The sequence below is a fragment of the Kiloniella laminariae genome (assembly GCF_027214005.1).
GTDB classification, from domain to species: Bacteria; Pseudomonadota; Alphaproteobacteria; order Kiloniellales; family Kiloniellaceae; genus Kiloniella; species Kiloniella laminariae_A.
This window is the reverse complement of record NZ_JAPWGY010000005.1, coordinates 115,344-230,686: the sequence shown is the minus strand read 5'-3', so window position 1 is coordinate 230,686 and position 115,343 is coordinate 115,344. Positions and strand designations below refer to the sequence as shown.

Here is a 115,343-nt window from a genome sequence, read left to right as displayed (position 1 = left end):
CTTAAGGATTCCCAGACACTTGCATCCCAGCGCTTTGCTCTGGCTGAAAATGCCCTGGATCTGGTTTTCCATGGCGGCTCTGGTTCTTCTGCAGAAGAAATTCGCGAAGCTGTCTCCTATGGCGTTTTCAAAATGAACGTGGATACCGATCTCCAGTACGCCTATTCAGAACCGGTGGGTGCCTATGTTAACGCCAACCAGAACGCTTTTAAGGCCCAGATTGATCCTGAAACCGGCAAGCCACTGAAAAGTGCCTATGATCCGCGCAAGTGGATGCGACAGGCAGAAAAGGGCCTCGGAGAAAAACTGGATGAAATCTTTGCTGTGCTCGGTTCTAACGGCAAAACCCTGGCCAGTTAATCTGACGCGTTAATCTGACGCGTTAAACTGGCCAGTTAGTCTGGCTGGTTAATCGGGCTGGTTAATCTGGCCAGACGACGGGTAAGCAGGATAGGGACCAGACCGGGTTCGGGTACAATTATTTAGGGCGGGGTAAAAAAATGAAGGCACTGGCACTGGGAGGGGCAACGGTAGATATCATCGCCTCTGTTTCAGACGATGAAATCGAACGTATGACGATGCACAATGCCATTACCAACTTTCTCTTGCTGGAAGAAGGCAAGAAGGTTGAGGCGGAAACCATCGAAACCCATACCGGTGGTGGTGCCATCAATGCCTCTGTCTCCATGGCCAAACTCGGTCTGGATATCTCCTGCGTCGTCAAACTTGGCGATGATATCGAAGGCCAGATGGTCCTGAAGCGTCTGGAACAAACAGGTGTTGGCAGCAAGTGGGTGATAAAGGGGTCTGATCTGCCTACGGGGTGCGCCGTGATGGTTTCCTCCCACGTTCGGAATCCGACAATCTTTGTCGCCCGTGGTGCCAATACCCTGCTTACACCAGATGAGATCAGGCCCGAGATGTTTACCGACGTGGGTCTGACTTACGTTACGGGGCTCAGTGGGGCATCTGCAGATTGTTTTCCAAAAATTGTCCGCCTGGCAAAGGAAGCGGGCAGTCTGGTCGTGGCCAACCCGGGAATACGTCAGCTAACCTCGCGAACCCAATCCTTCTGGGATTCTCTGGCCAACATAGATGTCCTGGTTCTCAACGAGGTTGAGGCAGCGCGTCTTTTGCCTTTCGTATCAGCAAAATCGGAAAAGGACTTTACCGGTTGCTGTGCCTATTCCAGTGAAAAAAGCCTGCCTGAGCTCCTCAAGAAAGGAGTTGGCGTAACCGGTGCCCGCTTGTCTCTGGAAGGTTTTGTCTCAACCATTACCCAGTTTGGCCCCAAACAGGTGCTGGTCACCAATGGAAAAGAAGGCGCCTATCTCGGAACCGATCAGGAAATCGTGTTCTGTCCGGCACAAAAGGCCAAGGTAATGGGGACGGCAGGTGCCGGAGATTCCTTTGCATCAACCTTTTCCGCCTTTATTGCCTTGGGGCAGGGGGACGAAACAGCCCTAAAAGCCGCTGCCATCAACGCAGCTTCTGTTGTTTCAGTTATGGATACCCAATCCGGCCTACTTGGCAAAGATGAGATCCTGCACCAGATCACAAAGGCTGACTGGGGAAAACTCAAGCGTTATCCGACAGGTAATCGCGTCTCTAAAGGCTGAACTCATCCGCAGGCTGTTATATTTTTACAGCAGGTGCTTGTGACTGCCATCGCAGAAGGGTTTCTTTGCACTGTGTTTACATTGGCAGAGAAAATACTTTTTGCTTTTATCGGCAATAAAGGACAAGGGCTCAAAAGGAGTCCCCTTGTGGCTGCCGTCGCAAAAGGGCTGTTTCCCGGAGCGTCCGCAAGCACACCAGAAATAGGTTTTTCCTTCAGTCAACTCGACAATGGCTGGTGCCGCCTCAGCAACAACAGGATTTTCCATGATTTTCTCCCATTCCGTGTATTTATTTTTTACAAACAGTTGAGTTCCTTGAGCATTTTATCATTAAAGCCTCAAAAAGAAGAACACTTACAATTTTCTCTTTAAAATATATATTATCACTATAATTCAAATAGATATCTCGTATTTTTGACAGTTTATCCCAGGAAAAATCTTGCCGATACTTTTATGAAAGCTGTGACTTTTTTGCGCAGGAGATTGAAAAGAGATTCGATCTCCAGTAAGGTACCTTCTTCAGCTACAGAGAAAGGTGGTTGTATCATGAGTAAGAAAACCTCGTATTTACCAGTGATACTCAAGTCTTCCGGCTGGGTTTTAAGCCGAATTGGAACTCTGTTGGCAACAATTTTTGCAGCCAGCGCATTTGCCAGTCTTGTGCCGAGTCTGGGAAATAATACTCAACTCCTGTTGGAGCCTCTCCTCACATCAGCTGTCATTGCTGCTGTTGTGGCTATAGGGGGGATCGTTTTGGCCAAATGGGCCGACCGCAAGTATGGTGATCAATTTCAAGATCACACAGTTTCTCCCTAAAGAAACATAAACTTCATTTATTTTGGGCGTTTTTCAAGTCAGAGGATGACACTGTTATCCTCTGACTTGAATTTTCTCTGTCGCATTCGAGGGATTATTTATCAAGTTAATTAAAGCTAATGCTGATTTAAATGAAGGTGAAATGGAAACATATTTTAAATTGGGTCAGGACCTCGGACTGAATGAAGATAGTGTATTTGATTGTGATTTCTGGGAAAAATTTAGGATTATTGTAGGTCACAACTAAGAAAAAACTGGTTTGCGATGAAATGTTACAAAGAGTGTAGACCAATATGTCACCGCTTAAGGTATTGATAAATTTTAATCTACTCTGTTGGTCTACGATTCTTATTGGTTTGAGAAGAGGTTTGATCAGTCAGAAGGATGTTATTGATTGTGCTGTCGACCTTATCGTTAATGGCAATGACGATGTGGAAGTGGCGATAATCGCTGGCGGAGAGTCTTTGGGAGATGAAGAGCTGTTTAACCTGATTTCGAATCTAGTTAAACAGCCGGATAAATCTGTTGATCTTGATAAATGGAGATTAGCTCATCTCCTCTATATTGCAGAGTCAGATGATGACGAACAAACCAAGCTTAATAGGCTACAAGAGGTCTATGCGAATTTTGATTATCCCGAAGATATGGCTTCGTGCAGTATTTATTCACAGAGTGAAATTGCTCCGTTGGTAGCTATGATTCAAGTTATAGAAAAATTGAGGATTAGGCTTACGCAACAATAATCAAATGTTCCAAAGGCCAGTTTAAATATTTATTTTCAAGAGCAGCTTCGGCAGCTCTTTTGATTTTTTGAGTTCTATCTTTTGGTTTCAATTTCCTACACTTAATTTTCCATAATATAAATTATGCGAACAAAATAACATCCCCTGGCTGGACAAACAATAGGAAACCGAGTACCAAAATCGCTGATTATCCTCAAACACCGTACCGTTTGTAATTCATCCTTCCACACGCAAAATCAGCTGATCACCCTGAAACTCAAAGCTGTGCAGGCGTTTGAGGAAAGACATACCCAACAGAGACGTTGACATGGATGCTTCATTGATCGATGCGGGGATATTGTCAAAGGTTACAGATCCGATTGTCATACTGTCCAGCCGGGTTCTGGCGCCCCTGCCCGTTCCGTTTGCTGTCTCGAAGGTCTGGTTGAACAGCAACTGGTTAAAATCAAATCCCAATCTTGCCGCGTCCGCCGGGCTCAAAACCAGGCTGCTTGCCCCGGTATCGACCAGAAAACGGACCTTTATGCCTTCGACAGACGCATCAATATAGAAATGCCCGTCCCGGGACCGGGTAAAAACCAGATCGCCCTGTTCAGTCACCACGGCCTCGCCGGGCAAGAGCACACTGGACAGGCGTTGCCCGGTATCGCTGAACAGATCCCTGTAACTATAACCCAACAGCAGAACAGCAAAGATACAGACCCAGATCGCGATATCGCGCAGATACCTTGGCAGGGTCGAAGCACTGATACGACGCAAACCAACCGCTGACGACATGACAAGCAGCAGAATGGCCAGTAACCTGACCAGATCAATCTGGTTATCCTCGTCCATCAAGGTCGAAGGGAATTTATCCATCAGAAAAAAGATTCCACCCGCGGTCAATCCAAGAAGAACAAGAAAAAGAACAAAAGGAGATAGTCCTTTTTTATCAGATTCTTGCTGGTCATCTTTATTGTTGTTTCCAAAGGGATCATCAGGGCGTTCTGACATGTTTTATATGGTCCTGGGGTAACAATGGTGCTGGTGGAAAAAGAACAGAATCAGCTTGTCATCAACTTTATGCCAAGCAGTCCCATCAGGCTCCCGGCAATGCGATCAATCGAGCATTTTGCCCGCAGGTAGATATTGCGGGAAACCGGTGCGGATAAGGCACAGGCGACGAGAAGATACCAGCCCGTTTCAAGCAACAGGATTGCCGGTAAAAGCACCATGGGAAACCAGAAAGATATCTCGGCCGGAAGAAAAACGGCAAAAACACCGCTATAGATAATCGCTGCCTTGGGATTGCTGATCTGGGTCATAAAAGCATAGAAAAAAGCGCGCAGACAAGTGGCTTTATGTGTCAGACCCGCTGCAGCAAATGCCGGATCGTCTGCGGAAGGCATCAGAGTGTTTTTTGCTCCGCGCCATATCCGGATCCCGAGATAAAGCAGATAGAGGCCGCCAAAAACTTTGAAAGCGGCATAAAGCCAGTCAATTTCGATAAAGATCAGCTGCAACCCCAGAAGAGCAAGGATCGCAAAAAAGATTGCCCCTGCCCCCATTCCTGCCGCTGCGGCAATTCCATGGGAACGAGAACGCGACAGAGAAATCTGGGCGACAAGAATAAAACTCGGCCCAGGTGTAATTGCACCAATGGCAAGAACACCCAAGATACTGATTATTGCAATTGCTTCTGCCATCCGTTTTCTCTCCTGTTCTGCATAAATCATGGCAGACTGGACGTGAAACTGGCAAGACAGAACATCACGGCTTGTGTTCAAAACAGATCAACAAACAGATCCGGGTAAAGTCTGAACGCGATCACAAAACAAAAAAAGGGAGCACCTAGCTCCCTTTTCGAGTTCTGGTCGCGAGCGCGCTGGGATTATATGGCCAGATATTCCTGGCGCAATCCGGCATCGTCCAGTACCTCCTGGGCAGTACCGTCAAACACCACCTGCCCCATATCAAGAATAATGGCACGGTCAGCAAGGTTAAGGGCCGCGATGGCATTCTGTTCCACGATAATTGTGGTCAGGCCATGTGATTTGATCTCACGAAGGATGCTTTCAATTTCGTGTACAATCACTGGCGCGAGGCCTTCATAAGGCTCATCCAGCAACAGCAGTTTAACATCCCTCGCCAATGCCCGGGCAACAGCCAACATCTGTTGCTCCCCCCCGGACATGGTTATTCCCTCCTGGTTACGTCGCTCTGCCAAACGGGGGAAATGGTCATAAATTCTTTCAATCGTCCAGCCTACAGGCGCTGAAATCTGGGCAAGTTGCAGGTTTTCCTCGACCGTCAGGCCAGGGATAATTCTGCGATCTTCCGGTACAAGTCCGACACCATTCCTCGCAGCCTCGAATGATTTCATTGAATGCAACGGCTTGTGATCCAGCCAGATTTCCCCATGGGTCAACACGGGATCTGCTGTGCGGGCAATTGCCCGAAGGGTTGAGGTTTTGCCAGCACCGTTACGGCCCAGAAGTGCCATAATCTCGCCTTCGCGAATATCGAAGCTAACACCCTGAACAATATAACTTTCACCGTAATAGGCATGAAGATCCCAGGCCGAGAAAAAAGCCGGTGCTCCCCCCTTGTTGGTAACGGGTTCTACGCGGGTCATACTCATAGGTGGGCTCCCCCCAGATAAGCTTCCTGCACACGGGGATCACCCTTGATGTCTTCCGGCAATCCTTCGGCAATCACCGTTCCCTGCGCCATAACACTGACCTTGTTGGCCAGCGAAAAGACCACATGCATATCATGTTCAATAATGATCTTGGTAATCCCGCGCTTGCCGATACGCTTCAGCAGGTCAATTGTATTGTTGGTATCCGCGCGGGACATGCCGGCAGTTGGTTCGTCAAGCAGCAGCAGTTTCGGGTTCTGCACCAGGCACATGGCCAGTTCCAGACGCCGCTTGTCCCCACGTGACAGACTGCCCGCGATAAAATCCTTTTTCTCGATCAGCCCCACATCTTCAAGCATGTGTTCGGCTTTTTCCCGAACTTCCTTGTCCTGATCCGCCCGCTTCCAGGCATTCAGGGTAAAGGCGCCGTCTCTGGTGGCAAAGGTTGGTATTATGACATTATCCAACAGGCTCAGATCTCCGAATATTTCCGGGGTCTGGAACACCCTCGCCACTCCGGCCTGGTTGATTTCATGCGGCGTGATTCCCAACAGCGATCCTCCATTGAAGGTAACGCTCCCCGTATCGGGGGTAAGTCTCCCGACCAGACAGTTCAGGAAGGTAGATTTCCCGGCCCCGTTAGGGCCGATTATGGCGTGAACAGAACCTTCTTCAACATTCAGCTGAACATTATTCAGGGCCTGCAGACCACCAAAGCTCTTGTTAACATCGCGAACTTCAAGAATACCCATGACATTCTCTCTTTATTTAAATTTTCTCTTTTGGCTATTCACCTGGTTGTGTCCGGGTTTTCACGGTGGGTTCTTCTGCTTTCTTCTGGGAAAAGATACGGGACAGGCGACTGATACCTTCCATGATCCCCCCCGGCAGGAAAACAACGACGATAACGAACAAGGCTCCAAGCGTCAGATGCCACCCCTCACCGACAAAGAGTCCGACAACGGCAACAACACCGTCCTGGAGCACATCCGGAAGGAAGGAGAAGATCTCGTGCAGCGCATCATCGTTAAAGGCCGAGAAAATATTTTCAAAGTACTTGATTACCCCTGCCCCGATGACAGGTCCCATCAAGGTTCCGACACCACCAAGAATGGTCATCAGCACCACTTCACCTGAAGCAGTCCACTGCATTCTCTCGGCCCCTGCCAGAGGATCTGTGACAGCCAGAAGCGAGCCTGCAAGCCCGGCATACATTCCGGAAATGACAAATGCAGCCAGTGTATAAGGGCGTGTATTGAGGCCTGTATAGCTCATACGGTTCTGGTTGGACTTCACCGCCTTGAGCATCATGCCAAAAGGTGAGCGGGTAATCCGCATCGAGATATAGAAACCGATAATCATCAGGACTGCACAGAAATAGAAACCGGGATAGCCGCTCATTTCCATGCCAAAGAGATTGGTCGGGGGAATACCCGTGCCGCTTTCCATTGCCCCGCCGAACAGGTTATCAAAAACCCGGGGGTCCTCCTGAGCCAGCTGCAACCCGGTTTCACCGTTGGTAATCGGTGTCAGAACCGAATAGGCGAGGTTATAGGACATCTGGGCAAAGGCCAGTGTGAGGATGGAAAAATAGATACCGGAACGTCTGAGGCTGATATAGCCGATGACAATTGCAAACAGTCCAGAGGTAATCACCCCAAACAGAACGGCGGGAATGACACTCATGCTGAGCAGTTTGAATGACCAGACGGCTGTATAGGAACCAACGCCGAGAAAGGCCGCATGCCCAAAAGAAAGATATCCGGTCAGACCGAACAGAAGATTAAAGCCAATGGCAAAGATCCCGTAAATAGCAAAGCGCTGCAGGAGATCGGGATAGGCTGCGCCTATCGGAGACAACCAGATTGGCATAGTGAGAATGGCAATGGCAAAAAATACCATTAACAACAAGTCATTACGTGGCGTAGCTGTAATCATGATTTAGGACTCCATTACGCCTTTTCGGCCCATCAGACCACGGGGACGAACCAGCAGAATGACAACCGCAACAAGGAAAATAATGATCTGGTCAATACCAGGGAGAATTGAAGTGATTTCGTTCATTGACGCAAAAGATTGCAGAATTCCGAGCAGGAAACCGGCTGCGACAGCGCCCGTCAGAGACCCCATGCCACCAACGACAACCACGACAAACGAAAGAACCAGAAAGTCCATTCCCATATGATAGTCCGGCGGAACGATCGGGGTATACATCACACCAGCCAGTCCCGAAACCACAGCAGCCAGACCAAAGACGATCGTAAAGCGACGCTCGATATCAATCCCGAGCAGCCCGACAGTTTCCCTGTCCTGCATCCCGGCCCGAACCACCATTCCAAAGGTCGTGAACTGCAGGAAAGAAAACACACCAGCAATTACAATTCCGGCAAACCCGAGATAGACAAGACGCCACCAGGGATACACAACAGAATTCCCGAGCCCCAGGAAAGATCCGATATCGGCTGAGCCTGCAAAAATTTCAGGTGGCGGCATCGGTACAGGGTTCGCGCCGAACATTGCCTTGACGATTTCCTGCAGGACAATCGCCATACCAAAGGTAACAAGGATCTGTTCCGCATGTGTCCGTTTGTAAAAGAACCTGATCAGACCGCGTTCAAGCGCCAGCCCAATCAACAACATGATCGGAATGGCGAGCAGGATCGAAATTGGTACAGCATAGTCGATAATCACGGCCCCGGTATCGCCAAACCATATCTTGAGATAGGGTTCTTCCTTGAAAGCGTCAAAAAAGGTGATGCTTTCATCTTTGACCAGTTTGGAAAGTGTCAGAAGCTGCTTCATTGCCACGGCACAAAAAGCGCCAAGCATAAAAAGCGCCCCATGAGCAAAATTCACGACCCCCAAAGTTCCGAAGATCAGTGTTAGTCCCAGGGCAATCAGGGCATAGGCGCCCCCTTTGTCGAGCCCGTTCAGGAGTTGCAGTACAAGTGCATCCATATTTTTAATTTCGCTGCTGGTTTTGATGTTGCCAGTAGATATTGCCAGTACAGGAGACGGCTCACTGACTACCGGGCACATCGTCTTGTTTCTAAAATCATCAACAAGGGTGGACCGGATTCTTATTGTAACCCGGTCCATACCTGTGGATCAGACCTCGTAAGGGCCGAGTTCACCGCCAAAAATGGCAGGGTCGTATTCAACCTGGGCCCGTGGAACCTGCTGGACAACATTCAGCAAATCAAACTGGGTAGTCGGATTTTCGTTACCACGCACAACCAGAACATCCTTGAAACACTGGTGATCAGCGGCACGGTATTCAGTCGGACCATTGCCCATACCATCGAACTTGAAGCCTTCCAGAGCCTTGATCACTTCTGGAGGATAGAAAGTTCCGGCCATTTCACAGGCATTTGCATAAAGCAGTGTCTGGACATAGCAGGTATGAGCAGCCTGTGATGGCGGGAAGCCATATTCCTGACCAAAGGACTTCACAAAAGCCTGCGATCCGGCATCCTGCAAGGACCAGTTCCAGTTGGTGGTTCCCAGAATTCCTTTGATGTTTTCGCCAGCACCCTGCGCCATCAGACGGGAGAACAGCGGCACGACAATTTCAAAGTTCTTGCCATTGACCTGCTTGTCTTTCAGGCCGAACTGGATCGCCTGGGTCAGAGAGTTGATCATATCCTTGCCATAGTGGTTCAGGATCAACACATCAGCGCCAGAATTCAAAACCGGTGTGATATACTGAGAGAAATCACCCGCACCAACAGGGGTACGAACGGCATTCACCGTTTCCCAACCAAGGGCTTCAGTCGTGTTCTTGATCGACTCTTCCTGGGTCCAGCCCCAGGTATAATCCGCTGTCAGGTGATAGGCACGACGGTCCGTGCCCATTTCGTCTTTCAGAACCGGGCCAAGGGCCGCACCGGACATATAAGCGTTGAAGAAGTGGCGGAAGCCGTAACGACGCTTGTCCTTACCTGTTGTGTCATTCGAGTGTGTCAGTCCACACATAAAGATCACACCCATTTCCTGGGCCAGGGACTGGGTTGCCACAGCAACACCGGAGGAAGACCCGCCGGAGAACATGGTCACGCCCTCTTTTTCAATCATCCGCTTGGCCGAAGCGCGCGCGGCATCAGATTTGGTCTGTGTATCACCCGTGACATACTCGACCTTCTTGCCAAGAACACCATTACCCTTCAAAGAACTAGGTTGCATGGTTGTCAGCATACCGCCATCACCTTCGCCATTCAGGTGTTTTACGGCAAGATAATAAGCCCGGAGTTCATCGGCCCCTTCATCGGCATAAGCACCGGTTTGCGGAACGTTGAAGCCGAATTTGACAAAAGAATTGTTGCCAGGATCATTCCTGAAATTTTTTGCCCAAGCCCCTTTGACAAACCCCATCGGGGATCCACCAAACATTGCAGCCCCGGCACTTACCGCAGCCGCACCAGTAAGAAGCCGGCGACGGGATAGATGAAATTTTTTATTTGAATTATCGGTCATGTTTGTGTGTCTCCCAAGAATTCGCTCATTCTGTTCAATATAAAATGCCCCTGGGCATCCTGTTGTTTTCTATGTTCGGTTTCGTTGCTATCAATGCACCAGGATCAAGAGCAATCCTTATGACATTCATTTAGCGGGAGACAGCGGATGACCTGTTTCTCTTTCAGTCCCCCTGCCCTGTCTGCATCCCTGATTTTTTAACAATGATTTTGTCAGGATTTGAATTTGGCAGACAAGTTCCCATTACTTGTATTAACGAACCCGATATCACAGACGGCATTCTTGTTTTTGTTCTTGCCGTTGTGCTGGAAATATCTGCCCCTTTGAAAATTCAGGCAACAGAGCTTTGCCCTCAAAGATCGCTTGAGTTAATAATTTTACATTAATATTTGAGGCAAAGATAATTTGTAAATAAAACACGAAAAACCCCGAAGCAGTCTACCGCTTCGGGGTTTCAATAATTGCTTGTTCAGAAAAAAATTTATGACTGAGCGGTTCTCAGTCGTCGCAGGAACTCATGAACCTGTTCTTCCAGTTGTAAGGCTTCCTGGGCCAGATTTGCTGCAGAATTTTGCACCTCCTCCGCTGCTGTTCCTGTCGTATTTGCGGCTTCGCGAACCTGTACAATATTTGACGTCACCTGATCAGTTCCGTTTGCAGCTTGCTGTACTGATTTGGTGATTTCAGCCGTCGCAGCCCCCTGTTCTTCTACGGCCGAGGCAATGGCTGTAGCAACCTCATGAATAGAATCAATGGTTGTGGAGATACTGTGAATTGCATCAACGGTTTCGCGCGTTTCATTCTGGATAGAGGTAATCTGTCCTGAAATTTCCTCTGTTGCTTTTGCTGTCTGGTTTGCCAGCGACTTCACTTCTGAAGCTACCACAGCAAAGCCTTTTCCGGCTTCTCCTGCACGTGCTGCTTCAATCGTTGCGTTCAGTGCCAGAAGATTGGTTTGTTCGGCAATATCGTTAATCAACTTGACGACCTCACCAATTCGATCAGCCGCAGCAGCCAGGCCTTCAACCTTTTGATTGGTCCGGGAAGTTTCCTCCACAGCATTGCTTGCAATATCCGCAGATCTCTGGACCTGGGAGCTGATCTCGTTAATCGATGCGGAAAGCTCTTCGGTTGCAGCCGCTACCGACTGTACGTTTACCGAGGCCGCTTCAGCTGCTTCGGTAACGACAGACGCCTGGTTTGACGACTGGTTAGCTGCGCCAGCCATATTCTGGGCCGTTGTTCGCATACCATTGGCAGAGTTGGAGACAGAAGAGATAATCTTTCCGACCGAGGTTTCAAAATCGTTGGCCATGCTCATACGGGCTGTATGCCGATCCTCGGAAGCTTTCTGTTCCGCAAGAAGTTTTTCCTCTTCCATGCGATGAACCTGTTCAGCATTTCCTTTGAACTGTTCCAGTGCCCGGTTGATGTCACCGATTTCATCCCCTCGATCCTGACCACTCACTTCCACTTTGTAATTTCCGGCCATCAAGGCCTCAATCACAAGCATGCTGTTCTGAAGAGGGTTACGGATCATAATGCGAACGATAATAAGCAAGGCCACATTCAGGATAATCAGCAAGATCACACCACCAATTACAGTAAACTGCTGCATAACGATGGCTTTTTCAGTCAGTTTGCTGACTGGAACATTCACCAGAACAGACCAGGGAGCGTGGGTGTCCCGCACATTTACGGGAATGAAGAGGCGATACAGATCCTCGTCTTCTCCTTCGAGAGATTTACCATCCTTGATCAAAGGAATAGCCTTGTTGAACAGACTTTTCTCGGTGTTCAGCGGGGTACCCAGCAAGTCTGGATCGCTATGCGCGACCCACTTCCCATTGTTGGAGACAAGATTGACCGTACCGGATTCAAAAGGTGCCAATTTGTTAAAGGAACTCGCCATATCGTTAAGGTTCATGTCAACGCCGACAACACCCAGGACCTTGTCATTCTCATCTAGAATGGGGTAAACAAACGATGTCAGCGTGACAATATTTCCTTCAATATCATACCCGATAGGGTCCACAACTGCTGGTTTTTTTGTCCGCACGGGCAAATAATACCAGTCTGTCTCAGGCGTGTTTGGATCTTCCTCATAGGCTCCGATTGTAGAAGGAAGAACCCCTTTTCCAAAGTTGTAGTAATAGGTCAGATAACGACCGCTCTGATTTTTCTCTGTAACATATTCGCTATCTTGGCCATCCAGTGCATTGGGTTCATACCCTGCCCAGGCTCCGGCCAGAACCGGGTTTTCGATCAGTGTCTGCTTCAGGACTTCATCATAAGCCGCCCTGTCAGTGACACCTTTTGCCCGCATTCCCACAAAGGTCTGGGTCAGAGAGTGGGCAACCGTCATACCTATATCAAGCTGACGCTGAACTTCTGTTGCCTCGGCCTTTCCGATGGCACGCGCCTGATCAAGTGTCAGATCCCGCACGGTATTTTCTGTTGTTCGGGCCATCAGAACAATGCTTATTGTCAAGCATATGACAACGATAACAGCACTTGTAAGGGTAAGTTTGGCACTAAGGGAAAGCTTATTTAACATTGTCTGTTCCATTTTCCTGCAAAGAAGCCTGCACTGGATTGATTACTCATCTCTTTAAACCTGAGTTTTCACGTTTCAGGCCTGCTATGGAATTTAAAGGACCGATATTAAAAAGATGTAAACTTCTGCTTGTCCCAAGGATATACAAGCAAAGATAACTCCGCTGAATTCCTGCCAAATGAATTCCAACCGGAATAAAACAGGAGATTCTTTAAATTACCTGAAGGCTCTGCTAGAGCTAACATCACAGAAACAGCCCCGTAACAGCCCCGTAACCGACAGGATTTCCTGATGAGCAAAGTAATTCCGGACCCGACCCAAAGGGGTATAGATCGCCTCATTCAATTAATGCAGGATCTCAGATCTCCGGATGGTGGTTGCCCCTGGGATATTGAACAAACGTTCGAAACGATCGCGCCCTATACGATAGAAGAAGCCTATGAAGTCGCGGATGCGATCGAAAGAGGGGATCACGCCAATTTGCAAGATGAACTCGGGGATCTCCTGCTTCAGGTTGTCTATCACTCTCAGATTGCCGGGGAACAGGAACTGTTTGATTTTGATGCCGTGGCCCAGGCCATCACGGAAAAAATGATTGGGCGTCACCCACATGTTTATGGCTCTGCCGATCACAGAACAGCAGAAGAACAGGTCATAGCCTGGGAAGAAATCAAGGCCAGAGAACGCGAAGCAAAAAAAGGAAATCCTGAAGAATCTGTCCTTGATGGCATCACTGTTGGACTTCCTGCAGCAACCCGGGCGATCAAACTGCAAAGAAGAGCCGCCAAAGTCGGATTTGACTGGCCGGATCTCGCGCCGGTAATTGCCAAAATCCATGAAGAAATTGAAGAACTCAAATACGAACTGGAAAACAAGGGCTCCATCGACCGGGCCGAAGACGAGCTTGGGGATGTTCTTTTCTCTGTGGTCAACCTGGCCCGGCATCTGGACCTTGACCCTGAAAAGGCTTTACGACGCACCAATGCCAAGTTTGAAAAACGTTTTCGGGCAGTAGAGCAGACCCTGAAAAACCGAGGTGAAAAAATTGAACAGACATCGCTCGATGAAATGGAGAAAATCTGGTCCGACCAAAAACAGCTCTAACCTGGGACCAGCACCATGTTCCGGCCAGTGTCTTTAACTGTCGACAATGAACCGGGCCTGCTTTTTACCAACCTTCGCCGTATCAAAGGTTTTATCCGGTGCATCTAGCTGTTCAGGAGAGACTGTCTTATTTCGTCGGTTATATAGGTATATTTATAGCTTCTGCTGACATCGTCATTATGAAAGTAATCTACATCATACCGGTACACAGATATGCTCATGACCAGTTCGTCACTCTCATCCTCTTTCAAAGGCAAAATGACGTGTAAAGAAGGAATAATCTTGACGGAATGATGTAATTCGCAAGATACAACAAGGGCTTCTTTCCTTGAGCGCACAGAATTCCAGTGCATTCTGATTGTCTTGAATTGTTCATCAGGATAAAGGACAGAAAGATTTTTCCCCTTCATTCGTATGCTATGCGCATTTGACACATCTTCGCCAGCAAGCCGGCAGTAATAATCGTCGTCTTCCGGATTGTATTTAAAAAGAGATATATGGGGAAGTGCTTTGGGAAAGTGGACAGGATCCATGTCGCTCAAACTGGGCACCACACCTGTTTGGGTCAAATACAGCCAGTGACGGGTAACATCCCCGGTTTCAGAACAGTCCAGAATATCTTTAACGTTATACATTATAACGATAATCCCTACACTCATATCAAAAGCGGGAGACTATTCATAAATCTCCTGTTGTTATCAACCTTTTATTCTTCTCCCTAGGCCTGCAGGACATACCACATCAGAACTGGCAACGTTGCGATAGATAAAGTCGTTGATATAACCACGAGGCTGGCAACTTCTTCGGGTTGCCGGTTATAAAGTTGGGCAAAAAGATAACAGAATACTGCCACGGGCAAAGCACACTGCAAAATAACCACGCCTCTTGCAACCCCCTCAAGATCCAATCCCCAGGAGACCATAAGGCCAACGGTAAAACCAATCCCCAACCTGAAAAGAGCTAACCAGATACTGCGTGTAATATTGACAACCTTGAGACTGGCCAGAGAAACCCCCAGGGTAATCAGCATCAGGGGAATGGTCAGATCTCCGATAAGTCTGGTTGTACTTAAAATCCATTGCGGGACTGATACACCCCAGACAAGTATCACCATTGCAATGACTGTTGCCGGAATAATAGGCATTGATATCAAAGATTTTGCCGTGAACTGCCCAGAAACAAAAGCAACACCAACCGTCAGCTGGATCACAACATAAACGGCAAAGAAACCGATCGCCAGAGCCAGGCCTTCCTCTCCAAAAGCCAGCAGGCAAAGGGGAAGACCAATATTACCAACATTGGGCCAGGTGAGAGACTGGAGAAATGTTCTTTGTGATAGCCCCGCTAGCCATAAACAGACTGCACCAATGACGGCGAAGAGAATATTGGCCGCAACGGCAGCGCCTCCCATAGCGAAGAGAGCCTCAAGTGAGAGATCTACAGTAGAAAGTGTATAAAAAACAAGGGCCGGAGTGCTAAAATACGTCACCAGAAAAGTAACCATCGGCGTATCGAATTTCCGGCCGGCTTTTGCCCAGACAAAACCGATACCGATACAGATAAGAACCGGAGCAATAATTCCAAGAATTTCAGCGATCATGATATCCACAAGTCTGTTTGAAATGGCAAAAAAACAAGATAATGCGCTGACAACAATTCCAGTAATCCTTTGACCTGTCAAAGAAAAGCCGGAAAAGAAAAATCCATTCCGGCTTTTGAGCTCTTTTAGATGAGTGAAATAATCAACAACACCTGCTTTATCGACTTAAGGAAACACCTTCCGTGAATCTTCTGGGGTTTCCTCTCTCTCGTACATCCCGTAATCCCGTTTGACCTCGGCAACCCGTAACCGATAATCAGAAAAAACCCCTGCACGACCTTTTGCCTGGGTACAGCGATGTTTTTCATGATTACGCCAGTTACTTACAGCCAGTTCATCACGCCAGAATGACAGGGAGAGAATCTTTCCTTCTGCCGCCAGACTCTGAAAGCGTTCGATAGAGATAAAGCCATCCATTTCTTCAAGATCTGATTTCAATGCTACCGCCAGACCAAGATAGTCTTCCTGCTGCCCTGCTGCAGGCCAGACTTCAAATATAACCGCAATCATCTTGTCCTCAACGGGGCATGGGGTGCTGAAGCCAGGCTTAAAAACAGTCGATCTTCTTTACGAATGAACTGTTCCTGTTTGGCAAATTCATAATTCTCCTTGCCAAGGGGATGCTCTCTTAAGCGCGCTCGATAGGCTTCATATTCAGAGAGATCCTTTATGCTATACACCCCATAAGCCGTGGTAGCAGATCCTTCGTGCGGGGAATAATAACCAATAAGATCAGCACCGCACTGTGGAATAGCCTGACCCCAGTTCCTGGCATATTGATCAAAATGGTCTTTTTTATAAGGGTCGATTTCGTAACGAATAAAACATGTAATCATAGGATTGCCTCATAGATTGTAGAGACATTTTTATAGCAGACCCTTTCTGCAATATGCTTCGTCACAGAACGAAGTATCTATGATTAATTATCTTTGTCAGCTTTCTTTTGATCAGAAAGTGCCTGCTCTCACTTCCCAGGGATTGCAGGCAATAAAACATCCCGGATCTCGTTCCAGATCTGCTTGTTTGGTGCCAGTAGCAAACCTTCCTTGGCATAGGAATGTGACCGGTACTCTTCGCCATCAAGACAGGCGCTATACCCTCCTGCTTCCTGATGAATCAAAATTCCCGGCAGGTGGTCCCAGGGCATCAGGCGGGTAAAAAGGGCAAAGTGGGTCTCGCTACGGGATAAACGCTCATAATCAGCCCCTGCACAGCGCAATGTTTTGACCACATTCAGCTGATCGCGATTTCTCTGCACTGTTTTGGCCAGAAGAGGATCACTGTTTTCGGACCCATGTAATGTGCCGATACAGTCAGATGAACTCAGGGGGAAAGGTTTACTCAAGACCAGAGGCCGTCCATCAAGTCGAGCCCCCTCTCCTTTTTGCGCCTCCAGCAGAATTTGCCTTACCGGATCGTAAATCCAGGCGCCAATGGTTTCTCCTTGGTATAGCAAGGCCAGCATGGTTCGAAAAGTTTCGCTGCCTCTGGCAAAATTATTGGTTCCATCGATCGGGTCAATGACCCACACCAGTTTTTCATCAGGCAAGCCGTTTAGAAGATCTGGTCGCTCTGCAACCTTTTCTTCGCCAATTACATAGCTGCCGGGAAAGAGATCCAGCAACAGGCGAGACAGATGCTTTTCCGTTTCCAGATCCGCAATGGTCACTGTTTCGCCACCTTTTTTCTGTAATACTTCCCCCTGCGCCAAATTGCGAAAGCGGGGCATGATTTCAGTTTCGGCGACACTTCTTAGAAAAGACGGGATCTGATCAAGTTTTATGGACATCTGCCTCTTCTATGGAAAATGTAATGCCATGTCAAAGGATGGCGATATCCTTTTGATATAAGGTAATTTTCCTGATTTTTTATTAACCCGCAACCCTCCTAACAATTCCAGGGGTGAAGCAGAACCTGGTCAATTGCGGCTATATGCACAGATTTTTCCTCCTCGGTCAGGAAAGAGCCTGCAATTGAATTGCGACACAGTTGTGCGATATCTTCCTTTGAAAGATCCAGTGGCTGAGCCACAGATAAAAAATTAGCCGTCATATAACCTCCAAAATAAGCAGGATCATCAGAATTAACTGTGACTTTCAAACCCGCATCCATCATCCTGCGCAAGGGGTGTTCTTTCATATCCGGGACCCCGCAGAGCTTCAGGTTGGAAAGCGGACAAACGGTAAAGGTCATTCCTGACTGGGCCAACGTTTCTGTTAGCGCCGTATCCTCGAGCGTTCTGTTTCCATGATCAAGCCGGTCAACTTTCAACAGTTCGACAGCCTCGCGGACATAAGCCGCCGGGCCTTCTTCACCAGCATGCGCAACCAGTAAAAGATCCATTTCCCGCGCCGCAGCAAAAACGCGCTGAAATTTTGAAGGCGGATGCCCAAGTTCGCTGGAATCCAACCCTACACCGATAATACGTCCATCAAACCAGGGCTCTGCTTCGCGCAGGGTCGCGAAAGCTTCCTCTTCGCTTAGGTGGCGCAGGAAAGACATGATCAGCTCTGAACTGACTCCATATTTTTCACGACCATCATCAAGGGCACGCAGAATACCGTTTGTTACCTCGGCAAAGGGAACGCCCCGGCTTGTATGGCCTTGCGGATCGTAGAATACCTCAGCATGAACCACTCCCTCACCGGATACTTTTTCCAGATATGCCATGGTGAGGGCATAGAAGTCCTCCTCCCCTTGCAAGACGTTCATGCCTTGATAATAAATATCAAGGAAATCCTGAAGGTTCGAAAAATCATAGGCTTTACGAATTTCATCAATGGTTTGATAAGGCAGCTCGATATTATTTTTTGTCGCCAATTCCATCATCAACTCAGGCTCAAGCGAGCCTTCAAGATGTAAATGGAGTTCCGCTTTTGGCAAGGCAGTAATAAATTTCTCGAGGTCGCTCATGCATCTTGTCCAATAATTCAGTTGTAATTCCTGACTAATTCTATCTTCTTACCACAAGAAAGAAAATAGAACGGGGATTGATATACCTGTTAGTGTCCACCCAAATTCACATAACACCAAGTTCACATAACAACGGTACGATCTATTCGAAAGCAACAGAATGGAAACACAAGACACAATATGCCTGTGGGCAGAAGATACCTTTGGCCCTGTAACAAATCCACAGAGCCTGGTGGCCAGAGCTTTGCAAGAAATGAAGGAATTGGCTGAGGCTATTGACAAAGAGGACCTGGAAGAAATTGGTAAGGAAACAGCTGATGTTGTGATTTTATTACATCGCCTGCTGGACCAATACCAACTTGATCTCAACCAGGAGATCGAGAAAAAGATGAAAATCAACCGTTCCCGTCAATGGATATCCAGCGGTGACGGCACAGGTAAACACATACCCAAAATCCCCAAGTGATCATTGGGTCGGTTGTAATCAATAAACTGGCGACAGAAGCTGTGTCCTGATGAAACTGCACGAACAATGTCCCCCTTCACGATAAGAAAAGTATATTAGGAAAATATACAGTTTGAACAGATCCAGAACATCCAATATGTTCACTGTATGTTCTCATTCATTTCAGACCCAAAAAAAACACGTCCACTCTTTGCATCTGTTTCGGCGGGGTTCCCCTCGCCGGCGGCAGATCATATGGAATGTGCACTGGATTTAAATGACTATCTGATTGAACGTCCAGCAGCCAGTTTCTTTGTCCGGGTAAGCGGGCATTCCATGACAGACGCCGGCATTTATGACGGGGATATTCTGGTCGTGGACCGCAGTATCAAGCCTGCACATAAACAGATTGTTCTTGCCGTGATCGAAGGGGATTTTACCGTCAAATACCTGATGGAAGAAAACAACTGCTGGGCACTTGTCCCTGCCCATAAAGACTATGAACCGATCAAGCTCACTCATCGCACGGATTGTCAGATCTGGGGGACAGCTGTGGGTGTAATCCGGCGCCTGCTTCCATGAGCAGGTCGATTTTTGCTCTGGTTGACTGCAATAATTTTTACGCCTCCTGCGAGCGACTCTTCAAACCCTGGCTCATAGGTAAACCGCTTGTTGTCCTCAGCAACAATGACGGTTGCCTTATCTCCCGCTCTGATGAAGCCAAAGCCTTGGGAATTCCCATGGGCGCACCCTATTTCAAGATCAAGCCGCTGATAGAGGCATCCGGGGTCCGGGTTTTTTCATCAAATTATCCTCTTTATGGAAATATATCCGAGCGCGTACAGGATCTGCTCGAAGAAATCTGTCCGCGGGTAGAAGCCTACTCAATTGATGAATGGTTCCTCTCCTTACCTGATTTTCCGGAAACCGCCCTGGAAACCTTTGCCAGAGACCTCCGGGTCAAAATTCTGACCTCAACAGGCATGCCTGTCTCCATTGGCATTGGAGAGAGTAAAACCCTTGCGAAACTGGCCAATTATCTGGCAAAGAAAACCTCCGAGACCGACGGTACCCTGTGTCTGACAACCTGCAACAAGAAACAGTCTGCTCTGGAGAAAACCGACCTAAAATATCTGTGGGGAATTGGCTCTGGTTCTGTTCAGAAGCTGGAAAAGCTTGAGGTACGAACCGCTCAGAATTTTTATAATCTCCCCCCGGCTTTGGTGCGAAAAGTCCTTGGAGTAACCGGCTTACGTACACATCAGGAGTTACATGGTCTTCCCTGCCTGCAACTGGAGGACTACCCAGAGGATCGAAAAAGTGTTCTAGTTTCCCGGTCTTTTGGTTCTGTCGTCACAAAACGTGAAGAGCTTGACGAGGCAGTAAGCGTTTTTTCCAAACTCGCCGCTCAAAAACTTCATCGGGGAAAAATGGTTTGCAGTACCGTCTCCGTTTTTCTACGCACCAACCGACATAAGCCGGGTGATCAACAATATCGTCCAAATATCGTCATAAGCTTGCCAACGGCCAATAGAAGCACCGGCGAGATTACCAAAGCAGCGCTCGCGGGTATCAAAGAGATATTCAAGGAAGGCTATCACTATAAAAAAGCAGGGCTTTTTCTCCTCGATCTTCAAAATGAAAAATTAGTACAGAACAGCCTCTTCTCTCCCCGGGATACAAAATCGGAAAACCTGTCTTGTGCGCTCGACCTTATCGACAGGGATTTCGGGAATGCCGCCATACACTATGGTACCCGGGACCATTACGCCTGCTGGAAGATGAATCAAAATCTACGGTCGCAGAGCTATACAACACAATGGTCAGATCTGTTACAGGTTAAGGGCTAGATATAAATGACATTGGCAGGTCTCAATTGAATTTGTCTTGAAAGCTGGCCTCCGTGCGTGCCCCGGTCAAACCTGTCGCCAAAGCTCTGCAGAAGCATGAGGAAAACATATCCCGGAAAAACATATCCCAGATACTGGAGATGCAGGTCAGGTCAATAACAGAGACCGAAATAAAGAAAGGGAAGCCAAAGCCTCCCTTTCCAATAACAAGAACGTCTGGTGTGGTTGGCTTAGAAGCCCATACCACCCATGCCGCCCATACCACCCATGCCGCCCATATCAGGCATTGCAGGAGCGCCTTTGTCTTCTGGCTTGTCAGCAACCATTGCTTCGGTTGTGATCATCAGGCCGGAAACAGAACCAGCGTCCTGAAGAGCTGTACGAACAACTTTAACCGGATCAATGATACCAGCTTTGAAGAGGTTCAGGTATTCACCAGTCTGGGCATCGAAACCGAAACCGGCTTCTGTGCTTTCAGATACTTTACCAACAACGATGGAACCTTCGTATCCAGCGTTTTCAGCGATCTGACGAATTGGAGCTTCAAGCGCACGACGAACAACGTTGATACCAACGTTCTGATCGTTGTTAGCACCTTTAAGTTCGGCAAGAGCTTTGACTGCGTTGAGCAGAGCAACACCACCACCAGCAACGATACCTTCTTCAACAGCAGCACGTGTTGCGTTCATGGCATCTTCAACGCGATCTTTGCGTTCTTTAACTTCCATTTCGGTCGCACCGCCAACGCGCAGGATTGCAACACCGCCAGCCAGTTTAGCCAGACGCTCCTGCAGTTTCTCACGGTCGTAATCAGAAGAAGTTTCTTCAGCCTGAGCACGGATCTGGTTGCAACGGCCTTCGATCTGGTCACGATCACCAGCACCATCAACAATGATGGTATCTTCTTTGGTGATGTTCACACGCTTGGCAGTACCGAGCATGTCGAGGGTAACGTTTTCCAGTTTGATGCCGAGGTCTTCAGAAACCACAGTACCACCAGTCAGGATCGCGATGTCTTCAAGCATAGCTTTACGACGATCGCCAAAACCAGGAGCCTTGACAGCAGCAATTTTCAGGCCGCCACGCAGTTTGTTAACAACCAGAGTCGCAAGAGCTTCGCCTTCAACGTCTTCTGAGATGATCAGCAGCGGACGGCTGGACTGAACAGCAGCTTCAAGAAGCGGCAGCATTGACTGAAGGTTGGAAAGTTTTTTCTCGTGCAGCAGAATGTAAGGGTTTTCCAGTTCGGCAACCATTTTCTCTGCATTGGTCACGAAGTATGGAGACAGGTAACCACGGTCAAACTGCATACCTTCAACAACGTCAAGTTCAGTTGCCAGAGATTTTGCTTCTTCAACAGTGATAACGCCTTCTTTACCAACGCGCTCCATAGCTTCAGCGATCATATCGCCGATTTCTTTTTCGCCGTTAGCAGAAATGGTACCAACCTGCGCAACTTCAGCAGTTGTAGAAATCTGCTTGGCGTTGCTTTTCAGGTGGCCAACAGCTGTTTCAACAGCCAGATCCATACCACGTTTAACGTCCATTGGGTTCATGCCAGCAGCAACAGCTTTAGCACCTTCACGAACCAGGCTCTGTGTCAGAACAGTCGCCGTTGTTGTACCGTCACCAGCAACATCGTTGGTTTTGGAAGCAACTTCGCGGACCATCTGTGCGCCCATGTTCTCGAACTTGTCAGAAAGTTCGATCTCTTTGGCAACAGAAACACCATCTTTGGTGATACGTGGTGCACCAAAAGACTTGTCGAGAACAACGTTACGGCCTTTGGGGCCGAGGGTAACTTTTACAGCGTTTGCAAGGATGTCAACGCCGCGCAGCATCTTGTCGCGTGCGTCAGTACCAAATTTTACTTCTTTAGCAGCCATAATATTCTATTCCTTAAACTCGGATCCAGATTTACTGAAGGATGCCCATAATGTCGGACTCACGCATGATCAGCAGAGTTTTGCCGCCAAGCTTGACTTCGGTGCCGGACCATTTTCCATAAAGGACGGTGTCGCCCTCTTTAACGTCGAGTGGAACAACTTTACCATCTTCGCCACGAGAGCCAGTACCAACGGCAGTTACTTTACCCTGCATTGGTTTTTCTTTTGCAGTGTCAGGAATGATGATGCCGCCGGAAGTTTTTTCTTCCTGGTCCAGTGGCTCAACTACGACACGATCGTGAAGAGGCTTAAAGTTCATGGATTAGCTCCATCCAGAGTGGGATTAAAATTGAATTTCGGACACACAGCAGCGAGAGTTTTTTTGATTGTTAGCACTCTCGCTTGATGAGTGCTAACAGCGATATAAGATGGGGGGTGACCGATGTCAACTCGGGACGTAAAAAAAATATCTCAAAAAATGGAAAACCCGGTTTATTCCTTGCCAAGATGCGGGATACGGAACTTACTTTCAAACTTGTCCATCTCGGCCTGGGAAATAGAAAGAGATATTCTCACCCCTTCTTCGTGGTGTTCCTGCTCCAGAACCTCACCATGTTCGTGAAGCCAGGATAGAGCCGCACCATTCTGATAAGAGATATCAAATTCGACAACCTGATCCTGCGTCTGCAAAATTTCGTCAATTTTGAGTAAAAGCTCTGAACAGCCCTGCCCGGTTACTGCGGAACAGAGCATCGTCAGCTCGTTGTGCTCTGCCTGAATTTCGAGAGCGATCCTGGCTTCTTCCGAAAGAAGGTCAGATTTGTTCCAGATTTCAAGCATGGAATCCTGGATTTCGGAATCCAGATCCAGTCCGGTCAGAACAGCTTTGACATCATCTTTTTGCGCCTCGGTGTCCTCATGCGACATATCCCTGACGTGAATAAGGATGTTCGCTTCACGCACCTCTTCAAGTGTTGCTCTGAAAGAAGCAATAAGTGTCGTCGGAAGTTCAGAAATAAACCCGACCGTATCCGAGAGAATAATCTCCTTGCCTGAAGGCAAAGTTACCCGTCGCATGGTCGGGTCCAGAGTGGCAAAAAGCAAATCCTGCGCAAAAACATCCGAGTTCGTCAAACGGTTAAACAGCGTGGATTTCCCTGCGTTGGTATAGCCAACAAGAGAGACCACAGGACAGGAAACCTTTTTTCGGGCCGAACGATGCAGCTCTCGGGTTTTTTTGACAAGTTCAAGATCCGCCTTCAGGCGAATGATCTTCTCGTCAATCAAACGGCGATCAATCTCGATCTGTCGCTCACCAGGCCCCCCCATGAACCCGGCACCACCACGCTGTCTTTCAAGGTGGGTCCAGGAACGAACAAGCCTTGAACGCTGATAGCTCAATTGGGCAAGGTCAACCTGCAACTTGCCCTCTTTGGTTCTGGCTCTTTCGCCAAAAATTTCCAGAATAAGACCGGTTCTGTCTATGACCTTGGCATGCCAGGCACGCTCCAGGTTTCTTTGCTGTGCAGGTGTGAGGGAGGTATCAACGATAACAACCTCGATTTCCTCTATCTTGATAAAGTCGTGAAACTTTTCAATGACACCAGAGCCCAAGAGCGTTGCAGGCTTGGGACGGGCGACAGGTACGACTTCCTGTAACCGGATATCAAGGTCAATTGCCAAGGCAAGGCCATAGGCCTCTTCAAGACGCGCCTCCGCAGATCGTGAGGATTTACGCCCCTTTTTTAGCTCGGGGTGAAGCACAATGGCGCGGACCCTTGTATCACGGTCCACGCCATCATCATTTTGCTGAGAAGCCATCTATATTTCAACCAACCCCTGATGGGTCAAGATGCGGCTCCAGCTTCTTCTTCCTTAACAGGGTCAAAGAGCTGAACTGGTGTCGCAGGCATGATTGTGGAAATTGCGTGTTTGTATACGAGTTGCGCATGCGCATCACGTCGTAGCAAAACCGAGAAGTTGTCAAACCAGGATATGATACCTTGTAATTTGACACCATTGACCAAAAAGACCGTTACCGGGACTTTGTTTTTGCGAATCGTATTCAGGAAAACATCCTGTACGTTCTGTGATTTTTCCGCGGCCATCGCGTGTAATCCCCTTTTGTTTTTTATTGGGTGTTTTTATTGGTTTGTCTTGTTAGCTTTTGGGGTCATGTCCATCAGTTAAGACAGGCATGTGAGATTCTTTAGCATTCTAGCAGGGAATTACAACCCCTCATCGTCGATCACTGAAGAAAAGGCGCCAAACCAATTCACAGGAGCAACTCTTTGAGCTCATGACAAGAAGAAACATGTTGTGATGGAGCATGCCCCAGGAACTCTCCTGCTGCCGGGGGGTGAGGCCGCAGCAGTACCGGATAACACAGGGCATTATGGGCACAGATCAGATCAATATCTGTATCCCCAACAAACCACACATCCTTGCCTGCAGAGAGACCGCTTTCTTTCAGGGCAAGTTCAACAACGTAGGGGTCAGGTTTGTCTTTTGGAGCATCTGTAGCACCAATCAACTGGCTAAAAAGACTGTCCCAGCCAAGATGTTTGACCTCTTTTCTTAAAATACGTCCCTGTTTGTTACTGACTACAGCAAGATATATTCCACGTGAGCGCGCCAGATCCAGCAACTCCTTAGCCCCGTTTAGGGGCGTCAGAACGTCCAGATGGCTTGCCTCATAGGTATGATAGAAAATTCTGGTCGCAGCTTCTGTATTTTTGCCAAAGATAGCAGGAAAACTGTCTCTTGCCGACGCCCGGACCCGGTCTTTTGCCTCATCAAGGCTCCAGGGAACCATGCCCATTTCCTGAAAAGTCACAGACAGTGCGTGATGAATAGTAACCCAGCTGTCAATCAGGGTGTTATCCCAATCAAAAATCATGGCCTTTGGTAAAATATCAGGCATCGTAACAATATATCTTTCAAATATTTTTCTGATCTGCGGTAGTGAATGTCTCTTAGATCAGAACAATCAGGCAAAAATCAGACCGGGGACGGTCAAGAACAGGAATTTCACCTAAATGACCTAGAAAAACTCCAGCTTAACAGCAAAGAGTTTTTCGATTTTCTTCACATCCTCAGCCGAAGAGAAGATCACCACCAGGTCCTGGGATCGAACAACCGTCTCTCCGCGTGGGATAATGACTTCACCATCCCGGACGATCGCACCCACAATCACGCCTGAGGGTAATTTGGCATCCCGTAGAGGCACCCCGACCAGACTTGAGGTCTCAAGTGCTTCCGCTTCAATCACCTCGCCAAAACCATCCGCGATAGTATGAACAGAGCGAATACGTCCCCGACGAACATGTTGAAGAATATTTGAGACGGTAATGCTGCGGGGATTGACAACCGTATCAATTCCCAGAGTGCTGATTAACGGTGCATAGGACGTTGTATTGATCAGTGTAACCGCTCGACGACACCCGTGTCTTTTTGCCAGCAGAGAGGTCAGGATATTGACTTCATCATCGTTGGTTACAGCAACAATGGTTTCCGTGGTCGATATATTTACTTCGTTAAGTATTTCCGCATCCAAAGAATCCCCATGTATGACTACGGTTTTCTTCAGGGAACGCGCAACAAATTCGGCACGTTTCTTATCAAGTTCAATAAGCTTTAGTTTAACCTGCGGGTGCTTTTCTTCCATGGTCTTGGCAAGATAAAGCCCGATATTCCCCCCGCCAATGATAACCACGCGCCGGGCTTCTATTTCCGAGTGCCCGAAAGCATCCATCGTCCGGTTCAGGTGTTCGTGATCCAGCACAAGATAAATATCATCTCCAGGACGCAATTCATCATCAGGCGTCGGCACAAAGCCCCGGCCCTGCCGGGATATCCCAACCACAACCACGTTGAGCGTCGGGAACAGTTCGGTCAGCTGCCGTAGCGGCGTGTGGATAATCGGCGTCTCTTCCGTACAGTGAACTCCGATCAGACTCACCTTGCCATCAGCAAGCGGATAAACATCAAAAGCCCCCGGAATTTGCAGACGGCGCTCAATCGCTTCAGCAACTTCGATCTCGGGTGAAATGATCACATCTATCGGCATATGATCCCGGGTAAAGAGATCAGACCACATCGGATCAAGATAATTCTGTTCACGAATACGGGCAATCTTGGTTGGGACATCAAAAAGCGAATGGCATATCTGACAGGCAACCATATTTACCTCGTCAGCATGGGTGACAGCGATGATCATATCAGCATCAGAGGCACCGGCTTTTTCAAGGATATTGGGATGTGAGGCAAAACCAATAACTCCCTTAACATCAAGAGAGTCCGTGATCTTGTCGATCAGGGCCGGATCACGATCAATAACAGTGATGTCGGCGTTCTCACTGGCCAGATAGCGGGCAATGTTAAACCCGACCTGGCCAGCGCCACAAATCACAACTTTCATAACGGGTTCCTAACTTCCTAGACCAGATCAGCCGCGGTCTGTCGAAATACCGAGAGTCCGGAGTTTACGATGGAGTGCGGATCGTTCCATACCAATAAAGCTGGATGTTTTCGAGATATTTCCACCAAACCTGAGTATCTGGGCTTCAAGATAACGCTTTTCAAATAGCTCACGTGCATCTCTCAAAGACAGAGACATCAGGTCTTCCTGACCTGCTTCACCCGAGCGCACAGAAGGAGAGATTGATCCGATATCAGGTGGCATCATATCAGCAGATATTGTACTGCCGCCTTCCCCTGGTGCCATGATCAGCAACCAGTCAATGACATTGCGCAGTTGACGCACGTTCCCCGGCCAGTCATAGGCCTGCAGCGACGTCATTGCATCCTGGGCCAAGGGGCGTGATGCCATACCGTTGGTCTGGGCAGCAAGATCCATAAAATATTCCACGAGCAAGGGGATATCCTCACGCCGCTCCTTTAGGGCCGGAATATTCAAAGGAACAACGTTCAGCCGGTAAAAAAGGTCTTCCCTGAATTGGCCCGCGGCAATCATGGCCTGAAGATCCTTGTTCGTCGCAGCAATGACCCTGACATCAACTTCGACCAGAACATCTCCTCCTACCCTGGAAAAAGCCTGTTCCTGCAGAACCCGAACAATCTTTCCTTGGGTTTCAAGTGGCATATCTGCCACCTCATCCAGCAAAAGCGTCCCCCCATGGGCCTGTTCAAAGGTCCCAATGTGTATAGACACTTCACCATTCTCCCCCTTGATCTCGGTACCAAAGAGTTCGCTTTCCAGCCTATCAGGGTGCATGGTGGCGCAGTTCAGGGCAACGAAGGGGCCACTTCCCCGCTTCGACTGCTGATGCAACTGGCGGGCAACAACTTCTTTTCCTGCCCCCGCAGGACCTGTGATCAGAACGCGGCTCCCTGTCGGGGCGACCTTGTCCAGAGCCTGCTGCAGGTGTTGGACCGGAACCGAGGTACCAATAAGAGACGACTGGACTGCAGCCCGCACCTTCAGCCGTTCATTCTCTCGGCGAAGGTCTGAAATTTCGAGAGCCCGATTGATGATCAAAAGCAAACGATCAGACTTGAAGGGTTTTTCAACAAAATCATACGCCCCGATTTTGATCGCACTCACCGCAGTCTCGATTGTCCCATGACCGGACATCATGATTACAGGTAAATCTCGATAGTCATGCTTGATCGCCTCAAGAATGCCGATACCATCAAGCTCAGAGTTGTTAAGCCAGATATCAAGAACAACAAGGCTGGGCTTGCGAGAATGAATTGCCTCAAGTGCGGTCTGGCTGTTGGCTGCCTCACGAACCGAATAGCCCTCGTCCTCCAGGATGCCTCTAAGGGCCATCCTGATATCTGCTTCATCATCGACGATCAGAATGTCACGTGCCATGAATTGTCTACTGCTCAGAAGTTAAAACAAGAGTGAACGAGCATTACGCTTTATCAGGGAAAATCAGTTGTACCCGGGCACCAATCACCTTGCCATTTTGATCGAAATTATCATCAAGAACAAGGTAGCCACCGTGGTCCTCCATAATTTTCTTTACAATTGCCAGCCCCAACCCTGTTCCCTTCAATCTGTTGGTAACATAAGGCTCGGTCAATTGCTCCCTGTTGCCTGCTGGAAGCCCTTTTCCGGTATCGGCGATGGTGATCGTGGTTCGGTTTTCGCTTTGGTGCAAGGTCAAAGAAATCACCGCCGAGTCATCTGCAGGATTCTCCTCTATTTTTCCTTCGATAGATTCTGCTGCATTTAACAACAGGTTCGTCAGCGCCCGATTGACCTGCTCTGGATCACACGAGTGGATAATCTCCTGATCCGGAAGATTTGTTTCATAACGAATAGAACTCTGAGAGGTATCATGGAGGAACACCGCTTCTTTCATGATCTTCGTCAGGTTGGTATCTGTCATAACCGGTACAGGCATTCTCGCAAAAGAAGAGAACTCGCTGACCATTCTGCCAATATCCGTAACATGACGTACGATCGTATCCGTGCAAAGAATGAAGGTCTCCTTGTCACTTTCAATTTCTTTCAGATACTTGCGCTTTAAACGTTCAGCCGAAAGCTGTATCGGGGTCAGCGGATTTTTGATTTCGTGCGCAATGCGCCGTGCGACATCGGACCAGGCTGCTTTTCTTTGGGCTGAAACAAGTTCGGTAATATCGTCAAAAGTAATCACAAACCCTATGATTTCAAAGTCATCCCCCAATTCGGCGACGGTCCTGACAAGAAGTGTGCGCTGATTGCCATTTTCCTGGGTATAAGGAAGATGTTTTTCCACAGGGCGCAAAGGACGATCCCGGGCTTCATTCACAAGCTCGGATACTTCAGGCATGACAGCAGAGATCGGCTTCCCGCGTAATTCCTCGATATGTTCCGCGAAAAAAGCCGAGGCAGAGCGGTTTGGCAGCGTAATAATTCCCTCTACATTCAACCCGATAACTCCTGCAGTTACCCCGCCCAAAACCGCCTCAATAAAGCGTGTTCGTTCATCAAGCTGGTTATTCGCTCTTAAAAGTTCCTGCTGTTGTCGCTGCAATTCCCCGGTCATGAGATTAAAGGTGCGGGAAAGCTTCCCGATTTCATCATCCGTTTGGCTGGATGTCACACGGGTTTCCAGATCCCCTTCTCTGACCTTTTCGGCTGCAGCGATAAGATTGCCAATTGGAACAGACAAATTATTGGAAAAAGCCAGACCAACCCAGACGGATGCCAAAAGGATCATCAGAGCCACAATCGCGAAAATCAGCGCAAAAGTCAGAACAAAGCCAGAGCGTTGTCCCTCAAGATCTGTATAGAGTGAAACCGCTCTTTTTGCTCTTTCAATATGTTTCAGGATATTGGGGTCGATCAAGCGTCCGACCAAAAGAAATGACCCATCAAACCCGCCCAGATAAACCAGGGCACGAACGCGATCATCATTGTCAGCCGAAAGAATAACCACCTCGCCATTAATGGCATTTTTTATTGCAAACTCAGGTATTTCCGGAGAAAAATTCAACATAAAACTAAAAGCAGCCTTACCTTGGACCTGGCCTGATTGGTCAAAAACAACCAGCTCTGTCAAATTAAGCTGGTTCGCCCGGTCGGTAAGAAATTCGTCAAATAACTCTTCATTCTGGGTCAGGGAGTTCAGCGATTGGCTGATATCAATAGAAACGGAAAGAGCATCTGCGGTTATTCCTTGTCGATGTTCCTGTAAATAGGCTTCAGCGACGGCATAGGACTCTTTGACGGCTGTACTTACCCTATCACTGAACCAGCCTTGCAAGCCATATTCAAAAAAGCCCACGGATACCACAGCAACAATGATCGTCGGCGTGACGGCAACAATACTGAAAAGGCCAACAAGGCGGGAATGAAGCTTTGATCCAGCAAGCCCTCTCTTGCGTTCAATCCATAAAAGAACCAGACGGCGCACAACAATCGCTATCAGTCCCATCAGGAGAATGAAATCCATTGTCAAAAGAAACAGCAGGGATTTCGGATCAATGGCTTGCGATAAATCACCTGTAAGAGCAGAAAAGGTGGTTATCCCGCTGATACTTGCACTGATCAGCAGTACAACAGCAAGTTTACGTTCCAGCCCGACACGTTTGGCCCAGACAAGCAAACGTGCCCAGAAACCAGATCGGACGACCTGAACAGTCCCAGATTCTTGTTCTGGCTTGAGTGCATGGTCCAGAGGGTTATCAGCAACCATTATCGCCCTCCTTTTATCAAGGGAACATCAAGCTCCTTGATCTTTTTACGAAGGGTATTCCTGTTCAGGCCCAACAGTTTTGATGCCTGGATCTGATTGCTGTTTGTTGCAGACAATGACAATGATATCAATGGCTTTTCGATCTCTTTTAATATTCTTTCGTAAAGTCCGCTTGAGGGGAGATCAGGATAATGGGCCGCAAAATACTCACTGAGATGCCGCTCAACAGCCTCGCCCAGAGACTCATTGAAAGCAGGTGCCATTCTCTCCGTAGTCCCTTCCCTGTTTTCAGTTTTTGAAATCAGGTTCAGTTCTGTTTCCACCACTTCTCGGGTAATGGTATCCTGGCTATAGAGTACCGTCAGTCGACGAACGATATTTTCCAGCTCCCGAACATTTCCTGTCCAGTAGTGGCTTCTTAGGGCAGCCATTCCACTTTGATCAATCACCTTGTTTGGAAGCCCTTCTTTCTCACAGAGCCGGAGAAAGTGCGACACCAGCTCAGGTACATCTTCTGATCGTTCCCGCAAGGGAGGTAATCGCAAAGGCACAACACTCAAGCGATAATAAAGGTCTTCACGGAACAGTCCCTGCTTGACCATCTGGATCAGATCCCGGTGGGTTGCGGTGATAATTCTGACATCGGCCTTTATTGCCGTCCGTCCCCCGACTGTCGTGAACTCATTTTCCTGCAACACCCGCAGGAGTCTGGTTTGGGCCTCAAGCGGCATATCCCCGATCTCATCCAGAAACAATGTGCCACCAGCAGCCTGTTCAAATTTTCCAGAGTAGCGGGATGTCGCCCCTGTGAAAGCTCCTTTTTCATGGCCAAACAGCTCACTCTCAATCAGCTCTTTGGGGATGGCTGCCATATTGATTGCAACAAACGGCCCGGATTTTCTTTTGCCATAATCATGTAATGCACGAGAGATCAGTTCCTTACCCGTACCGGATTCACCCGTGACCATCACAGTAAGATCAGTTGCCATCAGCCGGGCCATTACACGATAGATTTCCTGCATTGCGACCGATCTGCCAATCAGTGGCAAGCGTTCTTCCGGCTCCGGCGCAGGAGCTTCCGCGGGAATACTTTCCTGTGGCTCGGAAAGAGCCCGGCGAACGGTCTGGGAAAGCTCTCTCAAGTCAAATGGCTTGGGCAGATACTCAAAAGCCCCGCGTTCGGTCGCCTTGACCGCAGTGAGCAAAGTGTTTTGCGCGGACATAACAATGATGCGCAGCTCGGGTCTGATCTTTTTTATTCTGGGAATGAGATCCAGCCCGTTCTCGTCAGGCATCACCACATCGGTGATCACAAGATCCCCCTCACCCCGGGCAACCCACTGCCACAAAGAAGCTGCACTGCTTGCGGCCTGAACCCGATAGCCTTCCCGGCCAAGGGCATGGGTCAGAACCGTGCGGATTGCTTGATCATCATCAGCGATGAGAATTGTCGCCTGCTTCATAATCAATTCACATCCTTGCTCTGATTACCAGAAACCGGGACGCTATTTCCTGCCACAGCACTCTTCTTTTGCGGAATGAAGTCTTCTCTCATTTCTTTTGGTGCCAAAGGAAGATTTATGGAGAAACGCGTAAGACCCGAATTGCTTTCAAGTTCAATTACCCCGCCATGGTCCTCTATCACCTTGGACACCAATGCCAGACCGAGCCCCTTCCCCCCCGCTTTGGTTGAAACAAAAGGATCAAAAAGGTGACGATGTAGATCTTCAGGAATTCCCGGGCCGTTATCTTCGACCGTGACGAGCAGAGGTAATTCCATACGCTCTCCCCCACCCGGCAAACGCATACGTACCCCTTGTTGGTAACTAGTCGTGATAATGATTTCACCACTGTTTTTACCAATGGCCTCAGCCGAATTCTTCACCAAATTGAGCAAGGCCTGTATCAAAAGGTCTCGATTGCCATAAACCTCAGGCAAAGAAGGGTCATAGCGCTCGGTAAACTGAATGCCCTGGCCAAATCCAGACTCAGCCAGAAGCCTGACATGAGACAGGATCTCGTGAATATTGACCGCTGTTTTCTCAAGCGGACGCGTATCTGAAAACATTTCCATTCGATCAACCAGCTTGACAATTCGATCCGCTTCATCACAGATCAGGCGTGTCAATTGGCGGTCATCATCATCGGCATTCAGTTCCAGAAGCTGGGCTGCGCCACGAATACCGGACAAAGGGTTTTTCACTTCATGTGCCAGCATGGCCCCCATGGCTGTAATGGAACGGGCTGCATTGCGGTGAACCAACTGGTGGTCAATCTTACGGGCAATACTCTGCTGCTGCACAGTAACCACACAGTGATCAGTCTGATCCTGAACCGGCGAAATCACCAAGGCAACCAGGTGATTTCCAATACGCGGGGTATCCAGGCGCACACCATATTCAGCGACCGAGCTCTGCTCTCTACGGGTCTGTTCGACCAGCTGAACCAAAGGGGAATCCCCAACAAAATGGCTGCTCAGATTACTGCCTATCAAAACAACAGCACTGCTGTGTAAAAACTGTTCTGCCGCCTGATTGGCAAAGGTAATCCTGTTATCACCATCAATTACAAAAACAGGGTCTGTCAAAGAATTCAGGATTGCAAAGGCCTGATCATTGGGCTGGCTTACAGACGGCCTATCCAGCTGGGAGCCTTGCAAGGAAGAAACATTTACGACAGCCGACTTGTTCATTTCAGGCAACTTTATCCAGATGGGGAGCAAAATAGGCCTCAAGCATTTCCTTGACTTGGGCAGGCTCAGATACCTTGTTTATTTCAGCACGGAAAAGAGCTGAATCCGGCAATCCCTTGCAATACCAGGCAAGGTGTTTACGAGCAATCGCAACCCCTTTACCCACACCGTAATAGTGGAGCATCTCGTCGTAATGCTCTCTGATAAGGTCAAGAGTTTCCTGTAAAGAAGGCGGCGGTGGAATTGTTCCATCGCGAAGATATGACATCACTTCGCGCAGCAGCCAGGGCTTGCCATAACAGCCGCGACCGATCATCACGCCATCAGCACCTGATTTCTCGAGCGCATTCGCCGCATCGGCGGGTGTCAGGATATCACCATTTACGATGACAGGAATCTTAACGGCTTCTTTTACGGCCCGAACGGCTTCCCAATCTGCTTCTCCCTTGTACATCTGGTTCCGGGTACGGCCATGCACTGTAATCAGCTGGATACCGACATTTTCTGCCCGCTTCGCCAGCTCAGGAGCATTTTTATGATCATCATCCCAGCCCAGCCGCATCTTGACCGTAACAGGCACATCGACGGCGCGAACGGTCTGAGCCATAATTTTTTCGGCGAGCAGCTCATCCTTCATCAAAGCAGAACCGGCGAATTTGGTGACAATTTTTTTAACAGGACAGCCAAAGTTGATATCAATGATTGCTGCGCCTCTATCGACGTTCATTTTAGCCGCTTCCCCCATGATTTCGGGATCACAGCCGGCCAGCTGAACTGCCATGGGGAATTCTTCGGCACAATTTGTACTTAACTTGAGAGATTCCCGGCTCTCCTGCAGCATCGCACGGCTGGCAATCATTTCCGAAATCACCAGACCTGCCCCGTATCTTTTGACCAGACGGCGATAGGGCATGTCGGTTACACCAGACATCGGGGCAAGGAAGACAGGGTCATCAATCTTGAGAGGACCAATAGAAATGCTCATTTCTTGGGCACCAGCAGTTGTCGCCTAACAATTAGGCAAGGGCAAAGTTCTTATACAGCTTTTGATCGGAATTGCGAAGGTTTTATAACTCGATCTGGTATGTGTCCATGCATTTCCCCTCCACTATCCCCAACTGATTTCAGGATGTTTCCGTCAGTATAAAATCAGTGACAAATTTCACCCCGGGATAGGCAAGCGTCAGCAGCAGGTATACAGCAAGGACAAAACGAACCGCATTTTGCCCTCTGATACCGATATATCTGTGCAAGGCAAGAAGGACTGCAATCACCACAAAAGCGATAAAAGCCAATAACGTTTTGTGATCAATCTGCAGGAAAACAGATGTTTCGCTATATTGCCGCGCCATGCCTGTCAGAATGCCCAAACCAAGAATAACTTCCGCCATCGTCAGAAGACTGACCTGAAAACGGTCTGAATCATATATTGAAGGCAACAGCTCGAGAAATCGGCTTTCCATTTTCTTGGCTTTTAACGCCCGCTCTTTCAGCAGGACACTAAAAGCAGCAATTGCTGCCAGGGTACAAAGAGCATAGGTCACAATCGAAGCAATGATATGAACGATGAGCCAGAAATCCGCTGCCGACTTGATATTCTGATGAGTTATATGCCCTTGCCAGATAACAGCAAAGATCGCGAGCACAAAAAGATATGGCAGCAACAGGGGAGCAAGCCTGCTGAACTGTTTCTCTATCAGTGACAGGCAAAAGAACATCAGAAGACTGAAGGAAACCGTAAGCCATAAAGAAATACTGATGCCACTGTCCCAATGTCCGCCAAGATGAATAATACTGACAAAACTGGGACCAGCCAGAGCCAGAAACAGTGCGCCTCGGAAGAATAACGAATGTTCATCAGCTTTCTGTGTCCAGGATAACCAGACAGCTGGCAGCATCAGAGCCAGAGCAAAAATACTCCAGAACATGGTCATCTTGTCACCTTTTCTTCAGATATCACTGTTGGCCTTTGCCTCAAATCTCTCTACTAACTACTGTAACTGGGCCTGTGATGGCAAGAATCGAGATGAGCAGGAGAATAGATATATGCCAGGAATCTGGGCTGTAATTGTTGCGGCAGGAAGAGGTCGTCGTTTTGGCAGCCCCTTCCCCAAACAGTATACCCTCCTTGGGCAAGAAAGCATTCTTTCTCTGACTCTGAACAAATTTTCCCGACACCGCCTGATCGATGGGATTTTGGTTGTCGTTCACCCGGAAGATATAGAACTGTTTCATCAAAGCTGTCCTGATTTCAGCGCAAGTGTAAGACTTGCAACCGGTGGGGACACCAGGCAGGAATCAGTTTTCAATGGTCTGAAAGCTCTGGAACAAGATCCCCCTTCATCGGTTCTTATCCATGATGCAGCACGCCCCTTCATCAAAGCGGATGTCATTACCAGACTCATTGAGAAAGCAGCGTCGGGTGAAGCCTCAATTGCCGCAACCCCCGTTGTCGATAGTCTGAAATTTTCTACCGGTATGATAATAGAAAAAAATGTTAACAGGGATGGCCTCTGGCAAGCCCAGACTCCCCAGGCATTTCCATACGAGATGATACTTTCCGCGCACAGGCAAGCCTCGGACAGAAATGATTTTACCGATGATGCTGCGGTCGCAGAATATGCTGGTCACCCGATCTCACTGGTCGAATCAGGCCGGGAAAACATAAAAATCACCACCCCTGATGATCTGATTTTGGCAAAAAACATGATAAAACAAACTGACACTAACGGATACCTTATGGAAAGCAGAACCGGGCTGGGCTACGACGTACATAGCTTTGAAGAAGGAGATCACGTCACGCTCTGCGGCGTTGATGTGCCTCACAGTCGTAAACTAAAAGGCCATTCAGATGCTGATGTCGGCTTACACGCCCTCACTGATGCCCTGCTCGGTGCCCTCTGCGAAGGAGACATCGGCAGTCACTTCCCGCCAAGTGACCAGCAGTGGAAAGGCGCAAGGTCTGACCAGTTTCTGATTTTTGCCCGCGACCGGGTCAAAGCTCGCGGTGGAAAAATCATTCATGTCGATGTCACGCTCGTCTGCGAGCGCCCTAAAATCGGGCCGCATAGAGAGGCAATGACCGAGAAAATGGCTGAAATTCTATCTATTCCCCCCAGTAGAGTGAGCATCAAAGCCACGACATCCGAACGACTTGGCTTTACCGGGCGCGAAGAGGGAATTGCAGCCCAAGCCGTTGCGACAATTCAACTGCCCGCTAACGAAGAGTAGGGAAAGCACAGTCTATGCAAACACGTTCCATCCCTTTTCTACATCCGGCCAGTTTACTTTCCACTTGGTTTGGGGCCGGACTTGTCAAGATTGCTCCAGGCACCTGGGGCTCCCTTGCTGCCCTCCCCTTTGCCTGGGTTATTTCCTACTATACCGGGTATCTTGGGCTGATCATCGGGTCGTTGCTTGCCTATCTTGTCGGAATTTGGGCCAGCGGAGCTTATTCCAAAGCCATTGGACGTGAAGATCCTGGCCAGGTTGTAATTGATGAGGTAGCAGGTCAATGGCTGGCACTCGCTTTTGTCCCGCTTGATCCTGTTTTCTACCTGATCAGCTTCGCACTTTTCAGATTTTTCGACATTGTAAAGGTCTTCCCGGCAAACTGGATTGACCGGAATGTTGAAGGCGGGCTGGGCATCATGTCTGATGATATGATTGCAGGAGCTTATGCCTTGATTGTTTTTTACCTGCTTGATCTGTTTCTCATCTGACCGCCAGGCTGAACGATAGGCTTTTCAAGGAATTACCATGTATTCAACCGAACTTGTACAGGCATCAGAAGAGCTGTTAAGGCTATGCCGGACAAAAGGCATCATGCTTGCCACAGCTGAATCCTGTACAGGCGGCCTTATTGCCGGAGTTTTGACAGAAATCGCCGGTTCATCTGATGTCGTTGATCGGGGTTTTGTCACTTATTCAAATGAGGCAAAACACGAAGCCCTGGGTGTTGGGACAGATCTGCTGGACCAACATGGCGCCGTCAGCGAAGCTGTTGCCAAAGCAATGGCGGAAGGCGCAATGACACACTCCAGGGCAGGCATGACGGTTGCTGTTACAGGCATTGCCGGGCCGGGCGGAGGCAGCAAAACAAAACCTGTTGGACTGGTCTATATTGCAACAGCTTTTGAAAATCAGGAAACCCAATGCCGGAAAATGCTTTTTGAAGGCGATCGGGCCGCCATACGGTACCAGACCGTGGCAACCGCCCTGGTATTTATGAAAGACAGAATTACGTGATCCCGCCAGAGTACGAAACCGGATCAACCAAACCTGTAAACCTCCTTCCGGAAAACAAACTGGGAAAAGTTCCCTTTTGGGACTTGTTGTTGACACTGGTGGCTCTGTTAATCGTGATGTTTTTTGTCTGGCCAATCGTCTTTGACTATCTGAAGGATGGCCTCCACCTTGAATCCGTATGGGTTGTCGCCCTGACCGTTATCTTTCAAAATGTGCTTCTTCTGTGTGCTATCCGCTTTTTTATTCTAGCGAAAAACAAGCTGGAATGGCGCGATATTGGCTTTGTAGCCATTCCATTAAGCAAATGTCTGCAAACGCTTTATCTGGTTCTTCCACTTGTCGTCGTGGTTGGGGCTGTGAATGCGGCTATGATCTATCTCGTGGATAGTGACTTCACCAATCCACAGCTGTCCCTGCTGGCTCCGGATGGTTTTAGTTTCCAGGCATTTTTAATAATGCTTCTGGTAACGGGAACCATCGCTCCTTTTGTCGAGGAAATAACCTTTCGGGGGTTGATATTGCTGTGGCTTGAGCCCCGCTTCGGAACTGTTATTGCCATAACAGGAAGTTCCCTGCTCTTTGCCACAGTCCACACAGTACCTATGCTGATCCCGGCTTTAACGGTTGCCGGGATCGCCTTTGCCCTGATCTCTCGGAAAAGCGGCTCCCTCTGGCCAGCGATAATTCTGCATGGTGCCTTCAATATGACCATGACTTCCTTGCTGTTCTTTGCACTCGCTCAAGAAGGCGCCCAGGCTGGCAATCCGCCAGGTTTTTGAGAACGATATCCTAGATTTTCAGCGTTGCCGTTTTATCACAGGGCGTAAACAACACCGCTGCTCGCGTCTCAAAGGCATGGACCATCCGACGCACAGCCTCATGAAACAACGGTTCCATCAAGATCTGCAGCATCTTTGACTTGAATTCGAAATCTACGTGAAAATCAACCAGACACCCTTCCGGGTGAGTCTCGAATATCCAGGTGTTGGTCAGATACTTAAAGGGGCCATCCAGATAGGTGACTTCAATCCTGAGTTCCTCCCGATTGAGATCTACCTGACTGGTAAACTTTTCCCGGATCATCTTGAAGCCGATGACCAGGTCGGCGATTATTCTTTTTTCCTGACGTCGCTTGATCCGCGAAGCCACACACCAGGGCAGAAAATCGGGATAGCGCTCGACATCGGCAACCATCTCGAAAATCTGTTCCGGTAAAAAGGTCAGGACCTTTTTTTCTTCATGTACAGGCATAAGGTCTTTCCGGCTTCAGGAAACAGAAAGTTTCTGTTCTCTTGCTTCTCTCAGTTTCTGGAAATCCTCATCTGCATGATAGGAAGACCGGGTTAGAGGAGAAGACGCAACGTGCAGGAAGCCTTTGTTGTATGCCATCTTTTCGTAAAACTTGAATTCTTCTGGATCAACGAACCGATCAACAGGGTGATGTTTCGGGGTTGGTTGCAGATACTGACCTATTGTCAGAAAATCGATATCCGCGGCCCGCATATCATCCATTACCTGAAGCACCTCTTCTTTGGTTTCCCCCAAACCGACCATAAGCCCGGATTTGGTGAAGAGTGAGGGATCGAGTTGCTTTGCCCGATCAAGCAGTTTCAGGCTGTGATAATAACGCGCGCCCGGGCGAACTCCGATATAGAGACGCGGCACAGTTTCCAGGTTGTGGTTGAACACATCCGGTTTGGCCTTGACCACAACTTCCAATGCGCCTTCCTTGTGCCTGAAGTCAGGTGTCAGGATTTCAATGGTCGTTTCCGGTGCTTCTTTGCGCGTTGCAGCAATAACCTTGGAAAAATGATCAGCACCACCATCATCAAGATCATCCCGGTCGACAGAAGTGATCACCACATGGCGAAGCTTCAGTTTAGCCACAGCTGTCGCGACACTGTAGGGTTCAAAAGGGCTAAGCGCTTGGGGCTTACCCGTGGCAATGTTGCAAAAGGAACAGGCACGGGTGCAAATTCCGCCCATAATCATCATGGTCGCATGCTTCTTTGACCAGCACTCCCCAATGTTCGGGCAGGCAGCCTCTTCGCAAACCGTATGAAGGTTATTGTCCCGCATCAGTTTGCGGGTTTCCTGATATCCTTGTGAAACCGGCGCCTTGACCCTTATCCATGAAGGTTTTCTCAGAACAGGGGTATCGGGACGTTTGGCTTTTTCTGGATGCCGCATCTTTGCACGGTCATCTTTAGCGGAAATAATGCGCTCTGCGCGCTCTTTTCCTTCGAGCTGGGATGGCGTCTGGTTCGAAACTGTCGTTTCTGTCATCAACTCACTCCGACCTGTCAGGGATATTCACTCTATCCGCTTCAGGTTTACATTCGGTTATTAACGGGAAGGTAAAACCTGACCTTCCCGTAATCTATGCCATCTTGGCCAGTACTCTAGAAATGAATTGCCCGGCCATAAGCGTCAAGAACGGACTCATGCATCATTTCAGATAATGTCGGATGCGGGAAGACCGTATGCATCAGATCTTCTTCAGTCGTTTCCAGCCCCATGGCAACAACAAACCCCTGAATAAGTTCTGTCACTTCGGCTCCAACCATATGAGCACCCAAAAGTTCCCCGGTTTTCGCATCAAAGATCGTTTTAATCAAGCCCTCAGCTTCACCAAGCGCAATAGCCTTGCCATTCCCCATAAAGGGGAAGCGGCCGATTTTTACGGCGCGGCCAGCTTTTTTGGCCGCCTGCTCGGTCAAACCAACCGAAGCAATCTGGGGGTGACAATAGGTACAGCCCGGTATTTTCGACTTGTCGAGGGGATGCGCTGACAGACCCGCGATTTTTTCAATGCAGATCACCCCTTCATGTTCGGCTTTGTGCGCCAGCATAGGCGGTCCGGCAACATCACCAATTGCATAAATTCCGGGAACAGACGTGCGCGAGAATTCATCGGTGACAATACAGCCACGATCGGTTTTAACGCCGACGGCTTCAAGGCCGATGTTTTCAATGTTGCCCACCACACCAACAGCGGAGATAACACGATCAACAGTGATCTGTTCGCTCTTGCCATTTTTCTCCAGTGTCGCGGTAACCTGATTGCCCTTTTTGTCGAGCTTGGTCACCATTGTCCCGGTGCGGAACTTCAAACCGTGTTTCCCCAGAAGTTTCTGGGCCATCTTCGAGATCTCGTCATCTTCAACCGGCAAGATCTTGTCGACAACCTCAACCACCGTTACATCAGCCCCAAGTGTGCCGTAAAAATCGGCAAACTCGATACCGATTGCACCGGAACCAACCACCAGAAGAGATTTTGGCATGCTGTCTGGATTCAAGGCTTCCCGATAGGTCCAGACCAGTTTCCTGTCCGGCTCCAGTCCGGGCAGGGTTCTTGCTCTGGCACCCGTAGCAACGATGATATTCTTTGCCGTCAGGTCGGTTTTCTTACCGTCTTTTCCAGCAACTGAAAGTTTCCCCGGAGCGGTGATCTGCCCGGTACCATCAATAACAGTTACCTTGTTTTTCTTGAGCAGATGGCCAACACCACCGTTGAGCTGCTTTGATACGCCACGGGAACGTTCAACAATCTTTTTCAGATCGAAGTTTACACCCTGGGCCGACAAGCCGTAATCAGCCGCATTTTTCATATTGCGATAGATTTCGGCAGACCGAAGTAACGCCTTGGTTGGAATACAGCCCCAATTCAGGCAAATCCCGCCAAGATGTTCTTTTTCAATAATGGCAGTCTTCAGACCAAGCTGGGCCGAACGGATAGCCGTTACATAACCACCAGGGCCGGCACCGAGGATGATCACATCAAAGTTTGTGTCACTCATACTCTTTGCCTCCTAAAGCAGCATTGACAGGGGATCTTCGACCAAAGCTTTGAACGCAGCCATGAATTCTGCCCCAACAGCACCATCGACCACGCGGTGATCCACAGAAAGTGTACAGGTCATCACCGTCGCAATGGCCAGGGCACCATCCTTGACAACCGGACGCTGTTCTCCTGCGCCGACAGCCAGGATACAGCCTTGCGGCGGATTGATGATTGCAGAGAAATCCTTGATCCCGAACATACCGAGGTTGGAGACAGAGAAAGTTCCACCTTGATATTCTTCAGGTTTCAGCTTTCCATCCCGGGCCCGAACAGCCAGATCCTTCATCTCGCCAGAAATTGTGGCAAGTCCCTTGCCTTCTGCAGCTTTGATAATCGGGGTAATCAGGCCACTTGGCGTAGCGACCGCAACAGAGATATCCGCATGCTTATAGGTGAGAATACCTTCTGAACTGAAAGAGGCATTCGCCGCCGGAACTTTCTTCAGTGCCAAAGCAACAGCCCGGATAACAAAATCATTAACCGAGATTTTCACGCCGTCTTTGGCGTTAAGTTCCTTGCGGAAGGACAGAAGTTTGTCGAGTTCACAATCAACAGAAAGATAGAAATGCGGAACAGTCTGTTTGGACTCGCTCAAGCGGCTGGCAATAACCTTCCGCATGGAACTCAGCGGTTCAAGCTTGTATTCCATCCCCAGCATATCAGCCAGTTCACGAGCATTCGGCCCTGATGAGGCTGCTGCAGGAGCTTTGGCAACTGGTGCTGCTTCAGGTTTAGCTGCAGCAGTTACTTTTCCAGCACCTTTGGCCTGTGCATTCTCAATGTCGGCTTTGACGATACGACCATGCGGGCCTGAACCCTGCACGCCGGCCAGATCGATATTTTCCTGTGCAGCCATCCGCCTTGCCAGAGGACTTGCAAACACACGATTTCCCTTTTCAGCAGCTGATGCAGGGGCTGCTGCCGCTGGGGCAGAAATCGGCTCAGTTACTGCAGCTGTTGCTTCAGGAGCTGCAGTAACTGCAGGAGCAGGAGCCTTGTCCAGAGCAGAAGCGTCTTCGCCTTCTTCCAGAAGAATTGCAATGACGGCGTTTACGGCTACGCCTTCTGTTCCGTCAGAAATCAGAATTTTGGCGATTGTGCCTTCATCCACGGCTTCAACTTCCATTGTCGCCTTGTCGGTTTCGATCTCCGCCATAACATCACCGGAGTTGACGGTATCGCCTTCTTTAACCAGCCAGCGGGCCAGTGTACCTTCTGTCATGGTTGGTGACAGGGCGGGCATAAGAATATTGATTGGCATCGTATATCTCCCCTGCCCCGCTTAAACGCGGTAGCAGACCTCTTTGGCTGCAGAAACAATGTGTGAGCTCTGTGGCAAGGCAAGCTGTTCCAGATTGGCCGCATAAGGAAGCGGCACATCTACACCGGCCACACGTTTGACAGGTGCATCCAGGTAATCAAAAGCCTGCTCCATCACCATCGCGGAAATCTCAGACCCGACACCAGAGAAAGCCCAACCCTCTTCAACAGTTACAAGACGATTGGTCTTGCGAACCGAAGCGAGAATGGTTTCTGTATCCAGAGGACGAATTGTCCGAAGATCAATCACCTCGGCAGAAATACCTTCTTTTGCCAGTTCCTCAGCCGCAGCCAGTGCTTTACCAACCATCAGAGAGAAGGTCACGATCGTGACATCTGTCCCCGGGCGAACAACCTTTGCCTTGCCGATGGGAACAATCCAGTCATCCGTATCCGGCACATCGAAACTCTGACCATACATCAGTTCGTTTTCGAGGAAGATAACCGGGTTCGGATCACGAATGGCTGATTTCAACAGGCCTTTTGCATCGGCAGCAGAATAAGGCGAAACAACTTTCAGACCCGGACAGTGAGCATACCAGCTTGCATAACACTGGGAATGCTGTGCCCCGACGCGCGACGCAACACCGTTAGGTCCACGGAACACAATCGGGCTGCTGACCTGGCCACCAGACATATAGCGCGTCTTGGCAGCCGAGTTGATGATGTGGTCAATCGCCTGCATGGCAAAGTTGAAGGTCATGAACTCGACAATCGGGTTCAGGCCATAAAAAGCCGCTCCCACACCCAGACCGGCAAAACCATGCTCAGTAATCGGGGTATCAATAACACGTTTGGCACCGAACTCGTCCAGAAGTCCCTGACTGATCTTGTACGCCCCTTGATACTGGGCCACTTCTTCACCCATCAGGAAAACTTTTTTATTGCGGCGCATTTCTTCAGCCATTGCATCACGCAAAGCATCACGAACCGTGGTTTTGATGACTGGACCGTCCCAATCACTTTCAGCCGCAACTTCGACGGCAACAGGTGCCGCAACACTCGCAGGCGCAGAACTGGTTTGTGGCGCGGGCGCAGGTTCAACAGCAGGTGCCGTTGAAGTCGCCTTGCCAATATCAGCCTCGGTTTCACCTTCTTCAAGCAAGACAGCAATCGGCGTATTGACCGCCACGTTATCAGTATCACCGGCAATCAGGATCTTCCCGAGAACGCCTTCATCAACGGCCTCGACTTCCATGGTCGCCTTGTCAGTTTCGATTTCGGCCAAAATATCACCCGATGATACCTTGTCGCCTTCATTTTTCATCCAGCGCGCCAGTTTTCCCTCGGTCATGGTCGGGGACAGCGCAGGCATAAGAATTTCTATTGGCATAGTGTTTGGTCTCCGGAATTCTCGGACAGCTTACGCGTCAGCGTACACATCGGTGTAAAGTTCAGAGGGATCTGGCTCAGGGCTTGTCTGGGCAAACTCCGCGGATTTTGAAACGATCGCCTTCACTTCCTTGTCGATCTCTTTCATTCCAGCTTCGTCTATGGCCTTCTGCTTGAGCATTACCGCACGAAGGCGTTCAATCGGGTCCCGTTCTTCACGAACCTTCTGGACTTCTTCTTTGGAACGGTACTTGGCGGGATCAGACATGGAATGACCACGGTATCTGTAGGTCATCATTTCCATGATGTAGGGCCCTTTGCCACTGCGGGCGTGTTCAACGGCAATCTTGGCTGCTTCACGAACCGCAACCACATCCATGCCATCAACCTGCATGCCGGGAATACCGTACGCATGACCTCGATGATACAGTTCGGTGGAATTGGCCGAAGAACGCTCTGTCGAGGTCCCCATCCCATAACGGTTGTTTTCGATCACATAAACAACAGGCAGTGCCCAGAGCGAAGCCATGTTAAAGGATTCATAGACCTGTCCCTGGTTCAGGGCACCATCACCAAGATAGGCAACGTTAACCGCATTTTCTTCCAGGTATTTATGGGCAAAGGCAATGCCTGTTCCGATTGGAACCTGGGCGCCAACAATTCCATGGCCGCCATAGAAACCTTTTTCTTCGCTGAACATATGCATGGACCCGCCCTTACCCTTGGAGTAGCCACCGCTACGTCCGGTAAGTTCAGCCATGACACCATCCGGATCCATACCGCAAACCAGCATATGGCCGTGATCACGATAAGAGGTAATAATTGTATCCCGATCTTCCAATGCGGACTGGATACCAACCACAACAGCTTCCTGGCCGATGTAGAGGTGACAGAAACCACCGATCAATCCCATACCATACATCTGCCCGGCTTTTTCTTCGAAGCGTCGGATCAGGAGCATTTCGCGGTAGAATTCGAGAAGGAGTTCGTTGGTTACATCAGTAGGAAGTGCAGAAGAATCACTGCGTTTTCTGGGTGCCCGTTTTGCGGACGCTTTTTGAATCGCCATGCGTGGTATCCCGTTAGATCAAGTGTGAATCACTTAGGATGAAGAATTTCCACAGCAAGGATAGGCGAATTGAAAGAATATTACAACAAGATATATCGCATTGAAAAATAACAGCAAATTCAATGTTAACCTGAAATAGGTAAACTTAGCGAAAAAATGCTGCGTTGCACAATAGTCAGTTAATTACCGAGAACCTGGATTTTGTAAAATAACATAATCATTCTCACGCCCAAAATTGAGTACTTCCCTGGCACGTTCCTCCAAAAGGTCCGGGTCAAGGTTATCCGGACGCAATAAAGCGACACGCGATTCGAGTCTGCTCAGGTCCTCAGATACTTTTTGCATCTCGACCGTTTTCACGGCCAGATTTTGCTTGAGATGCATCCATGACCAGAACCCCCTCTCCCCCTCAATTGTATGATAGGCAAAGTAGGCAACCAGAGACGCGCCCAGAACTTGGGGGATAACCAGACGGGACCGCTTATGAATTTCTCGAAACAAGGACATTCTGGAATCGAATCACATTTAAATTAAAGATGCAACTAACAAGTTAACAGACAAGTTATCCTTAGGAAACAAACAAACTGTTAACCCCTCAAGGTGCCACCTCCTCTCCAAATTGCTTCTGGAATGATCAAACAAGAAACATTTGACATTCTTTATATATTGATATGTTATAACATAACATTATGCATTTAGTCACATTAAACGAGAGCAAGATGCGAAAACTCCCCGTTATGGTTTTATCTGGTTTCCTTGGAGCCGGGAAAACGACTCTTTTGAAAGACATACTTGCCAGAAGAAACCAGAAAAAATTCGCTTTAATCGTTAACGATATGGGTGAGATCAATGTTGATGCCCAGTTCATAAGAAATCACGATAGCCAAATTACCCAAACCAGCGAAACTCTTGTAGAAATGACCAATGGCTGCATCTGCTGCACCTTACGCGATGACCTGCTAAAGGAAGTCTCCAGAATCGCCTCCCAGGACAACTGTGATTATCTGATCATTGAATCCTCAGGAATTTCCGAACCCCTGCCCGTCGCAGCAACATTCGAATTCAGGGATGAAAATGGATTTAGCCTGTCTGATCTTGCCCAGCTGGATAACATGGTAACCGTCATTGATGCTTCAAGCTTCCTGGATCACTACGATTCCAGCAAGACTGTAAATGATACTTTCTCAGAAGCAGAACAAAACAGCGAACGGAACATTGTTGATCTTCTTGTTGACCAGATAGAGTTCTCCAACACTCTCATTCTGAATAAAACCGACCTCGTTTCCAGTGACGACCTCATCCGGATTATCGCAACACTTAAAGCTCTCAATCCTGATGCAGAGTTGTGCCTGACCAACTATTCCAAAGTCCCGGCAGAAACGCTTCTCTGGACCAGACGTTTTGACTATGACAAGGCACAGGAACATCCGCTCTGGGCAAAAGAACTCTACGGTTATGCCGATCACATTCCTGAAACAGATGAATATGGCATTTCCAGTTTTGTCTATCGGGCACGACGCCCGATGGTTCCTGAGAAATTTCAACAGTTCCTGACCGCAAAGCAATCCGGGGTATTGAGGTCGAAGGGACATTTCTGGCTGGCTACGCGGCCTGATTGGGTTGGGGAGTTGTCGCAAGCGGGACGACAAACCAGTACAACTGTTATTGGCAAATGGTGGAGCTCCATCCCAAAACAACGTTGGCCAAACGATCAGACTTTCACAGAACAACTCGGTAAGAACTGGAACCAGACATTTGGCGACCGTCGGAATGAAATTGTTTTCATCGGCACAGCCATGGATCAAGACCGGATAGTCGCTTCCCTCGACGATTGTCTGGTACCTGATGAAGAGTTCTCCCCACATAGCTGGCAGAATTATCCGGACCCATTTCCAATCTGGGATAACTGACAGGAGAACCAAACTCCCCACTTTCTGGCACAAATACTTTCTATTTCCACATTATATCTGTTCCACAGTTTTCGACAAAGGACGTCTCTCGAATGAGAAAAATATTCTTCACCTGCCTTACTTTACTCATCTTACCGGCAAGCTCTTATGCACACGGGATATGGATAACTGAACGCTTTGGCAACCATGCAATCGTCTATGGGCATGGCGCATCTGATGATCCCTATGATTTTAAAAAGATCATAAGTATCGACGCTCTCGATCAGACAGGTAATAAATCCCCCCTAAAAATCACGGAAACCAAAGCACACGCGATCCTCAAAACACCCAGAGATACCTCTGTTATCTTTGCAACTTTTGATAATGGCTTTTGGTCCCAAACCGATGACGGGAAATGGCACAACAAGACCAAACAGGAAACAGAAGGTGCAACCTTTACCGGACGGTATCAAAAATTTACGACAGCAATTATTGACAAGACCCTGCCATTATTCAGCCCATCAGGAATGAAACTCGAGATTGTCCCCCTGTCCAATCCCCTAAAACTGCACCAGGGTGATGAATTATCAATTCAGGTTTTTTATGACGGCATCCCGGCAGAAGGATTGAAAGTTATTGGTGAATACACAACCGACGGCGAATCCCCTCCCCTTGTCACCGACGCAACAGGAAAAGTTACCCTCAAGGTCCGAAACCAGGGCCTGAATGTCATTGCTGTCAGCAAGACTGTCGCAGTTAATGATAATCCGGAAATCGAAGAAGAAGGGTACTTCAGCACCCTGTCTTTTTCTCTTGATCACAGTCACGACTAAAAAATAAATATCTCAAAAGCAAAAGGGTGCAGCTGGTGCTGCACCCTTTTTCATCGACCTCAGGCATGCCTGAAATTATTTCCGCAGAACACTCCGGCCAGCATAGTGAGCCATGGAGCCGAGTTCTTCCTCGATCCGGATCAACTGGTTGTATTTGGCAATCCGGTCTGAACGGGATAGAGAGCCTGTTTTGATCTGGCCACAGTTGGTCGCCACAGCAAGATCAGCAATCGTGCTGTCTTCGGTTTCCCCGGAACGATGCGACATGACCGAGGTGTATCCTGCCTTGTGGGCCATATCGACGGCTTCGAGTGTCTCTGACAAAGTACCGATCTGATTGACCTTGATCAGGATAGAATTGGCTGTTCCTGTATCAATTCCACGGATCAGACGCTTCGGGTTGGTCACGAAAAGATCATCCCCAACCAACTGAACCTTGTTGCCAATTGCCTGGGTCAAAGATTTCCAGCCATCCCAGTCATCTTCGGCCATGCCATCCTCGATCGAGAGGATCGGATAGCGATTGCTCAGGTCTTCAAGATAGCGGACCATCTCGTCAGCCCCAAGAGACTTGCCTTCGCCCGTCATCTCATACTTGCCATTTTTGAAGTATTCGGAAGAAGCACAATCCAGAGCAAGCATGATATCATCGCCGAGCTTGTAACCTGCTTTTTCAACAGATTTGGCAATAAAGCTCAAAGCCTCATCCGTCGACGCCAGGCTAGGGGCAAAACCGCCTTCGTCACCGACGTTGGTGTTGTGTCCGGCATCGCTGAGGGATTTCTTGAGGGAATGGAAAATTTCCGCACCCATACGGATCGCGTCGGAACCAGAAGCCGCACCAACGGGCATAACCATGAATTCCTGGATGTCGATCGGATTGTCAGCATGCGCTCCACCGTTGATGATATTCATCATTGGTACCGGAAGCGTGCGGGCAAAAGTACCACCGACATAACGATAAAGCGGCAGACCGGCATCTTCAGCAGAAGCCTTGGCAACAGCCAGGCTGACACCCAGGATAGCGTTCGCGCCAAGACGAGATTTGTTTTCCGTGCCGTCGAGATCAATCATTACCTGATCAATCAGCAACTGGTCTTCTGCATCCAGACCGATCAGGGCTTCAAGGATCTCCTCATTGACGGCTTCCACAGCCTTGAGAACCCCCTTGCCAAGATAACGGCCTTTATCTGCATCCCGCAGCTCAACGGCTTCGTACATGCCTGTCGAAGCACCAGAGGGCACAGCTGCCCGTCCGAATGCGCCACTCTCAAGTAAAACGTCAACTTCTACGGTGGGATTCCCACGTGAGTCGAGGATTTCACGACCTTTGATATCAATGATCGCCGTCATGTTAGTCAATCTCCGTCAAGAAAGTTGAGGCGCTGAGAGGGGGCGGGCCTCTGAAGTAAAAATTAAGCGATAGAAACAGGATGTTCTTTCGCCAGTTTATCAAAAGCCATCAGAACTGGAAGCAGTTCCGGCAGCTGCTGAAGAGGAACCATATTCGGACCATCAGACGGTGCATTGTCCGGGTCCTCATGGGTTTCCATAAAGATACCAGCTACGCCGACAGAAAGGGCTGCTCGTGACAGGACAGGCACAAACTCGCGCTGACCACCCGTTGTACCACCCTGCCCGCCTGGCTGCTGAACCGAATGTGTCGCATCAAAGATAACCGGACACCCCGTTTGCAAGCCCATGATTGGCAAGCCGCGCATGTCAGATACAAGGGTATTATATCCGAAAGAGGTACCGCGCTCACAAACCAGGACCTGGTCATTACCTGAATCAATGATCTTCTGGGAGACGTTACGCATGTCCCAAGGCGCCAGAAACTGCCCTTTTTTAACATTGATTGCCCGACCGGTTTTTGCCGCTGCAATCAATAGATCAGTCTGCCGGCAAAGGAACGCCGGGATTTGCAGCACATCAACAACTTCGGCCACCGCAGTACACTGCTCGGGCGAATGCACGTCGGTAATCACCGGGCAGCCAAATTTGTTTTTGATTTCGTCAAAGATCGGCAAGGCATTTTCAAGGCCGATACCCCGCTGGCTCCCGAGACTGGTCCGGTTTGCCTTGTCAAACGAGCTTTTATAAATCAGGGGAAGAGAAAGTTTTTTACAGACATCATGCAGGGCCTCCGCCGTTTCCAGCGCATGTTCCCGACTTTCCATCTGGCAAGGGCCAGCAATCAGTACAAACGGAAGGTCGTTCCCAAAGGTAACATTCCCGACCTTCACATGGCGAGACTGGAGACCTGCATGTACTGTCATATATCTTACTTTCTCTTCTATCCTGTTAACTTATACCAATCGGGACTGTTCAATTGCCGCTTTTACAAAAGAAGTGAACAGCGGGTGGGGATCAAATGGTCTGGATTTCAGTTCAGGATGGAACTGAACACCGATAAACCAGGGATGATCCTCAAGCTCAACAATTTCCGGCAATTTGCCATCAGGCGAAAGACCAGAGAACTTCATACCAGCTGCTTCGAGCTTTTCACGATAATTTATGTTTACTTCATAACGATGGCGATGGCGTTCCTGAATGGTTTCAGTACCGTAAGCTTCACGAACCCTGGACCCTTCACTCAAAGTGCAAGGATAAGCTCCAAGGCGCATTGTTCCGCCAAGATCACTTCCATCACTGCGCTGCTCAAGTTCGTTACCACGGGCCCATTCTGTCATGATACCAACCAATGGCTGCTCACAGGGACCGAACTCAGATGAGCTTGCGTCCTTAATGCCTGCCAGGTTTCTGGCTGCATCAATAACCGCCATCTGCATACCGAAACAGATCCCGAAATAGGGAACATTGCTTTTGCGGGCAAACCCCGCAGCGGCGATTTTCCCTTCGGAACCACGCTCTCCAAAACCGCCAGGCACAAGAATGCCGTGGACATTCTCCAGCGCTTCAACAGCACCTTCACCTTCAAAAATCTCGGAATCAAGCCAGTTGATATTGACCTTGACGTTATTGGCAATACCGCCATGAACCAGCGCTTCGGCCAGTGACTTATAGGCATCAAGTAAAGATGTGTATTTGCCAACCACACCGATTGTGACTTCGCCGTCTGGTTCCCGAATGGTTTGTGTCACCTTGTCCCAACGATCGAGATCAAGCTTTCCATCCATCTCCAGACCGAAGTGACGACAGACTTCCTCATCAAGACCGCGCTCATGATAGGCCCGAGGAACTGCATAAATCGTATCGACATCCAGCGCCGGGATCACGGCTGTCTCACGCACATTACAGAACTGGGCAATCTTGCGTAATGCGCCTTCGGGAATTTCCTGTTCACAGCGACAAAGAAGCATATCCGGCTGGATACCCAGCGACTGAAGCTCTTTGACCGAGTGTTGTGTCGGTTTGGTTTTCAACTCACCGGCAGCACGCAGATAAGGCACCAGCGTCAGGTGAATGAAAAGACTGCGCTCACGGCCCAGTTCGTTTCCGAGCTGGCGTATCGCTTCAAGGAAAGGCAGGCCTTCGATATCTCCAACCGTGCCCCCGATTTCACAAAGAATAAAATCTTCGTCCCCGAGATCGGACATCACAAATTCTTTAATCGCATTTGTGATGTGTGGAATGACCTGAATCGTTGCGCCGAGATAATCTCCGCGACGTTCCTTTGCCAGAACCTCCGAATAGATCTTTCCGGTCGTGACATTGTCACTTTTACGAGCCGACACTCCTGTGTAACGCTCGTAATGACCAAGATCTAGGTCAGTTTCCGCGCCATCATCCGTAACAAAAACCTCACCGTGCTGGTAAGGGCTCATGGTACCGGGATCTACATTGAGATAAGGATCAAGTTTGCGAAGGCGAACCTTGTAGCCGCGCGCTTGAAGCAGCGCACCGACAGCCGCGGAGGTCAAACCCTTCCCGAGAGAAGAAGTCACACCACCGGTAATAAAAATAAAGCGCGTCATGAAACTCGTTGTCACTTAAGCAGTTTCAACAAAACCGGGACCCTCTCGGTCCCGGTCAATGATAATCTGTAACGGATATAATCCGAAACTTATTCTGAAACCGGTGGAGCAACAGGCTGCTCGACCTCAGTTTCAACCGCCGGAGCGATAATATCATCCGTAATAGAACGGGTGCTGCGACCTGTATCAGCAAGAATGGTCAACAGCAGGCTGGAAACAATAAAGGCTGTCGCAAGCGCAGCTGTTGTCCGTGTCAACAGGTTCGCGGTTCCGCGCCCTGTCAGGAATCCACCGAAACCGCCAGCACCGCCACCACCGCTTCCGCCGATCCCCAAGGCACCACCCTCACTTTTTTGAACAAGGATAATGCCGATCAACGACAGTGTAATCAGCAAATGAATGACCAAAAGGACTTCGTTCATCTTAGCAGTCTCTCAAACTTTGCGGGTGAAACCACCCAGGTCATCACACAGAAACTCCCGACATCCCGGATGTAAGGAGATAATCTGTGTGCCTATAGAAGATCTTTAACAGGCTATTTAGCCTGTTCAGATCGATATGGCTAGGGTCATCTGACACCAATGGCCCAAAAATCTTCAACCTTCAGGCTGGCACCTCCGACCAGAGCACCGTCAACGTTAGACACACCAAGCAATTCAGCCGCATTGGAAGGCTTCACAGAACCACCATATAAAATCTTTAATTTGCCGTCTGTCGCCTCATCAAAATGACGATCCAGCAAACCACGGATAAAATTGTGAACTTCCGCGACATCATCTGGTGTCGCCGTTTTTCCAGTACCAATAGCCCAAACAGGCTCATAGGCCAAAACCACATTTACAGAAGTTGCTTCATCAGGCAGTGATTCGCGCACCTGCTGCTCGACAACCTTAAGAGTGTCTCCGGATACACGCTGCCCTTCGGTTTCACCAATGCAAATTATCGGGATCAGCCCTGCTTTGATGGCCGCACTGCTTTTTGCCTTTACATCCGCACTGCTTTCACCGTGATCAGTTCGTCGTTCGGAATGCCCTGTCAGAACATACTGGCAGCCAAGATCTTTCAAAAGCTCGGCAGAGGTGTCGCCTGTGTGGGCGCCAGACGTATTTGCATGACAATCCTGCCCGCCAACAGCAAGAGCTGTGCCTTTGGTCAGCCCGGTTACCTGCCCGAGAAGCGCCGCGGGTGGACAAACAGCAAAGTCGGCAGCTGTGGAATTCTGCTCGAGACGGGATAGAAGTCCACCAACCAGCTCTGAAGCGAAGGCCAGAGAGCCGTTCATTTTCCAGTTACCGGCAATGAGTTTGCGAGCCATATTTCGATTCTCCTGCATTGATATTCGGCATAGCTATACAGATTTTGCACAGACAAACCAAGACTGGACGATGAATTGTTATTGAAATTGTTGTTCTTTCAGGTTTTTACCCCGCAAAAGCGGTCACCCGATCCGTTCTTGAAAAACGCTGTTGCTCCGGCTTGGCCTCGTCCCTAATATGCCCGACACGATTACTAATCAAAAGAACACCATCTTACGGATAGGTTATGGCGAGCAAAAAACCAGGCATTCTTAAACGCATTGTCATCATGGCACTGTTCTCTCTCTTGATCCTCAGCTTTGCGGCTTGGGGAATTCAGGACATCTTCCTGAATCTGGGGGCGAACAATTCTGTTGCCACCGTTGGCGAGGTGGAAGTGACCCAAACCGAGTTCAGCTCCAGTTTGTCCAGAGAAACCAACGCGATCTCTCAACAGGTCGGGCGGGCGCTGGACTTTCAGGAAGCTCAGCAAATTGGCCTTGTAAGTCGCGTTATCTCACGCCTGGTCGGACAGGCACTTTTCCGGGTTCAATCCCAGGAAATGGGCCTGACGGTAACCGAGGACACCCTGAAAAAGGAAATCCTGGACATCCCTGCTTTCCGGAACGAAGTCGGTGTCTTCGACGCCAATCGTTTCCAGAACACGCTGTATCAAGCCGGAATGACAGAAAGCCAGTTCCTTTCTGATCTGGCCAAAGATATCGAGCGGGAACAGATTTCCAATGCCGTAACCGGTTCTGTTTCAGTGTCAAAACAACTGGCAGAACAGCTCTATACCTATAACGCCGAAAGACGTGTTGTTGATTTCATTGAAATCCCTTACACACGTTTCGAAGGCCTTGCCGGACCAACTGATGAAGAGATGGCGGCTTATTACGACGAGCAGAAAAACAATTTTCTGGCCCCGGAGTATAAATCAGTCAGCTATCTTCACCTTGATCCAAAGGAAGCGGCAAAAACCGTTTCTGTAACCCAGGATCAGATCGAAGAAGAGTTCTCCACCCAGAAAGACAGCCTTTCCACCCCGGAGCGCCGGAAACTTTCCCAGATTGTTATCGACAAGCAAGAACAGGCCAAGGCAGCCTATGATCAGCTGGTGGCCGGAGCAACCTTGTCAGATGTTGCACAGGAATATACCGGATCTGATGCAATTGAACTGGGCAATATGTCCCGGGACGATCTTTTGCCAGAGCTGGCTTCGGGCATTTTCTCCCTGACTGCAACAGGTGTAACCGAACCAATTCAGTCTCCACTCGGCTGGCATATTGTTTCTGTCGAGGAAATTACACCAGCCAGCGAAGCTAAGCTGGAAGATGTCCTGTCACAGATTACAGAATCTGCCGCTTTGCGTGCGGCCACGGATGAGCTGATTTCCCTCGCCAACCAGCTGGATGATGAACTCGCAGGTGGCGCTACTCTTACCGAAGCTGCAGGTAAACTGGGGCAGAAAATTAGAAACTACGAAGCAATTGATGCCCAAGGTCTTGGCAAAGACGGAACTCCGCTAGAGGGACTGTCCAGCAACGAAAAATTCCTGGACATCCTTGGACTGACCGCTGCAGGAAATGACAGCCTGCTCACAGAATTGGGAGACGGCGGTTACTTCATTCTCAAAGTAGAAAATGTTACCCCGGCAGCTCCGCGTGCACTCGAGGAAATTCGCCCTGAACTGACTGAACGCTGGCTTGAATCTCGCCGCAAAGCTGAAGCAGAAGCCACAGCCCGTAAACTTGAAGAAGAAGCCCGGAACGGCACAGCGTTACAGGCCGTTACTGACGAAGCTGCAGAACTGATCACCTTTGCAATTGAAGTCAATCGTTCTTCCTCCAATATAGGGAATGCTCTTGCCCCAGGCCTGGTGCAGGACATTTTCAAAGCAAAACAAGGTGATGTACTCAGCGGTGAAGGTGATAGCGGCTATCTGGTAGCAACAGTCACAGGCATTCTGCGTCCAAACCTCTCGGTTGATACAGAACAGGTAAAACTGCTCCAGGACCAGCTCGAAGATTCTTATCGTAACGATGTCTATACCCAGTACATCAAAGCGCTGGAAACGGATTATAATGTCCAGATTAATCAGGGCACGATCAACCAGATCATCAACCCATATGGCACAACAGCAAACTGATGACTGACCCCCTTACATTTGAGGCTTTCTCCAAAAACTACCAACAGGGAAAGCCTCAGGTCGTCTGGACGACCCTTATTGCCGATCTGGAAACCCCTGTCTCTGCCTTCCTCAAGCTGGCAGAACAACGGGCAAACAGTTTTCTCTTTGAATCAGTCGAAGGCGGAAACACAATCGGTCGCTACTCCTTTATCGGTTTTGATCCCGATCTGGTGTGGCGGTGTAATGGGGCAATTGCTGAAATCAACCGGGATTACAAAAAAGATCCTGAGGCCTTCATCAGAGAGCCTCTAACAACCCTTGAAAGCCTGCGCCAGCTTGTTGCCTCCTGCCGGATTGATCTGCCTGACCATCTCCCGCCCATGGCTGCAGGTATTGTCGGCTATATGGGCTATGATACAGTCCGTCAGATGGAACATCTTCCTTCGACAAATCCAGATACACTTGGATTGCCTGAGGGCATGTATCTTCGCCCGACAGTAACAGCCATTTTTGATCGGGTCGAAGACCAGATACTGGTCACAACCCCTGTCTGGCCTCAGGAAGATATTTCGGCGCGCACTGCTTTTGAACAGGCAAATGACCGCCTCGCTGCGGTAACTTCGGACTTCAATTCACCCCTGATTCAAAAGCCAGAAATCCTTGAGGGCGATACTCTTTTCCCCGAAGCAAATTCAAACCTTTCCCAGAAAGAGTTTCACGACATCGTCTTGCGCGCCAAGGAATATATCCTGGCCGGGGATATTTTTCAGGTCGTGCTTTCGCAACGCTTTTCCGTACCTTTCACTCTGCCTCCTTTTGCTCTTTACCGGGCACTGCGCAGACTGAACCCTTCTCCATTCCTGTTTTATCTCAATTTCGGTGACTTTTCAGTCGTCGGATCAAGCCCGGAAATTCTGGTCCGCGTCAGGGATGGCAAGGTCACCATCCGGCCGATTGCCGGAACACGGAAGCGCGGGGCAAATACCCCAGAAGACAAGGAGCTGGCTGCTGACCTCCTGTCAGATCCAAAAGAGCTGGCAGAACACCTGATGCTGCTTGATCTGGGACGCAATGACGTGGGCCGGGTTGCCGAAGTCGGGACGATCTCGGTTACTGAACGGATGATTGTCGAATACTACAGTCATGTCATGCACATTGTCTCCAACGTAGAGGGTACACTGGATACCAAACGGGCAGATCTTATTGACGCCCTTGCAGCAGGTTTTCCGGCAGGCACCGTATCCGGAGCCCCAAAAGTCCGGGCCATGGAAATCATTGATGAACTGGAACCTGAACGTCGGGGTATCTATGGCGGTGCCATAGGCTACTTCGGTGCTGGTGGTGGCATGGACACCTGTATTGCGCTGCGCACAGCTATCGTCAAGGACAAGACCATGTACATTCAGGCAGGCGCTGGTGTCGTGGTGGACTCGGTACCAGAATCTGAATACCAGGAATGTCATAACAAGGCCCGTGCCCTGATCCGTGCAGCTGAAGAAGCTGTCCGGTTTGCTGCCCAGAAACGTAATCTTTAAGGCTTGTTTTAAACGCAGTCTTCACAGAAAAGCCGGTACTGGACCATTTCAGTTTACCGGCTTTTTTAATGCCATGATTTTGGAAATGGGGACAACGTCTATTCCTCGTTCTTCCGCTGCCTTGATCCATTCGTGAAGAACCTTGACTGTCGTTTCATGCGGATGGCCAATCGCAATCGCATGTCCATGTTGACGGGCGATCCGTTCGGCCTGAACCAGCTGTGCAAGAATTTTATCTGTATCCCTGTAGTTATTATCAATAAACACATCCCTGCTCAGCAACGACACGCCTGTTTTAGCAGCACTGGCTTCAACAACACTGTCAGAAGACGTCCTTGAATCCAGAAAGAAATAGTCGGTCTTGGCAATCTGTGCGAGGACCAGCGTCATTCCCTTGTCCCAGGCGGTAAATTTGCTGCCCATATGATTATTGATACCAATATAACCGTCAAACTGGCTCATCCCCCAATCCAGCCGGCTCAGGATCTCCTGATCAGAAAGCCCCGTCAGAAGAGCATTGGGGCCAGGATCAGCACGACCAACCGGCTCCATCGGCACATGCAACATCAGTTCATGCCCCCGGTGGCGGGCCTCTGCAGCCATCGCCTTCACTCCGGGAGCATAGGTCATGAAAGAGAGGGTGATTGACGCCGGTAATTCGATTGCCAGCTCAGCCCCCCTCCGGTTTACGCCGACATCGTCCAGTACAACAGCCACTCTTGGACGTTCGGGGCGGATCCATGAGGTTTTCGAGCGCGGAGCAGCAGACTGAATATCACCCGTATCGTAATCTTGAGGGGGGAGCGCAGCCACCTCAGCTCCGCTGCCATTGGCAGGTTTTGTTTTTTCAGCCGGCTCAGGAATTATGACTGGCGAAGATGACAAACCAGGTGCCGGGTCCGGCCGGGAAAGTTGTTGAGGCGCTGGAGAAGGAATATCACTTCGTCTGCGGTCTGCTTTTTCTGGTTCATCCCTGCGGCTGGGCAGATTATCAGAATGATTGCCTGAACCATCGTCGATAACCGTATCATTAACCGCAATATCACCAAGATTGATCGGGTGGGGCTTGTTCGGGCGCGGCGCCTCAAGGGCCTGTTGCTTCGCCTGGGAAGGTGTTAAAATCTGTTCTGTTTTTTCTTCAGGAACGTTGTTTTCTGTGCGTTGCAAGACCAGAACAGCTGCAATAAAAAGCGAGATAAAAAAAACAAAGCCGATGACAATAAACAGGCTCCACAAGCCGTTATCGGTTTTTTTCTTTCTGCTTGCCGGAGTTTTTCCCTTAGCGCTACTTTTGGTACTCTTTTTCATGAATCCGCCCAGATGAGAGGCTTCATATGTATATCAGCACGCAAGAGGATGGTAGCAGAAACTCGACCTGATCTGTGCGAAAATTGCGCTCCCCTGTCGCTTGAACCTTTGCTCCTCTATTTCCCTCCCCCATTCCCCGCAGCAAAAGAAATCAACGGACATTCGCCAGGTCGTTAAGGATCGGGCAATTGGGTCGATCATCGCCGTGACATTTATCAATCAGAGTGCTCAGGGTTTCTTTCATACTCTGTAATTCAGCGACTTTCCGATCTATCTCTTCTACATGACGTTTTGCCAATTCCTTGACCTGCGCCGAGGCGCGATTACGATCATTCCAGAGCATCAACAGCGCGGAAACCTCCTGGATACTGAACCCCAGGCTTCTGGCGCGTTGAATAAACTTGAGAGTTTCAAGGTCATTTTTGTCGTACGCCCGATATCCTGCAGCAGTCCGGCCAGCCGGCGCGACCAATCCGATTGACTCGTAATAACGGATTGTTTTGGTTGGAAGACCCGATTTTTCAGAAACTTGTCCAATTTTCATAATCTTAATCTATCCTTTTCAGGGAAGAGTACAGTGAAAGTGAACTCGCCATCACAGTTACAGAACTCAAGGCCATTGCCAGACCCGCCAGTACAGGGTTCAACATCCCAGAGGCCGCCAAAGGCAAGCCAATCACATTATAGACAAAAGCACCAAAAAGATTCTGGGCTATTTTTCGACGAATAATCCGCCCCGCTCTGATGGCCCTGTAAACCAGAGCCGGATCACTTTTTGTCAAAGAGGCATCGGCAGAGCTGATGGCAACATCAGTACCATCTCCCATGGCCAGGCCAATATCTGCACCGGCAAGAGCTGGCGCATCATTAATGCCATCCCCGACCATCACCACGACATCTCCCTCTTCATGAAGTTTCTGCAGATAAGCCAGCTTGTCTTCTGGCAAGAGATTGGCTTCAACCTGGTCGATACCAAGAGAATGGGCAACTACCTGTGCAGAAGCCATTTGATCACCGCTTAACATAACAACTTTCAAGCCATCTTCTTTCAAGGCCGTCACGGCAGCATAGGATTCAGGGCGAAGCTTGTCTCTCAGGGCAAAAACACCGAGAGCTTTTCCAGCAGCACCCTCTTTTTCCGCCAGCCATACCAGGGTAGCACCCTCAGCTTCATTGCGCCTTATGAAAGAGCTATAGTTACCAAGATTGATTGCCTCCTGGAGCATCAGCTTGCTGCTGCCCATATAAATTTCCCGCCCCTCATTGTTGGCTTTGACACCAAGTCCCGGAAGAGCTTGAGAGTTTTCAAGTGGCAGGATTCCTCCTGATAGGGGCTGTACTTTAAGGACAATCGCCTTTGATAAAGGATGCGCACTGTCCCGAGCCAGACTTAATGCCAGCGATAACGCTCGATCTGAAGATGCTGGCTCACCAACCATGTAATCCACGACCTCCGGGCGCCCTTCGGTCAAGGTACCTGTTTTATCGAATACAACGGTCGTTGCTTTGGCAAGGCCGTCAATCGCATCTGCATCCTTGACCAAAATCCCCATTCTGGCTGTCTGACCAGACCCGACCATGATTGCTGTTGGCGTTGCCAGTCCCAATGCACAGGGACAAGCTATCACCAGAACCGTAACGGCATTGATAATCGCTACATCGACAGGGATTTCGGCCCAAAGCCACCAGCCCAGGAATGTTGCTGCTGCCAACAATAATACTGCAGGAACAAAAACAGCACTGACCTCATCAACCAGCTTTTGGATTTTTGGTTTGCTGGTACGGGCAGATTTCACCTGTTCGATAATTCGGGAAAGGCGTGAATTTTTACCCAGTGTTGAGGGGCTCACCCGCAAGACCCCCTCACCGTTGATGGTTCCTCCGATAAGGGCATCACCTGCTTTGCGGGCGACCGGCATCGACTCTCCGGTCACCATTGCTTCATCAACCTGGCTAACACCAGAGATGACAACCCCGTCCACAGGAACAGAATCTCCAGGCTTCACAATAACAACATCATCGGCCCGAACATTTTTCGCCAGTATTTCAGTCTGTACCCCTCCGCGTTCAACGATTGCTTTGGATGGTTGCAGATTCATCAACGCCATAAGGGCTTCGTTGGTTTTTCCCTTGGCTTTTTCTTCGAGAATTTTTCCCAGTAACACCAGGGTAATTACAGCTGCTGACGCTTCAAAATAAAGGCTGTGGGCAATATGGGAAGACCAGGAAGTCCACTCGGAAAAATCGCCCAGCATCACAGCAACAGATAAACCAAACGCTGCTGTCGTTCCGACGGCAACAAGGGTATCCATATTACTCCGTCCATGCCTTAGAGCACTCCAGAAACCCTTATAGAATCTTGCTCCAGCCACAAATTGAACCGGTAAAGCCAGAAGCAATTGAAACAAAGGAGGAATCGTTGCAGTAACGCCAAAAGGCATCAGGATCATCTGCCCCACTAACGGTGCCGTCAACAAAGCAGAAACAACCAGCAGCATCGAGGTTTGTGATTTCCTGCTGTCCAGACCGATATCAACAAGAGCATCTTGCTCTTCACTTGCTGTCGAGGCTTTATATCCCGCCCGGGAAACCTGTCCGACAATTGCTTCTTGTACAGTCTCGGTGCTACTCGGCTCCACGACTACTCGCGCAGTGCCCGAAATCAGGTCAACATCAACAGATCGAACACCTTCAGCCTGTGCAATCGCCTTTTCGACTGAAGAGACACAACCAGCACAGGTCATGCCTTCGATCAGGAAATCCAGCGTTACGTCTTGCGTTGCGCTTTCGGAAACCGGGGGCTCGACAAGACGCGCCTGATAGCCCTTTCCTGAAAGTGCCTGTAACAAAAGATTGTTGTCGAGATTAACTGCAGAAACAACAGTCGCACTTCCTGTCAGTAAATCTGGAGATGCACTCAGCACTCCCTCTACAGAGAGAAGCGTTTTCTCGATAGAGCGTACACATCCGGCACAGCGCATTCCCTCAATCGATAATTCTATTGTATTTTGCATCGCAGTAATCTTTCAAAAATCACATCTGCATCAGATATGGAGCTTCCAGTAATGGTAAGGTCAAGCCTTCTTGATCAGTTTTTTTTCAATACAGAAAAAAACCGGCCATTCCTTATTTCCTGCGATGGTCTGAACTGATATAACTTCCGGGATTCATTATAAAAGACTTTTTGTGAAAGCCTGCGTGCCGCAATGTTACTCCTGATCGATAACTATGACAGCTTTACCTATAACCTCTATCACTACCTGGGAGAGCTGGGAGCCACGATATCTGTAGAGCGGAATGACCAGATTTCCGTCGATCAGGTTCTGGAAATGAAACCGGAGCGGATTGTTATATCCCCCGGCCCCTGCGACCCATCTTCCGCCGGGATATGTCTGGAGCTGATTGAACGGATTGCAGGAACTATCCCTGTTCTCGGTGTCTGCCTCGGTCATCAGTCAATCGGACAGGTCTATGGAGCAGAAGTTGTTCGCGCCCCCGTTCCCATGCACGGCAAGATCAGCGCCATCCGTCATAATGGAAAGAGCGTTTTTAAGAATCTGCCTGATCCGCTCAACGTTACCAGATATCACTCCCTGACCCTGGCCCCGGATAGTATCCCCGATTGCCTGGAAGTGACGGCCTGGACGGATGATGGGGTTATAATGGGCCTGCAGCACAAGGATCTACCTGTCCACGGTGTTCAGTTCCACCCGGAAAGCATTGCGTCAGAAAAAGGCCATGACCTTCTGAAAAACTTCCTTACTGTATAAACACGCATCTTTGTTTCAGGAGGCCTGTTCCATGACATCGGAACTGAATGACATAAAATCCATCATTGCCTATACAGCTGATGGCAACAGTTTATCTGTCGAACAGGCTGAACACGCCTTTCTTCTTTTGATGACCGGAGAAGCAACGCCTTCCCAGATTGCAGGCCTGTTGATGAGCCTGCGGGTTCGAGGAGAAACTGTTGAGGAAATCACAGGCGCAGCCCGGGCGATGCGGCGCAAGATGCGCACGGTCAAAATCCCTGCCAGTGCCATTGATGTCTGCGGAACAGGCGGAGATGCCAAAGGCACCTTGAATGTTTCAACAGCCACGGCTTTTGTCTCGGCTGCGGCCGGAGCGATCGTTGCCAAACACGGGAACCGGGCAGCCTCGTCCAAAAGTGGTGCCTCTGATGTTCTGGGGGCTTTGGGTATTGCCATAGAAGCTTCAGTAGAGGTTGTTGAAAAGGCACTGGGTGAAATCGGTACCTGTTTTTTAGCTGCCCCCCTCTATCATTCAGCCATGCGTCATGTCGGGCCAACCCGTGCAGAATTGGGCACACGAACTATTTTCAATCTTCTGGGACCTCTCTCCAATCCAGGGAAGGTCACACGCCAGTTGACGGGTGTTTTTGCGCGCGAATGGGTTGAACCGGTTGCTCTTGTGCTTAAGGCTCTCGGTCATGAAAAAGCCTGGGTTGTGCATGGGGCGGAGGGTCTGGACGAACTTTCCATTTCCGGACTGAGTTATGTATCCGAATTGGATCACGGCCAGATACGTCACTTCGAGGTTACCCCGGAAATGGCTGGATTAAAGTGCTCGCCCATATCCGAAATCATTGGGGCTGATGCTGAATATAATGCAAAAGCCATGCGTACCATGCTTTCCGGTCAGAAGAACGCCTATCGTGATGCGGTTTTGCTGAATACATCTGCAGCCCTGATCGTTGCGGGTATTGCCTCTGATCTCAAGGAAGGTTCAGAACTGGCAGCCAAAGCGATTGATAGTGGCGCAGCCTTGGCAAAATTGGACGCCCTGGTTTCCCTGACAAGTGAAGAGGCATTGTCGTGAGTGATGTTCTAAAGCGTATCTGTGATGACAAGGCTGCCTTTGTTGCCTCCAGAAAGAAAACGATCTCTCTCAGTGACCTGGACAAGAGGGCAAAGGAACAGTCTCCTGCCCGCGGGTTTTACAAGGCCCTGCAACAGCGTTTTGACCTTGGCAGATATGGTCTTATTGCCGAAATCAAAAAAGCCTCCCCGAGCAAAGGCCTGATCCGGGCTGATTTTGATCCGCCTGTGCTTGCCCAAGCCTATCAGGATGGCGGCGCAACCTGCCTCTCTGTCCTGACAGATGAACCTTATTTCCAGGGATCAGACCGCTATCTCGTCGCAGCAAGAGATGCAGTGACCTTACCAGTATTGCGTAAAGATTTTATGCTGGAGCCCTATCAGATTGTCGAATCCCGGGCTCTTGGGGCTGACTGCATTCTGTTAATCATGGCTGCATTGTCTGACAATCAGGCTTCGGAACTGGAATCCCTCGCCTTTGAACTGGGCATGGATGTGCTGGTCGAAGTTCATGACGCCCAGGAGATGAACCGGGCACTGTCACGCCTTTCCTCTCCTCTTCTTGGCATCAATAACCGCAACCTCAAGACCATGAAAATCGATATCGCTACAACAGAAGAGTTGTCGCGGATGGTACCAGCAGAAAAACTGTTGGTTGCCGAAAGTGGGCTCCACACCCCAGAAGACCTGAAACGCATGAAAGCAACGGGTGCGACAACGTTCCTCATTGGAGAATCCCTCATGCGCCAGGATGATGTTGCACAAGCAACACGCACGCTGTTGCAACAATAAGACAAGCCCGAGAAAGGCACAAAAAATGTCCGGTGGTGAGTTCACGCATTTTGACAAGGACGGCAAGGCCGTAATGGTCGATGTTTCCGACAAGCAGGAAACATCCAGAAGCGCCACGGCCAGTGGACGGGTCCTTGTGCAACCGGAAACAATGGCGTTGATCCAGCAAGGCGGCCTAAAAAAAGGCGATGTGCTTTCTGTTGCCCGCCTGGCCGGGATCATGGGAGCCAAACGAACACCGGATCTGATCCCGCTTTGCCATCCTCTGATGCTCTCCTCGGTGAAAGTTGACTTTGAACTTCTGCCCGACCAGAACACGATAAAGGTCATGGCCACTTGCAAGTTAACAGGACAAACCGGCGTCGAGATGGAAGCCCTGACTGCAGTGTCTGTTGCTGCTCTGACCATTTACGACATGTGCAAGGCTGTTGATAAGGGTATCCAGATCACCGACATTAAACTGGAGAAAAAAACAGGCGGAAAATCAGGCGCATACGAGGCGTAATGATGTTATCAGTTGAAGAGGCTCTCAGCCGTATACTCAAGGCCTTCGACACACTGGCTCCAGAAACTGTCTCACTCAACGATGGCTTGGGTAGAGTTCTGGCAAGTGATCTCAAAGCCAGATTAACCCAGCCGCCTGCTGATGTCTCCGCCATGGATGGTTACGCAGTTCGCGCCTCGGACCTTCAGAAACTTCCGGCTGAACTGCAGGTCGTCGGCGAAGCCCCGGCTGGCGGATGCTATCCCAAAGAGCTGCTTGCGGGACAGGCCGTAAGGATTTTCACCGGCGGTCCCGTCCCTGCTGGTGCTGATACCATTATCATTCAGGAAAATACTCAGCAGGCAGATAAACTTGTCCTGATCAAAGAAGGAGAAAAGCCCGGTCGCTATATACGCCCTGCCGGGCTTGACTTCAAAGAAGGAGAAACCGGGCTTGAGAAAGGCACTTTGCTCACGGCCCGCGATTTGGCCCTTGCTGCAGCGATGAACCATCCCTGGCTTGAAGTTTACCGCAAACCTCGGGTGGCTATCCTGGCAACGGGAGACGAAGTGGTCTTGCCCGGACAGAATGTCGGCCCCAATCAGATTATCAGCTCAAACACCACAGCCCTGATGGCTTTTGTTCGGGAATGCGGTGGCGAACCCATTTCTCTTGGCATTGCTCCGGATGACCGCGACGCTCTGGCCAGACTGGCGCGTGGTGCCGAAGGCGCAGATCTGCTTTTGACAACAGGCGGTGCCTCGGTCGGAGATCACGACCTGATCCGTTCTGTACTCGGCGAGCAGGGGCTGGAACTAGACTTCTGGCGCATTGCCATGCGTCCCGGCAAACCGCTGATTTTTGGCAAACTGGGAAAAACCCCCATGATCGGCCTCCCGGGAAATCCCGTTTCAACACTTGTCTGTGCCTACATCTTTGCCCGCCCGGCCCTGAAGAAAATGACGGGACTGGATCCTTACCAGCAGCAAACAGAAAAAGCCGTTCTCGAAACATCCCTTGAGGCCAATGACAAGCGGCAGGATTACCTTCGGGCAAGTCTGACCAGAAACAAGGATGGACAATTATCTGTCACGCCTTTTCAACGGCAGGACAGCTCGATGCTTAATCTGTTGAGGCAGGCAAACTGCCTTGTCATACGCCCGCCCTTTGCGCCAGCGGCAGAAAAAGCTGAAGAAGTCGACATTATCAGGCTCTAGTTCCCGGTTTTCTATACTTTCAGCTTGACCACAAATGAGAACTAAAGTAGAACAAAGCTATGTGTTTTTGTTTTGTTCTGCTTCGAAAAGCAGACACTCCCGGGGGAATAGTGATGTTGACCAAAAAGCAACGAGAACTGCTGATCTATATTCGGGATCATCTGTCAAAAACTGGCGTTTCTCCTTCTTTTGACGAGATGAAAGACGCACTCTCTCTCAAATCGAAATCAGGCATTCATCGCCTGGTAACAGCCTTGGAAGAACGCGGTTTCATTCGGCGTCTTGCCCACCGTGCCCGTGCAGTTGAAATTCTGAAATTGCCTGAGGATCTTTCCAACACCTCTGCACCCTCTCTGCCCCGGACGGCTTCCAGAAACCCGCTTCTCGGGAATACTGTCGAAGCTGCCAATCAATCTTCTCTGGATGATGACACCCTGCAAATCCCACTCTATGGCAAGATTGCCGCGGGAACGCCTATTGAAGCTTTAAGTGATCTTTCTTCCTATCTTGATGTTCCCTTTGGGTTGATTGGGACTGGCGATCACTATGCGCTGACAGTAGAAGGGGATTCCATGATTGAAGCCGGTATACTTGATGGAGATACCGTCCTGATTCAGCGCTGTGATGTGATCGAGAATGGTCAGATCGGCGTTGCATTTGTCGATAATGCAGAAGCAACTCTCAAACATGTCCGTCGCAACAAAGGCCGGATAGAACTGATCCCTGCCAATGCTCTTTATGAAAGCAAAAGTTACGAATCTGACCGGGTCCAGGTACAGGGAAAGCTTGTTGGTCTTCTAAGAAAATATCACTAAAAAATAATATATTACATGGTTTTGCGAAGAATATTTAACGTTAAAAATCAAGATGAATCATTCCCCTTCTACATCCAGGGACGAAAAACATCCTGTTTTTTACTGTACCTTACCTGCACATCTTCTCCGGCAAGAAACAGGCTATGAGCCCCTTGTTTTTTTAATTGATCATATCCAATCACGATCCTGTCTTTGCCCCCACACCACTTTGGCACGCGCAGCTGAGTGATGATATAATCCGCATTTGAACAATCCTCTTCAAATGCCTCGCTGGAATGTATCAGGGCAACTTTCTTATTTCCCAGATCCAGCCGACAGGCCCAGGCATCACAGAGAAATGTATCTGGTGACAGTTCTCTCCAGTCCAGCACTCGAACACTGGCTGTTTCTTTCTGCCAGCCACCAGATACGAAACGGGCACGACGAGGATGGTTGAGATAAAGTTTTTCTCCCTGCCTTATCGCGATCAATCCACTTTCCCCGTCAACAAGGATATCCGGCTTTGTTCCTGTAAAAAGAACAAGTCCTATAAAAACAACAATCGACCCTCCGCCCCAATATCTAAATGCCCCCTTGAACAGGCAGAGCCATAATCCCCCAAAAATAAAAAAAGCAAGATACCAGCCCGGAAATGCCGGAACCATCAGCTCTCCATCCGGGATAGAAGCCACCATTTCTCCGACCATAATCAGAAATTCAAACGCCCATCCGAGCGGAACCAGCGCAAGCTGTTCCATTCCCAAAGGCATCAAAAGATAACTTAGCAACACCAGTGGCATAACAATCATTGCCGTCAAGGGTACAGCGATCATATTGGCCACGATCCCCAATAAAGGAACACTGTGAAAATGATAGGCAATAAAAGGGGCCGTCGCGAGGGTTGCCGTCAAAGAACAGAGAACTGTCATTGCCAGATAATCCAAAAGTCGGCCACTGGCATTGTGTCTCCTTGCTCTTTTATTCTCAAAACCATTCCTGTTGCGGTATTCAAATACAGCCACCAAAGCGATAACCGCCGCAAATGAGAGCTGGAAACTGACTGAAACCAATACTTCGGGGGTAATGATCAGCAAAACAAGCGCGGCAACAGAAACCGTGCGCATTGAAATTGCTTGTCTGTCCAGCAGAACTGCCAGCAGGGTAATAGCAACCATCACAAAAGCACGCTGAGCCGATAAAGGGCTTCCCACCAGTTCAAGATATCCATAACAGGCAACCAGCGTCACCAGAGCAGCTATTTTCTTGATTGGATATCTCAGGGCAATAAAAGGCCAGCACGTCAGCAGAAACCTGACAGAGAAAAAAACCAACCCCGCAACCAGCCCCATATGCAGGCCAGAAATTGCCAACAAATGTGCCAAACCAGATTTTCTGATATTCTCCTGATCCTTCTTGGATATGCCTGTTTTTTGCCCCGTCATAAAGGTAATTGCCAGGTCCTCCCCAACCCCCTCAAGTTCTCCTTCTATGCGGCGGGTAACTTGAAGCCTGGCAACATTCCAGAAAGCCCTGTACTGGTGCTCAGCCCGCTCAACCGGTGCAGCGATCACATCTACCCTGCCCCAGATATAGCCAACCGCACCGATCTGTTTAAAGAAGGCGAGCCTGCCAAAGTCAAACCCTTCGGGTGAAGAAGGTCCTGATGGAGGAGCGAGGACTGCAAGGAAGCGGATACGAGAACCAAGCTCAACTTCCTCCTGGATTAAATTCGATCTGACCCTGATAAATGTAGGGATAGGTTGCTTTGCAAAGCCCTTGTTATCCAGACTCGTCAGTAAATACCTCTGGCCCGGTGATGCCGGTTCTATAGCAACCACCTCGCCTTCAAAAAATCGTGGTCCGATTTCATACAGGAGCTTGGGAGCACTCATCACCAAGGTTCTGTAACCTGCCAAGGTAACCCCAGAAATAACGAGACTCGCAATCAGGGCAAGCCCCCAAACAAACGGGCTGTGCCCCCTTCTCCAGAGCAGGATAACAACAGTCCAGACGAACAGGCATACAAAAAACAGTTGATTAAATGCAGGCTCAAAAGACAGTAGAAAATAGAGCGCGATTCCGGCTCCAACAGGGACAGGGATCCAGTTTACAAGTCGAAAAGTTCCCTGATAATACAGATGCTTATTAAATACATTTGATGTATTGGGAAACATAAACATACAGAATAACCAGTCCGAAATTATGTTTTATGAAACGCTGGATTAGTCAGCATTCTTGCTTCTCTTGCCTGATTTTTTCTCAGCCCTGATCTTTGACAATACCATGCAAGTATCTGTGACAATATGGAGAATCCCAACAATAGAAAAAAGGAGTTGAAGGCTTTCTTGATCAGCAAGGAAATGGCCTAACTTGAAAAAAAATCCTGGTGTTTTTTTCAGTGTTGAACAACCTGACTACTCTTTCTTACGGATGCAGGAACTATATACTTTCAGGGATAGAATCATTTACTCAAAAAAGATATATCCTCTGTTACCAGAAAAGAGAGACCGTACCAAAGCTTCACACCTTTCTCTCTTTCTTAAACGGCACCCTGGATCAGATCCGAATTTTACCTTCTTCAACAGACAGCAAATAGCTGATAAAAAATAGTAAATTCCGATATTTTTGCCATATCAGATCACATGGAATGCAACAGCATTTGCGACAAGCAAGACAGTATGCTAAACATTTCGCGAAACAACTGTCTCAATTGTTTGCTGAACGGATAAAAAATATCCTGTCTCAAAGCGAACAGTCCCCCGTGAGACAAACACCCTAAATACTTATAGTTATCGGAATATTTGTAATGAGCCAGTCCACGAAACAGGTCGTGACCCGTTTTGCACCTTCACCCACCGGATTTCTACATATTGGTGGAGCTCGCACAGCCTTATTTAACTGGCTGTTTGCGAAACATCATGGTGGACAATACCTTCTGAGAATTGAAGATACAGATCGCAAGCGCTCGACCCCTGAGGCGATCGAAGCAATCATTGATGGTCTCAACTGGCTTGGACTGGATCACGACGGCGAGATCACCTACCAGTTTGCCCGGGCCGAACGCCACCGTGAAGTCGCTCATGAACTGCTCGCTTCAGGTAAAGCCTACAAATGTTACTGCAGCCCGGAAGAGCTGGAAGAAATGCGCGCCCTTGCCCGTGCAGAAAGCCGCCCGATCAAATACGATGGCCGCTGGCGTGACCGTCCTGCCTCTGAAGCTCCTGCCGGGGTTGACCCGGTGATTCGTCTACGTATGCCCCAGGAAGGTGAGACCCTCATCCACGATCTGGTGCAGGGTGATGTAACCGTCGCAAACAGCCAGCTTGATGACATGGTGCTCCTGCGTGCCGACGGAACCCCGACTTACATGCTTTCTGTCGTGGTTGATGATCACGATATGGGCATTACCCATGTGATCAGGGGGGATGATCACCTGACAAACGCCTTCAGACAGAACCAGCTTTTCCTCGCAATGGGCTGGGATGTTCCAGAGTTCGGGCATATTCCTCTCATCCACGGCTCAGATGGTGCTAAACTTTCAAAAAGACATGGCGCTCTGGGTGTTGAGGCCTATCGGGACGAAATGGGCTATCTGCCAGAAGCTCTCAGAAATTATCTGTTGCGCCTTGGCTGGGGTCACGGTGATGAGGAAATCATTTCTACCGAACAGGCAATCGAGTGGTTCGACATTGATGCTGTAGGCAAGTCCCCTTCCCGATTTGATTTTGCCAAGCTGGAGAATCTGAACGGGCATTATATCAGACATGCTGACAACAAGTATCTGACAGACATTATTGCTCCACATATCAGTGCAAAAGAAGAAATCACACTTGATGCGAGTGGACTGGCAAGACTGACAGCAGGGATGAACGGTCTCAAAGAGCGCGCTAAAACTGTACATGAACTGGCTGACAGTGCAGCTTTTTATGTTCGCTCTCGTCCACTGATTCTTAATGAAAAAGCTGATAAGCTTTTGTCAGAAGATGCCAGGACATATCTTGAAAGGCTATTGCCTCTACTGGATAACCTCGAGTCCTGGACGGAAGAAAACATAGAAACCACCGTTAAAGATTTTGCCCAGTCACAGGAACTTAAACTCGGTAACATTGCCCAGCCCCTTCGCGCTGCACTAAGTGGCTCCAATGTGTCACCGGGAATTTTTGAAGTAATGGTAATCCTTGGAAAAGAAGAAACACTGGGAAGAATTTCAGACCAGGTTTCATAAAAAAAATAACAAAAATATTGCAGCGCACAAATTGATATTGACCAACAAACGTAATATGCTGGTCCCCAGATAAACGACTAAAAAAAAATAACAAAGAGCAGAGGTTCCAGAACATGACAGCTACCAACAATAAAAACAGCGTTACCGTGACCGATAACCGAACGGGACACAGTTGGGATATGCCAATCCTTCAAGGAACCTGTGGCCCGAATGTTATTGATATCCGAAAACTCTACAGCGAGTCCGGCTGCTTCACCTATGATCCCGGCTTCACTTCTACGGGAAGTTGCGATTCCTCCATAACCTATATTGATGGAGACGAAGGCATCCTTCGCCACCGGGGCTACTCAATCGAGGACCTGGCGGCAAAGAGTGACTTCATGGAAGTCTGTTACCTCTTGTTGAACGGCGAGCTGCCCAACCAGGCAGAAAAATCGGAATTCAAAAACCAGATCACCTATCACACCATGCTGCATGAACAGATGCAGTATTTCTATCGTGGCTTCCGTCGTGACTCCCATCCTATGGCCGTCATGGTTGGTGTCGTCGGTGCCCTGTCAGCGTTTTATCATGACTCTACCGATATCCGGGATCCGCATCAGCGCCTGATTGCCTCGCACCGTCTTATTGCAAAAATGCCTACAATTGCTGCTTATGCCTATAAGTACTCAATTGGCCAGCCTTTTGTATATCCACAGAACAACCTCAGCTACGCGGCAAACTTCCTGCACATGACTTTCTCTGTTCCCTGTGAAGAGTATGTTGCAAGTCCCGCACTTGTCCGGGCGATGGACCGGATTTTCATTCTTCATGCCGATCATGAACAGAATGCCTCGACATCCACTGTCAGAATTGCCGGTTCAAGTGGAGCCAACCCCTTTGCCTGTATTGCAGCAGGGATCGCATCCCTCTGGGGACCGGCACATGGTGGCGCCAACGAAGCTGTTCTCCGTATGCTCCAGCAAATTGGACACAAGGACAACATTCCAGCCTTCATCGAACGGGCAAAAGACAAGAATGACCCCTTCCGTCTTATGGGCTTTGGTCATCGCGTATACAAGAACTATGACCCACGGGCTTCCGTTATGCGGGAATCCTGTCATGAGGTTCTAACAGAACTTGGCATCAATGATCCGCTTCTTGAACTGGCGATGGAGCTGGAACGCGTTGCTCTGGAAGATCCTTATTTCACTGAAAAGAAACTTTTCCCGAACGTGGACTTCTATTCCGGTATCATCCTCCGCGCCATGAACTTCCCGACCTCCATGTTTACTGTTCTCTTTGCCCTGGCAAGAACTGTTGGCTGGGTTGCTCAGTGGAAAGAAATGATTGAAGATCCAAATCACAAGATCAGCCGTCCGCGCCAGCTGTATCTTGGTGCAGATGCCCGCGAGTTTGTACCAATGGACAAACGCTAAGATCCTATAACCAACAAAAAAAGCGCTGTGGAAACACAGCGCTTTTTTTGTATCTGTTCCTGAGAATTCTGCTTGGAAATACCCAAACAGTACTCTGATCAGGAACGCTCGATCAGCTCAATTTTATAGCCATCCGGATCTTCGATGAAAGCAATAACTGTCGTTCCATGCTTCATCGGCCCCGGGGCACGGCTGATAACCACACCCTCTTTTTCCAGCTCGGCACAAGTTGTGTAAATATCCGGGATGCCGAGGGCCAGATGACCGAAGCCAGTCCCCAGATCATAGTCCTTGTCCTGCCCCCAGTTGTGAGTCAACTCCAGTACCGTGTTGTTGTCTTCATCACCATAACCCAGAAAAGCCAGAGTAAATTCACCACTGGGATAATCAGATTTTCTCAACAGTTTCATTCCCAGATGACGACTGTAAAAATCAATAGATTTCTCCAGATCCCGTACCCTGAGCATCGTATGTAAAAATCTGAACGACTTATTGTCAGACATATCAGTCCCTCCAAAATAATAAACTCAAAAAAAATTCAATGAAGAACTTTAGCGATTAGAAATAGTGGCCAGAATGGTTTCTGCTGCTTTGTCACTCGGCAGGTCATCACCTGATTTCAATAACCCTACCGCCACCTTATATCCGTCTATCTGGCGTTTCCTGGCTTCAGGATCAAGCAGAAGTTTCCGCAGATCTTCCGCAAGGATCTCAGCTTTACAGTTTTTCTGTATTCTCTCTGGCTGGATTTCCTTGTTCACAAGAATGTTGGGAAGACTGACAAACTTTATGGAAATAAGAAACCGGGCAAGAAAAGCCGTCAAAGGTGCAACTTTGTATGCGATTACGGCAGGCACGCCATCAACAGCAAGTTCCAGCGCAACAGTGCCCGAAGCAGCAAGGGCAGAATCAGCACAACAGAATGCCTTGTGTTTACCTTCCACGCCCTCGATCACGCGAACAGGAACCGGCCAATCCTCTGCAAGTTCACTGACAGCTTCCCGGACATTGGAGACTGTTGGAATAATGCATTGCAAATCAGGAATGGATTGTGCCAACCGGGTGACAGTTTCTTTAAAGATCGGGCCAAGCCGTGCTACCTCTCCTCGACGGCTCCCCGGAAGAATGGCAAGTATCGGTCGATCCTGTGCTAAACCAAGCTCCTGGCACAGAAAGTCCCGAGAATTATTATCAACCATGCCAACGGCTTCGATAACCGGGTGCCCGACAAATGTCGCAGCCAGGCCATGTTTCTCAAAATATGGCGGCTCAAAAGGCAAAAGTGTCAGAAGATGATCCAGATAAGCAGAAATCTTTTGTGCCCGTTTCTTTTTCCAGGCCCAAACCGATGGCGCAACATAGTGTATTAAGGGAATACCTTTTCCCTTAAGAGCCTTGCTGACTCTCGAACAAAACCCCGGCGCATCGATTGTTACAAGAGCTGCAGGAGTTTTCACTTCAACATCGGCAACCGTTTCCCTGATCCGACGCAAGATAACCGGAATATGGGGCAGGATTTCAGCCAATCCCATAACGGCAATTTCATTAATCGGGAAAAGACTGACCAGCCCCTCGGCTTGCATTCTCTCACCACCAACTCCTGCAAACCGGACACGCCCATTCGTGGCCCGCTTAAGAGCTGCCATTAACCGCGCACCCAGCTGATCCCCGGACGGCTCACCCGCGATTAGATAGATCAGGGGAATATCTTTGGTCTGGTCATTCATAATCTGAAGGAGAGATCCCAAGGACAAAAAGGCCAAGCTGATCTGCTTCGCGGCACAGAGCCTCCCGATCAACCACCAAAGCACCACCCGCTTCTATAGCAACGCCTCGCAACCCGGATTCTGCCGCCCGACGCAAAGTCTCGATACCAATTGTTGGTAGATCAGCCCGTCGTTCCTGCTCAGGTTTCTTAAGTTTGACAAGAACGCCTCCTGCTCCCTCACGTCTGAGTAGACCGCAGCGGGTTAACAGGGCATCTGTGCCTTCAATAGCTTCAACCCCCAAAACCAGGCCTTGCTGAACCACCACGGACTGTCCTACATCGGCCTTGCCCATGGCCTTGGCGACTTCGACACCACGCCTGATATCACTATATGCCTGGACGTCAGGAACAGAACTGCCATAGATCCCTTCGGGAGCGATGAGATCCTGTAACAGATCATCAACCCCCCTAAAGAGAAAACCTTCCTCTTCAAGCGCCGTAATGACCGAACGCAGCAGACTATCATCGCCAAGGCTTTTGGCACCAATCTTGGCAAAAAACTGAACGGCTCTCCAATCAGGGCGTAACTCGGCCATAGACGGCCGTTTAATCGGGCCAACCATCACCAATTCACGAACCTGCTCTGCCTGAAGCCGTTTGATTATTTGCCCTGCTGCCCCAAGACGGGTCCAGAGGTGATCCACTCCAACAGTTGTCTCAGGGTCTGTTTGGCCCATGAAAGCAACCAGAAAAACTTCACGCCCCGTTTCATGACAAAGCTTGATCAAACGTCGGGGGAGCGCGCCTCCTCCTGCCAATATGCCAAGTTTTGCGGCCATGATTATTTGGGTTGGCAGATAGCTCTGGAAGAGTCTTCAGTAATAAAGGCAATCACTTCCATGGCTGTTTTATTATCGGAAAAACTTGACTGGGTCCGGGCCAGACGTTCTGCAAACGTGCCTTCATCGGCAAAAAGCATCCGGAATGCAGCCTGTAGCCCGGAAATATCCTCTCGTGCAAATCCATGCCGTTTCAGGCCCACCAGGTTCAGGCCGCTCAGCCTTGCCCGGTCCCCCATAACCAAACCAAAGGGAATAACATCATTTTCAACACCGGACATTCCGCCGATCATGGCATTCCGGCCAATACGAACAAACTGGTGCACGGCGGAAAGCCCACCGATAATAGCAAAGTCGTCAACCTCGACGTGTCCGCCGAGTGTAGCGTTGTTCACCAGAATCACATTGTTGCCAATGACGCAGTCATGCGCGACATGCGCCGACATCATCAAAAGACAATTATCTCCGATGCGCGTAATCAATCCCCCACCAGACGTTCCGGGGTTGATTGTGACATGTTCTCGAATTTTATTGTTTTTGCCGATGATCAGCTCTGACTTTTCACCATCAAACTTCAAGTCCTGTGGCTGGTGGCCAATGGAAGCAAAAGGAAAGACCACCGTCCCCTCTCCAATTGATGTCCGGCCTGCAATGACAACGTGGCTGTGCAAAACCACATTGGCACCAAGCACAACATTGGCACCGACGATGGAATATGGTCCAATTTGCGCCGTTTCGTGAACCTCTGCACCATCTTCGATAATCGCTGTAGGGTGAATGTTCACTGTCAATCGTCCATTATCATTGCGGCAAACTTTGCTTCGGCGACCAACTTGCCGTCGACCAGTGCTTTGCCTTCAAATTTCCAGACATTGCCCCTGCTCCGGGTTTTGGTCACGTGTATCCGGATCTGGTCCCCGGGGCCAACTGGTTTACGGAACCGGGCTTCATCTACTGTCATGAAGTATACAAGCTTGCCAGCAGCTGCGCCATCAAGTGTTTCAACAACAAGGACCGCAGCAGTCTGAGCCATGGCCTCAACAATCAGAACCCCCGGCATAATCGGCTGGCGCGGAAAGTGACCTTCAAAAAAAGGTTCGTTAATTGTAACATTCTTAAGGCCAACAGCACTCTGGTCTTTTAGAATATTGTCAACGCGATCAATGAGCAGGAACGGGTACCTATGCGGGATCATTTCCTTGATCTCCAGAATACCGACAGAGCGCCCCTCTTCCGCTGTTACGGCTTCTTCACTCATTCTCGTTACCTTTCTTTGTCTTCAACTGCTTTTGCCATAGCGTGCAAAGGCGAAAAAAATCTTTAATCGGCATGGCGGGCGTGCCTGCAACCGCCTGGCCTGGCTCAACATTTCTCATTACACCTGATTGCCCTGCGACCTGAACACCCGTCCCGAGACGAATGTGACCATTGACCCCACACTGGGCACCAAGAACAACGTAATCTTCAAGAACAGAGCTTCCGGCAATCCCGGCTTGACCAACAATCACACATTGTTTGCCAATCTGGGCGTTATGACCGATCTGTACCAGGTTATCAATTTTGCTACCGTCACCAATAATGGTGTCAGGTCCAGCCCCCCGGTCAACAGTCGAATTTGCACCTATCTCAACACCATTACCGATAAGCACCCGCCCCAGCTGAGGAACATCAATATACCCCTCCGCCTCCATGGCAAACCCAAATCCACGATTTCCAATACGGACCCCGGCATGGATTTGGCAATCGTTACCGATAAAACAAAACTCAAACGAAGCATTCGATCCAACTGTGGTGCCTGATCCGATTGTCACACCATCACCAATGACCGTGTTCGCACCAATATGACACCCTGCACCAATTTCAGCATTTCTGCCGACAACAACGCCTGCTCCAATATGGCAGTCATCAGCAATTTTAGCGCTTGGATCAATAATAGCAGATGCGTGAATGGAAGCCCCTCCCACAACAGCAGGATAAATTTTCTGTGCGATCAGAGCATAAGCCTTATAGGGCTTGGAGGTCAGGATCAGTGCAGTATTTTGCGGTGCGATGTCGGCAAATTTGGGGTCGACAATACAGGCTGCTGCCTTGGTTTTTCGAAAAGCATCAAGATATTTTTTATTATCAAGGAAACTGATATGCCCCTCACTGGCTGTCTCAAGTGGTGACACGTCATCGATGAGCAACGATCCGTCAGAATATGACGCGAGCTCTCCATCAACAAGACTGGCAAGCTCTGCCAAAGTGAAAGGGCCAGCCTTTTGAAAAAACCGAGAGTCAGCCATGGCACATTACTTTTCTATATATTATTGAATAGACACAGCAGGTAGTGCCGCATTGAGTTTTTGAACGACCTCGTCCGTGATATCCAGACTATTCGCTGAATAGACAATCGTATTCTTGGCAAGAATAACATCATAACTCTTTGCCTCAACAATACTTTTGATAATTATGTCAAGCTGGTCCTTCACCTGACCCAAACCTGTATTATGTATCTGATTAAGGCTATTTTTTCGATCTTTTGCCTCGCTGCGAATGATCGCCGCCTGTTTATCTAGATCGGCTTTTTTCTGGGCAAAAACTTCAGATGAAAGAATGGTTTTCTGTTTAAACAGCTCCTGGTTTTGAGCAATAAGCTGTTGTTCTTTTTGGCTGAATTCCTGCTGAAACTGTGTCCGCATGGACAAAACCCTCTGGTTGACCTGCGCCATTGCCTGAGAAGAATCCAGAACCTTTTTCGTATCGATAACCGCAATTTTAAGCTGTGTTGTTTGCGCCCATCCCTGGGTCGAGAGTGAGAGGGCGCAAGCAACAACAGCAACAAAGACAATCCACCGAAATTTGAAGTATATGCCGTTATTCATAATTTAGAATTGTGTTCCAAAGCTAAAGCTAAAGATTTCAGTTTCATCAAAATCTTCTTTAAGAGTGGCAAAACCAAGATCCGTTGCCAGGGGACCAAAAGGCGAGGACCAGGTCAGACCAGCACCAATGGAAACCCGAGGCGTTGATTCATCATCAACACCAGAATCATTGCCATCAATATTCCAGGTCGCCCCGAAGTCCGTAAAGACACGTCCTTTAACAGCAAACTCTTTGGGCAGGCCCAATGGGAAGCTCAACTCCAGGCCGCCAGAATAGAAGTGTTTACCCCCAAGTGCGTCATCACTTTTCCGATCTCTTGGGCCGACACCACCAGTTTTAAATCCACGCAACTTATCCCCACCAAGGAAGAAACGGTCAACAATACGTGTATCCTCACCTAGCCCGATAATATTACCGACTTCGGCACGGGAACGGAGTGTCCAGTTCTCTTCGAAGGTATAATAGTGGGTTCCCCCGACCGAAACCTTGAGGTGCTTGACGTCTCCACCAAGACCCGCGACTTCGTTTTCAAGTTTCAGAATATAACCTTCTGTCGGCAAGGTGCGTGAATCGAGTTTATCGTATGTAAGTGTCGAGGAAATCGAAGACTTGATCGTTTCACCTTCCTGTTCCTTGACCAAAGCGGCAGCGTCTGAGTCGACATTCTCGATCTCGATGTACTCAAATCTGTAACGTAAAACCTGCCGCAGTTCCTCGGACAGATCAAACCCGACACGGAGGGCTCCCCCGGTTTTCTTTTCCTCAAAAGACAAACTGTCTTCGTCTCTTGTTGTTCTGAAAATATCAAAACCTGCCGCAATTTCCTTATCCAGGAAGTAAGGTTCTGTGAAGCTGACATCCGCTTCGGAACCGGATCCCGCCAAAGCAATGTTGAAGCGCAAGTCCTGACCGCGTCCCAGAAGGTTACGTTCACGAATACCGATACTGCCAAGGGGCCCTGAAGATGAAGAGAACCCCGCACCAAAAGTCAGTTCCCCGGTAGACTGTTCTTCGACGTCCACCTTGATGACCGTACGGTCAGGTGTGCTCCCTGGTTCGTTATCAACATTAACCGACTTGAAAAAACCAAGCCGTTGAATACGGCTTCTTGAACGACGCAATTTGGAACTGTTAAAAGCATCGCCTTCTACCAGACGGAATTCACGACGAATTACCTTGTCGATCGTACGGGAATTACCTTCGATATCAATTCTTTCAACGTAAACCTTGGGACCTTCAGAGATATTATAGACGAGATGGATAATCTTGTTTTCGCTATCCTTGTCAGGAGACGGCTTTATATCAACAAACGCATATCCAAGATTCCCAACGGCGTCAGTCAAATTATCAACTGTCTTGTCCACCAGACTGGCATCATACCATTCATTTTCTTCGGTAAGTATCTGGTCTTGAACCGTTGCCGGGTCAAAATCTTTCAGGGCACTTTCAACGTCAATCGTGCCGAATTTGTATCTTGCCCCCTCTGAAACTGTGAAGGTAACAACAAAAGCTTCCCGGTTTGGCGTCAGTTCTGCAATTACAGACTGTACTTCAAAATCAGCATACCCTTCTTTAAGATAGAACCGGCGAAGGAGCTCACGATCAAAAGTCAAACGATCGGGATCATAGGTGTCACTATCTGTCAGGAAGTTCCAGAACACGGTTTCTGTAGTAGAAACAACATCCTGAAGCGCCCCATCGGAAAATTCACGGTTACCGATAAAATTCACCGTTGTGACGTAACTCCGGTCGCCTTCACTGATTTCAAAAACCAGATCAACCCTGTTTTGTGGCAACTGGATAACCTTTGGCTCGACAGTCGCGGCAAAACGACCTGACCGACGGTATAGTTCAAGAAGCCGTTGGGCATCTGCCTGTGCTTTGGTTCGGGTAAAGACAACACGCTCACGAAGACTGGATTCAGCCTGCAGAATTTCATCTTTTATCCGCAAGTTTCCTTCAAAAGCGATGCGGTTGATGATCGGGTTTTCGACAATAACCACGATCAGATCGTTGCCCTGACGCTTGAGCGAGACATCCGCAAACAGACCTGTTGCAAAAATGCTTTTCAATGATCTGTTCAATAAAACAGGATCAAAAGTGTCACCAGGATTCACAGACATGTAGGAACGAACGGACTCTGGTTCGATCCTCTGGGTTCCTTCAACAACAATATTGTCAATGGTTCCACCTGACATCAAAGCCTGAGCCAGTACATGTTTTTGAATACTTACCGGCTCAAGAGCCAGAAGCAATCCCCCAACCAACAACGAAAAAAGCGCTTTACGTAACACGTCTACCCCCGGGTAATCCGCATGAGTTTGATCTCGCTAGCAGATTCAGAACAATTGAAAATATCCGACATCGTTCCAGGTCACAAATAACATTAAGCTCAATACCAGAGCCAAGCCAATTCTGAAACAGTATTCTTGCGTTCTATCACTAATCGGCCGGCCCAGAGCCGCTTCAAGGCTATAAAAGAGCAGATGTCCGCCATCCAGCATAGGAATCGGCATCAGATTAAGCAGACCAAGATTTATTGAAAGAACCGCCATCAACCAGACATAGGTAGCCCAGCCAGCTTCAGCGGCCTGACCGGACATATGGGCAATACGAACGGGCCCGCCGAGCTCGTCAACCGATCTTTGCCCCTGAAAGATCTGACCTATCGCCTTGAACGTGCCGATAGACAGATCATATGTTTCGACGCCAGCCTGAACCACAGCAGTCCAGGGATCGTGTTTTTTATAACTGGATCCCTTGCTTTGTATCCCCAGCAACAGACGTTTAACTTCATTGCCGCGGTCATCGAAAGAGACATCCACCTTCGGTGTCACAGAAAGAGCAACAACCTGCAGGTCGCGTTCCACCAGAACCGTAATGGCCTCTCCGGTCCCAAGCTGAACGATACGCTGGAGATCTTCAAAACGTAGAACGCTTTGTCCATCAGCCTCAATGACAAGATCATCCACCAAAAAGCCAGCTTTTTTGGCAGCACTGTCTTCCATCACCTTTGCAACACGAGGAACAGAATAGGGCTGCCCGACAAAAATAAAGAGCCCCGCCAATAAAACTATCGCGAGAACAAAATTGGCTATCGGTCCAGCTGCCACAATTGCAGACCGCTGGGCGACCGATTTGGCCTTGAAGGTTGTCAGGTACTCTTCTTCGCTAAGATTTCCGGTTTTATGGGTTGAACTGGAAACATCACTATCCCCGAACATTTTGACATAACCACCCAGAGGAACGAGGCTAAATTTCCAACGGGTCTGGTTCTTGTCCGTATAACCGAACAGCTCGGGACCAAAACCGACAGAAAAGACATTCACCTTAACGCCTGCTTTTCTGGCGACCCAATAGTGGCCAAGCTCATGGAAAAAAACCAAAATGGTTAAGAGAACCAAAAAAGATAGTGTTGTCGTTATCAGGTCCATGTCGCAATCTGGTTTCTGTTACAGAATAAGGTATAATAAAAGGCACGGCATAGTAGCCTTTTGCGGGTCTCTTCAAAAGCCCCAATAGAAATTAATTAACAAGGTACGTTTTCAGGGCCTCATAGCACCAGTATCTCACCTCTTTATCCAGATCCATAATCTCGACCAGAGAGGCTTCTTCAAGGCCGGGAAAAGAGCCCATCGCTTCGGCAACAAAGCGGGCAATAGAGATGAAGTTTATCTTCTCGGACAAAAAGGCCTCGACAGCAACTTCGTTTGCCGCATTGAAAATAACCGTCTTGTGCTCGTTCAGCGCAATTCTTGCCAGGTCAAGCGCAGGGAAGCGTTCCGGATCGGGTTCCTCAAATGTCAGTTGACCAATCCTGGCCAAATCCAGTGGTGCAACAGGTGTCTTTATTCTCTCGGGCCAGGCTAACGCATAGGCAATCGGTGTCCTCATATCAGGGGATCCCAACTGCGCCAATACAGAACCATCCACATAACTGACCATGGAATGAATGATTGATTGCGGGTGGATCAGAACCTTGATCTGATTTTCCGGCAATCCAAACAAATATGCCGCTTCGATCAGCTCAAGCCCCTTGTTCATCATAGAAGCAGAATCAACCGAGATTTTTTCGCCCATGACCCAGTTTGGATGCGCAAGAGCCTCTTCTCTGGTCACATGTTTCATCTGATCTTGTGAGAAAAGTCGAAATGGCCCACCAGATGCTGTCAGGGTTATGTGTTCGATGCCGGATTTACGCTCGAAATCGAATACCTGAAAAATAGCATTATGTTCAGAATCAACGGGCAGAATTCTCGCTTTACTTTGTTGAGCTGCAGCCATCATCAGATCACCGGCACAGACCAAAGCTTCCTTGTTTGCCAGCAACAAGGTCGCCCCCCTTTTGATTGCAGCAAGGGTTGGTGCCAGCCCGGCAAAGCCAACAATCGCTGCCATGACCAGATCTGAAGGACGCTCTGCTGCCTCAAGTAAACCCTCCGGCCCAGCAGCAACCTCTATCCCCGTACCAGCCAAAGTATTCTTGAGGCTTTCGTAGCTCTCAGGATCAGCAACGACAGCCATTTTTGCGTTTAAAGCAATGGCCTGTTTTGCCAAAAGGTCGACATTTCGATTGGCGGTGAGAGCCTCGACCCTGAAAAGGTCCGGATTTCGTGCAATCAGATCAATCGTGTTGGTACCAATAGACCCTGTCGATCCCATAACGCTTATTGAACGCGGACTTTGAGAACAAACAGCCTTAAGTTCCGCAGAAATATTATTGGGATGCATTCAAAGCCTATCGCACTCTAGAGGTACTGGAAAAAAACAACAAAAATGGCGCAGGAAACAAGACCGTCTACCCTGTCAAACAAGCCGCCATGCCCGGGTATCAGATTGCTGGAATCCTTGGCATCATATTTGCGCTTGATGTGGGATTCAAAGAAATCACCAATCTGGGCCACAACAGCAAGAACCGCTCCGGACATCATAAGAAAAATGGCGTTGCTGCCTTCTTGCCAGAAAGAGCAAACAAGACTGACCAACGCAGCACAAACCATTCCGCCCACCAGACCTGACCAGGTTTTTTTAGGGCTGATCCGGGGAGCGATTTTCGGCCCACCAAATTTTCGCCCGGTAAAATAGGCACCAATATCAGTTGCCCACACCACCAGCAGAACCCAAAGCAACATAAAAAATCCGTTTCCAGACGGATCGTTTCTGATCCAGAGCAAAGCCAGACAGCTTAAAGAAATGTATATCAGACCTGTAATGAGCCAGAGAGTATTATTGCCCTGTCTTGGCTCGGCATTAGGGGAAACAGAGAGAGGCTGTAACAACATGCAGGTCGCAGCCAAAGGGATAGCCCAGGTCGCCGCAGAATAGTATCCAAAGACACCAAGAGCTGTGACAGCCAAAACCGAGCCAATCAATACTGCACCGGTAGCCCCGACAACCTTCCGGCCGCACAGCATCGCCCATTCCCAAGAAAGAATTCCTGCACAGACAAAGATCAGAATATCGCTGTAGGGAGAACCAAGATACACAGCAGCCAGGACCGGTGGACCGAGCACGATTGCAGACAGCGCCCTGACAACAAGATCGCTATTTTTTTTATCCGGTTTCGGCTGCGGCTCCATAACGTCTGTCACGCTTTTGGTACTCCTCTATAGCCCAGAGCAGATCATCTCGGGTAAAGTCTGGCCAGTTCTTTTCGACAAAGACCATTTCACTATAGGCCAGTTGCCATAAAAGAAAGTTACTGATCCTCATTTCGCCACTGGTGCGAATCAGCAGATCAGGGTCAGGAATATCCTTGGTATATAACGACTTTCCGAAAAGCTCTTCTGTTATATCATCTGGCGAAAGTTCATTGTTTAGCACCTGGATAGCCATCTGACGAGAAGCTTCAACAATCTCCTGACGCCCTCCGTAACTGAGCGCCATGACAACCGTCATCTTGTCGTTTTCTGCCGTTTGTTTTTCCGCATCATCGATAAGCTGTACGATATCTTTAGCCAGCCGGGACCTTTCCCCAATGACCTTCAAGCGAATCCCCGCCTGGTGAAAGGTTGCCAGCTCGCTTTGAAGATAACGGCGCAGCAGGCCCATAATATCTTCAATTTCGCTTTGCGGGCGGCTCCAGTTTTCCGATGAAAAACTGTAGAAGGTCATGTAGGGAATACCAATATCGATGGCTGCCTTCAGCAACTCGCGAAGAGCTTCCGCCCCCTTCCTGTGCCCGAAAGCACGCGGAAGACGACGAGCCTTGGCCCATCTGCCATTGCCATCCATAATGACGGCAATATGATTTGGTATTCCCTTGGTCATCTTTCTGTACAATCCATCATGCAAGATTATACCTGCATGATTTCCTCGTCTTTTTGGGCGGATACATCATCAATTGATTTGATATGCTTGTCGGTCAATTTCTGAATATCATCGCCAGCGCTGTGCATTTCATCCTGTGAAATGTCACCGTCCTTTTCCATTTTTTTCAGGGCTTCCATTCCGTCACGACGTACGTTGCGGACAGCAACCTTTGCCTGTTCGGAGTATTTCCCTGCAATCTTGACCAGTTCCTTGCGACGCTCTTCTGAAAGCGCAGGAATTGGCACGCGGACCAGCTGACCATCAGGAGACGGGTTCAGTCCCAGCCCGGATTCACGAATGGCTTTTTCAACAGCTCCTACCATGGATCTGTCCCAAACCTGAACGGCGAGCATCCGTGATTCAGGAACCGTAATAGTTCCAACCTGGGTAATGGGCATTGATGCGCCATAGGCCTCAACCATGATCGGCTCAAGCAGAGCAGTGGATGCCCGGCCCGTACGCAGTCCCGCAAAGTCTTTTTTCAGCGCATCAATTGCGCCGTCCATGCGTCGGGACAAATCTTTCATGAGGGTATCTTGAGACAACGTCTATCCCCTTTTATTCAACAATTGTAAAACGGCCCTGGCCACAAACAGCTTTGGCAAAAGAGCCTTTTTCATAAATAGAAAATACCATAATCGGTATATTATTTTCACGCGTCAGTGCAATAGCCGAATGATCCATCACGCCAAGATCCTCGGTAAGGACCTGCCTGTAGGAAAGGCTCTCGTATCTGGTTGCGGTTGGATCTTTTACTGGATCTGCCGAGTAAATGCCATCAACTTTTGTGCCTTTGAGCAGAACTTCGCAGTCCATTTCCGATGCCCGAAGTGCAGCAGCAGTATCCGTAGTAAAATAGGGATTACCCGTTCCGGCCCCGAAAATCACGACCCGGCCCTTCTCCATATGCCTCTCGGCGCGGCGACGAATATAAGGCTCAGCCACAGCATCCATGCGAATCGCCGTCTGGACTCGCGTTGGGACATTGATTTTTTCAAGCGCGTTCTGCATGGCCAGGGAATTCATGATCGTCGCCAGCATCCCCATGTAGTCAGCAGTCGAACGTTCCATCCCCGCTGCCGCACCAGAGAGGCCACGGAAAATATTTCCACCACCGACGACAACACAAACCTCAACCCCCATATCAACGACTTCTTTGATATCGATGGCAATCTGGTCAACAGTTTCAGGATCAAGACCGAATTTACCTGCCCCCATCAGCGCCTCGCCTGAGAGCTTCAATAAAACACGTCTGTATCGTGGTGTATCACTCACGGAAATCTCCCGATCTTTTCTGCTCTTTTCAGTAACTATCCGGGCAATGTGCCTAAATGATGGCTACTGTAGTCGATGTTGGTGATTTTGGATATGAAAATGGCCGCGCCTTGACTGAGCTTCTCAGTAAGGTCACGGCCATCGTCAAAAAATCTTAGTTGCCGAGTGTAGCAGCTACTTCAGCAGCAAAGTCTTCTTCTTTTTTCTCGATGCCTTCACCGAGCTGGAAGCGGACAAAGCCGGTCAGGGCAACAGCAGCGCCCAGGTCCTTGGCAAAAAGCTCAACTGCTTTACCGACGGTGTTTTCGCCATCGATAACGTAGTTCTGCTCAAGAAGACAGACTTCTTCGTAATATTTGCGAAGACGGCCTTCAACCATTTTACCAATGATCTCTTCTGGCTTGCCGGAAGCACGTGCCTGATCCGCAATAATGTCTCTTTCACGCTCAAGAGCGCTGGCATCAACAGCGGAACGATCCAAAGCAAGCGGGTTGGTCGCAGCAATGTGCATGGCAACCTGCTTGCCGAAAGCTTCAAGCTTGGCAGCATCACCGGCAGATTCCAGAGCAACCAGAACACCGATTTTACCAAGACCATCTGTTGTCTGGTTGTGAATGTAGGAGGCAACAACACCCTGCTTGACTTCAAGCGAAGCGGTACGACGCAGGCTCATGTGCTCGCCGATTGTCGCAATGCGGTTGGTCAGGGCATCGGCAACAGTTCCGCTCTCGCCTGGGAAGGCAGCAGAAGACAGAGCTTCAACATCGCCACCGGCATTGAGCGAAAGCTCAGCAACAGCTTTGACAAAAGACTGGAACTTTTCGTTACGGGATACAAAGTCGGTCTCTGCGTTCACTTCAACAGCAGCGCCTTTGGTGCCTGATGTTGCAACTGCAACCAGACCTTCCGCAGCAACACGACCAGCTTTTTTCGCAGCGGCAGCAAGGCCATTTTTACGAAGCCAGTCAACGGCAGATTCCAAGTCGCCATCATTTTCTGACAGCGCCTTTTTACAATCCATCATGCCTGCGCCGGACTTTTCCCGGAGCTCTTTAACAAGGGCAGCAGTAATCTGGGCCATTTTCGATCTCTTTTTAGAAATTAAATATCATGATTGATACAGGTACGAGAACGGCGGCATAGGAGCCGCCGTTTCGCAGAGTTCATTCGCGAACAGCTTAGGCTTCGGCAGCGACTGCTTCTTCAGCAGCTTCTGCTTCTGGCAGCTGCTCAACAGGGGCTTCTTCTGCTGCGCCGATATCTGTACCGGATGCAGTAAGCTCCTGCTGAAGACCGTCGATGACAGCATCAGCGAAAAGATCACAGTAGAGGCTGATCGCGCGGATCGCATCATCGTTCCCTGGGATTGGGAAAGTAATGTCAGCAGGATCAGAATTGGAGTCGAGAATACCGACAACAGGAATACCAAGCTTGACTGCTTCAGCAATGGCAAGGTGCTCTTTGTTGGTGTCGATAACAACGATCACATCAGGAATACCACCCATTTCCTTGATCCCGCCAAGGGCGCGCTCAAGTTTGTCACGCTGACGTGTAAGGTTGAGCAGCTCTTTCTTGGTCAGACCGATATGTTCGTTCTCAAGACGGGCATCAAGCTCTTTCAGGCGACGGATGGAGTTGGAAACTGTTTTCCAGTTGGTCAGCATACCGCCGAGCCAGCGATGGTTCACATAGTACTGTCCACAGCGTTTGGCTGCTTCAGCCATTTTCTCGCTTGCCTGACGCTTTGTGCCAACGAAAAGAACGCGACCGCCACCGGCCACAACTTCACGTGTAAAAGCAATACCCTTGTGCAGCAAAGGAACAGTCTGCTCAAGATCAAGAATGTGGATGCCGTTGCGCTCACCAAAGATGAAAGAAGACATCTTCGGGTTCCAGCGACGGGTTGTGTGACCAAAGTGAACACCAGCTTCAAGCAGCTGACGCATTGTAAAAGTAGGAAGCGCCATAGAATAAACCTTTTCTCTTCCGGTTAAACTTCCGCAGGCTGTAATCTCCGCTATTTTCAAACGGAAACACCAGAAACGAAGAACGGAAAACCGATCCCGTTAAGCCCACGTGTTTTTTAGTGATGTTGCGGGTGATACTCCCCCTCAACAGAGGATGCAAGTATTTTTTGCATTCGTAACCCAATCATCATATTTTGACATGAAACACGCCCGAAAACAATCAGACTTCTTCCAGGTCAATACCTTCAATCGCTTTGATCGCCTGACGGATCGACGGCGAGACCGTATAGCCTCTGGGCAGCTCCAGTTCCAGCTCCTGCCCATCCTCAAGACCGAGCATCAGAGAAATCTTTCCTCTTCCGGGGGAAGCATGCTGTTCCAGTACCGTTTTTAACGGCTCGAGCGGATTTTCGCTACTGATATAAAGCTTCAACCCTGTATCGGTAAGAGACGCGGCTTCATCAAGCGGTTTGACAGCCTGCAGCAGGAAGCGGGCTTCATCGTCATCAGGCTTCACCTCCCCGGTCAGGGTGAAAAGCATCGGCACACCACTTTCCAGAACTTCACGCGATGCCATCAGAACATTGGAAAACACCATCGCCTCAATGGTGCCATGGGCATCTGATATCTGGATAAAGGCAAACTTTGAACCCTTTTTTGACGTCCTCTCCTGTTTGCCGATCACAATGGCGCCAACCTTCAACGGCCCGCCCTGCCCCTTGGTTTTCTTGGTCAGAAAGACGGCTTCCTGCGTTGTCTGGGCCCGCAGTCTTTTCAGGATCTGCTCATAGGTATCGATCGGGTGCGCGGAAAGATAAAAGCCGATCGCATCGTATTCATGCTTCAGACGCTCCAGTTCAGGCCAGTCAGGAACCTTGGGCAAAGAAAGATCAATCATGGGACCACTGTCATCCCCCCCAAAGAGGTTGACCTGATCACTGGCTCGTTCCTGTGCCGCGGCAGAAATATTCCTGACGATATTTTCCGCCCCCAGAAACACCTGCTGACGATTTGGAGTCAGGCTGTCAAAGGCACCGGCCTTGGAAAGGTTTTCCACCAGCCGTTTGTTGATCGACTTGGAATCGACACGGGCCACAAAGTCCGTCAGATCCTTGAAGGGACCATTTTCACTCCGCTCTTTGGTGATGGTCTCGATTGCCTGCTCTCCGACGTTCTTCACGGCGGCCATCGCATAGCGTACAGCCTTGGAGCCGTCTTCGCGGGTTTCAACCACAAATTCAGCAAAGGACTTGTTAATATCCGGTGGTAACAACGGAATATTCAGGCGCGACAGCTCCTGTCGGAACACATTGAGCTTGTCTGTATTGGAAATATCGTAGGTCATGGTCGCGGCCATGAACTCTTCTGGGTAGTTCGCCTTCAGATATGCCGTGTGATAGGCCACCAGAGCATAGGCGGCTGCGTGACTTTTGTTAAAGCCATAGCCAGCGAACTTGTTGACCTGGTCAAAGATCTCATCCGCCTTTTTCGCAGGCACCTTTTTTTCGACCGCCCCATCAACAAAAATTTTCCGCTGCGCATCCATCTCGGCCTGGATTTTTTTACCCATCGCCCGACGCAAGAGATCCGCACCCCCCAGAGAATACCCCGACAACTGCTGGGCAATCTGCATGACCTGTTCCTGATAGATCATGATCCCGTAGGTTTCCTTGAGGATATCCTCAATCAGCGGATGCATGTAATCAGGTGTCTCTTCACCTTTTTTACGGCGGATATAGCTGGGGATATTCTCCATCGGACCGGGGCGATAGAGCGCCACCACAGCGATGATGTCTTCAAAGCGGTCAGGTTTCAGCCGTTTAAGCACATCCCTCATACCGGTCGATTCCAGCTGGAACACCCCGACACTGTCCCCTCTGCCCAACAGCTCAAAGGAAGCAGCGTCGTCAAGCGGGACCTCGGCAAGGTCGATCGGCGTCCCCGATGCCCGGATAAAATTGCACGCCCGCTCAAGCACTGTCAGGGTTTTCAGCCCCAGAAAGTCGAATTTGACCAGCCCGGCCTGCTCTACAAACTTCATGTTAAACTGGGTAACCGGCATATCCGAACGCGGATCACGATACAGCGGCACCAACTGGTCCAGCGGGCGGTCTCCGATTACCACCCCCGCAGCATGGGTAGAGGCGTGGCGGTACAGCCCCTCTAGCTTCTGGGCGACTTCAAGAAGCTTACTTACATTCTCGTCCGCCCGCGCCATTTCCCGCAAAAGAGGTTCTTGTGCTATTGCTTCAGGCAGGGACGTCGGCTTGGCCGGATTGTTAGGCACCAGCTTGCACAGCCGATCCACCTGGGGGTAAGGCATTTGCAATACCCGGCCCACATCGCGAAGAGCTGCCCTTGCCTGCAACTTACCAAAGGTAATGATCTGAGCGACTTTATCCCTGCCGTATTTGTCCTGAACATAGGTAATCACCTTGTCCCGATGGTCCTGACAGAAATCCACGTCAAAATCCGGCATGGAAACACGTTCGGGGTTCAGAAAACGTTCGAACAGCAGGCCCCAACGCAAGGGATCCAGATCGGTAATGGTCAAGGCCCAGGCAACCACAGACCCCGCACCAGACCCACGACCGGGACCGACCGGGATTGAATGATCCTTGGCCCACTTGATAAAGTCAGCAACAATCAGGAAGTAACCTGGAAACCCCATCTGGATAATAACATCAAGCTCATAGGCCAGACGTTCCCGATAAGGTTTTGCCAGAGATTCTTTTTCTTCGTCCGTCATCCCCTCGGCAAAAACATGACGAACCAGACGCCCCTCCAGCCCCTGCTCTGACTGATAACGAAGTTCGTCTGTTTCCGACCGCCCGGCACCGGTATCAAAGGGGGGCAAAATCGGTCCAATCGGCTCGACAAACCAGGAGCAGCGCTGGGCGATCACCAGCGTATTCTGGATTGCTTCGGGGATATCAGCAAAAAGCCGTTTCATTTCATCAGCAGATTTAAAACGGTGTTCTGCAGTCAGACGGCGTCGCTCACTTTGGGAAACGTAGGCACCCTCAGCAATACAGATCAGTGCATCATGAGGTTGATGCATATCTTCACTGGCAAAAAAAGCTTCGTTAGTCGCCACCAGTGGCACGTCGTGTTTATAGGCCAGATCAATCAGGCGATCTTCGATTGCCCGCTCTTCCAGCATGCCATGACGTAATAATTCAACGTAGAGGCGGTCAGGAAAAATTTCCGCCAATGCGCAGAGGTGCGTTTCCGCATCCTGATCCTGATTTTCCAGTAAAAGGCGCCCCACAGCGCCCTTTGGACCACCCGTCAGCGCAATAAGCCCCTCATGGCACCCCCGCAACTCATCAAGCGAGATCTGAGGCGTCAAGCCTGTTTCTGTCTCCATAAAGGCGTGAGAGATCAGATGCATCAGGTTCATATAACCTGTATGATTTTGAACCAGCAACACCAGCTGGTCGGGTTCGGGGATCAAGGCCCCGGGACGTTGATCACGATCCTCTCTGCCAATCATGATCTGGGTACCCAGGATGGGCTGGATACCTGCAGCCTTGGCAGCAAGCGAGAACTCCATCGCTCCGAAAAGGTTGCTGCTGTCGGTTATTGCAGCAGCCGGCATGTCATGCTTTTTACAAAGATCGACAAGCTCCTTGGCCTTGATCGCCCCTTCGGAAAGGGAATAGGCCGTATGAACCCGAAGATGGACAAAATCAGCAACAGCCATAAACAAACCTCAACAAATCAACCCCATCTCTCCTGCCCAGACATTGATATAAAGAGCCAGGAACAGAACGATATTTATTTCCGTCTTTTGTTTTTCATTGATACCTGTTTCATCCAGCCACGCCAAGGAAGGAACCAATAAAATCAGGGATCAATTCAAGAAAAAAGTTCGCCAGATTTTCTGACGAACTTTTCTTTACCCGTTTAAAAGCAAATGATTAAGAGAACAATCTCAGAGATTTTAACAGATCTTGCCACCTTCAAAATGCAGTACCCGATCCATGCGTTTTGCCAGTTCGTGGTTGTGCGTGGCAATCAGAGCCGTGAGACCAACCGAACGCACCAGATTAAGCAGCAAGTCGAAGACCTTGTTCGCGGTTTCGGGATCAAGGTTTCCTGTGGGTTCATCAGCAAGCAGAACCGAGGGCGCATTAGCCAGTGCACGGGCAATTGCCACGCGCTGTTGTTCACCACCTGAAAGCTCTGCCGGGCGATGTAGCATACGATCAGCCAGGCCAACCGTTGTAAGCAGATCCGCCGCCCGTTCCTGCGCTTCTTTACGGGATAGCCCGGTGATCATCTGCGGCAATATCACGTTTTCTACTGCAGAAAACTCTGGCAGGAGATGGTGATACTGATAGACGAAACCGATGGTATTCCGACGCAGGGCTGTTCTTCTTTTATCATTCAGATGCGCAGAAGACTCTCCGTTGACCAGAATATCTCCGCTATCCGGTTTTTCCAACAATCCGGCAATATGCAACATCGTTGATTTACCAGCCCCGGAAGGACCAATAAGAGCAACAAGTTCGCCGGGCTTGATGTCAAAACTCACATCGTTGAGCACATGAAGCTCATTGCTGCCCTGACGATAGGTCTTGCTCACGGAAGCAAGAGACAGACCTTTCATGGAATTACTCATAGCGAATGGCCTCTACAGGATCAAGGCGCGCAGCACGCCAGGCAGGAAAGATTGGTGCGAGAAAAGAAAAGAAAAGAGCCATACCAACGATCTGAATAACTTCATCCATCTCCACAACTGCAGGTAATTTGGAAAGGAAATACACTTCAGGAACAAACAAATTGGTTCCTGAAAGAGATTCAAGCCATTGGCGAATAGTTTCAATATTCTCTGCAAAAGATAGTCCGAGAATAAAACCTACCAGCGTGCCAAAAACCCCGATTGAAGCCCCACTAAGAAAGAAAATTCTCAGGACCATACCACTGGTCGCGCCCATGGTCCGCAGGATCGCGATGTCCCGGCCCTTGTCTTTGACCAGCATGATCTGGCCAGAAACAATATTGAAAACCGCAACCAGGATAATCAGGGAAAGAATCAGAAACATCACATTGCGTTCAACCTGAATCGCATTGAAGAAGCTGGCGTTGTTCTGCTGCCAGTCCCGCGTGATGATCCCATAACCGATATCATTGTGAATTTCCCGCCGCACAGCTGTTGTCTGCTCGACATCATTTACAAAAACCTCGATCGCATTGACCTGATCCGGCAATTCAAAAAAGATCTGCGCGGCTTCCAGCGGCATGTAGATAAAGCTGCTGTCGTACTCGTACATCCCCACATCAAACAGGGCGACAATAGTATAGGCCTTCAGGCGCGGGATCGATCCAAATACCGTAATAGAGCTGTTGGGTGAAACCAAAGTCACACTGTCGCCAACCGTCAAGCCCAGGCTTTGGGCCAGACGCGCCCCGATAACAACGGCATCATCACCAGCAAAATCGTCCAAAGTACCGCCAACGATCTTTTCGGAAATCAGCTTGCGGGCTTGCAGATCCTCGGTTGCCATTCCCCGGACAAGTCCTCCGGTGGCTGTCCCCTTGGCCGTAACCATAACCTGCCCCTGAACCTGGGGGGTGGCACTGGCGACACCGGAAATTCTGGCTATGCGTTCAGCAATCGTCTTGTAATCGACCAGTTCGCCTTCGATGGCCGTAACAGCCAGATGGCCATTAATCCCAAGAATACGCCCCAGCAGTTCCTGACGGAAACCGTTCATCACCGCCATAACAATAATCAGGGTCGCAACCCCGAGGGCAATCCCGACAAGAGAAAACCCGGCGATGACAGAAATAAACCCTTCCTTGCGACGGGAACGGAGGTAGCGCCAGGCCACCATGCGTTCAAAGGCACCAAAAACCATTACTTCCCCCTCTTCCCGTCTCGTCGTGACCTAAAGGCCCAGTTTGTTCAAAGCCGCATCCAGTGAAAGCTCTTCTTTTTCACCGCTGGCCCGATTTTTCAACTCAACTGTGCCATTTTTAAGGCCGCGAGGACCAATTACCAGCTGCCAGGGCAAACCGATCAGATCCATGTCCTTGAATTTTGCGCCCGCAGAGGTATCCCGGTCGTCGTAAAGCACTTCGATCCCGGCATTATTGAAGCGGGCATAAAGATCATCACAAGCCTTGGCACAATCTGCATCGCCCGCTTTCAGATTGATCAGACCAACCTTGTAAGGCGCAATGGATTCAGGCCAGATAATGCCGTTTTCATCATGGCTGGCTTCGATGATCGCACCAAGCAAACGCGAAACACCAATACCGTATGATCCCATAAAGACCGGCACGTTCTCACCGTCCTGGTTCAGGACGTAAGCCCCCATCGGTTCGGAATATTTTGTCCCGAAATGGAAAATGTGCCCGACTTCAATACCCCGGCACTGCATACGCTTGTCTTCCGGCACAGAGTTTTCAAACTCTGACTGCACATAGATCTCGTCCGTTGCTGCATAGATACTGGTCCAGTCATCAACAATCGACTGCAGATCACCGTTGTAGTCCACATCAGCAGATGGCGAGGCTTTGGTCAGGAAGTCCGCATGACAGAAAACTTCTGATTCACCCGTATCAGCCAGAATGATGAACTCATGGCTCAGCTCGCCGCCGATCGGTCCTGTATCAGCAGCCATCGGAATTGCACGCAATCCCAGGCGTTCAAAGGTCCGCAGATAGGATACAAACATCCGGTTATAGGCCGCTTTGGAGTTCTCGAAATCAATATCGAAAGAATAGGCATCCTTCATAAGGAACTCACGTCCACGCATCACCCCGAAACGAGGACGAACCTCATCGCGAAACTTCCACTGGATGTGATACAGGTTCTTTGGCAGGTCTTTATAGCTTTTGACCGCGTTGCCAAAAATCTCCGTAATCATCTCTTCATTGGTTGGCCCGTAAAGCATATCACGATCATGGCGATCTTTGATCCGCAGCATCTCTTTGCCATAATCATCATATCGGCCGGATTTCCGCCAAAGATCTGCAGGCTGGATCGTCGGCATCAGCACTTCCTGCGCCCCGGCCCGGTTCTGCTCTTCCCGGATGATCTGCTCGACCTTGCGCAGGACTTTCAGGCCCAGCGGCAGCCAGGAATAGATTCCGGATGTCGCCTGCCGGATCATCCCGGCGCGAAGCATAAAGCGATGTGAGACAATCTGTGCCTCGGTGGGATTTTCCTTCAGCGTGGGAAGGAAATAAGCGGAAAGGCGCATTTCAGTTTCCTGGAGCGTTATAATGAAGCAAAGGGCTGCACAGTGATATCAGCTAGTCAGCTGTTTGATAGGAGGACATGTATATGAGATCAAACCGCACTTGTCCATGCCATAGAAGCAGGAAAACTCAGAGGCAACACGATCAGACAGATCGCCTCATGAATAAAATAAATCGATATTTATCAAATAACTATAACGACTACATAAACTGAAACATCATTGTTTATTCAGAATTTCCTGACATTTCAAAGACAGCTCTCGTTGCTCTTCGCTTTGTATCGGCGTTCCGTTGAACAGCGTCGTGCCATCTTTATGGACTTCAACCACGCCAATCTCGGCTTCAGCTTCGAAGTTATTGGGATTGGCCGGAATATTAAACCGCTTATAAAGATCCACTGTGATCGGAATACGGATAACCTCAGGCAAGGTTATGGTCTGGGCATTCAGATCGGCAGGAACCACTTTCTCCCCCCGGGCTGTTACCCCCGGTGTATAGGCCACATCATCAGCAGGCACATGTGCGACAAGCTGTTGGCAATCCTGACGGGTGATCCGGACAAGGCCAGCTTGTCCCTCATCAGCAAAACCCGGAGAAAGCAACAACAGTGTCCCCAGCAAGACCGGGCCTGCCAGGACCATTCTGCGGATAGAATATCTACTGCTCTTTCTCATCAAGAACCTTATCAATCACTTTTGACGAAGACATAAAAAATGCCTGTGGCTAAAGAATAACCACAGGCAGATCATTTAGAAAGAAATTATCTTCTCCCGTGCGATCCAGACGCACGGTTCTCTTTCAGATTATTATCCGAAATCAGCTTCCCCGATTGTAATCAGCTTGTTGGTAATGATGTAAAAGGCCACACCCCATAAAATCGCCGAAATTAGACTGGTAATCAGGGCCTTTTTCAGCAGCATCGGATTTGCCGGGGCAGAAGGTTCATGACCGACATGGGGATTATCTGTTGGCTTCACCCCAAAAGGCAGTGCCATGAAGAAAATCAGCCACCAGATAATAACATATACAAGAATACCGGTTACCCAGTTCATCACACATCCTAGCAAAAAAATATCAGGAAAACAGGGAGATCAACACTGTTCGAGTTCGATCAAGGTACCAAAGAAATCCTTGGGATGCAGAAAGAGAACAGGCTTGTTATGGGCACCGATCTTCGGTTCCCCATCCCCAAGAACCCGGGCTCCTTCAGCCTTGAGTTTGTCACGCGCAGCCAGAATGTCATCAACCTCATAACAGATGTGGTGAATGCCTCCTGAAGGGTTCTTTTCCAGAAAATTTCGAATAGGTGAGTTTTCACCCAAAGGATACAGCAATTCGATTTTGGTATTCGGCAGCTCAATGAACACCACCGTTACGCCGTGATCCGGCTGATCGGTTGCTTCAGTGACCTTGGCCCCCAGACCATTGCGATACTGGGCAACTGCGGCCTCCAGATCCGGCACCGCAATCGCGACATGGTTTAACCGTCCGATCATAACTGATTACCCTCCCCTATCTAAGCTATATCCCTGGCCCAGCTATTCAAAATAATCCGTCAGGCGGACAATATGAACATCTGTAACCGGTTTTTTGGAAAAGACCTTGTTACAATGACGTCGCAAGGCCCGGATCGCGACTTCACGAACCAGTTCATCCCGCTTCATCTCTGTTTTTTTCAAAAGCCGGACACCGTTGCGCACAGCAATAACAATGTCCTTGTAATCATCGGGTTCATCCAGGCTATCAACAACCCCCTGAATACTGACATCCGGCATCGTTGCCAGTTTGCCATCCTCATCAATCACTAGGGTTATCATGGCTGCGCCGTTATACATCATTTTCTGACGGCTTTTGATAATAGGACTATCGATAGATATCAGACGGTCCCCCTCGATTGCCAACAGGCCGCTGTGTACATCATCAACCTTGTCCGGACGTCCCGGAGCAAGACGGATAAGATCACCATTCTGGGCGACAATCTGGGTTTTCACGCCACATTCACCAGCCAGTTTGGCGTGCTCGTGCAAATGACGCGCCTCGCCATGAACCGGAATGGAAATCTGGGGTTTGACCCACTGGTAGAGCTTTTTCACTTCATCCCGCCCGGGATGTCCGGAAACGTGAACATGGGCATCCCGGTCTGTGATGATTTTCACACCTTTTGAAGCCAGGGTATTGTGGATATTAAAGATCGTCGTCTCATTCCCCGGAATAATCCGAGAAGAAAAGATCACTGTATCTTCCGCGTCCACATGCACGTTCTTGAATTCATCTCTGGCCAGACGTGTCAGGGCTGCCCGGGGCTCTCCCTGGCTCCCGGTGCAGAGGATCAGAACCTCGTCACGGGGTGTGTAGGAGAATTCCTCTTCAGACAAGAGAGGTGGCATATTGAGCAGATAACCATTTTCGCGCGCTGCAGCATAGATCCGCTGCATGGAACGCCCCATAAGCACAACGCGCCGCCCACACTCCTGCGCAGCCTTCATAACAGAGGCAACCCGCGCCACATTACTGGCAAAACAGGTCACCAGAACCCGGTTACGCTGCTTGGAGATAACATCTACCAGTCCGGTGCGAACAGAAGATTCCGAGCCAACTTCACTGGACGACATGACATTGGTCGAATCACTGATCATCGCCAGGATGTTTTCATCCGCCAGAGATTCCAGACGCTTCTGATCGAAATCAGGCCCCACCAAAGGATCTGGATCAAACTTCCAGTCACCGGAATGGAATACTTTACCTGCCGGTGTCGTGATCAAAAGCGCTGAGGGTTCCGGGATCGAGTGGGTCATGGAGATCATCTCCACCTCGAACGGACCGGCTTTAAAGGAACCACCAACCGGGATCACTGTGATTTCAGCCTGATCCTCCAGCCCGGCTTCGACCAGTTTGGAATAGACCATTGTCTTGGTGAAAGGGGTGGCAAAGATCGGGCAGCGAAGTTCAGCCCAGAGATGGGGAATAGCGCCGATGTGATCTTCGTGGGCATGGGTCAGGACCAGCCCGACCAGATTTTCGCGTTGGTCTTCGATGAAGGAGGGATCTGGCATGATCACATCAACCCCGGGAAGCCTTGCCCCATCGGCAAAGGAAATTCCAAGATCGACCATCAACCACTTGCCGTCATGCCCATAGAGATTGAGATTCATACCGATCTCACCGGTTCCGCCAAGCGGCAAAAACAACAGTTCGTCGCCTTTAGGGACTACTGGTTTACTCATATACTTTACCTAACTTTTTTATCCCGGGTATTCAGTTCATAGATGGAAATAAGCCCGCGGAGTGTCACATCCTTATCAAGATGATCAATAACTTCTGTAGCTGCTGTAAATAACTGGGCCAGACCGCCGGTCGCAACAACCTGCATCGGGGCGCCATATTCTTCACGAATACGTTTAACCATGCCCTCTACCATGCTGACATAGCCCCAGAAAATACCGGATTCCATAGCAGGAATAGTCGCCTTGCCAATGATGTTTTTCGGACGGCGGATATCAATCCGTGGCAGCTTGGCCGAAGCCATGTAAAGCGCCTCAACGGAAAGATTGACGCCCGGGGCAATGACACCGCCTTCATAGGCACCATCATCACCGACAATATCAAAAGTGGTCGCTGTACCGAAATCAATCAGGATCAGATTACCACCATAGCGCTGATACCCGGCGACCGCATTCACCAGGCGATCCGCACCTGCCTGTTCCGGCTGATCAATCCGGACTGTCAGCCCGAGATCGATTTTCCCCAGCTCGACCATCAAGGGCGTGGAATTGAAATAGATCTCACACAGGCGTGTCAGATTATAGGTCGATGCCGGGACCACGTTGGCCAGAATACTGCCGGTAATATCGCCAGGGACCAGACCTTTTAGCGCCATGAGCTGGGTCAACCAGACAGCATATTCATCAGCTGTTTTCTTGCTGTCACTTGTCGCCCGCCAACAACCCTTTTGTTCTTGCCCCTCATAAATGGCAAAAACGACATTGGTATTACCCGAATCAATCACAAGCAGCATTTTGCGTTTAGATCCTAAGAAGCAAAGAAGACATCACCCGCAGTGACCAGACATTGTTCACCGCTGTCAAGCTCCAGATCCAGAGCCCCGTCTTTGTCTATTGTAACAAACCGTCCCGAAAGTGTCTGGTGCGGCAGGCGAACATAAATGGTTTTGCCAATCCCGTGGGCCTGATCAAGCCAGGCGGACCGGATAGCCATGAAACCGTCTTTCTTCCATACTTTGTACCAGGGGTCAAAGCTATTCAGGAATGCGCTCAGCAGATCACCCGGGGACAAATTATCGCATCCCCCCTGCTCAAGCAGCGATGTCGCCGGGTAACGCGCATCACCCGGATAAGTCCGGATATTTACGCCGATCCCCATAATCAGAAAATCCAGAGCGCCCGACGCCGTTGACTTGCTTTCCAGCAAAACGCCGGAAATTTTTTTGCTCGACACCAACACATCATTGGGCCATTTCAGGCTAGGGGTGATTTCCGGATTGATTTTTTTTATGGCATCCGCCAAAGCCAGTGCCGCGACAAAACTGAGGTTGGCGGCTTCTGCAATGGCGACTTCCGGCCGCAGCAGAAGCGAAAAATAGAGATTTCCCTCCGGACTGACCCAGGTTCGCCCCTGTCTTCCTCGCCCGGCAGATTGACGAAGGGCCCAGACGACGGTGCGATCCTGGGCCCCTGTTTCGGCAAGGAGGCGAACTTCGTCATTGGTACTTCCGACTTCTTCTCTGGCATGCAGGGTGAAAGAAGCCGGAATATCCAGGGACAAAGAGCCCTCACTCATATGGTTACCCCGCAAACAGGGCTGAAGCGGCGAGTGCAGCCCCATCCATTATCGGAGAAGAGAAAAGAATGAAGAACACAATGAAAACTGACGAAACAGTCAGTACCAACGTCATTTCGCCCCCGATCGGCTTGTCAAAGGACGCCGTTGGTTCATCGAAGTACATCACCTTGATAATCCGCAGATAATAGAAAGCACCAATCACCGAGGTCAGAACCCCGATAACAGCCAGTGTAGTCAGGCCTGCATCAACCGCAGCGGCAAAGACCACATACTTGCCAAAGAAGCCGGCAAGAGGAGGAATGCCCGCCATAGAGAACATGAAAACCGTCAGGGCGAAAGCCATCAGAGGACTGGTTTTGCTCAATCCCTTGAGATCTTCAATACTCTCGACCATGGTACCTTTCTGGCGCATGCTGAGAATACAGGCAAAGGTTCCCATGTTCATGAAGATATAGATGGTCATATAGATAAGCAGACCTTCAATACCCGCCTGGGTTCCCGCAGCCAGACCAACCAGGGCATAGCCGATATTGCCAATCGAGCTATAAGCCATCAGACGCTTGATATTGGTCTGCTTGATCGCAGCAAGAGATCCCAGGATCATGGATGCCAGGGCAACAAACACGATAATCTGCTGCCATTCCCCGACCAGAGAGCCAAAAGGATCGCTAAGGATACGGGCAAAGAGGGTAATCCCGGCAACCTTTGGTGCTGAGGCAAAGAAAGCCGTTACCGGTGTCGGCGCACCTTCATAGACATCCGGCGTCCACATGTGGAATGGCACTGCCGAAATTTTAAAGGCAATCGCTGCACAGATAAAGACCAGACCGACAATCAGGCCGATCTCGGGAACGCCGCCTGTTGAAAGGGCAACAGAAAGGTTTTCACCGATTACGGCAAAGTCGGTTGCACCTGTAAAGCCGTAAACCATGGATGAGCCATAGAGCAGCATCCCGGAAGACAGAGCCCCAAGAACAAAGTATTTCAGGCCAGCTTCGGATGACTTCAGGTTTTCCCGACGGATAGCGGCAATAACATAAAGCGAGAGGCTTTGCAGCTCGAGCCCGACATAGAGTGACATCAGGTCATTGGCAGAGATCATCATGAGCATGCCAAGGGTTGCAAGAACCATCAGCACAGGGATTTCGAAACGATCCATCCCCTCACGTTCAATGAACCGCTGGGTCATGAGAATACCGAAACCAGCAGCGACCAGGACCACCAGCTTCATATAATCGCCATAGGCATCGACAACGAAGAGCCCGCCGAAAGCCACACCTTCAGGGCGATTTCCAAGGAAAATCAGGCCAAAGGCAATCGCCAGCACGGCAACAGACAGGGCAGAAATAAAACTTGCCCCCTGCTCACCCCGGAAAGCTCCGAAAAGGAGAAGAGTAGTCGCAGCACAGGCCAGGAAAATCTCGGGCAATGCCATGGTCAGATCTGTTGTGATCATCTTGATAGCCCCTCTATTGACCAAATACCTGCGCAAACATCGGCGCGGCATTAGAGGCGGTAATGGCTGCCTCGTAGTTATTGACCAGATTGCTTACAGAAGCAGACATAATGTTCAGGAAGCTTGGTGGATAGATCCCCATCCAGAGCGTGATCAGCAGCAAAGGCAGGAAGATTGCCTTTTCGCGCAGATCGAGATCGAGAAGGGATTTCAGATCGTCCTTTTCAAGCTTGCCAAATACAACCTTACGATAGAGCCAGAGCATGTAGGCCGCCCCCAGAACCATCCCTGTTGCAGCAAGAGCAGCAACCCAGGTGTTGGCTTTGAAAGCACCAACCAGAACCAGGAACTCACCGACAAACCCACCCGTTCCAGGCAGACCAACCGAGGCCAGCATGAAGACCATAAAGACAAGCGCATAGTTCGGCATCTTCTCGACGACACCACCGTAGCGATTGATTTCACGTGTGTGCAAACGATCGTAAACAACTCCGACGCAAAGGAACAAGGCGGCGGAAACCACCCCGTGCGAAAGCATCTGGTAGATCGCGCCTTCCACTCCCTGCTGGTTTGCTGCGAAGATTCCGATGGTCACATAGCCCATATGAGCAACCGAAGAATAGGCGATCAGCTTTTTCATATCCTCTTGCGCCAGTGCCACCAGAGATGTGTAGATCACAGCAACAATCGACAGGGCGTAGACAAGCGGAGAGAAATAAAGCGATGCATCCGGCATCATCGGCATGGAGAAGCGGAGGAACCCGTAGGCGCCCATTTTCAGAAGAACACCCGCCAGAATAACCGATCCGGCAGTTGGAGCCTCAACGTGGGCATCAGGCAGCCAGGTATGAACCGGCCACATCGGCACCTTGACAGCAAAGGAAGCAAAGAAAGCAACCCAGAGCCACTTCTGCATTTCAACCGGGAAGCTGTAGGCAAGCAATTCGACGATATTGGCAGTCCCTGATTCGAAATACATTGCCAGAATGGCAACCAGCATCAGAACAGATCCGGCCAGAGTGTAGAGGAAAAGCTTAAATGCCGCATAGACCCGGCGTTCACCACCCCAGATCCCGATAATCAGGAACATCGGGATCAGAACCCCTTCAAAGAAAACATAGAAGACGACGATATCAAGGGCACAGAACATGCCGATCATCATCGTTTCCAGAATCAGGAAGGCGATCATGTATTCCTTGACGCGCTTTTTAACGGCACCCCAGGATGAAATGATACAGATCGGTGTCAACAGCGTGGACAGCAGAACAAAAAGAACGGAAATCCCGTCGACCCCCATATGGTAGGTCAGACCAAGGGATGGCATCCATTCAACCTGTTCGACAAACTGGAAGTCTGCCGTCCCCTGTTCAAATCCGGTCCAGAGGAACAGTGATACCAGGAAGGTCACACCGGAAACCCAGAGGGCTACCCAGCGGGAATTCTTGGCTACAGCCTCTTCATTCTCACTGCGAACCAGAAGAATGATAGCCAGCGCACCAAACAGCGGTGCAAAGGTCACGATAGAAAGAAGATGATCTTGCATAACTCTTACACACCTGCGTTGGTAACAATGTACCAGGTGATCAGGGCAACAACCCCGATCAACATGGCAAAGGCATAGTGGTAGACATACCCGCTCTGCAGGCGACTTGCACGGCCTGCAAGACGGCGGGTGAGAGCAGAGATCCCATCCGGACCATAGGCATCAATTACCGCTCCGTCACCGGATTTCCACAGGAACCGACCAAGTTTACGGGCTGGCTGAACGAACAGGAAGTCATAGAGTTCGTCAAACATCCACTTATTGTAAACAAAGGTATGAACCGGTTTGACCAGGCGGACAAAAGCTGCGGGTAGTCCCGGGGCAAACATATAGAACACGTAAGCCAGAACGATACCGCTGATTGCAGCAATCAAAGGAACAAGCTTGACCCAGGTCGGTACATGATGCGCCGCTTCAACAGTGTCATTTGCCTCCAGAACGAAGATTGCTTCTCCCCAGAATTCGGCTCTCATGTCACCGACGAAGTAACTGTACCCAAGCCAACCTGCAAACACAGCCCCAAACGCCAGTACCAGCAGCGGGATCATCATGGTCATCGGAGATTCATGAACCCCCTTCATGGTGTGCTCATCAGCACGTGGATTGCCATGGAAGGTCATGATCAGAAGACGCCAGGAATAGAACGCTGTCATAAAGGCCGCAGCTGTCCCCGCCCAGAAAGCGAAAGTTCCCTGTGTTGAGTGCGCGGCATATGCCGCTTCAAGGATAAGATCCTTGGAGAAGAAACCAGCAAAGGGAGGAAGTCCGGCCAGCGCGATTGAACCAACCCACATCAACAGATAGGTTGCTGGAATCATCTTCCAGATACCGCCCATCTTGCGCATGTCCTGCTCGTGGTGCATTGCGTGAATAACCGAGCCAGCACCAAGGAACAACAGGGCTTTGAAAAAAGCATGTGTCATCAGGTGGAAGATCGCACCGCCATAAGCCGAGACACCGATTGCAAAGAACATATAGCCCAGCTGGGAACAGGTCGAATAGGCAATCACGCGCTTGATATCAAACTGGGTCAGACCGATTGTTGCGGCAAAAAAGGCTGTTGCAGCACCAACATAGGTCACGACTTCGAGGGCAAAAGGAGCATATTCAAACACTGGCGAGAAACGGCAGAGCATGAAGACACCCGCAGTCACCATCGTGGCAGCATGAATAAGCGCAGAAACCGGTGTCGGTCCTTCCATCGCATCAGGCAGCCAGGTATGCAGTCCCAACTGGGCTGATTTCCCCATGGCACCGATAAACAGTAGCAGACAGATGATTGTCAGGGCATGACCTTCGAAATTCAGGAAGGTAATCTGTGCCGTAGAAAGTGCTTCTGCTTGTGGAAAAATCGCTGCAAAATCAACCGTCCCGAAGAGAACGTAAACCCCCATGATGCCAAGCGCGAAACCAATATCGGCGACGCGGTTGACCAGGAAAGCTTTCATCGCTGCGGCACAGGCCGACTGTTTTTCGTACCAGAAACCGATCAGAAGATAAGAAGCCAGTCCGACACCTTCCCAGCCAAAGAACATCTGGACCAGATTGGATGAGGTCACCAGCATCAGCATGAAGAAGGTAAAGAGCGACAGATAAGAGAAGAACCGGGAGATCGACTTGTCTTCAGACATGTAGCCGACTGAATAGAGGTGAACCATAGAGGAAACCACCGTCACAACAATCAGCATCACAGCCGTCAGTGTATCGATATTCAACGCCCAGGAGAGAATGAAATCGCCAGAGTTGATCCAGGTAAAGAGGTCAGTGGAACGGCTGTTACCGTCGAGGGCCACATCCTTGAAAACCAGAATGGACAGGAAAGCAGAGACAAGCAACAGCCCTGTTGTGACGACCTGCGCCCCACGATCCCCGATAAAACGCCCGAACAGTCCGGCTATAAACGCACCGAGCAAGGGCAGAAAGACAATATAGTTTTCCATCGTCGAACTAGCCCTTCATCACGTTGATGTCTTCAACCGCGATCGACCCGCGGTTACGGAAGTAGATCACCAGGATCGCCAGCCCGATCGCTGCCTCTGCAGCAGCAACTGTCAGGATGAAGATCGAGAAGACCTGACCAACCAGGTCACCCAGGTGAGTTGAGAACGCCACAAAATTGATGTTTACGGCAAGCAACATCAGTTCAATGGACATCATGATAACGATGACGTTCTTTCTGTTCAGAAAGATGCCAAAGATACCCATTGTAAACAAAACCGCCGCAACGATCAGGTAATGGGCCAGACCAATTTCTAACATGGTTAGATGCCACTCCCGCTGGATACTTTTTTGATTTCAACGGCCTCTTCACGGCTCCGGTTCACCTGGTCGGCGATCACCTGGCGGCGAACGCCTTCGCGTTTACGCAAGGTCAGCACGATGGCGCCGATCATGGCAACCAGCAGGATCATTCCGGAAGCTTCAAAGAGATATACGTATTTGGTGTAGAGTACCTGCCCCAGAGCACGCGTGTTATGCACTTCGTCAAGCGAAGGAATTGGCACAGAAGCCACCACACTTACATCGGTAGAAACAACAGTACTGCTGAGGATCAAGACCAGCTCAACCAGCAGAACAAGGCCCACAGCCCCTCCGATGAAGAGATACTTTTTGAACCCCTGCCGTGCCTTCTCAACATTGATATCAAGCATCATCACGACAAAAAGGAAAAGAACAGCGACAGCCCCGACATAGACCACAACCAGGATCATCGCCAGGAACTCAGCGCCCATCAGAACAAAAAGTCCGGCAGCATTGAAAAAAGCAAGGATCAGGAACAGTACAGAATGTACAGGGTTACGAGCCGTGATAACCATCAAACCTGCGGCGATGGTAACAGCGGCAAAAACATAAAAGACGAGAGCCTGTATAATCATTTGGCTACCCTTTCTTTACGAGCCTGGTTTCGGCAAACAGTGTTGTATTTTGACACAATCTCAATCCCAAGCTCTTAGCGGTAAGGAGCGTCCAGTGCGATGCTCTGGGCAAGTTCAGTTTCCCAGCGGTCACCATTCTCGAGCAGTTTGTCCTTGTTATAGAACAACTCTTCGCGTGTTTCCGTCGCAAACTCGAAGTTCGGACCTTCCACAATGGCATCAACCGGGCAAGCTTCCTGACAGAAACCGCAATAGATACACTTCGTCATATCAATGTCGTAACGGGTCGTCCGTCGACTGCCGTCATCACGGGGTTCTGCTTCAATCGTAATCGCCTGGGCCGGACAAATCGCTTCACACAGCTTACAGGCAATACAGCGCTCTTCTCCGTTCGGATAGCGGCGCAAGGCATGCTCGCCGCGAAAGCGCGCACTGATAGGTCCTTTTTCGTAAGGATAGTTCAGGGTTACCTTTGGCTTGAAGAAATACTTCAAGGTCAGGGCCATCCCGGAAATCAGCTCGGTAAGGAGAAGACTGCGGGCGGGGTTTCTCATAAATGCCATAGTCCTCTATCTCTCCATATTTCTTTTTATTTGTTTGTTATCCATCACCAGGCCTCAATGTGCAGCAGGTAACAGGTCGAAGCCAACCAGTACACCTGCGGTCAAGAGCACCCAGAAAAGGGTGAATGGCAGGAATACTTTCCATCCCAGACGCATCAGCTGATCATAACGGAAGCGCGGGAATGTGGCACGAACCCAGAGAAAACAGAAAAGAACAAAAGCGATTTTCAAAGAAAACCAGATGGGTCCGGGGATCCAGTTGAACGGGGCAATATCAAACGGCGGTAACCACCCCCCCATAAAGAGGATCGCGGTCATGGCGCTCATGAGAATCATGTTCGCATATTCCCCGAGGAAGAAGAGCGCAAAGCTCATCGAGGAATACTCAACCATAAACCCGGCAACAATCTCGGACTCGCCTTCCGGCAAGTCAAAAGGAGACCGGTTGGTTTCGGCCAAAATGGAGATGAAGAAAATCACGAACATCGGCAAGAGCGGAAAGGCGTACCAGTTCAGGAGCCCATAATCACCTTTTTGCGCCATCACGATATCTGACAGGTTCAAAGACCCGACACACATCAACACCGTGATAATCACAAGCCCCATGGAGACTTCATAGGAAACCATCTGGGCCGCAGAACGCAATGCACCGATGAAGGGGTATTTCGAGTTCGACGCCCACCCCGCCATGATCACCCCGTAAACACCAAGGGACGATATGGCAAAAAGATAAAGAATCCCGACATTGATATCACTGACAACCAGACCTTCGCCAAAGGGAATTACTGCCCAGGCAACAAGGCTGAGAATGAAAGTGAGCATGGGGGCCATGATGAAAACAATCCGGTTTGCCCCGGAAGGCATGATTGTTTCCTTCATCATCAGCTTCACAGCATCGGCAAAAGGTTGCAACAAACCAAAAGGACCAACCACATTGGGGCCCTTGCGCAGCTGCATCGCACCAATCACCTTACGCTCGGCCAACGTCAGGTATGCCACCGCAATCAGCAATGGTCCGACGATTGCCATGATCTGTGCAACGATAATAATCGTCGGCAGAGCGTATCCTTCCCAGAGTTCAACCATTTGTTCCAGTAGCTCCCTGCTCTTTGCCCAATACAAACTGTTCTGTACAGGCCGACATCGTTTCGGATGAACGGCTGATTGGATCAGTCATATAGAAGTTCTCGATTGCCAGGACAAAGGGGTCCGAACCGATCTCTTCTTTGTCTGATGCAGTATCATTCCAGTCACTCTGGCCAATCTGGTCAACCGCAGCAAAAACCGGATTGACTTCAATCAGGCGCTGCCGGAGCTGACCAAGGTTGTCATAAGGCAATGCCTCACCGAGCTGTTCAGAAAGGGCCCGGATAATGGTCCAGTCTTCCCGTGCCTCACCTGGAGGAAAGGCAGCCAGACGTCCCAGCTGTACACGTCCTTCGGTGTTCACATAGGTGCCGTTCTTTTCGGTATAGGCAGCCCCTGGCAGAATCACATCTGCAACTGAAGCTCCCTTGTCACCGTGATGCCCCTGGTAAACAACAAAGGTGTCTTTCAGCTTGGCAACATCAAGTTCATCAGCTCCGAGCAGATACACGGCCTTGATCTTGCCCTTTTCGGCAGCAGCAAGTGTTGCCTCGACATCAAGGCCCTTCTTGCCCGGAACAAATCCCAGGTCCAGAGCAGCAACGCGTGAAGCCGCCGTATGCAGAACGTTGAAACCGTTCCAGCCTTCATGAACCAGATCGAATTTCTTGCTGATCTTTTTGGCCAGTGCAAAAACAGCAGCGCCGTCCTTGCGTGCCAGGGCGCCCATTCCAAGAATGATCATCGGCTTCTTTGCCCCCTCAAGAACTTTGGCAAAGGCATTTTTACCTTCGGCAACGTCCTTGAGTGTATCAGGACCAGCTCCGAGATAATCGTAATCATAGGTCAGGTCGACGGCTTCACCGATGACACCAACCTTCAGCGCGCCAGTCAGGAAGCGCTTGCGAAGACGGGTATTGATCAAGGCAGCTTCCCAACGCGGGTTACTGCCGACCAGCAGAACCGCATCGGCTTCTTCGATTCCGGCAATAGAGCTGTTGAAAAGATAATCAGCCCGGCTTGACGCATCCAGTTTGGCACCATCCTGGCGGCAATCGATGTTCTCCGAACCGAGGTTCGCCATCAGATCCTTGAGCGCCAGCATAGACTCCGCATCACAAAGATCACCGGCAACAGCCGAGATCTCTGATCCCTTCAGACCGGCAAGCTTGTCTTTGATCATGGCAAAGGCTTCATCCCAGCTCGCGGCACGCAACTTGCCGTCAACGCGAACATAAGGACGATCAAGCCGCTGGCGTTTCAGACCATCTGTAATGTAACGGGTTTTATCGGTGATCCACTCTTCGTTAACATCTTCGTGGATACGGGGAAGAACACGAAGAACCTCCCGCCCGCGAACGTCGATACGGATGTTGGATCCAACCGCATCCATCACATCAATAGAGTTGACTTTTTTCAACTCCCATGGACGCGCGTTGAAAGCATACGGCTTGGATGTCAGGGCACCCACAGGGCAGACATCAACCAGATTTCCGGAAAGTTCCGAATTAACCGCTTTTTCCAAAGTGGTGATTTCCACTTTTTCACCGCGGTGGAGCAAACCGACTTCTTCAATACCGGCAACTTCGGTAGAGAAACGCACACAGCGGGTACACTGGATACAACGGGTCATGATCGTCTTGATCAATGGCCCCATGTATTTCTCTTTAACCGCGCGTTTGTTTTCCTTGTAACGCCCGTGATCAAGGCCAAAGGCCATGGCCTGGTCCTGCAGATCGCACTCGCCGCCCTGATCACAGATCGGGCAATCAAGAGGATGGTTGATCAGCAGAAATTCCATCACGCCCTTACGGGCTTTCTTCACAAGATCAGTATCGGTTTTAATAACCATGCCTTCACCCACAGGCATCGCACAGGATGCAATGGGTTTTGGCGCCCGTTCCATCTCCACCAGACACATCCGGCAGTTTCCTGCAACGGAGAGACGCTCGTGGTAACAGAAGCGGGGAATTTCCGCACCGGCAAGTTCGCAGGCCTGAAGAACTGTCAGGCCGTTAGCGACTTCGATTTCCTTGCCGTCAATCGTCAACTTTGGCATCGGTATCTCCTATTCCGCGGCCCGGCGAGCTTGCTTGTATGCCTCAATCCGTTTTTCCATCTCGGGACGGAAATTACGGATCAGCCCCTGGATTGGCCAGGCAGCAGCATCACCAAGTGCACAGATGGTATGACCTTCAACCTGCTTGGTTACATCCCAGAGCATGTCAATCTCATCAACATCCGCTTCACCGCGGACCATGCGCTGCATCAGACGGAACATCCAGCCCGTTCCCTCGCGACATGGTGTACACTGGCCACAGCTTTCATGCTGATAGAAGTGTGACAGTCGGCAGATGGCCTCGATTACATCTGTAGACTTGTCCATCACGATAACCGCTGCAGTACCAAGACCGGATCCGGCTTCGCGCAAAGCGTCAAAGTCCATGGTCATGGTATCGCAGACATGCTTTGGCAACATCGGCACAGAAGATCCACCTGGAATTACAGCCAGCAGGTTATCCCAGCCGCCACGAACACCGCCGGCATGCTTTTCAATCAGTTCACGCAGGGGAATGCTCATGGCTTCCTCTACGTTACAGGGACGATTTACATGGCCAGAGATAGAGAAGATCTTGGTTCCGGTATTATTTTCCCGTCCGAACTGCTTCCACCAGTCGGCACCACGGCGCAGAATGGTTGGGGAAACAGCAACGGTTTCAACGTTGGTTACAGTCGTCGGGCAACCATAGAGACCACAGGCTGCAGGGAACGGAGGTTTCAGACGAGGCTGACCTTTTTTCCCCTCAAGGCTTTCCAGAAGCGCGGTTTCTTCACCACAGATATAAGCCCCGGCGCCACGATGAACATGCACGTCAAAAGCCCAACCTGAACCGCAGGCATCCTTGCCGAGCAACCCGGCGGCCCGGGCTTCCTCAACTGCCGCTTCAAGACGGGTTGATTCAAGATAGTACTCACCACGGATATAGATGTAGGCCGTATGTGCCCCCATCGCAAATCCGGCAATCAGGCAGCCTTCGATCAAACGATGCGGATCATTGCGCATGATTTCGCGGTCTTTACAGGACCCCGGTTCGGATTCATCCGCATTGACCACAAGATAACTCGGGCGGGATGGATCTTCCTTGGGCATAAATGACCATTTGATACCAGCCGGGAAACCGGCACCACCACGACCGCGCAATCCGGAATCTTTCATCCGGTTGACAATTTCCTCACGTCCCAGCGCAACCAGGCCTTTGGTATTGTCCCAGATGCCGCGTTTTTGGGCACCCTTGATTCCCCAGTCATGCTGGCCATAAAGGTTGGTAAAGATACGATCCTTATCTTCAAGCATCTGCATCGTCACCCTCCTTCAGGGTTGTTCTCTCACCTTCAGGGGCAGAGGTCAGGCGTCCAGTCTGAGAACCAATCGCCACTTCCTTGCCAGCACGCAGCTCATCAATGATCCTTGAGATGCTCTCAACCGTCAGATCTTCGTAATACCAGTCATTGATCTGAACCATCGGTGCATTACAGCAGGCTCCGAGGCATTCAACTTCGACAACTGAGAAAAGACCATCTTCGCTGACATCACCGACTTTGCTTACGCCGATTTTTTCAAGCGCTGCCTTCAGGATATATTCGGATCCGCGCAACCAGCAAGGTGTGGTGCGGCAGACCTGAATAAAGTAAGTCCCGACAGGCTTCAGATTGAACATGGTGTAGAACGTCGCGACTTCATGCGCACGGATCGGCGCAATATCGAGATATTCGGCAACATACTCAATCGCTTCTGGTGGCAACCAGCCATCATTCTGCTTTTGAGCAAGATAGAACATGCTGATGATTGCACTGGCCTGACGGCCTTCAGGGTACTTTGCGACGAGTTTTTCGGCTTCGCGAAGATTCTCTTCGGTAAACTTGAAATCGCCGGTTTTTGCTTTTGGAAAACTACTGGTTTTCATCGGTCGACCTCGCCGAACACGATATCCATGGACCCGAGAATTGCGACACTGTCAGCCAACATATGGCCACGGCACATGTAATCCATGGCCGCCAGATGGGCAAATCCCGGCGCTTTGATTTTGCAACGATACGGTCTGTTTGACCCGTCCGCCACAAGATAGACACCGAACTCTCCCTTGGGAGCTTCAACGGCTGTATAGGTTTCCCCTTCTGGCACGTGGAATCCTTCGGTATAGAGTTTGAAATGGTGGATCAACGCCTCCATCGAACGCTTCATATCATCGCGTCGTGGCGGGGTGACCTTATGATTTGGGGCAAGAACCGGACCTTCAGGCATTTTCTCGATGCACTGCTCGATAATCCGCTGTGACTGACGCATTTCCTCGATACGAACCAGATAACGGTCGAAACAATCGCCATTTTTACCAACCGGAATATCAAAATCGATCTCGTCATAACAGTCATAGGGCTGGGACTTACGCAGATCCCAGGCGACGCCAGATCCCCGAAGCATTGGACCGGAGAAGCCCCAGTCCATCGCTTCATCAAAATTGATTGTGCCGATATCAACGGTACGCTGACGGAAAATCCTGTTCTCGGTAAGCAGCCCCTCAAGGTCATCCAGAAAGGCCGGGAACTGGGCACAGAATGTCGAAATGTCAGCAAGAAGACCCGCTGGCAGATCCTGATGCACTCCACCGGGACGGAAATAGGCTGCATGGAGTCTTGCACCGCAAGCTCTCTCATAAAATTCCATCAGCTTTTCACGCTGTTCGAATCCCCAGAGGATCGGGGTCATCGCGCCAACGTCAATCGCAAAGGTCGTGATATTCAGAATGTGGTTCAGAATACGACCGATCTCGCAATAAAGGACCCGGATATACTGGCCGCGCTTTGGCACTTCGATTTTCAGCAGCTTTTCAATGGCCAGAGCATAAACGTGCTCCTGGTTCATTGGCGCGACATAATCGAGGCGATCGAAATAAGGCAAGGCCTGCAGATAGGTCTTGTATTCGATCAGCTTCTCGGTTCCACGGTGCAGGAGTCCAATATGCGGATCTGCACGCTCGATGATCTCGCCATCCATTTCCATAACAAGGCGCAGCACACCGTGTGCTGCAGGATGCTGCGGACCAAAGTTGAGCGTAAGTGGCTTGATTGTAGCTTCAGCCATTTAAGCAACGCCCCCTTCTTTTTCCTTCTCGGCTTTCTCATCACCGGGAAGCTGAACAATCCCTTCCCAGGGGCTTGAGAAATCGAAGTTACGGAACTCCTGGCTGAGCTTGACAGGTTCATAGACAACACGTTTTTGCGTTTCGTCATACCGAACTTCAACATAGCCCGTCAGCGGGAAATCCTTGCGCAAGGGATGTCCCTCAAAACCGTAATCTGTGAGAATACGGCGCAGATCTGGGTGATTGGCAAAGAAGATGCCGTACATATCCCAGACTTCGCGCTCATACCAGATCGCGGAACTGAAAAGCGAAGTAGCGGATTCAACCGGCTCTTCTTCGGTCGCAGCAATCTTTACTTTGATCCGCTGATTATGCGTCAGCGAAAGAAGACAATAGACAAGTTCAAAACGCATTTCACGGCTGGGGTAATCCACAGCCGTTACTTCTGCCAATTGCCGGAACTGACAATTCTGATTGTCTCGAAGGAACTTCAACACCTTGAGAAGTGTGTCTGGCTTTGCCCAGAGAACGAGTTCATCGTTCTTAAGCTCTGTGCCAGTAATCGCTTCTCCCAAGGCGGAGGCGATATATTCGCCCAAGTCCAATAAAGCCTGATTCATATAGTTCACCAGTTTTTTGGGATGCCGTTAGGCTTACCTGCGGAACTTCGCGGTACGTTTGATTTTCTTCTGCAGCTGCAAGATACCATAGATCAATGCTTCAGCAGTTGGAGGACAGCCAGGAACATAGATATCCACCGGAACAACCCGGTCACACCCACGTACCACGGAATAGGAATAGTGGTAGTACCCTCCCCCGTTGGCACAGGACCCCATGGAAATTACCCAGCGTGGCTCTGGCATCTGGTCATAGACCTTGCGCAATGCCGGCGCCATCTTGTTGGTCAGGGTTCCGGCGACGATCATGACATCCGACTGACGCGGAGAAGGTCGGAAAACCATCCCGAAACGGTCCATATCATACCGGCTACAGGCCGCATGCATCATCTCAACCGCACAGCAGGCCAGACCAAAGGTCATCGGCCACAAGGACCCTGACTGGGCCCAGCCCGTCAGCTTGTCCATCTGTGCCAGCACGAAACCGCGTTCTGCCAGTTCCTCGCCAACGCTTTTCAGGATCAGATCCTGCGCTGGTCCCGGAGGCAGAGGCGCTCCTTCCTTGAGAGCCGGATTAGAGATCACTCCCATTCCAAAGCCCCTTTCTTCCATTCGTAAGCAAACCCGATCGTCAAGATAACCAGAAAGATCACCATCGACCAGAAACCGAACAGGCCGACATCACTCAGTGAGACAGCCCAGGGAAACAGGAAGGCAACTTCAAGGTCAAAGATAATGAAGAGGATTGCTACCAAGTAGAAGCGAACATCAAACCGGCCACGCGCATCGTCAAATGCCTCGAAGCCACATTCATAAGAACTGATCTTTTCTGAATCGGGGTGCTGCTTTGCCATGATGACGGAAGCCATCATCATAGCGATAGCAAGACCTACCGCAATTCCAAGGAAGATCAGAATTGGCAGATACTCTGCCAACATCCCATCTAAGCCCATCTCTCCAATACAATCTGCACAATGGGAATTGTACAAATCGCCTTTCATGTCGAAAATGACAAGATGCCTTACCGGCCCTATTTTTTTGGTACGTACTTAATATCGCCCATAGGCGACATAAGCAAACATAGAATCGCCACAATTCCTAAAAAAATCGTGTATTCCGAGTAACGGAATCAAGTATAACCCGAAGCAGACCATGTTGCTTCAAGTTCTTTAAATAAGTATTATTTTCAAGGAAATATATTTTTGAAGTGATGGCGAGGATGACGAGACTTGAACTCGCGACCTCTGGCGTGACAGGCCAGCGCTCTAACCAACTGAGCTACACCCCCACAAAACCGTCCCTGCGGACGAGGGTTTGTTTAATGTAGTGTCCTGCCCCTGTCAAGCAACTGAATCCAATTTCGAATGTTTTTTTACAGCTTTTCTGAATAAAGTCACAAAAAGGCAGAAAATCCTTTTACTTCAATAGAATGACGAATCGATTTACCTGGAATAAACGGAGCAATCCAACACTCGAAACCATGAAAAACAGAATCCTTTTTCCCGATATTTGCCAGAAGAGATACCGAGAACGGTCTCTGTTAATAACCCTCAGGAAGAGACAAAGTTTTTTAACGCTAAAAACCTCTACGTCATCAAAAGAAAAAGTTGACGTTAAAGATCCACGAAAGGGACGCCCCCTTCTTCTTCACAACACATGCTGTTGTAAGACACAAAAAAAAGCGCCTCACGAATGAGGCGCTTTTTTAATCAAGACGTCTGGTGGGCGATGACAGGCTCGAACTGCCGACCCTCTCGGTGTAAACGAGATGCTCTACCAACTGAGCTAATCGCCCACCAGACGTCCCGTCTGATGAAGGAGCTTTTAAGGTGATTCGCCGGGCATGGCAAGAGGAAAATATGACAAAACAAAAAAAAACCGGCTGGCGTAATGCCAACCGGTTTTTTCTAATTGCTACAAACAGTTAAACTTAGTTTACAGCGTCTTTCAGGCCTTTGCCTGCTTTGAACTTTGGCTGCTTGGAAGCAGGGATCTGGATAACCTCACCTGTACGTGGGTTACGACCCTGTGAAGCTGCCCGAGCTGCAACACTGAAAGTACCGAAGCCAACAAGGCGAACCTCATCACCACCTTTCAGTGCATCTGTCACAGCGTCAAAAACGCCATCTACAGCTTTGCCAGCATCTGCTTTAGACAGACCAGTTTTCTCTGCAACTGCAGCGACCAAATCATTTTTATTCATGTTGACCCCCCCTCTATTTAAACGGGATAAGTTTGAAAAATGTCTCACGACTTCTTGATTGTGCGGTGATTGTAGATCGCTTCCTATCTCGACGTCAATGTAAGAAACGACCGAATCTCAAGGGTTTTGGCGGCATTTTATCTATCTCCGCCAAACTTGCCCCACAAAAAGCACAAACTAGTGCGTAATAACTCCCTCCAGGTCTGTTCCGTGACGCTTTTCAACATCACTTCCCTCAACCCAGTCCTCAATTGGCACCAGAGTCTCTGTAAGTGCCTCTTTCAACACCTGATCTACCGTAGAACAAGGTATTATGGTCAGGCCCTGCAGGACATTCTCGGGAATATCAGCAAGATCTTTTTCGTTTTCCTTCGGAATCACGACTGTCTTGATGTTTCCACGCAGAGCCGCCAGAAGTTTCTCCTTCAATCCTCCGATCGGGAGAACCCGACCACGAAGTGTGACCTCTCCTGTCATCGCCACATCGTGTCGAATCGGCGTTCCTGTCAGCACGGAAACAATGGATGTAACCATCGCCACCCCGGCTGAGGGACCATCCTTGGGAGTCGCTCCTTCTGGAACGTGTACGTGAATATCTTTTTTATCAAAGAGCGAAGGCTTGATACCAAAATCAAGGCTGCGGCTTTTGACAAAATATTCAGCTGCCTGGATCGATTCTTTCATCACATCACCAAGCTTGCCGGTCGAAGAAACCTTCCCCTTTCCGGCAACCGTAACAGATTCGATAGTCAGCAATTCACCACCAACTTCTGTCCAGGCCAGGCCCGTGACAACACCAACCAGATCTTCCTGCTCCGCCTCTCCATAGCGGTAGCGCTGAATACCAGCGAAATCTCCCAGATTATCCACCGTCACATGAACGGACTCTGCCA

General features: G+C 49.6%; 109 protein-coding genes and 2 tRNA genes (2 of these 111 cut by a window edge). 24 read left to right on the top strand and 87 right to left on the bottom strand.

Features of this window, described 5'->3' with window-relative positions; genetic code table 11:
• On the top strand, window positions 1–360 hold the final stretch of the coding sequence (gene fbaA / locus O4H49_RS15025; RefSeq protein ID WP_419715231.1) for a class II fructose-bisphosphate aldolase. Its footprint begins 711 nt before the window's first position; the window shows 360 of its 1,071 coding nt (coding positions 712–1,071); the start codon falls outside the window, past its left edge; the stop codon is at window positions 358–360.
• A gap of 140 nt (window positions 361–500) precedes the next feature.
• A complete protein-coding gene (locus O4H49_RS15020; protein WP_269424248.1) occupies window positions 501–1,619 on the top strand; it encodes a carbohydrate kinase family protein in 1,119 nt (372 codons plus the stop codon).
• Window positions 1,620–1,643: 24 nt separating this feature from the next.
• Here O4H49_RS15020 and O4H49_RS15015 read toward each other — a convergent pair whose 3' ends face one another.
• Window positions 1,644–1,886, bottom strand: coding sequence for a CDGSH iron-sulfur domain-containing protein (locus O4H49_RS15015; protein WP_269424247.1), 243 nt, complete (start codon window positions 1,884–1,886; stop codon window positions 1,644–1,646).
• A 279-nt stretch (window positions 1,887–2,165) separates the two neighbouring features.
• On the opposite strand from O4H49_RS15015, the gene O4H49_RS15010 reads away from it, so the two are divergent.
• The gene (locus O4H49_RS15010; RefSeq protein ID WP_269424246.1) at window positions 2,166–2,435 is read left to right on the top strand and encodes a hypothetical protein; all 270 of its coding nucleotides are present in this window, start codon (window positions 2,166–2,168) and stop codon (window positions 2,433–2,435) included.
• A gap of 293 nt (window positions 2,436–2,728) precedes the next feature.
• Entirely contained in the window at window positions 2,729–3,178 is a 450-nt protein-coding gene (locus tag O4H49_RS15005; protein ID WP_269424245.1) for a DUF2247 family protein, read from the top strand.
• Between the two features lie 216 nt (window positions 3,179–3,394).
• Here O4H49_RS15005 and O4H49_RS15000 read toward each other — a convergent pair whose 3' ends face one another.
• The 8 genes from O4H49_RS15000 to O4H49_RS14965 form a co-directional block, all read right to left on the bottom strand.
• Window positions 3,395–4,171 carry a retropepsin-like aspartic protease family protein gene (locus O4H49_RS15000; RefSeq protein ID WP_269424244.1) on the bottom strand — a complete coding sequence of 259 codons (777 nt, stop codon included), beginning with the start codon at window positions 4,169–4,171 and terminating at the stop codon, window positions 3,395–3,397.
• Between the two features lie 50 nt (window positions 4,172–4,221).
• Window positions 4,222–4,863: a LysE family translocator gene (locus tag O4H49_RS14995; RefSeq protein WP_269424243.1), complete on the bottom strand. Its 642-nt coding sequence runs from the start codon at window positions 4,861–4,863 to the stop codon at window positions 4,222–4,224.
• A gap of 185 nt (window positions 4,864–5,048) precedes the next feature.
• Window positions 5,049–5,798, bottom strand: coding sequence for an ABC transporter ATP-binding protein (locus tag O4H49_RS14990; protein WP_269424242.1), 750 nt, complete (start codon window positions 5,796–5,798; stop codon window positions 5,049–5,051).
• Entirely contained in the window at window positions 5,795–6,550 is a 756-nt protein-coding gene (locus O4H49_RS14985) for an ABC transporter ATP-binding protein (protein WP_269424241.1), read from the bottom strand. The genes O4H49_RS14990 and O4H49_RS14985 overlap by 4 nt, the downstream gene beginning before the upstream one ends.
• 34 nt (window positions 6,551–6,584) lie before the next feature.
• Complete coding sequence (locus tag O4H49_RS14980) at window positions 6,585–7,736, bottom strand: branched-chain amino acid ABC transporter permease (protein WP_269424240.1); 1,152 nt, start codon at window positions 7,734–7,736, stop codon at window positions 6,585–6,587.
• 3 nt (window positions 7,737–7,739) lie between these two features.
• Window positions 7,740–8,756 carry a branched-chain amino acid ABC transporter permease gene (locus O4H49_RS14975; RefSeq protein ID WP_269424297.1) on the bottom strand — a complete coding sequence of 339 codons (1,017 nt, stop codon included), beginning with the start codon at window positions 8,754–8,756 and terminating at the stop codon, window positions 7,740–7,742.
• 150 nt (window positions 8,757–8,906) lie between these two features.
• Window positions 8,907–10,271: a substrate-binding protein gene (locus tag O4H49_RS14970; RefSeq protein WP_269424239.1), complete on the bottom strand. Its 1,365-nt coding sequence runs from the start codon at window positions 10,269–10,271 to the stop codon at window positions 8,907–8,909.
• A 481-nt stretch (window positions 10,272–10,752) separates the two neighbouring features.
• Window positions 10,753–12,828, bottom strand: coding sequence for a methyl-accepting chemotaxis protein (locus O4H49_RS14965; protein ID WP_269424238.1), 2,076 nt, complete (start codon window positions 12,826–12,828; stop codon window positions 10,753–10,755).
• A 291-nt stretch (window positions 12,829–13,119) separates the two neighbouring features.
• On the opposite strand from O4H49_RS14965, the gene mazG reads away from it, so the two are divergent.
• On the top strand, window positions 13,120–13,932 hold the full coding sequence (gene mazG / locus O4H49_RS14960; RefSeq protein WP_269424237.1) for a nucleoside triphosphate pyrophosphohydrolase: 813 nt from the start codon (window positions 13,120–13,122) through the stop codon (window positions 13,930–13,932).
• A gap of 104 nt (window positions 13,933–14,036) precedes the next feature.
• Here mazG and O4H49_RS14955 read toward each other — a convergent pair whose 3' ends face one another.
• The 6 genes from O4H49_RS14955 to O4H49_RS14930 form a co-directional block, all read right to left on the bottom strand.
• Window positions 14,037–14,567 (bottom strand): PAS domain-containing protein, encoded by a 531-nt coding sequence (locus tag O4H49_RS14955; protein ID WP_269424236.1) that lies wholly within the window; start codon window positions 14,565–14,567, stop codon window positions 14,037–14,039.
• An 83-nt stretch (window positions 14,568–14,650) separates the two neighbouring features.
• Entirely contained in the window at window positions 14,651–15,532 is an 882-nt protein-coding gene (locus tag O4H49_RS14950) for an AEC family transporter (protein ID WP_269424235.1), read from the bottom strand.
• A 165-nt stretch (window positions 15,533–15,697) separates the two neighbouring features.
• On the bottom strand, window positions 15,698–16,042 hold the full coding sequence (locus tag O4H49_RS14945; RefSeq protein WP_269424234.1) for an antibiotic biosynthesis monooxygenase family protein: 345 nt from the start codon (window positions 16,040–16,042) through the stop codon (window positions 15,698–15,700).
• Window positions 16,039–16,368, bottom strand: a complete 330-nt coding sequence (locus O4H49_RS14940) for an NIPSNAP family protein (RefSeq protein ID WP_269424233.1) — start codon at window positions 16,366–16,368, stop codon at window positions 16,039–16,041. The genes O4H49_RS14945 and O4H49_RS14940 overlap by 4 nt, the downstream gene beginning before the upstream one ends.
• Before the next feature lie 128 nt (window positions 16,369–16,496).
• Window positions 16,497–17,321 carry an inositol monophosphatase family protein gene (locus tag O4H49_RS14935; RefSeq protein WP_269424232.1) on the bottom strand — a complete coding sequence of 275 codons (825 nt, stop codon included), beginning with the start codon at window positions 17,319–17,321 and terminating at the stop codon, window positions 16,497–16,499.
• A 98-nt stretch (window positions 17,322–17,419) separates the two neighbouring features.
• Entirely contained in the window at window positions 17,420–18,445 is a 1,026-nt protein-coding gene (locus O4H49_RS14930; protein ID WP_269424231.1) for an adenosine deaminase, read from the bottom strand.
• Window positions 18,446–18,605: 160 nt separating this feature from the next.
• Between O4H49_RS14930 and O4H49_RS14925 the strand changes: the two genes are divergently transcribed.
• The 3 genes from O4H49_RS14925 (at window position 18,606) to O4H49_RS14915 (ending at window position 20,740) form a co-directional block, all read left to right on the top strand.
• Window positions 18,606–18,911 (top strand): MazG nucleotide pyrophosphohydrolase domain-containing protein, encoded by a 306-nt coding sequence (locus O4H49_RS14925; protein ID WP_269424230.1) that lies wholly within the window; start codon window positions 18,606–18,608, stop codon window positions 18,909–18,911.
• Window positions 18,912–19,058: 147 nt separating this feature from the next.
• Complete coding sequence (locus O4H49_RS14920; RefSeq protein ID WP_269424229.1) at window positions 19,059–19,472, top strand: LexA family protein; 414 nt, start codon at window positions 19,059–19,061, stop codon at window positions 19,470–19,472.
• Window positions 19,469–20,740 carry a Y-family DNA polymerase gene (locus O4H49_RS14915; protein ID WP_269424228.1) on the top strand — a complete coding sequence of 424 codons (1,272 nt, stop codon included), beginning with the start codon at window positions 19,469–19,471 and terminating at the stop codon, window positions 20,738–20,740. Before O4H49_RS14920 ends, O4H49_RS14915 begins: the two co-directional genes overlap by 4 nt.
• A 230-nt stretch (window positions 20,741–20,970) precedes the next feature.
• Here the strand turns inward: O4H49_RS14915 and groL are convergent, their stop codons facing one another.
• The 12 genes from groL to O4H49_RS14855 form a co-directional block, all read right to left on the bottom strand.
• Window positions 20,971–22,626 (bottom strand): chaperonin GroEL, encoded by a 1,656-nt coding sequence (gene groL / locus O4H49_RS14910; protein ID WP_269424227.1) that lies wholly within the window; start codon window positions 22,624–22,626, stop codon window positions 20,971–20,973.
• Window positions 22,627–22,657: 31 nt separating this feature from the next.
• Entirely contained in the window at window positions 22,658–22,945 is a 288-nt protein-coding gene (groES, locus tag O4H49_RS14905; protein ID WP_020593745.1) for a co-chaperone GroES, read from the bottom strand.
• A 173-nt stretch (window positions 22,946–23,118) separates the two neighbouring features.
• The gene (gene hflX, locus O4H49_RS14900; protein ID WP_269424226.1) at window positions 23,119–24,447 is read right to left on the bottom strand and encodes a GTPase HflX; all 1,329 of its coding nucleotides are present in this window, start codon (window positions 24,445–24,447) and stop codon (window positions 23,119–23,121) included.
• A gap of 26 nt (window positions 24,448–24,473) precedes the next feature.
• Entirely contained in the window at window positions 24,474–24,734 is a 261-nt protein-coding gene (gene hfq / locus O4H49_RS14895; RefSeq protein ID WP_020593743.1) for an RNA chaperone Hfq, read from the bottom strand.
• A 167-nt stretch (window positions 24,735–24,901) separates the two neighbouring features.
• Window positions 24,902–25,549, bottom strand: a complete 648-nt coding sequence (locus O4H49_RS14890) for an HAD family hydrolase (protein WP_269424225.1) — start codon at window positions 25,547–25,549, stop codon at window positions 24,902–24,904.
• Window positions 25,550–25,669: 120 nt separating this feature from the next.
• Entirely contained in the window at window positions 25,670–27,046 is a 1,377-nt protein-coding gene (gene trkA / locus O4H49_RS14885; protein WP_269424224.1) for a Trk system potassium transporter TrkA, read from the bottom strand.
• Window positions 27,047–27,073: 27 nt separating this feature from the next.
• Entirely contained in the window at window positions 27,074–28,465 is a 1,392-nt protein-coding gene (locus O4H49_RS14880; protein ID WP_269424223.1) for a sigma-54-dependent transcriptional regulator, read from the bottom strand.
• A 43-nt stretch (window positions 28,466–28,508) separates the two neighbouring features.
• Entirely contained in the window at window positions 28,509–30,782 is a 2,274-nt protein-coding gene (locus tag O4H49_RS14875; RefSeq protein WP_269424222.1) for a sensor histidine kinase NtrY-like, read from the bottom strand.
• Window positions 30,782–32,245: a nitrogen regulation protein NR(I) gene (gene ntrC, locus O4H49_RS14870; protein WP_269424221.1), complete on the bottom strand. Its 1,464-nt coding sequence runs from the start codon at window positions 32,243–32,245 to the stop codon at window positions 30,782–30,784. Before ntrC ends, O4H49_RS14875 begins: the two co-directional genes overlap by 1 nt.
• A 2-nt stretch (window positions 32,246–32,247) precedes the next feature.
• A complete protein-coding gene (locus tag O4H49_RS14865) occupies window positions 32,248–33,474 on the bottom strand; it encodes a two-component system sensor histidine kinase NtrB (protein WP_269424220.1) in 1,227 nt (408 codons plus the stop codon).
• Window position 33,475: 1 nt separating this feature from the next.
• The gene (gene dusB / locus O4H49_RS14860) at window positions 33,476–34,459 is read right to left on the bottom strand and encodes a tRNA dihydrouridine synthase DusB (RefSeq protein ID WP_269424219.1); all 984 of its coding nucleotides are present in this window, start codon (window positions 34,457–34,459) and stop codon (window positions 33,476–33,478) included.
• Between the two features lie 139 nt (window positions 34,460–34,598).
• Window positions 34,599–35,408 carry a cytochrome C assembly family protein gene (locus tag O4H49_RS14855; RefSeq protein WP_269424218.1) on the bottom strand — a complete coding sequence of 270 codons (810 nt, stop codon included), beginning with the start codon at window positions 35,406–35,408 and terminating at the stop codon, window positions 34,599–34,601.
• A gap of 112 nt (window positions 35,409–35,520) precedes the next feature.
• Between O4H49_RS14855 and O4H49_RS14850 the strand changes: the two genes are divergently transcribed.
• From O4H49_RS14850 to O4H49_RS14835, 4 genes are read left to right on the top strand one after another with little or no spacing between them, the layout of a single operon-like run.
• The gene (locus O4H49_RS14850) at window positions 35,521–36,705 is read left to right on the top strand and encodes a bifunctional 2-C-methyl-D-erythritol 4-phosphate cytidylyltransferase/2-C-methyl-D-erythritol 2,4-cyclodiphosphate synthase (RefSeq protein WP_269424217.1); all 1,185 of its coding nucleotides are present in this window, start codon (window positions 35,521–35,523) and stop codon (window positions 36,703–36,705) included.
• Window positions 36,706–36,719: 14 nt separating this feature from the next.
• Entirely contained in the window at window positions 36,720–37,196 is a 477-nt protein-coding gene (locus tag O4H49_RS14845) for a phosphatidylglycerophosphatase A (RefSeq protein ID WP_269424216.1), read from the top strand.
• 37 nt (window positions 37,197–37,233) lie between these two features.
• Window positions 37,234–37,722 (top strand): CinA family protein, encoded by a 489-nt coding sequence (locus O4H49_RS14840; RefSeq protein ID WP_269424215.1) that lies wholly within the window; start codon window positions 37,234–37,236, stop codon window positions 37,720–37,722.
• Entirely contained in the window at window positions 37,719–38,501 is a 783-nt protein-coding gene (locus O4H49_RS14835; RefSeq protein ID WP_269424214.1) for a CPBP family intramembrane glutamic endopeptidase, read from the top strand. The genes O4H49_RS14840 and O4H49_RS14835 overlap by 4 nt, the downstream gene beginning before the upstream one ends.
• Window positions 38,502–38,511: 10 nt before the next feature.
• On the opposite strand, the gene O4H49_RS14830 is transcribed toward O4H49_RS14835, so the two are convergent.
• From O4H49_RS14830 to O4H49_RS14800, 7 genes are all read right to left on the bottom strand, one after another.
• The gene (locus tag O4H49_RS14830) at window positions 38,512–38,973 is read right to left on the bottom strand and encodes a type II toxin-antitoxin system RatA family toxin (RefSeq protein ID WP_269424213.1); all 462 of its coding nucleotides are present in this window, start codon (window positions 38,971–38,973) and stop codon (window positions 38,512–38,514) included.
• Window positions 38,974–38,988: 15 nt separating this feature from the next.
• Window positions 38,989–40,008 carry a lipoyl synthase gene (lipA, locus tag O4H49_RS14825; protein WP_331283763.1) on the bottom strand — a complete coding sequence of 340 codons (1,020 nt, stop codon included), beginning with the start codon at window positions 40,006–40,008 and terminating at the stop codon, window positions 38,989–38,991.
• Window positions 40,009–40,124: 116 nt separating this feature from the next.
• Window positions 40,125–41,522, bottom strand: a complete 1,398-nt coding sequence (gene lpdA, locus O4H49_RS14820) for a dihydrolipoyl dehydrogenase (protein WP_269424212.1) — start codon at window positions 41,520–41,522, stop codon at window positions 40,125–40,127.
• 12 nt (window positions 41,523–41,534) lie between these two features.
• Window positions 41,535–42,827, bottom strand: a complete 1,293-nt coding sequence (locus tag O4H49_RS14815; protein ID WP_269424211.1) for a pyruvate dehydrogenase complex dihydrolipoamide acetyltransferase — start codon at window positions 42,825–42,827, stop codon at window positions 41,535–41,537.
• 21 nt (window positions 42,828–42,848) lie between these two features.
• Window positions 42,849–44,219 carry a pyruvate dehydrogenase complex E1 component subunit beta gene (locus tag O4H49_RS14810; protein WP_269424210.1) on the bottom strand — a complete coding sequence of 457 codons (1,371 nt, stop codon included), beginning with the start codon at window positions 44,217–44,219 and terminating at the stop codon, window positions 42,849–42,851.
• A 30-nt stretch (window positions 44,220–44,249) separates the two neighbouring features.
• Entirely contained in the window at window positions 44,250–45,287 is a 1,038-nt protein-coding gene (gene pdhA, locus O4H49_RS14805) for a pyruvate dehydrogenase (acetyl-transferring) E1 component subunit alpha (RefSeq protein ID WP_269424209.1), read from the bottom strand.
• Window positions 45,288–45,470: 183 nt separating this feature from the next.
• The gene (locus tag O4H49_RS14800) at window positions 45,471–45,794 is read right to left on the bottom strand and encodes an FtsB family cell division protein (protein ID WP_269424208.1); all 324 of its coding nucleotides are present in this window, start codon (window positions 45,792–45,794) and stop codon (window positions 45,471–45,473) included.
• Between the two features lie 212 nt (window positions 45,795–46,006).
• Between O4H49_RS14800 and O4H49_RS14795 the strand changes: the two genes are divergently transcribed.
• Together O4H49_RS14795 and O4H49_RS14790 are read left to right on the top strand one after the other, a co-directional pair.
• A complete protein-coding gene (locus O4H49_RS14795) occupies window positions 46,007–47,197 on the top strand; it encodes a GTP-binding protein (RefSeq protein ID WP_269424207.1) in 1,191 nt (396 codons plus the stop codon).
• Window positions 47,198–47,289: 92 nt separating this feature from the next.
• Entirely contained in the window at window positions 47,290–48,009 is a 720-nt protein-coding gene (locus tag O4H49_RS14790; protein WP_269424206.1) for a DUF4198 domain-containing protein, read from the top strand.
• Between the two features lie 75 nt (window positions 48,010–48,084).
• On the opposite strand, the gene eno is transcribed toward O4H49_RS14790, so the two are convergent.
• The 5 genes from eno to tpiA all read right to left on the bottom strand — a co-directional run bounded on the left by eno (window position 48,085) and on the right by tpiA (window position 53,262).
• Entirely contained in the window at window positions 48,085–49,362 is a 1,278-nt protein-coding gene (gene eno, locus O4H49_RS14785) for a phosphopyruvate hydratase (RefSeq protein WP_269424205.1), read from the bottom strand.
• Between the two features lie 62 nt (window positions 49,363–49,424).
• Entirely contained in the window at window positions 49,425–50,288 is an 864-nt protein-coding gene (gene kdsA, locus O4H49_RS14780) for a 3-deoxy-8-phosphooctulonate synthase (protein WP_269424204.1), read from the bottom strand.
• A 30-nt stretch (window positions 50,289–50,318) separates the two neighbouring features.
• Window positions 50,319–51,947: a CTP synthase gene (locus tag O4H49_RS14775; protein ID WP_269424203.1), complete on the bottom strand. Its 1,629-nt coding sequence runs from the start codon at window positions 51,945–51,947 to the stop codon at window positions 50,319–50,321.
• Window positions 51,948–52,036: 89 nt separating this feature from the next.
• A complete protein-coding gene (gene secG, locus O4H49_RS14770; protein ID WP_269424202.1) occupies window positions 52,037–52,369 on the bottom strand; it encodes a preprotein translocase subunit SecG in 333 nt (110 codons plus the stop codon).
• A 146-nt stretch (window positions 52,370–52,515) separates the two neighbouring features.
• A complete protein-coding gene (gene tpiA, locus O4H49_RS14765; protein ID WP_269424201.1) occupies window positions 52,516–53,262 on the bottom strand; it encodes a triose-phosphate isomerase in 747 nt (248 codons plus the stop codon).
• 227 nt (window positions 53,263–53,489) lie between these two features.
• Between tpiA and O4H49_RS14760 the strand changes: the two genes are divergently transcribed.
• Both O4H49_RS14760 and trpE read left to right on the top strand, forming a co-directional pair.
• Window positions 53,490–55,391 carry a peptidyl-prolyl cis-trans isomerase gene (locus O4H49_RS14760; protein WP_269424200.1) on the top strand — a complete coding sequence of 634 codons (1,902 nt, stop codon included), beginning with the start codon at window positions 53,490–53,492 and terminating at the stop codon, window positions 55,389–55,391.
• A complete protein-coding gene (gene trpE, locus O4H49_RS14755; protein ID WP_269424199.1) occupies window positions 55,391–56,908 on the top strand; it encodes an anthranilate synthase component I in 1,518 nt (505 codons plus the stop codon). Before O4H49_RS14760 ends, trpE begins: the two co-directional genes overlap by 1 nt.
• Before the next feature lie 48 nt (window positions 56,909–56,956).
• On the opposite strand, the gene O4H49_RS14750 is transcribed toward trpE, so the two are convergent.
• The 3 genes from O4H49_RS14750 to O4H49_RS14740 form a co-directional block, all read right to left on the bottom strand.
• The gene (locus O4H49_RS14750) at window positions 56,957–58,216 is read right to left on the bottom strand and encodes a divergent polysaccharide deacetylase family protein (protein WP_269424198.1); all 1,260 of its coding nucleotides are present in this window, start codon (window positions 58,214–58,216) and stop codon (window positions 56,957–56,959) included.
• Window positions 58,217–58,367: 151 nt separating this feature from the next.
• Entirely contained in the window at window positions 58,368–58,760 is a 393-nt protein-coding gene (gene cueR / locus O4H49_RS14745) for a Cu(I)-responsive transcriptional regulator (RefSeq protein WP_269424197.1), read from the bottom strand.
• Between the two features lie 4 nt (window positions 58,761–58,764).
• Window positions 58,765–61,230, bottom strand: coding sequence for a heavy metal translocating P-type ATPase (locus O4H49_RS14740; RefSeq protein WP_269424196.1), 2,466 nt, complete (start codon window positions 61,228–61,230; stop codon window positions 58,765–58,767).
• Between the two features lie 192 nt (window positions 61,231–61,422).
• On the opposite strand from O4H49_RS14740, the gene O4H49_RS14735 reads away from it, so the two are divergent.
• From O4H49_RS14735 to lexA, 6 genes are all read left to right on the top strand, one after another.
• The gene (locus O4H49_RS14735; RefSeq protein WP_269424195.1) at window positions 61,423–61,986 is read left to right on the top strand and encodes an anthranilate synthase component II; all 564 of its coding nucleotides are present in this window, start codon (window positions 61,423–61,425) and stop codon (window positions 61,984–61,986) included.
• Window positions 61,987–62,017: 31 nt separating this feature from the next.
• Complete coding sequence (gene trpD, locus O4H49_RS14730) at window positions 62,018–63,055, top strand: anthranilate phosphoribosyltransferase (RefSeq protein ID WP_269424194.1); 1,038 nt, start codon at window positions 62,018–62,020, stop codon at window positions 63,053–63,055.
• Entirely contained in the window at window positions 63,052–63,846 is a 795-nt protein-coding gene (trpC, locus tag O4H49_RS14725; protein WP_269424193.1) for an indole-3-glycerol phosphate synthase TrpC, read from the top strand. Before trpD ends, trpC begins: the two co-directional genes overlap by 4 nt.
• Window positions 63,847–63,871: 25 nt before the next feature.
• Window positions 63,872–64,351 (top strand): cyclic pyranopterin monophosphate synthase MoaC, encoded by a 480-nt coding sequence (moaC, locus tag O4H49_RS14720; protein ID WP_269424192.1) that lies wholly within the window; start codon window positions 63,872–63,874, stop codon window positions 64,349–64,351.
• On the top strand, window positions 64,351–65,547 hold the full coding sequence (gene glp, locus O4H49_RS14715; RefSeq protein ID WP_419715230.1) for a gephyrin-like molybdotransferase Glp: 1,197 nt from the start codon (window positions 64,351–64,353) through the stop codon (window positions 65,545–65,547). The genes moaC and glp overlap by 1 nt, the downstream gene beginning before the upstream one ends.
• Before the next feature lie 113 nt (window positions 65,548–65,660).
• The gene (lexA, locus tag O4H49_RS14710) at window positions 65,661–66,362 is read left to right on the top strand and encodes a transcriptional repressor LexA (protein WP_269424191.1); all 702 of its coding nucleotides are present in this window, start codon (window positions 65,661–65,663) and stop codon (window positions 66,360–66,362) included.
• 68 nt (window positions 66,363–66,430) lie between these two features.
• On the opposite strand, the gene O4H49_RS14705 is transcribed toward lexA, so the two are convergent.
• Window positions 66,431–68,515 (bottom strand): ComEC/Rec2 family competence protein, encoded by a 2,085-nt coding sequence (locus tag O4H49_RS14705; RefSeq protein ID WP_269424294.1) that lies wholly within the window; start codon window positions 68,513–68,515, stop codon window positions 66,431–66,433.
• Between the two features lie 632 nt (window positions 68,516–69,147).
• Between O4H49_RS14705 and gltX the strand changes: the two genes are divergently transcribed.
• Window positions 69,148–70,566, top strand: coding sequence for a glutamate--tRNA ligase (gltX, locus tag O4H49_RS14700; RefSeq protein WP_269424190.1), 1,419 nt, complete (start codon window positions 69,148–69,150; stop codon window positions 70,564–70,566).
• A gap of 113 nt (window positions 70,567–70,679) precedes the next feature.
• Window positions 70,680–71,984, top strand: a complete 1,305-nt coding sequence (locus O4H49_RS14695) for a citrate synthase (RefSeq protein WP_269424189.1) — start codon at window positions 70,680–70,682, stop codon at window positions 71,982–71,984.
• Window positions 71,985–72,082: 98 nt separating this feature from the next.
• Here O4H49_RS14695 and gloA read toward each other — a convergent pair whose 3' ends face one another.
• The 44 genes from gloA to lon all read right to left on the bottom strand — a co-directional run.
• Entirely contained in the window at window positions 72,083–72,487 is a 405-nt protein-coding gene (gene gloA, locus O4H49_RS14690) for a lactoylglutathione lyase (RefSeq protein ID WP_269424188.1), read from the bottom strand.
• A 48-nt stretch (window positions 72,488–72,535) separates the two neighbouring features.
• Window positions 72,536–73,711: a lipid-A-disaccharide synthase gene (lpxB, locus tag O4H49_RS14685; RefSeq protein WP_269424187.1), complete on the bottom strand. Its 1,176-nt coding sequence runs from the start codon at window positions 73,709–73,711 to the stop codon at window positions 72,536–72,538.
• A complete protein-coding gene (locus tag O4H49_RS14680; protein WP_269424186.1) occupies window positions 73,704–74,531 on the bottom strand; it encodes an LpxI family protein in 828 nt (275 codons plus the stop codon). Before O4H49_RS14680 ends, lpxB begins: the two co-directional genes overlap by 8 nt.
• A 2-nt stretch (window positions 74,532–74,533) precedes the next feature.
• Window positions 74,534–75,322: an acyl-ACP--UDP-N-acetylglucosamine O-acyltransferase gene (gene lpxA, locus O4H49_RS14675; protein WP_269424185.1), complete on the bottom strand. Its 789-nt coding sequence runs from the start codon at window positions 75,320–75,322 to the stop codon at window positions 74,534–74,536.
• Window positions 75,319–75,789: a 3-hydroxyacyl-ACP dehydratase FabZ gene (gene fabZ / locus O4H49_RS14670; RefSeq protein WP_020593691.1), complete on the bottom strand. Its 471-nt coding sequence runs from the start codon at window positions 75,787–75,789 to the stop codon at window positions 75,319–75,321. Before fabZ ends, lpxA begins: the two co-directional genes overlap by 4 nt.
• Window positions 75,782–76,816, bottom strand: a complete 1,035-nt coding sequence (lpxD, locus tag O4H49_RS14665; protein ID WP_269424184.1) for a UDP-3-O-(3-hydroxymyristoyl)glucosamine N-acyltransferase — start codon at window positions 76,814–76,816, stop codon at window positions 75,782–75,784. The genes fabZ and lpxD overlap by 8 nt, the downstream gene beginning before the upstream one ends.
• A 21-nt stretch (window positions 76,817–76,837) precedes the next feature.
• Window positions 76,838–77,395 carry an OmpH family outer membrane protein gene (locus O4H49_RS14660; protein ID WP_269424183.1) on the bottom strand — a complete coding sequence of 186 codons (558 nt, stop codon included), beginning with the start codon at window positions 77,393–77,395 and terminating at the stop codon, window positions 76,838–76,840.
• A gap of 3 nt (window positions 77,396–77,398) precedes the next feature.
• Window positions 77,399–79,690 (bottom strand): outer membrane protein assembly factor BamA, encoded by a 2,292-nt coding sequence (gene bamA, locus O4H49_RS14655; RefSeq protein WP_269424182.1) that lies wholly within the window; start codon window positions 79,688–79,690, stop codon window positions 77,399–77,401.
• A gap of 45 nt (window positions 79,691–79,735) precedes the next feature.
• The gene (rseP, locus tag O4H49_RS14650; RefSeq protein WP_269424181.1) at window positions 79,736–80,830 is read right to left on the bottom strand and encodes an RIP metalloprotease RseP; all 1,095 of its coding nucleotides are present in this window, start codon (window positions 80,828–80,830) and stop codon (window positions 79,736–79,738) included.
• A gap of 91 nt (window positions 80,831–80,921) precedes the next feature.
• Window positions 80,922–82,127, bottom strand: a complete 1,206-nt coding sequence (locus tag O4H49_RS14645) for a 1-deoxy-D-xylulose-5-phosphate reductoisomerase (RefSeq protein WP_269424180.1) — start codon at window positions 82,125–82,127, stop codon at window positions 80,922–80,924.
• 17 nt (window positions 82,128–82,144) lie between these two features.
• Window positions 82,145–82,987 carry a phosphatidate cytidylyltransferase gene (locus O4H49_RS14640; protein WP_269424179.1) on the bottom strand — a complete coding sequence of 281 codons (843 nt, stop codon included), beginning with the start codon at window positions 82,985–82,987 and terminating at the stop codon, window positions 82,145–82,147.
• A complete protein-coding gene (locus O4H49_RS14635) occupies window positions 82,950–83,666 on the bottom strand; it encodes an isoprenyl transferase (protein ID WP_269424178.1) in 717 nt (238 codons plus the stop codon). The genes O4H49_RS14640 and O4H49_RS14635 overlap by 38 nt, the downstream gene beginning before the upstream one ends.
• 26 nt (window positions 83,667–83,692) lie before the next feature.
• The gene (gene frr / locus O4H49_RS14630; RefSeq protein WP_269424177.1) at window positions 83,693–84,235 is read right to left on the bottom strand and encodes a ribosome recycling factor; all 543 of its coding nucleotides are present in this window, start codon (window positions 84,233–84,235) and stop codon (window positions 83,693–83,695) included.
• Window positions 84,236–84,266: 31 nt separating this feature from the next.
• The gene (gene pyrH, locus O4H49_RS14625; RefSeq protein ID WP_269424176.1) at window positions 84,267–84,983 is read right to left on the bottom strand and encodes a UMP kinase; all 717 of its coding nucleotides are present in this window, start codon (window positions 84,981–84,983) and stop codon (window positions 84,267–84,269) included.
• A gap of 154 nt (window positions 84,984–85,137) precedes the next feature.
• Window positions 85,138–86,064, bottom strand: coding sequence for a translation elongation factor Ts (gene tsf, locus O4H49_RS14620; RefSeq protein ID WP_269424175.1), 927 nt, complete (start codon window positions 86,062–86,064; stop codon window positions 85,138–85,140).
• A 97-nt stretch (window positions 86,065–86,161) separates the two neighbouring features.
• On the bottom strand, window positions 86,162–86,950 hold the full coding sequence (gene rpsB / locus O4H49_RS14615; RefSeq protein WP_269424174.1) for a 30S ribosomal protein S2: 789 nt from the start codon (window positions 86,948–86,950) through the stop codon (window positions 86,162–86,164).
• 220 nt (window positions 86,951–87,170) lie between these two features.
• Window positions 87,171–90,656, bottom strand: a complete 3,486-nt coding sequence (gene dnaE / locus O4H49_RS14610; RefSeq protein WP_269424173.1) for a DNA polymerase III subunit alpha — start codon at window positions 90,654–90,656, stop codon at window positions 87,171–87,173.
• Window positions 90,657–90,896: 240 nt separating this feature from the next.
• The gene (locus O4H49_RS14605; RefSeq protein WP_269424172.1) at window positions 90,897–91,577 is read right to left on the bottom strand and encodes an ABC transporter ATP-binding protein; all 681 of its coding nucleotides are present in this window, start codon (window positions 91,575–91,577) and stop codon (window positions 90,897–90,899) included.
• Window positions 91,570–92,817, bottom strand: a complete 1,248-nt coding sequence (locus O4H49_RS14600) for a lipoprotein-releasing ABC transporter permease subunit (RefSeq protein WP_269424171.1) — start codon at window positions 92,815–92,817, stop codon at window positions 91,570–91,572. The genes O4H49_RS14605 and O4H49_RS14600 overlap by 8 nt, the downstream gene beginning before the upstream one ends.
• Window positions 92,818–92,847: 30 nt before the next feature.
• A complete protein-coding gene (gene proS / locus O4H49_RS14595; RefSeq protein ID WP_269424170.1) occupies window positions 92,848–94,167 on the bottom strand; it encodes a proline--tRNA ligase in 1,320 nt (439 codons plus the stop codon).
• 216 nt (window positions 94,168–94,383) lie between these two features.
• A complete protein-coding gene (locus O4H49_RS14590) occupies window positions 94,384–94,839 on the bottom strand; it encodes a hypothetical protein (protein WP_269424169.1) in 456 nt (151 codons plus the stop codon).
• Between the two features lie 132 nt (window positions 94,840–94,971).
• Window positions 94,972–95,217, bottom strand: coding sequence for a DUF1467 family protein (locus O4H49_RS14585; protein WP_269424168.1), 246 nt, complete (start codon window positions 95,215–95,217; stop codon window positions 94,972–94,974).
• Window positions 95,218–95,256: 39 nt separating this feature from the next.
• A complete protein-coding gene (mce, locus tag O4H49_RS14580; protein WP_269424167.1) occupies window positions 95,257–95,661 on the bottom strand; it encodes a methylmalonyl-CoA epimerase in 405 nt (134 codons plus the stop codon).
• Window positions 95,662–95,703: 42 nt separating this feature from the next.
• A complete protein-coding gene (locus tag O4H49_RS14575; protein ID WP_269424166.1) occupies window positions 95,704–97,389 on the bottom strand; it encodes a ribonuclease J in 1,686 nt (561 codons plus the stop codon).
• A gap of 5 nt (window positions 97,390–97,394) precedes the next feature.
• Window positions 97,395–98,180 (bottom strand): type III pantothenate kinase, encoded by a 786-nt coding sequence (locus tag O4H49_RS14570; RefSeq protein ID WP_269424165.1) that lies wholly within the window; start codon window positions 98,178–98,180, stop codon window positions 97,395–97,397.
• Window positions 98,181–98,194: 14 nt separating this feature from the next.
• Window positions 98,195–98,962, bottom strand: coding sequence for a biotin--[acetyl-CoA-carboxylase] ligase (locus O4H49_RS14565; protein ID WP_269424164.1), 768 nt, complete (start codon window positions 98,960–98,962; stop codon window positions 98,195–98,197).
• 4 nt (window positions 98,963–98,966) lie between these two features.
• Window positions 98,967–100,421, bottom strand: coding sequence for an NADH-quinone oxidoreductase subunit NuoN (gene nuoN / locus O4H49_RS14560; protein WP_269424163.1), 1,455 nt, complete (start codon window positions 100,419–100,421; stop codon window positions 98,967–98,969).
• A gap of 13 nt (window positions 100,422–100,434) precedes the next feature.
• Window positions 100,435–101,964, bottom strand: a complete 1,530-nt coding sequence (locus O4H49_RS14555) for an NADH-quinone oxidoreductase subunit M (RefSeq protein ID WP_269424162.1) — start codon at window positions 101,962–101,964, stop codon at window positions 100,435–100,437.
• 5 nt (window positions 101,965–101,969) lie between these two features.
• A complete protein-coding gene (gene nuoL / locus O4H49_RS14550) occupies window positions 101,970–103,904 on the bottom strand; it encodes an NADH-quinone oxidoreductase subunit L (protein ID WP_269424161.1) in 1,935 nt (644 codons plus the stop codon).
• 7 nt (window positions 103,905–103,911) lie between these two features.
• A complete protein-coding gene (gene nuoK, locus O4H49_RS14545) occupies window positions 103,912–104,223 on the bottom strand; it encodes an NADH-quinone oxidoreductase subunit NuoK (protein ID WP_020593664.1) in 312 nt (103 codons plus the stop codon).
• Between the two features lie 2 nt (window positions 104,224–104,225).
• Window positions 104,226–104,840, bottom strand: coding sequence for an NADH-quinone oxidoreductase subunit J (locus O4H49_RS14540; RefSeq protein ID WP_269424160.1), 615 nt, complete (start codon window positions 104,838–104,840; stop codon window positions 104,226–104,228).
• Window positions 104,841–104,914: 74 nt separating this feature from the next.
• Window positions 104,915–105,403, bottom strand: a complete 489-nt coding sequence (nuoI, locus tag O4H49_RS14535) for an NADH-quinone oxidoreductase subunit NuoI (protein WP_020593662.1) — start codon at window positions 105,401–105,403, stop codon at window positions 104,915–104,917.
• A 54-nt stretch (window positions 105,404–105,457) separates the two neighbouring features.
• Window positions 105,458–106,489 carry an NADH-quinone oxidoreductase subunit NuoH gene (gene nuoH, locus O4H49_RS14530; RefSeq protein ID WP_269424159.1) on the bottom strand — a complete coding sequence of 344 codons (1,032 nt, stop codon included), beginning with the start codon at window positions 106,487–106,489 and terminating at the stop codon, window positions 105,458–105,460.
• Entirely contained in the window at window positions 106,482–108,548 is a 2,067-nt protein-coding gene (gene nuoG / locus O4H49_RS14525) for an NADH-quinone oxidoreductase subunit NuoG (RefSeq protein ID WP_269424158.1), read from the bottom strand. The genes nuoH and nuoG overlap by 8 nt, the downstream gene beginning before the upstream one ends.
• A 9-nt stretch (window positions 108,549–108,557) precedes the next feature.
• Entirely contained in the window at window positions 108,558–109,844 is a 1,287-nt protein-coding gene (gene nuoF, locus O4H49_RS14520; RefSeq protein WP_269424293.1) for an NADH-quinone oxidoreductase subunit NuoF, read from the bottom strand.
• Window positions 109,837–110,454: an NADH-quinone oxidoreductase subunit NuoE gene (nuoE, locus tag O4H49_RS14515; RefSeq protein ID WP_269424157.1), complete on the bottom strand. Its 618-nt coding sequence runs from the start codon at window positions 110,452–110,454 to the stop codon at window positions 109,837–109,839. Before nuoE ends, nuoF begins: the two co-directional genes overlap by 8 nt.
• Window positions 110,451–111,629: an NADH-quinone oxidoreductase subunit D gene (locus O4H49_RS14510; protein WP_269424156.1), complete on the bottom strand. Its 1,179-nt coding sequence runs from the start codon at window positions 111,627–111,629 to the stop codon at window positions 110,451–110,453. Before O4H49_RS14510 ends, nuoE begins: the two co-directional genes overlap by 4 nt.
• Window positions 111,630–112,250 carry an NADH-quinone oxidoreductase subunit C gene (locus tag O4H49_RS14505; RefSeq protein WP_269424155.1) on the bottom strand — a complete coding sequence of 207 codons (621 nt, stop codon included), beginning with the start codon at window positions 112,248–112,250 and terminating at the stop codon, window positions 111,630–111,632. It abuts the gene before it with no gap.
• A 33-nt stretch (window positions 112,251–112,283) separates the two neighbouring features.
• A complete protein-coding gene (locus tag O4H49_RS14500; RefSeq protein ID WP_020593655.1) occupies window positions 112,284–112,838 on the bottom strand; it encodes a NuoB/complex I 20 kDa subunit family protein in 555 nt (184 codons plus the stop codon).
• Window positions 112,829–113,185 carry an NADH-quinone oxidoreductase subunit A gene (locus O4H49_RS14495; RefSeq protein WP_269424292.1) on the bottom strand — a complete coding sequence of 119 codons (357 nt, stop codon included), beginning with the start codon at window positions 113,183–113,185 and terminating at the stop codon, window positions 112,829–112,831. The genes O4H49_RS14500 and O4H49_RS14495 overlap by 10 nt, the downstream gene beginning before the upstream one ends.
• A 273-nt stretch (window positions 113,186–113,458) precedes the next feature.
• A tRNA-Asp gene (locus O4H49_RS14490) sits at window positions 113,459–113,535 on the bottom strand.
• Window positions 113,536–113,966: 431 nt separating this feature from the next.
• Window positions 113,967–114,042: transfer RNA gene (locus O4H49_RS14485), tRNA-Val, on the bottom strand.
• 135 nt (window positions 114,043–114,177) lie between these two features.
• Window positions 114,178–114,450 carry an HU family DNA-binding protein gene (locus O4H49_RS14480; RefSeq protein WP_020593653.1) on the bottom strand — a complete coding sequence of 91 codons (273 nt, stop codon included), beginning with the start codon at window positions 114,448–114,450 and terminating at the stop codon, window positions 114,178–114,180.
• Between the two features lie 177 nt (window positions 114,451–114,627).
• On the bottom strand, window positions 114,628–115,343 hold the final stretch of the coding sequence (lon, locus tag O4H49_RS14475; protein WP_269424154.1) for an endopeptidase La. It continues 1,684 nt past the right edge of the window; the window shows 716 of its 2,400 coding nt (coding positions 1,685–2,400); its start codon lies off the right edge, out of view — the gene reads right to left on this strand; the stop codon is at window positions 114,628–114,630.

Excerpts from the sequence above, each read along its gene's own strand:
- O4H49_RS14705 (WP_269424294.1), bottom strand. The coding sequence starts at position 68,515 with ATGTTTCCCAATACATCAAATGTATTTAATAAGCATCTGTATTATCAG.
- nuoL (WP_269424161.1), bottom strand. The coding sequence starts at position 103,904 with ATGGAAAACTATATTGTCTTTCTGCCCTTGCTCGGTGCGTTTATAGCC.
- O4H49_RS14985 (WP_269424241.1), bottom strand. The coding sequence starts at position 6,550 with ATGGGTATTCTTGAAGTTCGCGATGTTAACAAGAGCTTTGGTGGTCTG.
- O4H49_RS14760 (WP_269424200.1), top strand. The coding sequence starts at position 53,490 with ATGGCGAGCAAAAAACCAGGCATTCTTAAACGCATTGTCATCATGGCA.
- O4H49_RS14600 (WP_269424171.1), bottom strand. The coding sequence starts at position 92,817 with ATGGTTTTTGGTGCCTTTGAACGCATGGTGGCCTGGCGCTACCTCCGT.
- O4H49_RS15000 (WP_269424244.1), bottom strand. The coding sequence starts at position 4,171 with ATGTCAGAACGCCCTGATGATCCCTTTGGAAACAACAATAAAGATGAC.
- O4H49_RS15020 (WP_269424248.1), top strand. The coding sequence starts at position 501 with ATGAAGGCACTGGCACTGGGAGGGGCAACGGTAGATATCATCGCCTCT.
- lipA (WP_331283763.1), bottom strand. The coding sequence starts at position 40,008 with ATGACAGAAACGACAGTTTCGAACCAGACGCCATCCCAGCTCGAAGGA.
- O4H49_RS14990 (WP_269424242.1), bottom strand. The coding sequence starts at position 5,798 with ATGAGTATGACCCGCGTAGAACCCGTTACCAACAAGGGGGGAGCACCG.
- O4H49_RS14680 (WP_269424186.1), bottom strand. The coding sequence starts at position 74,531 with ATGGCCGCAAAACTTGGCATATTGGCAGGAGGAGGCGCGCTCCCCCGA.
- O4H49_RS14775 (WP_269424203.1), bottom strand. The coding sequence starts at position 51,947 with ATGACGCGCTTTATTTTTATTACCGGTGGTGTGACTTCTTCTCTCGGG.
- O4H49_RS14585 (WP_269424168.1), bottom strand. The coding sequence starts at position 95,217 with ATGAACTGGGTAACCGGTATTCTTGTATATGTTATTATCTGGTGGCTG.
- O4H49_RS14795 (WP_269424207.1), top strand. The coding sequence starts at position 46,007 with ATGCGAAAACTCCCCGTTATGGTTTTATCTGGTTTCCTTGGAGCCGGG.
- O4H49_RS15010 (WP_269424246.1), top strand. The coding sequence starts at position 2,166 with ATGAGTAAGAAAACCTCGTATTTACCAGTGATACTCAAGTCTTCCGGC.
- O4H49_RS14605 (WP_269424172.1), bottom strand. The coding sequence starts at position 91,577 with ATGAGTAATTCCATGAAAGGTCTGTCTCTTGCTTCCGTGAGCAAGACC.
- tpiA (WP_269424201.1), bottom strand. The coding sequence starts at position 53,262 with ATGGCTCGCAAACTCATTGCCGGTAACTGGAAAATGAACGGCTCTCTG.
- O4H49_RS14915 (WP_269424228.1), top strand. The coding sequence starts at position 19,469 with ATGAGCAGGTCGATTTTTGCTCTGGTTGACTGCAATAATTTTTACGCC.
- O4H49_RS14965 (WP_269424238.1), bottom strand. The coding sequence starts at position 12,828 with ATGTTAAATAAGCTTTCCCTTAGTGCCAAACTTACCCTTACAAGTGCT.
- O4H49_RS14645 (WP_269424180.1), bottom strand. The coding sequence starts at position 82,127 with ATGCATCCCAATAATATTTCTGCGGAACTTAAGGCTGTTTGTTCTCAA.
- nuoG (WP_269424158.1), bottom strand. The coding sequence starts at position 108,548 with ATGCCAAAGTTGACGATTGACGGCAAGGAAATCGAAGTCGCTAACGGC.
- dusB (WP_269424219.1), bottom strand. The coding sequence starts at position 34,459 with ATGAGCATTTCTATTGGTCCTCTCAAGATTGATGACCCTGTCTTCCTT.
- gloA (WP_269424188.1), bottom strand. The coding sequence starts at position 72,487 with ATGTCTGACAATAAGTCGTTCAGATTTTTACATACGATGCTCAGGGTA.
- gltX (WP_269424190.1), top strand. The coding sequence starts at position 69,148 with ATGAGCCAGTCCACGAAACAGGTCGTGACCCGTTTTGCACCTTCACCC.
- nuoK (WP_020593664.1), bottom strand. The coding sequence starts at position 104,223 with ATGTTAGAAATTGGTCTGGCCCATTACCTGATCGTTGCGGCGGTTTTG.
- groL (WP_269424227.1), bottom strand. The coding sequence starts at position 22,626 with ATGGCTGCTAAAGAAGTAAAATTTGGTACTGACGCACGCGACAAGATG.
- rpsB (WP_269424174.1), bottom strand. The coding sequence starts at position 86,950 with ATGGCGCTTCCTACTTTTACAATGCGTCAGCTGCTTGAAGCTGGTGTT.
- O4H49_RS14850 (WP_269424217.1), top strand. The coding sequence starts at position 35,521 with ATGCCAGGAATCTGGGCTGTAATTGTTGCGGCAGGAAGAGGTCGTCGT.
- proS (WP_269424170.1), bottom strand. The coding sequence starts at position 94,167 with ATGCGCCTTTCCGCTTATTTCCTTCCCACGCTGAAGGAAAATCCCACC.
- secG (WP_269424202.1), bottom strand. The coding sequence starts at position 52,369 with ATGAACGAAGTCCTTTTGGTCATTCATTTGCTGATTACACTGTCGTTG.
- O4H49_RS14930 (WP_269424231.1), bottom strand. The coding sequence starts at position 18,445 with ATGAGCGACCTCGAGAAATTTATTACTGCCTTGCCAAAAGCGGAACTC.
- O4H49_RS14540 (WP_269424160.1), bottom strand. The coding sequence starts at position 104,840 with ATGATTATACAGGCTCTCGTCTTTTATGTTTTTGCCGCTGTTACCATC.
- nuoF (WP_269424293.1), bottom strand. The coding sequence starts at position 109,844 with ATGCTTGAAGATAAGGATCGTATCTTTACCAACCTTTATGGCCAGCAT.
- O4H49_RS14740 (WP_269424196.1), bottom strand. The coding sequence starts at position 61,230 with ATGCAAAATACAATAGAATTATCGATTGAGGGAATGCGCTGTGCCGGA.
- O4H49_RS14845 (WP_269424216.1), top strand. The coding sequence starts at position 36,720 with ATGCAAACACGTTCCATCCCTTTTCTACATCCGGCCAGTTTACTTTCC.
- trpD (WP_269424194.1), top strand. The coding sequence starts at position 62,018 with ATGACATCGGAACTGAATGACATAAAATCCATCATTGCCTATACAGCT.
- O4H49_RS14815 (WP_269424211.1), bottom strand. The coding sequence starts at position 42,827 with ATGCCAATCAATATTCTTATGCCCGCCCTGTCACCAACCATGACAGAA.
- O4H49_RS15015 (WP_269424247.1), bottom strand. The coding sequence starts at position 1,886 with ATGGAAAATCCTGTTGTTGCTGAGGCGGCACCAGCCATTGTCGAGTTG.
- O4H49_RS14865 (WP_269424220.1), bottom strand. The coding sequence starts at position 33,474 with ATGAACAAGTCGGCTGTCGTAAATGTTTCTTCCTTGCAAGGCTCCCAG.
- rseP (WP_269424181.1), bottom strand. The coding sequence starts at position 80,830 with ATGGACCTGATAACGACAACACTATCTTTTTTGGTTCTCTTAACCATT.
- O4H49_RS14735 (WP_269424195.1), top strand. The coding sequence starts at position 61,423 with ATGTTACTCCTGATCGATAACTATGACAGCTTTACCTATAACCTCTAT.
- O4H49_RS14695 (WP_269424189.1), top strand. The coding sequence starts at position 70,680 with ATGACAGCTACCAACAATAAAAACAGCGTTACCGTGACCGATAACCGA.
- O4H49_RS14830 (WP_269424213.1), bottom strand. The coding sequence starts at position 38,973 with ATGCCTGTACATGAAGAAAAAAAGGTCCTGACCTTTTTACCGGAACAG.
- fabZ (WP_020593691.1), bottom strand. The coding sequence starts at position 75,789 with ATGAGTGAAGAAGCCGTAACAGCGGAAGAGGGGCGCTCTGTCGGTATT.
- O4H49_RS14505 (WP_269424155.1), bottom strand. The coding sequence starts at position 112,250 with ATGAATCAGGCTTTATTGGACTTGGGCGAATATATCGCCTCCGCCTTG.
- O4H49_RS14810 (WP_269424210.1), bottom strand. The coding sequence starts at position 44,219 with ATGCCAATAGAAATTCTTATGCCTGCGCTGTCCCCGACCATGACCGAG.
- glp (WP_419715230.1), top strand. The coding sequence starts at position 64,351 with ATGATGTTATCAGTTGAAGAGGCTCTCAGCCGTATACTCAAGGCCTTC.
- O4H49_RS14495 (WP_269424292.1), bottom strand. The coding sequence starts at position 113,185 with ATGTTGGCAGAGTATCTGCCAATTCTGATCTTCCTTGGAATTGCGGTA.
- O4H49_RS14800 (WP_269424208.1), bottom strand. The coding sequence starts at position 45,794 with ATGTCCTTGTTTCGAGAAATTCATAAGCGGTCCCGTCTGGTTATCCCC.
- O4H49_RS14510 (WP_269424156.1), bottom strand. The coding sequence starts at position 111,629 with ATGGCTGAAGCTACAATCAAGCCACTTACGCTCAACTTTGGTCCGCAG.
- moaC (WP_269424192.1), top strand. The coding sequence starts at position 63,872 with ATGTCCGGTGGTGAGTTCACGCATTTTGACAAGGACGGCAAGGCCGTA.
- O4H49_RS14570 (WP_269424165.1), bottom strand. The coding sequence starts at position 98,180 with ATGCTGCTTGTGATTGATTCGGGTAATACCAATGTCGTTTTTGCCATT.
- O4H49_RS14950 (WP_269424235.1), bottom strand. The coding sequence starts at position 15,532 with ATGATCGCTGAAATTCTTGGAATTATTGCTCCGGTTCTTATCTGTATC.
- O4H49_RS14480 (WP_020593653.1), bottom strand. The coding sequence starts at position 114,450 with ATGAATAAAAATGATTTGGTCGCTGCAGTTGCAGAGAAAACTGGTCTG.
- mce (WP_269424167.1), bottom strand. The coding sequence starts at position 95,661 with ATGATCGGACGGTTAAACCATGTCGCGATTGCGGTGCCGGATCTGGAG.
- O4H49_RS14840 (WP_269424215.1), top strand. The coding sequence starts at position 37,234 with ATGTATTCAACCGAACTTGTACAGGCATCAGAAGAGCTGTTAAGGCTA.
- O4H49_RS14925 (WP_269424230.1), top strand. The coding sequence starts at position 18,606 with ATGGAAACACAAGACACAATATGCCTGTGGGCAGAAGATACCTTTGGC.
- O4H49_RS14945 (WP_269424234.1), bottom strand. The coding sequence starts at position 16,042 with ATGATTGCGGTTATATTTGAAGTCTGGCCTGCAGCAGGGCAGCAGGAA.
- O4H49_RS14555 (WP_269424162.1), bottom strand. The coding sequence starts at position 101,964 with ATGCAAGATCATCTTCTTTCTATCGTGACCTTTGCACCGCTGTTTGGT.
- O4H49_RS14940 (WP_269424233.1), bottom strand. The coding sequence starts at position 16,368 with ATGATTACATGTTTTATTCGTTACGAAATCGACCCTTATAAAAAAGAC.
- trpE (WP_269424199.1), top strand. The coding sequence starts at position 55,391 with ATGACTGACCCCCTTACATTTGAGGCTTTCTCCAAAAACTACCAACAG.
- lpdA (WP_269424212.1), bottom strand. The coding sequence starts at position 41,522 with ATGAGTGACACAAACTTTGATGTGATCATCCTCGGTGCCGGCCCTGGT.
- O4H49_RS14500 (WP_020593655.1), bottom strand. The coding sequence starts at position 112,838 with ATGGGAGTGATCTCTAATCCGGCTCTCAAGGAAGGAGCGCCTCTGCCT.
- O4H49_RS14565 (WP_269424164.1), bottom strand. The coding sequence starts at position 98,962 with ATGAGTGAGGGCTCTTTGTCCCTGGATATTCCGGCTTCTTTCACCCTG.
- O4H49_RS14970 (WP_269424239.1), bottom strand. The coding sequence starts at position 10,271 with ATGACCGATAATTCAAATAAAAAATTTCATCTATCCCGTCGCCGGCTT.
- O4H49_RS14920 (WP_269424229.1), top strand. The coding sequence starts at position 19,059 with ATGTTCTCATTCATTTCAGACCCAAAAAAAACACGTCCACTCTTTGCA.
- O4H49_RS14590 (WP_269424169.1), bottom strand. The coding sequence starts at position 94,839 with ATGAGAAAGAGCAGTAGATATTCTATCCGCAGAATGGTCCTGGCAGGC.
- O4H49_RS14660 (WP_269424183.1), bottom strand. The coding sequence starts at position 77,395 with ATGAATAACGGCATATACTTCAAATTTCGGTGGATTGTCTTTGTTGCT.
- O4H49_RS14935 (WP_269424232.1), bottom strand. The coding sequence starts at position 17,321 with ATGTCCATAAAACTTGATCAGATCCCGTCTTTTCTAAGAAGTGTCGCC.
- kdsA (WP_269424204.1), bottom strand. The coding sequence starts at position 50,288 with ATGACAGTACATGCAGGTCTCCAGTCTCGCCATGTGAAGGTCGGGAAT.
- O4H49_RS15005 (WP_269424245.1), top strand. The coding sequence starts at position 2,729 with ATGTCACCGCTTAAGGTATTGATAAATTTTAATCTACTCTGTTGGTCT.
- lpxB (WP_269424187.1), bottom strand. The coding sequence starts at position 73,711 with ATGAATGACCAGACCAAAGATATTCCCCTGATCTATCTAATCGCGGGT.
- ntrC (WP_269424221.1), bottom strand. The coding sequence starts at position 32,245 with ATGAAGCAGGCGACAATTCTCATCGCTGATGATGATCAAGCAATCCGC.
- pdhA (WP_269424209.1), bottom strand. The coding sequence starts at position 45,287 with ATGGCGATTCAAAAAGCGTCCGCAAAACGGGCACCCAGAAAACGCAGT.
- O4H49_RS14980 (WP_269424240.1), bottom strand. The coding sequence starts at position 7,736 with ATGATTACAGCTACGCCACGTAATGACTTGTTGTTAATGGTATTTTTT.
- lexA (WP_269424191.1), top strand. The coding sequence starts at position 65,661 with ATGTTGACCAAAAAGCAACGAGAACTGCTGATCTATATTCGGGATCAT.
- O4H49_RS14880 (WP_269424223.1), bottom strand. The coding sequence starts at position 28,465 with ATGGCACGTGACATTCTGATCGTCGATGATGAAGCAGATATCAGGATG.
- nuoN (WP_269424163.1), bottom strand. The coding sequence starts at position 100,421 with ATGATCACAACAGATCTGACCATGGCATTGCCCGAGATTTTCCTGGCC.
- mazG (WP_269424237.1), top strand. The coding sequence starts at position 13,120 with ATGAGCAAAGTAATTCCGGACCCGACCCAAAGGGGTATAGATCGCCTC.
- nuoH (WP_269424159.1), bottom strand. The coding sequence starts at position 106,489 with ATGGTTGAACTCTGGGAAGGATACGCTCTGCCGACGATTATTATCGTT.
- O4H49_RS14955 (WP_269424236.1), bottom strand. The coding sequence starts at position 14,567 with ATGTATAACGTTAAAGATATTCTGGACTGTTCTGAAACCGGGGATGTT.
- cueR (WP_269424197.1), bottom strand. The coding sequence starts at position 58,760 with ATGAAAATTGGACAAGTTTCTGAAAAATCGGGTCTTCCAACCAAAACA.
- O4H49_RS14995 (WP_269424243.1), bottom strand. The coding sequence starts at position 4,863 with ATGGCAGAAGCAATTGCAATAATCAGTATCTTGGGTGTTCTTGCCATT.
- O4H49_RS14875 (WP_269424222.1), bottom strand. The coding sequence starts at position 30,782 with ATGGTTGCTGATAACCCTCTGGACCATGCACTCAAGCCAGAACAAGAA.
- nuoI (WP_020593662.1), bottom strand. The coding sequence starts at position 105,403 with ATGGCATTTATGAGAAACCCCGCCCGCAGTCTTCTCCTTACCGAGCTG.
- lpxD (WP_269424184.1), bottom strand. The coding sequence starts at position 76,816 with ATGGCTGACTCTCGGTTTTTTCAAAAGGCTGGCCCTTTCACTTTGGCA.
- hfq (WP_020593743.1), bottom strand. The coding sequence starts at position 24,734 with ATGGCCGCGGAAAAATCACAGAACGTACAGGATGTTTTCCTGAATACG.
- trkA (WP_269424224.1), bottom strand. The coding sequence starts at position 27,046 with ATGAAAGTTGTGATTTGTGGCGCTGGCCAGGTCGGGTTTAACATTGCC.
- groES (WP_020593745.1), bottom strand. The coding sequence starts at position 22,945 with ATGAACTTTAAGCCTCTTCACGATCGTGTCGTAGTTGAGCCACTGGAC.
- O4H49_RS14890 (WP_269424225.1), bottom strand. The coding sequence starts at position 25,549 with ATGCCTGATATTTTACCAAAGGCCATGATTTTTGATTGGGATAACACC.
- O4H49_RS14635 (WP_269424178.1), bottom strand. The coding sequence starts at position 83,666 with ATGACCAAGGGAATACCAAATCATATTGCCGTCATTATGGATGGCAAT.
- nuoE (WP_269424157.1), bottom strand. The coding sequence starts at position 110,454 with ATGAAAACCAGTAGTTTTCCAAAAGCAAAAACCGGCGATTTCAAGTTT.
- hflX (WP_269424226.1), bottom strand. The coding sequence starts at position 24,447 with ATGGCTTCTCAGCAAAATGATGATGGCGTGGACCGTGATACAAGGGTC.
- eno (WP_269424205.1), bottom strand. The coding sequence starts at position 49,362 with ATGACGGCGATCATTGATATCAAAGGTCGTGAAATCCTCGACTCACGT.
- tsf (WP_269424175.1), bottom strand. The coding sequence starts at position 86,064 with ATGGCCCAGATTACTGCTGCCCTTGTTAAAGAGCTCCGGGAAAAGTCC.
- O4H49_RS14975 (WP_269424297.1), bottom strand. The coding sequence starts at position 8,756 with ATGGATGCACTTGTACTGCAACTCCTGAACGGGCTCGACAAAGGGGGC.
- O4H49_RS14790 (WP_269424206.1), top strand. The coding sequence starts at position 47,290 with ATGAGAAAAATATTCTTCACCTGCCTTACTTTACTCATCTTACCGGCA.
- frr (WP_269424177.1), bottom strand. The coding sequence starts at position 84,235 with ATGAAAGATTTGTCCCGACGCATGGACGGCGCAATTGATGCGCTGAAA.
- O4H49_RS14575 (WP_269424166.1), bottom strand. The coding sequence starts at position 97,389 with ATGAGTAAACCAGTAGTCCCTAAAGGCGACGAACTGTTGTTTTTGCCG.
- dnaE (WP_269424173.1), bottom strand. The coding sequence starts at position 90,656 with ATGGCTGTTGCTGATTTTGTCCATCTTCGGGTTCATACGGCCTATTCC.
- O4H49_RS14750 (WP_269424198.1), bottom strand. The coding sequence starts at position 58,216 with ATGAAAAAGAGTACCAAAAGTAGCGCTAAGGGAAAAACTCCGGCAAGC.
- O4H49_RS14855 (WP_269424218.1), bottom strand. The coding sequence starts at position 35,408 with ATGACCATGTTCTGGAGTATTTTTGCTCTGGCTCTGATGCTGCCAGCT.